81 protein-coding genes, 1 tRNA gene and 1 pseudogene are annotated in these 103,774 nt (G+C 70.6%); 49 read left to right on the forward strand and 34 right to left on the reverse strand.

Features of this window, described 5'->3' with window-relative positions; all coding sequences use genetic code 11:
* Positions 1-392 precede the first annotated feature (392 nt).
* Positions 393-2,654, reverse strand: a complete 2,262-nt coding sequence (locus tag AB0I18_RS19710; protein ID WP_363106799.1) for an ATP-dependent RecD-like DNA helicase — start codon at positions 2,652-2,654, stop codon at positions 393-395.
* 235 nt (positions 2,655-2,889) lie between these two features.
* Here AB0I18_RS19710 and AB0I18_RS19715 point away from each other — a divergent pair, with 235 nt between their 5' ends.
* From AB0I18_RS19715 to rbsD, 5 genes are all read left to right on the forward strand, one after another.
* Positions 2,890-3,951 carry a LacI family DNA-binding transcriptional regulator gene (locus AB0I18_RS19715; RefSeq protein ID WP_363106800.1) on the forward strand — a complete coding sequence of 354 codons (1,062 nt, stop codon included), beginning with the start codon at positions 2,890-2,892 and terminating at the stop codon, positions 3,949-3,951.
* Positions 3,948-5,540, forward strand: coding sequence for a sugar ABC transporter ATP-binding protein (locus tag AB0I18_RS19720; RefSeq protein WP_363106801.1), 1,593 nt, complete (start codon positions 3,948-3,950; stop codon positions 5,538-5,540). Before AB0I18_RS19715 ends, AB0I18_RS19720 begins: the two co-directional genes overlap by 4 nt.
* Positions 5,530-7,491 carry a substrate-binding domain-containing protein gene (locus tag AB0I18_RS19725; protein WP_363106802.1) on the forward strand — a complete coding sequence of 654 codons (1,962 nt, stop codon included), beginning with the start codon at positions 5,530-5,532 and terminating at the stop codon, positions 7,489-7,491. Before AB0I18_RS19720 ends, AB0I18_RS19725 begins: the two co-directional genes overlap by 11 nt.
* A 163-nt stretch (positions 7,492-7,654) precedes the next feature.
* Complete coding sequence (rbsK, locus tag AB0I18_RS19730) at positions 7,655-8,554, forward strand: ribokinase (protein ID WP_363106803.1); 900 nt, start codon at positions 7,655-7,657, stop codon at positions 8,552-8,554.
* Complete coding sequence (rbsD, locus tag AB0I18_RS19735) at positions 8,551-8,940, forward strand: D-ribose pyranase (RefSeq protein ID WP_363106804.1); 390 nt, start codon at positions 8,551-8,553, stop codon at positions 8,938-8,940. Before rbsK ends, rbsD begins: the two co-directional genes overlap by 4 nt.
* Before the next feature lie 194 nt (positions 8,941-9,134).
* Here the strand turns inward: rbsD and AB0I18_RS19740 are convergent, their stop codons facing one another.
* The 4 genes from AB0I18_RS19740 to AB0I18_RS19755 all read right to left on the reverse strand — a co-directional run bounded on the left by AB0I18_RS19740 (position 9,135) and on the right by AB0I18_RS19755 (position 13,722).
* Positions 9,135-10,349 (reverse strand): beta-propeller fold lactonase family protein, encoded by a 1,215-nt coding sequence (locus AB0I18_RS19740; protein ID WP_363106805.1) that lies wholly within the window; start codon positions 10,347-10,349, stop codon positions 9,135-9,137.
* Positions 10,350-10,571: 222 nt separating this feature from the next.
* Positions 10,572-11,369, reverse strand: coding sequence for a sugar phosphate isomerase/epimerase family protein (locus AB0I18_RS19745; RefSeq protein ID WP_363106871.1), 798 nt, complete (start codon positions 11,367-11,369; stop codon positions 10,572-10,574).
* Between the two features lie 47 nt (positions 11,370-11,416).
* Positions 11,417-12,574 (reverse strand): dihydrodipicolinate synthase family protein, encoded by a 1,158-nt coding sequence (locus AB0I18_RS19750; RefSeq protein WP_363106806.1) that lies wholly within the window; start codon positions 12,572-12,574, stop codon positions 11,417-11,419.
* Complete coding sequence (locus tag AB0I18_RS19755; RefSeq protein WP_363106807.1) at positions 12,571-13,722, reverse strand: Gfo/Idh/MocA family oxidoreductase; 1,152 nt, start codon at positions 13,720-13,722, stop codon at positions 12,571-12,573. The genes AB0I18_RS19750 and AB0I18_RS19755 overlap by 4 nt, the downstream gene beginning before the upstream one ends.
* Before the next feature lie 404 nt (positions 13,723-14,126).
* On the opposite strand from AB0I18_RS19755, the gene AB0I18_RS19760 reads away from it, so the two are divergent.
* Positions 14,127-15,176, forward strand: coding sequence for a LacI family DNA-binding transcriptional regulator (locus AB0I18_RS19760; protein WP_363106808.1), 1,050 nt, complete (start codon positions 14,127-14,129; stop codon positions 15,174-15,176).
* Positions 15,177-15,464: 288 nt separating this feature from the next.
* Here AB0I18_RS19760 and AB0I18_RS19765 read toward each other — a convergent pair whose 3' ends face one another.
* Complete coding sequence (locus tag AB0I18_RS19765) at positions 15,465-16,337, reverse strand: aldo/keto reductase (protein WP_363106809.1); 873 nt, start codon at positions 16,335-16,337, stop codon at positions 15,465-15,467.
* 219 nt (positions 16,338-16,556) lie between these two features.
* On the opposite strand from AB0I18_RS19765, the gene AB0I18_RS19770 reads away from it, so the two are divergent.
* Positions 16,557-17,492: a bifunctional helix-turn-helix transcriptional regulator/GNAT family N-acetyltransferase gene (locus AB0I18_RS19770; protein WP_363106810.1), complete on the forward strand. Its 936-nt coding sequence runs from the start codon at positions 16,557-16,559 to the stop codon at positions 17,490-17,492.
* A gap of 45 nt (positions 17,493-17,537) precedes the next feature.
* Positions 17,538-18,338 (forward strand): sugar phosphate isomerase/epimerase family protein, encoded by an 801-nt coding sequence (locus tag AB0I18_RS19775; RefSeq protein ID WP_363106811.1) that lies wholly within the window; start codon positions 17,538-17,540, stop codon positions 18,336-18,338.
* Here the strand turns inward: AB0I18_RS19775 and AB0I18_RS19780 are convergent.
* Positions 18,322-20,079, reverse strand: a complete 1,758-nt coding sequence (locus tag AB0I18_RS19780) for an FAD-dependent monooxygenase (protein WP_363106812.1) — start codon at positions 20,077-20,079, stop codon at positions 18,322-18,324. The two genes, AB0I18_RS19775 and AB0I18_RS19780, sit on opposite strands and share 17 nt — an antisense overlap.
* 45 nt (positions 20,080-20,124) lie before the next feature.
* Between AB0I18_RS19780 and AB0I18_RS19785 the strand changes: the two genes are divergently transcribed.
* Positions 20,125-20,589 carry a MerR family transcriptional regulator gene (locus tag AB0I18_RS19785; RefSeq protein ID WP_363106813.1) on the forward strand — a complete coding sequence of 155 codons (465 nt, stop codon included), beginning with the start codon at positions 20,125-20,127 and terminating at the stop codon, positions 20,587-20,589.
* A gap of 11 nt (positions 20,590-20,600) precedes the next feature.
* On the opposite strand, the gene AB0I18_RS19790 is transcribed toward AB0I18_RS19785, so the two are convergent.
* A complete protein-coding gene (locus AB0I18_RS19790; RefSeq protein WP_363106814.1) occupies positions 20,601-20,954 on the reverse strand; it encodes an ATP-binding protein in 354 nt (117 codons plus the stop codon).
* Between the two features lie 207 nt (positions 20,955-21,161).
* On the opposite strand from AB0I18_RS19790, the gene AB0I18_RS19795 reads away from it, so the two are divergent.
* From AB0I18_RS19795 to AB0I18_RS19815, 5 genes are all read left to right on the forward strand, one after another.
* Entirely contained in the window at positions 21,162-21,980 is an 819-nt protein-coding gene (locus AB0I18_RS19795) for a helix-turn-helix transcriptional regulator (RefSeq protein WP_363106815.1), read from the forward strand.
* Positions 21,977-22,162, forward strand: a complete 186-nt coding sequence (locus AB0I18_RS19800; RefSeq protein WP_363106816.1) for a DUF397 domain-containing protein — start codon at positions 21,977-21,979, stop codon at positions 22,160-22,162. The genes AB0I18_RS19795 and AB0I18_RS19800 overlap by 4 nt, the downstream gene beginning before the upstream one ends.
* On the forward strand, positions 22,162-23,151 hold the full coding sequence (locus tag AB0I18_RS19805) for a hypothetical protein (protein ID WP_363106817.1): 990 nt from the start codon (positions 22,162-22,164) through the stop codon (positions 23,149-23,151). Before AB0I18_RS19800 ends, AB0I18_RS19805 begins: the two co-directional genes overlap by 1 nt.
* Positions 23,152-23,522: 371 nt before the next feature.
* Positions 23,523-25,349, forward strand: a complete 1,827-nt coding sequence (locus AB0I18_RS19810; protein ID WP_363106818.1) for a glycoside hydrolase family 3 protein — start codon at positions 23,523-23,525, stop codon at positions 25,347-25,349.
* Between the two features lie 217 nt (positions 25,350-25,566).
* Entirely contained in the window at positions 25,567-26,172 is a 606-nt protein-coding gene (locus AB0I18_RS19815; RefSeq protein WP_363106872.1) for a hypothetical protein, read from the forward strand.
* 121 nt (positions 26,173-26,293) lie between these two features.
* On the opposite strand, the gene AB0I18_RS19820 is transcribed toward AB0I18_RS19815, so the two are convergent.
* The gene (locus tag AB0I18_RS19820; RefSeq protein ID WP_363106819.1) at positions 26,294-27,751 is read right to left on the reverse strand and encodes a S28 family serine protease; all 1,458 of its coding nucleotides are present in this window, start codon (positions 27,749-27,751) and stop codon (positions 26,294-26,296) included.
* A 111-nt stretch (positions 27,752-27,862) separates the two neighbouring features.
* Positions 27,863-28,255 carry a hypothetical protein gene (locus AB0I18_RS19825; protein WP_363106820.1) on the reverse strand — a complete coding sequence of 131 codons (393 nt, stop codon included), beginning with the start codon at positions 28,253-28,255 and terminating at the stop codon, positions 27,863-27,865.
* Positions 28,256-28,426: 171 nt separating this feature from the next.
* On the opposite strand from AB0I18_RS19825, the gene AB0I18_RS19830 reads away from it, so the two are divergent.
* On the forward strand, positions 28,427-28,942 hold the full coding sequence (locus AB0I18_RS19830) for a hypothetical protein (protein ID WP_363106821.1): 516 nt from the start codon (positions 28,427-28,429) through the stop codon (positions 28,940-28,942).
* Positions 28,943-28,955: 13 nt separating this feature from the next.
* On the opposite strand, the gene AB0I18_RS19835 is transcribed toward AB0I18_RS19830, so the two are convergent.
* The 5 genes from AB0I18_RS19835 to AB0I18_RS19855 all read right to left on the reverse strand — a co-directional run bounded on the left by AB0I18_RS19835 (position 28,956) and on the right by AB0I18_RS19855 (position 35,810).
* Positions 28,956-32,693 carry an ABC transporter ATP-binding protein gene (locus AB0I18_RS19835; protein WP_363106822.1) on the reverse strand — a complete coding sequence of 1,246 codons (3,738 nt, stop codon included), beginning with the start codon at positions 32,691-32,693 and terminating at the stop codon, positions 28,956-28,958.
* Between the two features lie 125 nt (positions 32,694-32,818).
* Positions 32,819-33,865: an esterase-like activity of phytase family protein gene (locus tag AB0I18_RS19840; protein WP_363106823.1), complete on the reverse strand. Its 1,047-nt coding sequence runs from the start codon at positions 33,863-33,865 to the stop codon at positions 32,819-32,821.
* 163 nt (positions 33,866-34,028) lie between these two features.
* Positions 34,029-34,205, reverse strand: a complete 177-nt coding sequence (locus AB0I18_RS19845; protein ID WP_363106824.1) for a hypothetical protein — start codon at positions 34,203-34,205, stop codon at positions 34,029-34,031.
* Positions 34,206-34,395: 190 nt separating this feature from the next.
* Entirely contained in the window at positions 34,396-34,920 is a 525-nt protein-coding gene (locus AB0I18_RS19850) for an AAA family ATPase (RefSeq protein ID WP_363106825.1), read from the reverse strand.
* A complete protein-coding gene (locus tag AB0I18_RS19855) occupies positions 34,917-35,810 on the reverse strand; it encodes a serine hydrolase (protein ID WP_363106873.1) in 894 nt (297 codons plus the stop codon). The genes AB0I18_RS19850 and AB0I18_RS19855 overlap by 4 nt, the downstream gene beginning before the upstream one ends.
* A gap of 442 nt (positions 35,811-36,252) precedes the next feature.
* Between AB0I18_RS19855 and AB0I18_RS19860 the strand changes: the two genes are divergently transcribed.
* On the forward strand, positions 36,253-37,056 hold the full coding sequence (locus AB0I18_RS19860) for an endonuclease (RefSeq protein WP_363106826.1): 804 nt from the start codon (positions 36,253-36,255) through the stop codon (positions 37,054-37,056).
* Between the two features lie 68 nt (positions 37,057-37,124).
* Here the strand turns inward: AB0I18_RS19860 and AB0I18_RS19865 are convergent, their stop codons facing one another.
* Positions 37,125-41,447, reverse strand: a complete 4,323-nt coding sequence (locus AB0I18_RS19865; RefSeq protein ID WP_363106827.1) for a trypsin-like peptidase domain-containing protein — start codon at positions 41,445-41,447, stop codon at positions 37,125-37,127.
* Positions 41,448-41,470: 23 nt separating this feature from the next.
* Positions 41,471-41,845 (reverse strand): CU044_2847 family protein, encoded by a 375-nt coding sequence (locus AB0I18_RS19870; RefSeq protein WP_363106828.1) that lies wholly within the window; start codon positions 41,843-41,845, stop codon positions 41,471-41,473.
* 240 nt (positions 41,846-42,085) lie between these two features.
* On the opposite strand from AB0I18_RS19870, the gene AB0I18_RS19875 reads away from it, so the two are divergent.
* On the forward strand, positions 42,086-43,573 hold the full coding sequence (locus AB0I18_RS19875) for an FG-GAP-like repeat-containing protein (protein WP_363106829.1): 1,488 nt from the start codon (positions 42,086-42,088) through the stop codon (positions 43,571-43,573).
* Positions 43,574-43,656: 83 nt separating this feature from the next.
* Here the strand turns inward: AB0I18_RS19875 and AB0I18_RS19880 are convergent, their stop codons facing one another.
* The 3 genes from AB0I18_RS19880 to AB0I18_RS19890 are packed head-to-tail and all read right to left on the reverse strand — an operon-like array spanning position 43,657 to position 47,879.
* A complete protein-coding gene (locus AB0I18_RS19880; RefSeq protein ID WP_363106830.1) occupies positions 43,657-45,351 on the reverse strand; it encodes a thiamine pyrophosphate-binding protein in 1,695 nt (564 codons plus the stop codon).
* Entirely contained in the window at positions 45,348-46,349 is a 1,002-nt protein-coding gene (speB, locus tag AB0I18_RS19885) for an agmatinase (RefSeq protein WP_363106831.1), read from the reverse strand. Before speB ends, AB0I18_RS19880 begins: the two co-directional genes overlap by 4 nt.
* Positions 46,350-46,406: 57 nt before the next feature.
* Positions 46,407-47,879: a sodium:solute symporter gene (locus AB0I18_RS19890; protein WP_363106832.1), complete on the reverse strand. Its 1,473-nt coding sequence runs from the start codon at positions 47,877-47,879 to the stop codon at positions 46,407-46,409.
* Between the two features lie 102 nt (positions 47,880-47,981).
* Here AB0I18_RS19890 and AB0I18_RS19895 point away from each other — a divergent pair, with 102 nt between their 5' ends.
* Positions 47,982-49,553 (forward strand): PucR family transcriptional regulator, encoded by a 1,572-nt coding sequence (locus AB0I18_RS19895; protein ID WP_363106833.1) that lies wholly within the window; start codon positions 47,982-47,984, stop codon positions 49,551-49,553.
* 279 nt (positions 49,554-49,832) lie between these two features.
* Positions 49,833-50,630, forward strand: coding sequence for a phosphatase (locus tag AB0I18_RS19900; RefSeq protein ID WP_363106834.1), 798 nt, complete (start codon positions 49,833-49,835; stop codon positions 50,628-50,630).
* 31 nt (positions 50,631-50,661) lie between these two features.
* On the opposite strand, the gene tesB is transcribed toward AB0I18_RS19900, so the two are convergent.
* The 3 genes from tesB to AB0I18_RS19915 form a co-directional block, all read right to left on the reverse strand.
* The gene (gene tesB / locus AB0I18_RS19905) at positions 50,662-51,534 is read right to left on the reverse strand and encodes an acyl-CoA thioesterase II (RefSeq protein WP_363106835.1); all 873 of its coding nucleotides are present in this window, start codon (positions 51,532-51,534) and stop codon (positions 50,662-50,664) included.
* A gap of 34 nt (positions 51,535-51,568) precedes the next feature.
* Complete coding sequence (locus AB0I18_RS19910) at positions 51,569-52,726, reverse strand: acyl-CoA dehydrogenase family protein (RefSeq protein ID WP_363106836.1); 1,158 nt, start codon at positions 52,724-52,726, stop codon at positions 51,569-51,571.
* 178 nt (positions 52,727-52,904) lie between these two features.
* Positions 52,905-53,507 carry a TetR/AcrR family transcriptional regulator gene (locus tag AB0I18_RS19915; RefSeq protein WP_363106837.1) on the reverse strand — a complete coding sequence of 201 codons (603 nt, stop codon included), beginning with the start codon at positions 53,505-53,507 and terminating at the stop codon, positions 52,905-52,907.
* Between the two features lie 86 nt (positions 53,508-53,593).
* Between AB0I18_RS19915 and AB0I18_RS19920 the strand changes: the two genes are divergently transcribed.
* From AB0I18_RS19920 to AB0I18_RS19965, 10 genes are all read left to right on the forward strand, one after another.
* On the forward strand, positions 53,594-55,210 hold the full coding sequence (locus tag AB0I18_RS19920; RefSeq protein ID WP_363106838.1) for a carboxyl transferase domain-containing protein: 1,617 nt from the start codon (positions 53,594-53,596) through the stop codon (positions 55,208-55,210).
* Between the two features lie 42 nt (positions 55,211-55,252).
* Positions 55,253-57,379 (forward strand): acetyl/propionyl/methylcrotonyl-CoA carboxylase subunit alpha, encoded by a 2,127-nt coding sequence (locus AB0I18_RS19925; protein WP_363106874.1) that lies wholly within the window; start codon positions 55,253-55,255, stop codon positions 57,377-57,379.
* The gene (locus AB0I18_RS19930; RefSeq protein WP_363106839.1) at positions 57,376-58,332 is read left to right on the forward strand and encodes a hydroxymethylglutaryl-CoA lyase; all 957 of its coding nucleotides are present in this window, start codon (positions 57,376-57,378) and stop codon (positions 58,330-58,332) included. The genes AB0I18_RS19925 and AB0I18_RS19930 overlap by 4 nt, the downstream gene beginning before the upstream one ends.
* A gap of 11 nt (positions 58,333-58,343) precedes the next feature.
* The gene (locus tag AB0I18_RS19935) at positions 58,344-59,504 is read left to right on the forward strand and encodes an acyl-CoA dehydrogenase family protein (protein WP_363106875.1); all 1,161 of its coding nucleotides are present in this window, start codon (positions 58,344-58,346) and stop codon (positions 59,502-59,504) included.
* A 183-nt stretch (positions 59,505-59,687) separates the two neighbouring features.
* Positions 59,688-60,734 (forward strand): ABC transporter substrate-binding protein, encoded by a 1,047-nt coding sequence (locus tag AB0I18_RS19940; protein ID WP_363106840.1) that lies wholly within the window; start codon positions 59,688-59,690, stop codon positions 60,732-60,734.
* 127 nt (positions 60,735-60,861) lie between these two features.
* Positions 60,862-61,743 carry a siderophore-interacting protein gene (locus AB0I18_RS19945; RefSeq protein WP_363106841.1) on the forward strand — a complete coding sequence of 294 codons (882 nt, stop codon included), beginning with the start codon at positions 60,862-60,864 and terminating at the stop codon, positions 61,741-61,743.
* Positions 61,744-61,959: 216 nt separating this feature from the next.
* Positions 61,960-63,402 (forward strand): lysine decarboxylase DesA, encoded by a 1,443-nt coding sequence (gene desA, locus AB0I18_RS19950; protein WP_363106842.1) that lies wholly within the window; start codon positions 61,960-61,962, stop codon positions 63,400-63,402.
* Positions 63,386-64,687: a lysine N(6)-hydroxylase/L-ornithine N(5)-oxygenase family protein gene (locus tag AB0I18_RS19955; RefSeq protein WP_363106843.1), complete on the forward strand. Its 1,302-nt coding sequence runs from the start codon at positions 63,386-63,388 to the stop codon at positions 64,685-64,687. The genes desA and AB0I18_RS19955 overlap by 17 nt, the downstream gene beginning before the upstream one ends.
* Positions 64,684-65,229 carry a GNAT family N-acetyltransferase gene (locus AB0I18_RS19960; protein WP_363106844.1) on the forward strand — a complete coding sequence of 182 codons (546 nt, stop codon included), beginning with the start codon at positions 64,684-64,686 and terminating at the stop codon, positions 65,227-65,229. The genes AB0I18_RS19955 and AB0I18_RS19960 overlap by 4 nt, the downstream gene beginning before the upstream one ends.
* Positions 65,226-67,031 (forward strand): IucA/IucC family siderophore biosynthesis protein, encoded by a 1,806-nt coding sequence (locus AB0I18_RS19965; protein ID WP_363106845.1) that lies wholly within the window; start codon positions 65,226-65,228, stop codon positions 67,029-67,031. The genes AB0I18_RS19960 and AB0I18_RS19965 overlap by 4 nt, the downstream gene beginning before the upstream one ends.
* A 102-nt stretch (positions 67,032-67,133) precedes the next feature.
* Here the strand turns inward: AB0I18_RS19965 and AB0I18_RS19970 are convergent, their stop codons facing one another.
* Positions 67,134-68,750, reverse strand: coding sequence for a beta-N-acetylhexosaminidase (locus AB0I18_RS19970; protein ID WP_363106846.1), 1,617 nt, complete (start codon positions 68,748-68,750; stop codon positions 67,134-67,136).
* A gap of 71 nt (positions 68,751-68,821) precedes the next feature.
* On the opposite strand from AB0I18_RS19970, the gene AB0I18_RS19975 reads away from it, so the two are divergent.
* Complete coding sequence (locus AB0I18_RS19975) at positions 68,822-69,700, forward strand: DUF4429 domain-containing protein (protein WP_363106847.1); 879 nt, start codon at positions 68,822-68,824, stop codon at positions 69,698-69,700.
* Positions 69,701-69,798: 98 nt separating this feature from the next.
* Here AB0I18_RS19975 and AB0I18_RS19980 read toward each other — a convergent pair whose 3' ends face one another.
* Entirely contained in the window at positions 69,799-71,379 is a 1,581-nt protein-coding gene (locus tag AB0I18_RS19980) for a metallophosphoesterase family protein (protein WP_363106876.1), read from the reverse strand.
* A gap of 163 nt (positions 71,380-71,542) precedes the next feature.
* Between AB0I18_RS19980 and AB0I18_RS19985 the strand changes: the two genes are divergently transcribed.
* The gene (locus AB0I18_RS19985) at positions 71,543-71,800 is read left to right on the forward strand and encodes a hypothetical protein (protein ID WP_363106848.1); all 258 of its coding nucleotides are present in this window, start codon (positions 71,543-71,545) and stop codon (positions 71,798-71,800) included.
* 119 nt (positions 71,801-71,919) lie between these two features.
* Positions 71,920-73,737, forward strand: coding sequence for a glutamine--fructose-6-phosphate transaminase (isomerizing) (glmS, locus tag AB0I18_RS19990; protein ID WP_363106849.1), 1,818 nt, complete (start codon positions 71,920-71,922; stop codon positions 73,735-73,737).
* A 104-nt stretch (positions 73,738-73,841) separates the two neighbouring features.
* On the opposite strand, the gene AB0I18_RS19995 is transcribed toward glmS, so the two are convergent.
* Positions 73,842-74,432 carry an acetate uptake transporter gene (locus AB0I18_RS19995; protein ID WP_363106850.1) on the reverse strand — a complete coding sequence of 197 codons (591 nt, stop codon included), beginning with the start codon at positions 74,430-74,432 and terminating at the stop codon, positions 73,842-73,844.
* Between the two features lie 219 nt (positions 74,433-74,651).
* Positions 74,652-75,176 carry a universal stress protein gene (locus tag AB0I18_RS20000; protein WP_363106851.1) on the reverse strand — a complete coding sequence of 175 codons (525 nt, stop codon included), beginning with the start codon at positions 75,174-75,176 and terminating at the stop codon, positions 74,652-74,654.
* A gap of 448 nt (positions 75,177-75,624) precedes the next feature.
* Here AB0I18_RS20000 and AB0I18_RS20005 point away from each other — a divergent pair, with 448 nt between their 5' ends.
* From AB0I18_RS20005 to AB0I18_RS20025, 5 genes are all read left to right on the forward strand, one after another.
* On the forward strand, positions 75,625-75,927 hold the full coding sequence (locus AB0I18_RS20005; RefSeq protein WP_363106877.1) for a hypothetical protein: 303 nt from the start codon (positions 75,625-75,627) through the stop codon (positions 75,925-75,927).
* Between the two features lie 377 nt (positions 75,928-76,304).
* A complete protein-coding gene (locus AB0I18_RS20010) occupies positions 76,305-77,531 on the forward strand; it encodes a helix-turn-helix domain-containing protein (RefSeq protein ID WP_363106852.1) in 1,227 nt (408 codons plus the stop codon).
* 174 nt (positions 77,532-77,705) lie between these two features.
* Positions 77,706-78,308: an oligoribonuclease gene (gene orn / locus AB0I18_RS20015; RefSeq protein ID WP_363106853.1), complete on the forward strand. Its 603-nt coding sequence runs from the start codon at positions 77,706-77,708 to the stop codon at positions 78,306-78,308.
* Between the two features lie 92 nt (positions 78,309-78,400).
* Positions 78,401-78,473 (forward strand) — tRNA-His (locus tag AB0I18_RS20020).
* Between the two features lie 147 nt (positions 78,474-78,620).
* Positions 78,621-79,331 (forward strand): hypothetical protein, encoded by a 711-nt coding sequence (locus AB0I18_RS20025; RefSeq protein ID WP_363106854.1) that lies wholly within the window; start codon positions 78,621-78,623, stop codon positions 79,329-79,331.
* Positions 79,332-79,714: 383 nt separating this feature from the next.
* On the opposite strand, the gene AB0I18_RS20030 is transcribed toward AB0I18_RS20025, so the two are convergent.
* Positions 79,715-80,770 (reverse strand): LacI family DNA-binding transcriptional regulator, encoded by a 1,056-nt coding sequence (locus AB0I18_RS20030; protein WP_363106855.1) that lies wholly within the window; start codon positions 80,768-80,770, stop codon positions 79,715-79,717.
* A 384-nt stretch (positions 80,771-81,154) separates the two neighbouring features.
* Here AB0I18_RS20030 and AB0I18_RS20035 point away from each other — a divergent pair, with 384 nt between their 5' ends.
* From AB0I18_RS20035 to AB0I18_RS20055, 5 genes and pseudogenes are all read left to right on the forward strand, one after another.
* Positions 81,155-82,480: an ABC transporter substrate-binding protein gene (locus AB0I18_RS20035; protein ID WP_363106857.1), complete on the forward strand. Its 1,326-nt coding sequence runs from the start codon at positions 81,155-81,157 to the stop codon at positions 82,478-82,480.
* Positions 82,477-83,505 carry a sugar ABC transporter permease gene (locus AB0I18_RS20040; protein WP_363106858.1) on the forward strand — a complete coding sequence of 343 codons (1,029 nt, stop codon included), beginning with the start codon at positions 82,477-82,479 and terminating at the stop codon, positions 83,503-83,505. Before AB0I18_RS20035 ends, AB0I18_RS20040 begins: the two co-directional genes overlap by 4 nt.
* 29 nt (positions 83,506-83,534) lie before the next feature.
* Positions 83,535-84,416: a carbohydrate ABC transporter permease gene (locus AB0I18_RS20045; protein WP_363106878.1), complete on the forward strand. Its 882-nt coding sequence runs from the start codon at positions 83,535-83,537 to the stop codon at positions 84,414-84,416.
* A 173-nt stretch (positions 84,417-84,589) separates the two neighbouring features.
* Positions 84,590-86,008, forward strand: a complete 1,419-nt coding sequence (locus AB0I18_RS20050) for a GH1 family beta-glucosidase (protein ID WP_363106859.1) — start codon at positions 84,590-84,592, stop codon at positions 86,006-86,008.
* A gap of 198 nt (positions 86,009-86,206) precedes the next feature.
* Positions 86,207-86,314 (forward strand): annotated as a pseudogene (locus AB0I18_RS20055) (dipeptidase); the annotation flags it as partial.
* 41 nt (positions 86,315-86,355) lie between these two features.
* On the opposite strand, the gene AB0I18_RS20060 reads toward AB0I18_RS20055, so the two are convergent.
* From AB0I18_RS20060 to AB0I18_RS20070, 3 genes are all read right to left on the reverse strand, one after another.
* Positions 86,356-87,432, reverse strand: coding sequence for an ABC transporter ATP-binding protein (locus tag AB0I18_RS20060; RefSeq protein WP_363106860.1), 1,077 nt, complete (start codon positions 87,430-87,432; stop codon positions 86,356-86,358).
* The gene (locus AB0I18_RS20065) at positions 87,429-88,952 is read right to left on the reverse strand and encodes an iron ABC transporter permease (RefSeq protein ID WP_363106879.1); all 1,524 of its coding nucleotides are present in this window, start codon (positions 88,950-88,952) and stop codon (positions 87,429-87,431) included. Before AB0I18_RS20065 ends, AB0I18_RS20060 begins: the two co-directional genes overlap by 4 nt.
* Positions 88,953-89,035: 83 nt before the next feature.
* Positions 89,036-90,079, reverse strand: a complete 1,044-nt coding sequence (locus AB0I18_RS20070; RefSeq protein WP_363106861.1) for an iron ABC transporter substrate-binding protein — start codon at positions 90,077-90,079, stop codon at positions 89,036-89,038.
* Between the two features lie 363 nt (positions 90,080-90,442).
* Here AB0I18_RS20070 and AB0I18_RS20075 point away from each other — a divergent pair, with 363 nt between their 5' ends.
* The gene (locus AB0I18_RS20075; RefSeq protein WP_363106862.1) at positions 90,443-93,106 is read left to right on the forward strand and encodes an AMP-binding protein; all 2,664 of its coding nucleotides are present in this window, start codon (positions 90,443-90,445) and stop codon (positions 93,104-93,106) included.
* On the opposite strand, the gene AB0I18_RS20080 is transcribed toward AB0I18_RS20075, so the two are convergent.
* On the reverse strand, positions 93,103-93,993 hold the full coding sequence (locus AB0I18_RS20080) for a fused MFS/spermidine synthase (RefSeq protein WP_363106863.1): 891 nt from the start codon (positions 93,991-93,993) through the stop codon (positions 93,103-93,105). The genes AB0I18_RS20075 and AB0I18_RS20080 overlap by 4 nt on opposite strands.
* 142 nt (positions 93,994-94,135) lie before the next feature.
* Positions 94,136-94,600 carry a hypothetical protein gene (locus tag AB0I18_RS20085; RefSeq protein WP_363106864.1) on the reverse strand — a complete coding sequence of 155 codons (465 nt, stop codon included), beginning with the start codon at positions 94,598-94,600 and terminating at the stop codon, positions 94,136-94,138.
* A 319-nt stretch (positions 94,601-94,919) separates the two neighbouring features.
* Here AB0I18_RS20085 and AB0I18_RS20090 point away from each other — a divergent pair, with 319 nt between their 5' ends.
* Entirely contained in the window at positions 94,920-96,389 is a 1,470-nt protein-coding gene (locus AB0I18_RS20090; protein WP_363106865.1) for a hypothetical protein, read from the forward strand.
* A 20-nt stretch (positions 96,390-96,409) separates the two neighbouring features.
* Here the strand turns inward: AB0I18_RS20090 and AB0I18_RS20095 are convergent, their stop codons facing one another.
* A complete protein-coding gene (locus tag AB0I18_RS20095) occupies positions 96,410-97,006 on the reverse strand; it encodes a histidine phosphatase family protein (RefSeq protein WP_363106866.1) in 597 nt (198 codons plus the stop codon).
* A 212-nt stretch (positions 97,007-97,218) separates the two neighbouring features.
* Between AB0I18_RS20095 and AB0I18_RS20100 the strand changes: the two genes are divergently transcribed.
* From AB0I18_RS20100 to AB0I18_RS20120, 5 genes are all read left to right on the forward strand, one after another.
* On the forward strand, positions 97,219-98,184 hold the full coding sequence (locus AB0I18_RS20100) for a phosphatase PAP2 family protein (protein ID WP_363106867.1): 966 nt from the start codon (positions 97,219-97,221) through the stop codon (positions 98,182-98,184).
* A gap of 1 nt (position 98,185) precedes the next feature.
* The gene (locus tag AB0I18_RS20105; protein WP_363106880.1) at positions 98,186-99,490 is read left to right on the forward strand and encodes a hypothetical protein; all 1,305 of its coding nucleotides are present in this window, start codon (positions 98,186-98,188) and stop codon (positions 99,488-99,490) included.
* A 259-nt stretch (positions 99,491-99,749) separates the two neighbouring features.
* Positions 99,750-101,414 carry a hypothetical protein gene (locus AB0I18_RS20110; RefSeq protein ID WP_363106868.1) on the forward strand — a complete coding sequence of 555 codons (1,665 nt, stop codon included), beginning with the start codon at positions 99,750-99,752 and terminating at the stop codon, positions 101,412-101,414.
* On the forward strand, positions 101,411-102,754 hold the full coding sequence (locus AB0I18_RS20115; protein ID WP_363106869.1) for an AAA domain-containing protein: 1,344 nt from the start codon (positions 101,411-101,413) through the stop codon (positions 102,752-102,754). The genes AB0I18_RS20110 and AB0I18_RS20115 overlap by 4 nt, the downstream gene beginning before the upstream one ends.
* A 136-nt stretch (positions 102,755-102,890) precedes the next feature.
* Positions 102,891-103,256, forward strand: a complete 366-nt coding sequence (locus AB0I18_RS20120) for a hypothetical protein (RefSeq protein ID WP_363106870.1) — start codon at positions 102,891-102,893, stop codon at positions 103,254-103,256.
* The last annotated feature ends 518 nt before the right edge of the window (positions 103,257-103,774 follow it).

Below are 103,774 nucleotides of genomic sequence, written 5' to 3' on the forward strand. Positions count from 1 at the left end.
TGGGATATCCAGTCATGGCACGTTGCCGCGGCGATCGGACACCCCGACACGACCCCTCACGCCGGAGAGCCGAGTGCGGGTGAGTGGGGCCTGCGCTGCAGACCCCGACCCCGCCTCACGGCCGTTGGCCGTTGGCCGTTGTCTTTTGTCTTTTAGGGGCGCGGGGAACTGCGCACCCAGCCCCCACCGGGCCCGCAGTGATCACACCACCCCAAGCCCCCCGGTCTTTAGTCTTTTCAGGGGCGCGGGGAACTGCGCGACCAGCCCCCACCGGGCCCGCACCCTACGAACCAACCCGAGGCACCCCCAGTCCTTTAGGGGCGCGGGGAACTGCGCGACCAGCCACAGGCGGCCCGCACCGTGCAAACCAGGACAAGGCAGCCGCGGTCGAACTACCGGTCACCCGTCGGTCGGGCGAGACGGAAGTCCAGGCCCGTGAACCTTCGGCCGGCGGAGACCGTGCGGACGGCCTGGCCTATGGCCTTGCGGGAGCCGACGAGGACGACGAGTTTCTTGGCCCGGGTCACCGCCGTGTAGAGCAGGTTCCGCTGGAGCATCATCCAGGCCCCGGTGGTGACCGGGATGACCACCGCCGGATACTCGCTCCCCTGGGAGCGATGGATCGTCACCGCGTACGCGTGGGCCAGCTCGTCGAGTTCGTCGAACTCGTACGGAACCTCCTCGTCCTCATCCGTCCGCACCATCAGCTTCTGGTCGTCGAGGTTGAGCGCGGTGACCACACCGACCGTGCCGTTGAAGACGCCGTTCTCGCCCTTCTCGTAGTTGTTGCGGATCTGGGTGACCTTGTCGCCGACGCGGAAGACCCGGCCGCCGAACCGCTTCTCGGGGAGGTCGGGGCGGGCGGGTGTGATGGCCTGCTGGAGCAGGCCGTTGAGGGTGCCCGCGCCCGCCGGCCCCCGGTGCATGGGCGCCAGCACCTGCACATCCCGGCGTGGATCGAGCCCGAACTTGGCGGGGATGCGCCGCGCCGCCACGTCCACCGTGAGTCGGCCCGTCTCCTCGGTGTCGTCCTCCACGAAGAGGAAGAAGTCGTTGAGGTTCTCGGTGATGGGCTGCTGGCCCGAGTTGATCCGGTGGGCGTTGACCACGACTCCGGATTTCTGGGCCTGGCGGAAGATCCGGGTGAGGCGGACCGCCGGCACCGGGCCACCGTCGGCGAGCAGGTCGCGCAGCACCTCGCCCGCGCCCACGCTGGGGAGTTGGTCGACGTCCCCGACGAAGAGGAGATGGGCGCCCGGAGGAACCGCCTTGACCAGCTTGTTGGCGAGGAGGAGGTCGAGCATCGACGCCTCGTCAACGACGACCAGGTCGGCGTCCAGCGGGCGGTCCTTGTCGTATGCCGCGTCGCCGCCCGGCTTCAGCTCAAGGAGCCGGTGCACGGTGGACGCTTCCGCTCCGGTGAGCTCGGCGAGTCGCTTGGCGGCACGGCCCGTCGGGGCGGCCAGTACGACCTTCGCCTTCTTCGCGCGGGCCAGCTCCACGATCGAGCGGACCGTGAAGGACTTGCCGCAGCCCGGGCCGCCGGTGAGTACGGCCACCTTCTCGGTGAGGGCGAGCCGGACGGCCTCCTCCTGCTCGGGCGCCAGCTCCGAGCCCGTACGGTCCCTGAGCCATGCCAGCGCCTTGTCCCAGGCCACGCTCCGGAAGGCGGGCATCCGGTCCTCGTCGGTGCGCAGGAGACGCAACACCTGGGCGGAGAGGGACAGTTCGGCCCGGTGGAAGGGGACCAGGTAGATGGCCGTGACCGGGTCGCCGCCGTCCAGGCCCGGTACCCGCTCACGTACGACACCCGGCTCCTCGCCCTCCTCTGACGGCTCCGCCAGTTCCGCGAGGCACTCGATGACCAGCCCAGTGTCCACCTGGAGCAGCTTCACCGCGTCGGCGATCAGCTGCTCCTCCGGGAGGAAGCAGTGGCCCTGGTCGGTGGACTGCGAAAGGGCGTACTGGAGACCGGCCTTGACGCGCTCCGGGCTGTCGTGCGGGATGCCCACGGACTGGGCGATCTTGTCGGCGGTGAGGAAGCCGATGCCCCAGACGTCGGACGCGAGCCGGTACGGCTGGTTCTTGACGATCGAGATCGACGCGTCCCCGTACTTCTTGTAGATGCGGACCGCGATCGACGTCGACACCTCGACGGTCTGGAGGAAGAGCATGACCTCCTTGATCGCCTTCTGCTCCTCCCAGGCCTCGGCGATCTTCTTGGTGCGCTTCGGGCCGAGCCCGGGGACCTCGATGAGCCGCTTCGGCTCCTCCTCGATGACCTGGAGCGTGTCGAGGCCGAAGTGCTGGGTGATGCGGTCGGCGAAGATCGGCCCGATGCCCTTGACCAGGCCGGAACCGAGGTAGCGGCGGATGCCCTGGACAGTGGCTGGCAGGACCGTCGTGTAGTTCTCGACCGTGAACTGCTTGCCGTACTGCTGGTGCGAGCCCCAGCGGCCCTCCATTCGCAGGGATTCGCCTACTTGGGCACCGAGCAGCGCGCCGACGACCGTGAGAAGGTCTCCGCCGCCTCTGCCGGTGTCGACCCGCGCGACCGTGTAGCCGTTCTCCTCGTTGGCGTACGTGATCCGCTCCAGTACGCCTTCGAGTACGGCCAGTTGCCGCTCCCCGCTCCCCGCCGCCTGATTGGACATGATCCGACGCTACCGCCCGCGTCTGACAGCGCGGCGGCCCTGTGGACAATCCCCGCCCGCCTCGGGCGCCCAAGGGGCGCGGGGAACTGCGCGACCAGCCCACGAGCACCCGCGGATGAAACTCGGCAAGCACCCCCGCCCCCTTCATCACGATCCGGTCTCAGGGGCTTGTCAACCTCGATGTAATCGATTCCAATCCTCCTTGTAATCGATTCCACAAGGAGGTGGAGCGACGATGGCGAGCATCAAGGACGTCGCCGCCGAGGCGGGCGTATCCGTCGCCACGGTCTCGCGCGTCCTGAACGACCACCCGTCGGTCAGCCCCGCGGCACGCGCCAACGTGCTGGCGGCCGTCGAGACGCTGGGCTACCGCCCGAACGCCGTCGCCCGCTCCCTGCGCACCGACCAGACCCACACCCTCGGCCTGGTCATCAGCGACGTGCTCAACCCGTACTTCACCGAACTGGCCCGCTCCGTCGAGGAGGAGGCCCGCGCCCTCGGCTACAGCGTCATCATCGGAAACGCCGACGAACGGCCGGAGCTGCAGGACCACCACGTCCGTACGCTCCTCGACCGCCGCATCGACGGGCTCCTGGTGTCCCCCACCGACGGCGGCTCGCCGCTGATGCTGGAGACCGCGCGCGCGGGGACCCCGATGGTCTTCGTGGACCGCTGGATCCCGGGCGTGGACGTGCCGGTGATCAGGGCGGACGGCCTGGACGCCGTACGCGATCTGGTCGCCCACCTGCACCGCCTCGGCCACCGCAGGCTCGCGATCATCGCGGGCCCGGCGGCCACCACCACCGGCAGTGAGCGCGTCGAGGCCTTCCGGGAGGCCCTGCGCGAGTACGGACTTCCGCTGCCCGACGCGTACATAGGCCAGGGCGATTTCCAGGCCGCCAGCGGTCGCCGGGTCACCGAGGAGTTCCTGGACCTCGCCGAGCCGCCCGAGGTCGTCTTCGCCACCGACAACCTGATGGCCCTGGGTGCGCTGGACGCCATCCGCGCGCGCGGGATGCGGGTTCCCGACGACATCGCGCTCGCCGCATTCGACGACATCCCGTGGTTCGTGCACACCGATCCGCCGATCACGGCGATCGCCCAGCCGACCCCCGATCTCGGCCGGGCCGCCGTACGCGCCGTCGTCGACCGCATCGAGGGACGGCCCCCGAAGTCCGTGACCCTCCCCGCCCGTCTCGTCGTCCGCCGCTCCTGCGGCGAAGCGGCCGTCGCGTACCCCATGCCTTCTGTCTCCCCCGTCTCCCCCGTACCTCCCGTCCTAAGGAGCAACCCGTGAGCGATCCGGACGAGTTGCTGCGTATCGAAGCGATACGCAAGACCTTCCCCGGTGTGGTCGCGCTCGACAGCGTCGACTTCGATCTGCGCCGCGGCGAGGTGCATGTGCTGCTCGGCGAGAACGGCGCCGGCAAGAGCACCCTCATCAAGATGCTGTCCGGCGCCTACCGGCCGGACTCCGGGCAGGTGGTCGTAGGCGGCGAGAAGGTCCGCATCCACGGCGCGCAGGACGCCGAGCGCCTCGGCATCGCGACCATCTACCAGGAGTTCAACCTGGTCCCCGACCTGACGGTCGCCGAGAACATCTTCCTGGGCCGCCAGCCGCGCCGCTACGGCCTGATCGACCGCAAACGGATGGAGGCGGACGCCGCCGAGCTCCTGGAGCGCGTCGGCGTGAACGTCTCCCCCCGCGCGCGGGTGCGTGAACTCGGAATCGCACGCCTGCAGATGGTGGAGATCGCGAAGGCCCTGAGCCTGAACACCCGCGTATTGATCATGGACGAGCCGACCGCGGTGCTCACCTCCGGAGAGGTCGAAAAACTCTTCCGGATCGTGCGGCAGCTGCGCGAGGACGGGGTCGGCATCGTCTTCATCACGCACCACCTGGAGGAGATCGCCGCCCTGGGAGACCGGGTCACGGTCATCCGGGACGGCAGGAGCGTGGGCCAGGTGCCCGCGTCCACACCCGAGGACGAGCTCGTACGCCTCATGGTGGGCCGCTCCATCGAGCAGCAGTATCCGCGCGAACGCCCCGACGCGGAACCTGACGCACAAGACGGACGAGACGGACGAGCAGGCACCGCGGCCGCGTTGCTCACCGTCGAAGGGCTCACCCGGGACGGTGTTTTCCACGACGTGAGTTTCGAGGTGCGGGCCGGTGAGGTCGTCGGCATCGCGGGGCTCGTCGGAGCCGGGCGTACGGAGGTCGTACGGGCGGTCTTCGGGGCCGATCCGTACGACAGGGGGTCCGTGGCGGTTGCGGGCGCCCGCCTGCCGCGTCACGACGTGAGCGCGGCGATGACGGCCGGCATCGGGCTCGTGCCCGAGGACCGCAAGGGCCAGGGGCTGCTGCTTGACGCCTCGGTCGAGGAGAACCTCGGTCTCGTCACGCTCCGCTCCGCGACCCGCGGCGGCCTCGTCGACCTCAAGGGGCAGCGGACGGCCGCCGCGCGGATCGCCGAGCAGCTCGGCGTCCGCATGGCCGGGCTCGGCCAGCACGTGCGCACCCTCTCCGGCGGCAACCAGCAGAAGGTCGTCATCGGCAAGTGGCTGCTCGCCGACACCAAGGTGCTGATCCTGGACGAGCCGACGCGCGGTATCGACGTCGGCGCCAAGGTCGAGATCTACCAGCTGATCAACGAGCTCACGGCCGCCGGACACGCCGTCCTGATGATCTCCAGCGACCTGCCCGAGGTCCTCGGCATGAGCGACCGGGTGCTGGTGATGGCCCAGGGCCGCATCGCGGGCGAACTCTCCGCCGAAGAGGCGACCCAGGACTCCGTGATGGCCCTCGCCGTCAGCACCCCGACCACCACCACTACCGCAACCACCACCCCTGTTACCGCTGTGGAGGGCTCCCGTGGCCACTGACACGCTCAAGAGCACATCGGGCGCGAGTGGCGCCTCGGGCAACCCCGGCGGCCTGCGCCGACTCCTGCTCGACAACGGCGCGCTCACCGCGCTCATCATCCTCGTCATCGCGATGTCGGCCCTGTCCGGCGACTTCCTGACGACCGACAACCTGCTCAACATCGGCGTCCAGGCGGCCGTCACCGCCATCCTCGCCTTCGGCGTGACCTTCGTGATCGTCTCGGCGGGCATCGACCTGTCGGTCGGTTCCGTCGCCGCCCTGTCCGCCACCGTCCTTGCCTGGACGGCCACTTCGGAGGGCGTCCCGGTCTGGATCGCGGTGCTCCTCGCGATCGCCACCGGAATAGCGTGCGGGCTCGTCAACGGCATCCTGATCTCGTACGGGAAGCTGCCGCCGTTCATCGCGACGCTCGCCATGCTGTCGGTGGGCCGCGGCCTGTCGCTCGTCATCTCGCAGGGCAGCCCGATCGCCTTCCCCGACTCGGTCTCGCACCTCGGCGACACGCTGGGCGGCTGGCTGCCCGTGCCGGTCCTCGTGATGATCGTCATGGGGCTCATCACGGCCCTGATCCTCGGGCGTACGTACATCGGGCGCTCCATGTACGCGATCGGCGGCAACGAGGAGGCGGCCCGCCTCTCCGGCCTCCGGGTGAAGAAGCAGAAACTCGCGATCTACGCCCTGTCCGGCCTCTTCGCCGCGGCCGCCGGCATCGTCCTCGCCTCCCGTCTCTCCTCCGCGCAGCCGCAGGCCGCGCAGGGCTACGAGCTGGACGCGATCGCCGCGGTCGTCATCGGCGGCGCCTCGCTGGCGGGCGGTACGGGCAAGGCGTCCGGAACGCTGATCGGCGCGCTGATCCTCGCGGTCCTGCGCAACGGCCTCAACCTCCTCTCCGTGTCCGCCTTCTGGCAGCAGGTCGTCATCGGCGTGGTCATCGCGCTGGCCGTGCTCCTCGACACCCTGCGGCGCAAGGCGGGGGCCACTCCGGTCGCCGCCGGGACCTCCTCGCGGCCCAAGGGCCCACAGGCGGTGAAGTACGCGCTCGCCGTCGTCCTCGCGGCGGCGATCGTGGGCGGTCTGACTCTCGTCAACAACGGCTCGTCCTCCGCGGCGAACCAGAAGATCGGCCTGTCCCTCTCCACCATGAACAACCCCTTCTTCGTACAGATCAGGCAGGGCGCCCAGGCGGAGGCCAAGCGGCTCGGCGCCGACCTGACCGTCACGGACGCGCAGAACGACGCCTCGCAGCAGGCCAACCAGCTGCAGAACTTCACCAGCGAGGGCGTCGACGCGATCATCGTCAACCCGGTGGACTCGGACGCGGCGGGCCCCTCGGTGCGCTCCGCGAACAAGGCCGACATCCCCGTCGTCGGCGTCGACCGCGGCGTCAACAAGGCCGACACGGCCGCGCTCGTGGCCTCCGACAACATCGCGGGCGGCAAGCTCGGCGCGAAGGCGATGGCCGAGAAGCTGGGCGGCCAGGGCAAGATCGTGATTCTGCAGGGCCTGGCCGGTACGTCCGCGAGCCGCGAGCGCGGCGCGGGCTTCGCCGAGGGGCTCAAGGCCTACCCGGGCATCAAGGTCGTCGCCCGGCAGCCGGCCGACTTCGACCGCACCAAGGGCCTCGACGTCATGACGAACCTCCTCCAGGCCCACCCGGACGTCGACGGTGTCTTCGCCGAGAACGACGAGATGGCACTCGGCGCGATCAAGGCCCTCGGCTCCAAGGCCGGCAAGTCCGTCCAGGTCATCGGCTTCGACGGCACGCCCGACGGTCTGAAGGCCGTCAAGGAGGGCACGATGTACGCCTCGGTGGCGCAGCAGCCGAAGGAACTGGGCAGGATCGCGGTGGAGAACGCGCTGCGGGCAGCCGACGACAAGAAGGTCGACAAGACGGTGAAGGTGCCGGTGAAGGTCGTCACGGCGAAGAACGTGGACGAATTCAGCGGCTGACCGCGACGACCGAAGTCGCTGGACAGAAGTCGACGGATCGCAGTCGCCGGACCGAAGGCGACAGATCGCAGTCGCCGGACCGAAGGCGACGGACCGAAGGCGACGGGCGGGCGGTCAGGGGAAGCCGCCCGCCCCAACTCACCACCCCCCAGGGAGACAGTTCATGTACGACTACGACCTGCTGGTCGTGGGATCGGCCAACGCCGACCTGGTCATCGGCGTCGAGCGACGGCCCGCCGCCGGAGAGACCGTCCTCGGCTCCGACCTGGCCCTCCATCCCGGCGGCAAGGGCGCCAACCAGGCCGTCGCCGCCGCCCGCCTCGGGGCCCGTACGGCCCTGCTGGCCCGGGTCGGCGACGACGCGCACGGCCGCCTGCTGCTCGACTCGCAGCGGGCCGCCGGGGTCGACACGTCCGGCGTCCTCGTCGGAGGCGCGCCCACCGGAGTCGCCCTGATCACCGTCGACCCGTCCGGCGACAACAGCATCGTGGTCTCCCCCGGCGCGAACGGCCGCCTGACCCCGGACGACATCCGCGCGGCCAGCGCCCTCCTCGCCGCCTCCCAGGTGGTCTCGGCGCAGCTGGAGATCCCGCTGGAGACGGTCGAGGAGGTCGTACGGAACATGCGGCCCGGCACCCGCTTCGTACTGAACCCGTCCCCGCCCCGGGAGTTGCCGGAGCTGGTGCTGGCCGCCTGCGACCCGCTGATCGTGAACGAGCACGAGGCGCGGGTGGTGCTCGGCGCGGACGCGGGCGACACGCCCGAGCAGTGGGCCGGGGCGCTCCTCGCCCTGGGTCCGCGCTCGGTGGTCGTCACCCTGGGCGAGGAGGGCGCGCTGGTCGCCGACGCGGCCGGGGCGACCCGCGTCCCGTCCGTGAAGGTGAACGCCGTGGACACGACCGGCGCGGGCGACTCCTTCACCGCGGCCCTGGCCTGGCGGCTGGGCGCCGGCGAGTCCCTGGCGGCCTCGGCGACGTACGCGGCACGCGTGGGAGCCGTCGCCGTCACCCGGGAGGGCGCCCAGGCCTCCTTCCCCACCGCCGAAGAGGTCGCCGCACTGTGAAGAAGGCCGGAATCCTGAACCGTCATCTGGCGGGCGCCCTGGCCGAACTGGGCCACGGCGACGGCGTACTCGTCTGCGACGCCGGCATGCCCATCCCGGCCGGCCCCCGCGTCGTGGACCTCGCCTTCCGGGCCGGGGTGCCGTCGTTCTCCGAGGTCCTGGACGGCCTCCTGGCCGAACTGGTCGTGGAGGGCGCGACGGCGGCGCGGGAGGTGGGACAGGCGAACCCGGCCGCGTCCACCCTCCTGACCGGCCACTTCCCGACCCTGACCCTCGTCTCCCACGAGGAACTCAAGACCCTCTCGGCGGACGCCCGCCTGATCGTCCGCACCGGTGAGGCCCGCCCGTACGCGAACGTACTGCTGCGCTGCGGGGTCTTTTTCTGACTTCGTTCTCAGACTTCGTTCTCAGACTTCGAAGGGGCCCGGTCCGTCGACCGGGCCCCTTCGTTTCCCTCCCCATCAGAACCCCCGCGATCCCCCCGGATCCCCCTCCAGAAGTCCTGATGCCAAGTACGACCCACGGGGTACGGAGAGGGTTGCACGGCCACGCGAGAATTTTTTCGCCGTGTTGTGGCTCCTCACACCGCGGCGATGCCCTCCATACCGGACTCGCCGAAGACGGGCAGGTCCTCGACGGTCGTGACCTTGGTCAGGGCTCCGTCCTCCTCGACGCGGAAGCCGTCGACGGTGCCGGAGACCGCGTTCTGGACGTAGACGAACCTGTCGTCCGCCGTCACCGCGAGGTCGATCACGCCCTGGGAGTTCGCCGACGGCGGGGTGGCCACTCCGACGGCGTTGGTGAGGGCGAGCTTGCCGTTCTCGTCCATGCGGTACCCGGTGACCGTCGAGTTGCCCGTGTTCCCGCCGTAGAAGAAGTCACCCGCGCGCTCCAGCCAGCACAGGGTCTCCTGGCCGTTGGCGAGCGGTTCCTGCACGACCTTGAGCTTGCCGTCGCGCCTCACCTTGTACGTACTGACCGTGGCCTTCTCGGCCTCCGCGACCAGCATCCGCCCGGCCGGGTCGAAGCTGATCGCGAACGGCACCCCGCCCGCAGAGTCGCTGACGACGGGCTCGTCGACGGCCGGGAGCCCGCCCCGCTTCATCGGGAAGACCTCGACCGTATTGTTCGACTTGGTGGTGACGACCAGGTTGCGCCCGTCCGGCGTGAACTCGACCTCGCCGGGCGAGCTGGAGAAGAGCGGCACGTCCTCGTTCTCCAGGCCCAGCGACCGGTGCGAGCCCTTCAGCGGCTTGAGCCCCTTCTCGGTGATCTTGAATCCCTGGACGCTGCCCGCCCCGCCGGCGTTCATGACGTACGCGACCTTGCCGGACACCGCGATGCTCGCCGGGAACTCGCCTCCCGAGTCCACGACCTGGGGGTCCGACAGCTTCTGCCCCCGCACGCGGAAGGAGGTCACCGTGCCGCTGCCCGCGTTGACGGCCAGCAGCATCCCCGACCGGTCGTCGTAGACGAGGGACCCCTGGGAAGCGAGCGAATCGGTCGGCGCGTCGGTCTGGTGGCCGCCCTTGCCGCCGGTCTCGTACTCCCCCGCCGCGGTAAGTACTCCGTCGTCGTCCCGTTCGAATACGTGGATCGTGTTCCCGTCCAGCTCGTTGCCCTGCACGAAGACCGCGTGGTCGGCCTTGGCCGCCTGGTCCCCGGACCCCGCATACTGCCCGGCGCTGGCCAGGGTCCCTGCCGTCGCGACGCCCGCCGTGGCGAGGAGCCCGGCCCCGATCAGGGCCAGCGGCTTCTTCGACTTCGCCTTGTGACTGCTCGCGTGTCCACTCATGCCCGGCTCCTCAGAAGGTCCTCACCGCCTCAGGATTCGAGACGGCCAGAACCAGAGTTGCCCTTGGGACGGCTGCGCCGCCCCAACTCCCCCACCACGTCAGCGTCTCGTAAGACCTCACCACCCCCGACAGACAAGGTGATTGGAAGGTTCAGGACACTCACAGCCGCAAAAAAGCGTCCCAAACCTTCCAATCACCCGATCCCCGGGTGGGGGTGGGGGTTACGCCGCGTGCGTTGCGAAGCGGGATGCCGTTTCCGTCAGGAGCTCGCGGCCGTCGCGGGCCCACAAGGTGTCGTTGAAGAGTTCGACCTCGATCGGGCCGGTGTAGCCGGCCGAATCCACGTAGGTCTTCCACTCCCTCATGTCGATTGCGCCGTCGCCGATCTGGCCCCGGCCGTTCAGGACGCCCTCGGGGAGGGGGGTGGTCCAGTCGGCCAGTTGGAACGTGTGGATGCGGCCGGTCGCGCCCGCGCGGGCGATCTGGGCCGGGGCCTGGTCGTCCCACCAGATGTGGTACGTGTCGACGGCTACGCCGACCTGGTTCGCGGGGAACCTTTCCGCGAGGTCCAGGGCTTGGGTGAGGGTCGAGACGACGCAGCGGTCGGAGGCGTACATCGGGTGGAGGGGCTCGATGGCCAGCCGTACGCCCCGCTCCTGCGCGTACGGGCCCAACTCGCCGAGCGCGTCGGCGATGCGCTCCCGGGCGCCGTGCAGGTCCTTCGAGCCCGCCGGGAGGCCGCCCGAGACGAGGACGAGTGTGTCCGTGCCCAGGGTCGCCGCCTCGTCGATCGCCGCCCGGTTGTCGTCCAGGGCGGACGCCCGCTCGGCCGGGTCGATGGCCGTGAAGAAGCCGCCCCGGCAGAGGGTGGTCACGGCCAGGCCCGCGTCGCGGATCAGCTTGGCCGTCGCGTCGAGCCCGTACGCCTGGACCGGGGCGCGCCAGAGGCCGATGCCCGGGATGCCCAACTCCAGGCATCCTTCGACCAGTTCGGGGAGCGACAGCTGCTTGACCGTCATCTGGTTGATGCTGAAGCGGGAGAGATCCTGAGGAGTGGTCGTAGTACTCACTGGGTCACTCCGTACAGGGCGAGGAGGTTCTTCATGCGGGCCTCCGCGAGTGCCGGGTCCGGGAACAGGCCCAGGCCGTCGGCCAGTTCGTACGCGCGGGCGAAGTGCGGAAGCGAGCGGGCCGACTGGAGGCCGCCGACCATCGTGAAGTGCTCCTGGTGGCCCGCGAGCCAGGCCAGGAAGACCACGCCCGTCTTGTAGAAGCGGGTCGGGGTCTGGAAGAGGTGGCGGGACAACTCGACGGTCGGGTCGAGGAGTTCGCGGAAGCCCTTCACGTCACCCGTGTCGAGGACCCGGACGGCTTCTGCCGCGAGGGGGCCCAGCGGGTCGAAGATGCCGAGCAGGGCGTGGCTGAAGCCGCGGTCGTCGCCGGCGATCAGTTCGGGATAGTTGAAGTCGTCGCCCGTGTAGCAGCGGACGCCGTCCGGGAGGCGGCGGCGGAGGTCGACCTCGCGCTGAGCGTCCAGGAGGGAGACCTTGATGCCGTCGACCTTGTCGGGGTGCGCGGCGATGACTTCCAGGAAGGTGTCCGTGGCCGCGTCCAGGTCGGACGAGCCCCAGTAGCCGTCCAGGGCCGGGTCGAACATCGGGCCCAGCCAGTGCAGGATCACCGGCTCGGAGGCCTGGGCCAGCAGTCGGCCGTAGACCGAGAGGTAGTCCTCGGGGCTCTTGGCCGCCGCGCACAGGGCGCGGGAGGCCATCAGGATCGCCTGGGCGCCCGCCGACTCGACGAGTGCGAGCTGCTCCTCGTAGGCGGCGCGGACCTCGTCGAGCGAGTGGTCCGGGCCGGTGAGCTGGTCCGTGCCGACGCCGCACGCGACGAGGCCGCCGACCGTCTTCGCCTCGGCGGCGGACCGCTTGATCAGCTCGGCGGCGCCCGCCCAGTCCAGGCCCATCCCGCGCTGGGCCGTGTCCATCGCCTCGGCGACCCCGAGCCCGTGCGACCAGAGATGGCGGCGGAAGGCGAGGGTGGCGTCCCAGTCGACGGCGGCCGGGGAATCGGGCGAGACGTCCGCGTACGGGTCGGCGACGACGTGCGCCGCCGAGTAGACCGTACGGGAGGTGAAGGGGGCGCCGGTGGTGATGGAGAGGGGTTCGGGGCGGGGTGTGTAGGTGCGCAACTCGCCGCCTGCGCCCGGGAGTTGGATGGTCACAGGGAGATCTCCGGTACGTCGAAGCGGCGGCCCTCGGCCGAGGACTTGAGCCCCAGTTCGGCGAGCTGGACGCCGCGGGCGCCGGCGAGGAGGTCCCAGTGGTAGGGCGCGTCGGCGTAGACGTGCCGGAGGAAGAGCTCCCACTGGGCCTTGAAGCCGTTGTCGAACTCGTCGTTGTCCGGGATCTCCTGCCACTGGTCGCGGAAGGAGTAGGTGGCCGGGATATCGGGGTTCCAGACCGGCTTGGGGGTGGAACTGCGGTGCTGGACGCGGCAGTTGCGCAGGCCGGCGACCGCCGAGCCCTCGGTGCCGTCGACCTGGAACTCTACGAGTTCGTCGCGGTTGACGCGTACGGTCCAGGACGAGTTGATCTGGGCGATCGCGCCGCCTTCGAGTTCGAAGACGCCGTAGGCGGCGTCGTCGGCCGTGGCGGTGTACGGCTTGCCCTGCTCGTCCCAGCGCTGCGGGATGTGCGTGGCGGTGAGCGCCTGGACGGACTTCACGCGGCCGAAGAGTTCGTGCATCACGTACTCCCAGTGCGGGAACATGTCGACAACGATGCCACCGCCGTCCTCGGCGCGGTAATTCCACGACGGGCGCTGGGCGGACTGCCAGTCGCCCTCGAAGACCCAGTAGCCGAACTCGCCGCGGATGGACAGGATTTCACCGAAGAAGCCGCCGTCGATGAGCCGCTTGAGCTTGAGCAGGCCGGGGAGGAAGAGCTTGTCCTGGACGACGCCGTGCTTGATGCCGGCGGCGGCCGCCAGCCGGGCCAGCTCCAGGGCGCCGTCGAGTCCGGTCGCGGTCGGCTTCTCGGTGTAGATGTGCTTGCCCGCCGCGATCGCCTTCGTGATCGCCTCCTCGCGGGCCGAGGTGACCTGGGCGTCGAAGTAGATGTCGATGGTCGGGTCGGCGAGCACGGCGTCGAGGTCCGTGGACCAGTGCTCGATGCCGTGCTGGTCGGCGAGCGCCTTCAGCGCGTGCTCGCGGCGGCCGACGAGGACCGGCTCGGGCCACAGCACGGTGCCGTCACCGAGGTCGAGGCCGCCCTGTTCGCGCAGGGCGAGGATCGAGCGGACGAGATGCTGGCGGTAGCCCATGCGTCCCGTCACGCCGTTCATGGCGATGCGCACCGTCTTGCGTGTCACGTCATTCCCTTCGTACGCGTCCTGCGCCGCGTACGCCCCACCGGTGCACTCCGGGCGCTCCGGGCGGTCCCGTGGGCTCCCGTGAGGCACCGGTGAACTGGTGAGCGTGACAGCAAGCGCTTTCTATACCAGTAGAAGTTAGCCTCTGATCAGCGGACCGGACAAGACCGGGGATGTTACGAGTTGTTCGAGGGGGCGAACAGCGCGGGCTTGCGATCATAAGGTCTGCATCCAACCTGTGACCGTAAGGTCTGCACCACTCGGGGGCTTGGGCGCGACACTGTCCACGGCTCGGAGTACGACTCTTACGGCTCTTATGGGAGTACGCCTCTTACGGCTCTTATGACCGGCTCTGAGGCTGACGACGAGGACGAGGACGAGATGCGCGACCGGAGGACGAGTAGATGACGGTGACCCTGGCGGACGTGGCGGCCCGCGCGCAGGTCTCGCCCGCGACGGTGTCGCGCGTGCTGAACGGGAACTACCCCGTGGCCGCTTCCACCCGCGAGCGGGTGCTGCGGGCCGTGGACGAACTGGACTACGTACTGAACGGCCCCGCGAGCGCGCTCGCCGCCGCCACGTCCGACCTGGTCGGGATTCTGGTCAACGACATCGCCGACCCGTTCTTCGGGATCATGGCGGGGGCGATCCAGTCCGAGATCGAGGGGCCGGGCGGGCGTGCGGGAGGGGAGCGTCTCGGGGTCGTGTGCAACACCGGCGGCTCTCCGGAGCGCGAACTCACGTACCTCACGCTCCTTCAGCGCCAACGCGCCGCCGCAGTGGTGCTGACGGGTGGGGCCGTGGAGAACACCACGCACGCGGCGGCCGTGGCGACCAAGCTGCGGAAGCTCGCGGCCGCGGGGACGCGTGTGGTGTTGTGCGGGCGGCCGCCCGCGCCGGCGGACACCGACGCGGTGGCCATCACCTTCGACAACCGGGGCGGCGGACAGGAGCTCACCGAGCATCTGATCGGCCTCGGCCACCGGCGCATGGGGTACATCACCGGTCCGGAGGAGCGCACCACGACCCGTCACCGGCTCGAAGGCCACCGCGCCGCGCTCGCCGCGCACGGTATCGCCGACGATCCCGGCTGGACCGTGCACGGGCGTTACGACCGCCGGTCCGGGTACGAGGCGACGCTGGAACTCCTGCGCCGCGAACCGGAGTTGACGGCCGTGGTCGCCGCCAACGACACGGTCGCCCTCGGCGCGTGTGCCGCTCTGCGCGACTCCGGGCTCCGTATCCCGGACGACGTGTCCGTCGTCGGTTTCGACGACCTGCCCTTCAGCGTCGACGCGGTGCCCGCACTGACGACGGTGCGGTTGCCGTTGGCGGAGGCGGGGGCTCGGGCGGGGCGGATCGCGATGGGACGGGAGGAGCCGCCGCCGGGCGGGATCGCCATGGTGCGGGGGGAGTTGATGGTGCGGGGGTCTACTGGGGTGCCGAAGGCGTGAGGGGTGCGCCTTGAGGGGTGCGCGGTGACGGGCGGGGCCAACGGTTGTAGGCCAACAGCAGTGGGCCAACACCGGTAGATCAACGGCCGTGGGCCAACACCGGTAGGTCATCAGCTGTGGGCCTGCGCCGGTCGGCCGACAGTGCCGGGCCAACGGCTGTAGGCCAGCGGCCGTGGGCCAACGGCGGTGGGCCAACAGCGGTGGGCCAACAGCCGTAGACCGCCACCAGCCGACCGACGGCCCCGAGCCAACACCAGTAGGCCAACAGTCGTAGGCCCGGCCCTCCGTCTATCCCTGGTTGGTCAGGGTGTCGAGGCGGGAACGCTGGGGTGGGGTCAGGGTCAGGGTTGTTGCGGCGAGGTTTTCCTCCAGGTGGGCGATCTGGGCTGTGCCCGGGATCGGGACGATGACCGGTGAGTGGTCGAGGAGCCAGGCCAGGGAGACCTGCGTGGGGGTGGCGTCGAGTTCGGACGCGACCGCGGCGATCTCGGCCCGCTCGCCCGACGTCCCGGCCGCGACGGGCCGCCACGGCAGGAAGGCGATGCCCGCCTCCTCGCAGGCGGCCAGCACGGGCTCGTACTCGCGGTCGAGCAGGTTGTAGCGGTTCTGGACGCTCGCGATGTCGACGATCTTCCGCGCCTGGTCGAGTTCGTCGACGGTGACCTCGGAGAGGCCGATCCGGCCGATCTTGCCCTCGTCCCGGAGGTCCCGCAGTGCGCCGAGCTGGTCGGCGAGCGGGGTGTCCGGGTCGATGCGGTGGAGTTGGAGCAGTTCGACGCGTTCGACGCGGAGCCTGCGCAGGCCCTGCTCGACCTGGTCCCGCAGGGAGTCCGGGCGGCCGTCCAGTTTCCACTCGCCCTGGGCGGGGCGGCCGCCCCCGTACAGGTTCGGGCCCGTTCGCACGACGCCGACCTTGGTGGTGATCTGGAGCCCGTCCGCATACGGGTACAGGGCCTCGGCGAGGAGTTCCTCGTTGGCTCCGCCGCCGTAGAGGTGGGCGGTGTCGATGAGCGTGACGCCCAGTTCGACGGCCCTCCTGGCGACCGCGACGGAGGCCTCGCGCTCGGCGGCGGGCTCGGTCGGCAGGCGCATGGCCCCGAACCCGAGCCGCCGTACCTCCAGGTCCCCACCGATACGGAACGTGCTCGATGTCGTCGTCATCTGACTGCCTTCCCCCTGCCCCTGTGGCCCCAGTGACCCAAGTCGCGACGCTAACAGCGAAGTCGGCGGAGAGCGGGGGTGGGAAACGGATGAAATCCCATACGGGACACCGCCCCGCACGGCATAATCTCTGACTGAGTCAGCTATCCAGTCACCATCCACTCACCACCCAGACCCAGACCCAGACCAGCGTGAGCCGCGAGGCAGGTGCCAGGTGTCATGACCGTTCAAGAGATCCGTGCCTTCAACCGCTTCTACACGAACCTGATCGGCGCGCTCGACTACAGCCGCCGGCTGCACGCCCCGTACACGCTCACGGAGTCCCGCGTGCTGTACGAACTCGCCCACTCCCCCCGTACGGACGCGGCGGACCTCCGTACCGAACTCTGCCTGGACTCGGGCTACTTGAGCCGGATGCTCGCGAAGTTCGAGAAGGACGGGCTGATCAAGCGGGCGCCGTCGGAGAAGGACACCCGGCGGCAGCGGATCACGCTCACGGTCCGCGGGCGGGAGACCGCCGGCCTCCTCGACGAGCGGTCGCGCGAAACGATCGGCTCGCTGCTGTCGACCGTCCCGCCGAGCGACCGGCCCCGCCTCGCCAAGGCGATGCACGAGGTCCGCGAAATCCTCTCCGACGGGCGCCGGCCACCGCGGGGCGAGGACGTGGTGCTGCGTGAACCCGGCCCTGGCGACCTCGGCTGGATCGTGCAGCGCAACGCCGCGCTCTACACCGCCGAGTACGGCTGGAACACGGATTACGAGGGCCTGGTCGCCCGGATCGTCGCCGACTTCGCCGAGGACCACGACCCGCATCTGGAGCGGGTGTGGATCGCGGAGCTGGACGGCCGGCCGGTGGGCTGCGTGATGTGCGTACGGGACGACGCGCCCGGCGCCGCCCGCCTGCGCCTCCTGCTCGTCGAGCCGGAGGCGCGCGGGCTGGGTGTCGGGGACCGCCTCGTGCGGGCCTGCGTCGAGTTCGCGCGGGGCGTCGGCTACCGCGAGCTGGTCCTGTGGACGAACGACGTCCTGTCCTCGGCCCGCCGCATCTACCAGCGCCACGGCTTCGTCCTCCTCGCGGAGAAACCGCACCGCTCCTTCGGTGTCGATCTCGTAGGCCAGGACTGGCGCCTTGATCTGCACGGCCCACAGGAGTGACGGCGGACGAGTGATACGAGACGAGTGACGGGTAGGGTCCGGGGCATGAAGCTGGCCTTCTCCACCCTCGGTGTCCCCGGACTCCCGATCAGCGACGTGGTACGGCTCGCGGCCGCGCACGGCTACCACGGTGTCGAGTTGCGCGCGCATCCCGAGGAGCCGGTCCACCCCGGCCTGGGCCTCCCCGAACGGGCCGATGTGGCGGCCGAGTTCAAGAGTGCGGGCATCGAGATCCTGGGCCTCGCGGGGTACGCGCGCGTGGCGGCGCCGGGCGACGACGGCCCCGTACTGGCCGAACTGCGGGCGCTCCTCGAACTGGCCCGGGACCTGGGCGCCCCCTTCGTCCGCGTCTTCCCAGGCGGCGGCACCGAGCAGAGCCCCGCCGAAGCCGACGCGACGGCCGCCCGCCGACTGGGCACGGCCGCGGAGTACGCCGCCGACCTGGGCGTACGCATCCTGCTTGAGACCCACGACTCGCACCGCACCGGCGCCGACGCGATCCGCGTCCTCGGCCTGGTCGGACACCGCCAGGTCGGCTCCCTCTGGGACGTCATGCACACCTGGCTCGGCGGCGAACAGCCCTCGTCGACGTACGCCGCGCTCTCCCCGTACCTCGGCTACGTCCAGGTCAAGGACATCGCCTCCGCCGACGACACGACCCCGCTGCCGCTCGGCACCGGCGTCCTGCCGCTCACCGAGTGCGTCGAGCTGCTCAGTCGCGAGGGGTGGGACGGGTGGCTGTGCTGGGAGTACGAGAAGCGGTGGTACGAGTCGGCCGCGCCGCTTGAGGGGCTGCTCGGTGCGGGCCGGGAGCATCTGGGACGGTTGCTCAACGAGTCGGCGTGACCACGCGCGTGTGGCCCAGGACCCGGCTCACCGTGTCTCGTAGGGCTTCGTGCGGATCGGTGCCGAGTGCGGGGGCGCGCCAGCAGACGAATCCGTCGGGCCGGACCAGTACCGCGCCGTCCGGCCCGATCCCGGCGACCTGGCAGAAGGTGCCGTCCGGGTCGCCGAGCACGTCATCGGCGTACGCGTCGGCACCGGCGTCGGTGTCGGTGTCAGGGATGACGCGGTGGGCGCGCACCTCGATGCCGAGGTCCGACGACGCCGCGGCCGACAGCCAGGGATGGCCCTGCGGTCCGGCGAGCAGGAGCCAGTGCGGTCCCGCGATGTCCACCGTGGATACCCGGGCCTTGCCGTCCTGGCCGGAGGTGAGCCAGTGGTGCGGCAGCCGGTATCCGGGTCGCGCGTCGTCGTCGAAGACATCGAGGGCATCGGGGTCCGCCTCGGGCCGGTCGTCGGTGATGACGGCGTCGGACTGGTAGCGGTAGAACATCATGGCGCGCAAGTGGATGTCCGCGTGGGCCTCGAACAAGGCGTCCGGCTCCTGCCCCTCGGACGAGCCGATGCCGATACCGATGCCGACGTCTCGGGTCGCGAAGCGCGAGAAGCCGACCGATACCGCGGCGGCGGCGCGGCGCTCGGCCTCGTACGTGTCCAGCAGTGCGGGTGCGGCCTGGCCGTGCAGCACGGCGGCCAGTTTCCAGGCGAGGTTGTGCCCGTCCTGGATGCCGGTGTTCATGCCGAGCCCGCCGGCGGACGTCTGCACGTGGGCCGCGTCGCCGGCCAGGAACACCCGGCCCCGCCGGAAACCCGATGCCAGGCCCAGCCTCGCCTCCCAGGGAGTCGCCGCCAGCAGCTCGACGGACACCGTCGGATCACCGATCGCGGCGTGCAGCAGTTCGACGATCCGCTCGCGGGGCAGCTGTACCGGGCCGTCGGGCTTTCCCGGGTAGTCCATGATGTGCGTCCCCCAGAGGTCCTTGCCGTCGACCTTGCCGATCGCGGCGTAGACCTCGGCGTTGCGCACGAAACAGAACCTCGACTCGCGGTCGCGGCGGAGTTCGTCGATGTCGGCACGGTAGATGGCGGTGGTGACCGTGCCGACGGTCTCCAGGTCGGGCATGGTGAGGCCGAGCCGGTCGCGGATACCGCTGCGGGCCCCGTCCGCGCCGATCAGATAGGCGGCGGTGATCTCTGTCCGCTCGCCGGTGGCCGTGTTGACGACCGTGGCCCGTACGCCGTCGTCGTCCGCATGGCCTCCATCGCCCGTGTCGCCCGCGTCGCCCGCGTCGAATTCCACGAGGTGGGCGCCGAACCGCACCTCGCCGCCACGGGCGCGTACCTCCTTCACCAGGAGCTTTTCCAACTGGTCACTGGTTGCCATCAGGCGCGGGGCAGGGGTGCAGGTCATCAACCGGTGGGCGTAACGCGGTGGTTGACGGTTGCGTACGAGTACCGGGCCGACGCCGCGTTCCTTGAACACCATGCCGTACGGGTTCTCCGGCACCCACCCGACCTGTTCGAGCGCCGTGCCGAGTCCGGCCGCGCGGAACAGTTCGATCGTGCGCGGACTGGTGTTGGCCCGGGGGCGTTGTCCGGTGGTGGCACGCTTCTCGACGACGAGCGGGCGTACGCCGTGGCAGGCCAGGAAGAACGCCGTGGACAGCCCGACAGGGCCGCCGCCGACCACCAGGACCGGAACATCGTCCGGAAGACTCTCTGGAACATTCTCTGGAGCGGTCATGCCGTCATCGTGGACGCTGAAGTCAGCTTCAGTTCAATGGCCGGTATGAGGAACGAGCGCTACTCGATCAGTTTCGTGGCCCGGCACTTCGGCATGCGGGTGTCCGCCCTGCGGTACTACGACAGGCTGGGGCTTCTCACGCCCGTGGAGCGCAAGGGAAACGTGCGCTACTACGGGCGCGGCGAGTTACGCAGGCTCGCGCTGATCCAACGCCTGCACCGGCAGGGGCTGGTGAACCTGGCCGACACGGCGACGCTGCTCGCCGACGCGCCAGCGCGGGGGCGCGAGAAGGAGCAGGAGCGGGAGCAGCCGGGCTGGCACGACGTGCTGAGCACGTCCGCGGACGCCCTCCAGGAGCGGATCCGCCACTTGCAGGACGCGCACAGGACGCTGGAGCACCTGCTGGCATGCCCGGACCCTGATCCGGTCCGGGAGTGCCCCTACCTGCGCGAGCAGCTCGACGACGCGGTGGACACCGCGCTGGACACGGGCTCCGCCGAGTCCTCGTAGCGACCGGTCGGTCAGCAGAGCACCCTGGCCCACACCGTCTTGCCGATCACGCGGGCTCTGAGTTCCCAGCTCTCGGAGAGTGCCTCCACCAGCGGGAGGCCTCGGCCCGACTCCGCGTCCGGGGCGGGCACCTGGGACTCCGGGAGGTGGGGCGAGGCGTCGGAGACCTCCACGTCGATCGTCTTCTCGCCGTCGTAGGTGAGGGCCACCTCGAAGAAGCGGCCGGGGACGCGGGCGTGGCGTACGGCGTTCGTCGACAGCTCCGAGACGATCAGCTCGATGGCGTCGGCGGCGTCGGTGGGGATGCGCCATTCCAGGAGTACGGATCTGGCGCCGCGGCGCGCCTCCGGAACCGAGCGGGTCACTGGCGTGAGCTTTCGCCGCCAGGTTTTGACCCGGAGGTTTACTCCGTCACTTTCTGTGTTCACAGGAACACTGTCGAGCCTGGTCGCTACCGTCACCAGTGACCTGGCGTCGACGCCCGGGGCGGGCAACTCGGCCTGGGTGGGCGTTGATTGCCGTTGAGCCGTGTTGAGGGCGTTGAGAGCGTTGAGGGGAAGGGTTCGGTAGCTATGGCGCAGCCCAAGAAGAACTCGTCGTCACCTGCCGCGCAGTACTTCGCGGAGGTGCTGCGCATGTTGCGTACGAAGGCGGGGCTGTCCCAGAACGAGTTGGGTGAGCGCATGAACTACACGGGCGCGGCGGTGAGCGCAGTGGAGACTTGCGCCAAGCCCGCGACGGACGAGTTCATCGAGGCGGCGGAGAAGGCGCTGGATGCGTTCGGTTTGGTGGGGGCGGCGACCAAGTATTTGCGGTTGGAGCGGTATCCGGCTCACTTTCAGGGGTTCGTGCAGCTTGAGCAGGAGGCGCTGAGTGTGTCGTCGTACTGCACGCAGCTCGTGCATGGGCTTTTGCAGACGCCCGAGTACGCCCACGCTGTACTGAACTGCGCGTTCCCGCCCTTGGAGGAGGACGAGGTCGAGCAGTTGGTCTCGGCTCGCATGGAACGCAAGGCACTCTTCGATCGCAAGCCGGTCTGCGTCATCAACGTCATCCTCGAAGAGGCGGCGCTACGGCGGCAGACCGGTGGCCCTGAAGTCATGGGCGCGCAGCACGAGTACCTGGTCGCCTGCGCGAAGCGGCCGAACGTGGTGCTCCAGGTCATGCCGATGGCCAAGGCCGGACACGCGGGTCTCCAGGGCCCGTTGACTGTTCTTGAGACTCCGGAGAACACCACGTTGGTGTACATGGAAGGCAACGGCCAGAGCACCCTCGTCTCCAGGCCAGACGAGGTCGGGTTTCTGGCACGCCGTTATGCGATGATCAGAAGTCAGGCCCTCCACCCGGAGGAATCCGTCGCCCTGATCGAGCAGTTGGCAGGTGAGCTATGACCCAACTGACGTGGTTCAAGAGCAGCTACAGCGACTCCAGCGGCGGCGAATGCGTAGAGGTCGCCACGACCTCCACCATCCACGTGCGCGACTCCAAAGACATCTCGCGCCCCTTCCTCCACCTCTCCCCCGCCGCCTGGGACGCCTTCATAGCCGAGGTCAGGACCACCCCCCACCACTGATGCTCATCCGCGAAGCGCTCCACGCCCTCGGTCGTACCTGGCGGCCTATCTACGGCTTCACGCTCGCCGTCGCCGTGCTCACAACCCTCGTCGGCGGCGGCATCGTGGCGGCCGGATTCCTCGTGTCGTGGGGTGACTTCGAGGACGCGCGGAGCGACGCGGAATACTCCATCGCTTCCGAGGACTCCTACACGGCGTACGCCGATCAGATGGACTCGCTCCGGGATGTCGGAGCCGTCGTCACGGTCCTGCTGCTGATCGTCGCGTTCGTCGTCCTCGCCGTACTGCGCGCCGCATACGCCGTCGCCTTCGAGCGCGCCTTGGACGATGACGACGATGACTACGACCGAGAGAGCATCGGGGGCGTCGGGGAGTTGTGGGCGCACACGCGGCCACGCATCGGCGGTGCTCTCCGAGTCCAGGGGCTGATCTGGCTGCTCGCCGGCGGTACGGCCTTTCTGGGGTTCGTGCTGTGGGCCGCCGTCGAGGTGGGCGCCGTGCCCGGTGTCGAGGTCACGAACGTGGGTGAGACCGCGACCATGCAGTACCGGATCGTGGGCTGGAGCCTGCCGATCGCCATCGCGGGGCTCGGTCTCCTCGTCTGCCTCCGCCTGTCCGTGGCCGCGGACACGCTCGTGGCCAAGAACACCTCGTCGCGGGTCGCGGTGCGTCGCTCCTGGGTGCTGACCCGGCGCGCGCGGTGGAAGACGTTCCGCATCGGCCTGCCGCTCACGGCCGCCGTCGTACTCGTCTTCTTCCTGCTCCGGTACGCGGCCGCCCCCGTCGCCCACCTGCTCGGTCTCGGCATGCTCCGGATCAGCGGCGACAACGTGTGGGTCACCGGCGTCCTGGTCCTGATCACCCCGACCGCGGTGGCCCTGCTGCTCCTGCCGTTGGCGATCCTGCCGCCGGTGTACTCGGTGATCGCCGTTCTGCACAGGGATCTCCGCGCACTCCGGCCCAAAACAGCACCACAGCAGTCTCGTTGAGCACTCCCGTACCCATTCGTACCGACTTCGGGGAATCCGCGGAAACGGGGGAACCCATCTCCGCCACCCTCCGTCCAATTCGCATGCTGTCGGATGAGTCTCCGCAGAGCGGTGTCGGCTTCGCTGCTGGCTGCGATCGCTGACTTACCCTCTCCGCCGCCTGCGGCCGGCAGCACGCCGTCATCGGCGCGCCCCCCTCCAACTGCGCCGATGACGGCCCCTCACCCGGCCCTGGCCGCCACCTGATCCGCCGTCCGGGCTGTGCGCGCCCTTGACTGGCAGAAATTTCCCGGATATCCGTGACTCCTTGGAAGTTTCCTTCATACTCGCCCCTCCACGGGCCCTCCGGGCCCTCTCCGGAAGGAGCGCACGTGCACACCTCCAGACGTACGCTGCTCGCGGCGACCGCGGGCGCGGCGGCGACCGTCGCCGCCGGCGTCACCCCTGCACGAGCCAAGGACGACAGCGACAAGGGCAGCGCCGGCAGGCATCCCGACTCGAAACTCCGCGCCCTCATCTCCCGTATGACCCTCGAAGAGAAGGTCGGGCAGCTCTTCGTCATGCGGGTGTACGGCCACTCGGCGACCGCGCCCGACCAGGCCGACATCGACGCCAACCTCAAAGAGATCGGCGTACGGACGGCGGCCGAGCTGGTCGCCAAGTACCGGGTCGGCGGCATCATCTACTTCGGCTGGGCGCACAACACCCGCGAGCCGCACCAGATCGCGGACCTGAGCAACGGGATCCAGCAGGCCTCCCTGGAACAGCCGCGCGGGCTGCCCGTCCTCATCTCCACCGACCAGGAGCACGGGATTGTGGCGCGGGTCGGCGAGCCCGCGACGCTCTTCCCGGGGGCGATGGCCCTCGGCGCGGGCGGTTCGCGGGGCGACGCCCGCGAGGCCGGGCGGATCGGCGGCGCGGAGCTGCGCGCGATGGGCGTCCGCCAGGACTACGCGCCGGTCGCCGACGTGAACGTGAACCCGGCCAACCCGGTCATCGGCGTACGGTCCTTCGGCGCCGATCCGCAAGCCGTGGCCAGGCTGGTGGCGGCTCAGGTGAAGGGCTACCAGAGCGCCGGGGTTGCCGCCACGTCGAAGCATTTCCCGGGACACGGCGACACAGAGACGGACAGCCACTACGGCTTCCCGGTCATCGAGCACACGGAGGAGCAGTGGGGGCGGCTCGACGCGCCCCCGTTCGAGGCGGCGATCGCGGCCGGCATCGACTCCATCATGACCGCGCACATCATGGTCCCGGCGCTCGACCCGTCCGGCGACCCGGCCACCCTCTCCCGCCCGATCCTCACCGGCATCCTGCGCGAACGGCTCGGCTACGACGGGGTCGTGGTGACCGACTCGCTCGGCATGGAGGGCGTCCGCACGAAGTACGGCGACGACCGCGTGCCCGTCCTCGCCCTGAAGGCCGGCGTCGACCAGCTCCTCAACCCGCCGAAGCTCGACATCGCCTGGAACGCGGTCCTCCAGGCCGTACGCGGCGGTGAGCTGACGGAGGCCCGGCTCGACGAGTCGATCCTGCGCGTCCTGCGACTCAAGGCCAAGCTGGGGTTGCTGGACCAGCCGTACGTCACGCACCGGGGCGTCGACCGGACGGTCGGCATCAGGAAGCATCTCGACACGGCCGACCGGATCGCCGAGCACACGACCACGCTGCTGGTGAACTCCGCGGGCCTGCTCCCGCTGTCGCGTCGTACGCACAGGAAGGTGCTCGTCGTCGGCGCCGACCCCGCCTCGCCGTCCGGCACCACCGGCCCGCCCACGACCGTACTGGCGGCCGCGCTCACCGAGCTGGGCTTCACCGCCACGGTCCTCTCCACGGGGACGGCACCCACCGCCGCCACCATCGACAAGGCGGTGGCGGCGGCTCAGGACGTGGACGCGGTGCTCGTCGGTACGTACAACGTCACGGCGGCTTCCACCCAGCGGACGCTCGTGGACCGGCTGCTCGCGACCGGGCGCCCGGTGGTCGCGCTGGCCATCCGTAATCCGTACGACGTGGCTCAACTCCCCGATGTGAAGGCCTACTTGGCGGCATACTCCTGGACTGATGTCGAGCTGCGCGCCGCGGTACGGGTGCTCGCGGGGCGGGTCGGCCCGGTGGGGAGGCTGCCGGTGCCGGTGCAGCGGGCGGACGACCCGGCCCAGGTGCTGTATCCGATCGGACACGGGCTGACGTACTAGACGTACGCCGCACACCCGGCGGACCGCCCTCAAGTTACGCAAAGCACCCCCGTTTGTCTGGCGTGGCCCTGCCGCGAGGGTCACGCTGGGCGCGGGGAATCGGGGGAGTGCCATGCGTGAAGCACGAGGCGTGGGTGCACGTGGTGCCCGTGGTATCCGTGGTGGGCGTTCGCGGGGTGCTGGGGTCCGGGGCGCGGGGGTGGTGTGCGCGCTGCTGATGCTGGTGGTGGCGGCGGTGCTCTCGGGGTGCCAGGCATCGTCCGGGTCCGGGGACGGGTCCGGGTCCGGGGACGGCGGGAGGGAGGAGCCGACGTCGGCTCCGACACGGCCCTCGGGGTACGGGACGGCGTTCCTGGCGACCAAGGAGTGCAGTTCGTTCGGGCGCGAGACGTTCACCGAGGTGCCGTGCACCAGTGAGCGGGCGGCGGCGCGGGTGGTCGCGCGGTACGACGGCAAGGTGGGCGAGGGGCCGTCGTGTCCCGCCACCACGGACTTCGTGCTGCACGTCAGCGAGCAGAAGCCCTCCGCCGACGAGGACGGCGACGGCGCGGTCCCGCAGGGCTATGCCTGTATGCGCAATCTGCAGGCTCCGCACCCCGGCGACCCGGGCGGCGGCGGAGGTCCGCGCACGATCGTCGGCGACTGCGTCTACAGCGCGGGAGCGGGCGAGGTCCGCGAGACGGCCTGCGACGGCAAGGGCAAGGAGTCCCCGGAGTACAAGGTGACCGCCGCGGTGAAGGAGCGCACCGGCTGCCCGGCGTCGACGGCGCTGTACGTCCAGCTGGGCGGGGCGAAGCCGGTGGGCTGCGCCCGCCCGCTGTAGCCGAGGGCCTGAGTGACGTGGCCGACGGGCTTCAACGGGCGGACGCGGCAGGGCAGTTGCCGAGGGAACTACTTGGCGGAACTACCTACCGAACTGCCTACCGAACTGCCTGGGTGGCCGGTTACGGCCGGAGCTGGCGCTCCACCTTGCGCTTGTCCAGCTTCGAGTCGTACTTGGCCAGCGGCTTGGCCTTCTCCGGGTCCGCCTGGACCGCGGCCGAGGCGACGCCCGCCCACTCCAGGATGCGGGCCGTGGCGAGGGCCTTCTGGTCGGGTACGAGGTTCGCGACGCCGGCGTAGTGGTTCAGGCCGGGGGCCGTGAAGACGTACGAGTCACGGGCGCCCTTGCCGAGGCGGAACGGCTCCGCGCCCCACGGGTCGTTCTGGCCGTACACGAACAGCATCTGGTTCGCGTTGCGCTTGACCCACGTGTCGACGTCGAGCATCGCCCACGGCTGGAACTTCATGGAGATGTCGCGCGGCACGAAGTTCCGGGGCGGCTGGTACCCGTACCGGATCAGCTTCTTCTCGATGTGCGGGAAGCCGATGGTCGGCGCGCCGAGCTGCGTACCCGCCTGGTAGTAGTACGGCGTGTACGGCTCCAGGCCCTGGTCCGTGTAGGAGGCGAAGCCCGTGATCTCGTCGACCGAGGCCCAGATCTCGTCGTCCGTGGCGTTCTTCGCGTCCGCCGGGATCATGTCGCACTCGGCGAGCATCCTGGTCTGCCAGAAGCCCCACACGTAGTCGAGGACGACGGCCTCGTACGCCTTGTCGAGGTTGCCGACCGTGGTGAAGGTGTAGTCCCCCGCCGCGGCGAACTCCGCGTACTTCTGCTTCAGCGGCTCCCGGCGTACGAGTGCCTCGCGCTGCACGCCGTTCAGCCGGTCGCGGCACTCCTTGGTGCCGACCTTCGCGAAGAAGCGGTCGTACGCCGAGTCCTCCTTGTTCACCACGTCGTTGGGCGCGACGTACGCGACGACGCCGTCCATGTCACGCGGGTAGAAGCGCTCGAAGTACGTGGCGGTCATACCGCCCTTGGAGCCGCCCGTGGAGACCCACTTCTTGTCGTAGATGGGCTTGAGGGCCTTGAAGATGCGGTGCTGGTCGCTGGCGGCCTGCCAGATGTCGAGCTTGCTCCAGTCGGCCGGCTCGGGCCGGGACGGAGTGAAGAAGCGGTACTCCATCGAGATCTGGTTGCCGTCCACGATCTGGGTCGGCTCGCGGCGACTCGGGTTCGTGGAGACGTTGTAGCCGCCGGTGTAGAAGACCGTCGGGCGCGAGGTGTCCTTGTGCAGCACGGTGATCCGCTGCTTGAACGTGCCCTTGGACGGGTTCCGGTGGTCGACCGGCTGGTCGTACGTGAGGACGAAGAAGCGGTAGCCGGTGTACGGCTTCTCCTCGACCAGGCTCATGCCCGGTATCGCGAGGAGCCGGTCCTTGATGTCCGCGGTGGTACCGGTTGTGCCGGTGGTTTCTGTGGTGCCGGTGGCGTCCGGCTGGGCGGCGGTGGCCGCCCCGGCCGTGCTCACGGTGCCTATGAGCACCACGAGTGACAACAGCCATCTGAGCGTCTTGCGCATACGTTCTCCCCTGGAATACGCAGATGTCCGCCGGAACCTAGCGGAGCAACTGCCGTCGCACCAGGGGATGTTGGGGGCATTACGGACAGAATGCCAGGAAGATCGCTCGACTCAGCAGAGAATCCAGCCCGAGCTCACCGAGCCCGAGCCGACGGCGGCCCTGATCCACACGCAGCGGCCCCCCGCGTGCACGGTCACCGGCCCCGCGCGCCTCTTGTACCGGCCCTTGTCGACCACCGGCCGGCTCCCGCGCGCCTGCACACTCACCTTCATGTGCTTACGGGCGCCCACCCGCTTGGGGTAGGTCACCGCGCACACGTAACCGCGCTTCTTGAAGACCTCGACGTAACCGGTGGAGAAGGTCAGCGTGCGCATCTTCCGCCCGGCGCAGAGCGCGGCCGCCTCCGCGTCACCCGTGCCCGGGCCCGCTAGCGCCAGCAGCCCCGAGACGGTCAGCACGGCCGTACCGAGCGCCAGGCGTCGGCGTATCGCGCCCATGTCCACTGGTGTCCCTCCGCAGCCCGCTGCAATCGGCGTACGGATGTACGGACGCATGACGTACGTCGGATGGTTGCGCCGTCCGGCCGACGGAACACCGGCACCTTTCGCCAGGTTTGGGACGACCTCGCCCGTTTACCCGTGGGCCGACAGGTCGGAAGCGAGAGGTGGTCCGTCATGAATCGCTCACGAACGAGGTCACGAACGACACGAACGATCGGCCGGGGGTTCGTCGCCGTCGCGCTGGTCGCCACGGCCGCTTCGGTCCCCGCCGTGGCCGACGCCCCCGCAGGCTCCGCGGGCCCTCCCCCGGCGCCGGCCCGCAGTGGAAGTCCCGGCCCCGTCTACGACCGGGTCGCCCACTTCTACGGCGCCTACATCGACGTGGCGAACGACCCGGGCAGCAACTCCGCCGCGGCCGAGTTGCGCGAGTTCTACCTGACCTCCGACCTGCGCTCGCGCCTGCTCGCGTGGGAGAAGCGCAACGACGCGGACGGCATCCTGCGCGCCCAGCACGTACCGAGCGCCTGGAAGGTGACGCCGGGCGACAGCGGCATGGGGCACACCTACTCGACGGTGCGGCTGACGTGGGACTCGGGGCCGGGCACCGGTGGCGAGAAGACGTACACCTATCTGACGGTGCGGTCGGATCTGGAGAGCCGGAAGATCTCCGACATCACGTCGAAGTACTGACGGCTGACGGCCGTCACGAAGTACTGACGGTCGAAGCGGGGTCGGGCTCCCCCACGAACATCCGCCACAACTCCGCGTACCGTCCGCCCAGTTCGAGCAGCTCGTCATGTGTGCCGTCCTCCGCGACCCGGCCGCCTGCCATGAGGACGACGCGGTCCGCGCGGGCGGCCGTGGTCAGGCGGTGGGCGACGACCAGGGTGGTGCGGCGCCCGGCGATACGGTCGGTGGCCTGGTTGACCTGGGCCTCGGTGGCCAGGTCGAGGGCGGCCGTCGCCTCGTCGAGCAGCAGGATGTCCGGGTCGACCAGCTCCGCCCGAGCCAGTGCGATCAACTGGCGCTGGCCCGCGGAGAGGTTGCGGCCGCGCTCGGCGACCTCGTGGAGGTAGCCGCCCTCCAGCGTGGCGATCATGTCGTGCGCGCCGACCGCCCGGGCCGCCGCCTCCACCTCGGCGTCCGTGGCCTCCGGGCGCCCGTACGCGATGGCGTCCCGGACCGTGCCCTGGAAGAGGTAGGCCTCCTGTGGGACGACGCCGAGCCGGTGGCGGTAGGAGGTGAGGTCGAGGGAGCGCAGGTCCGTGCCGTCCACCGTGACCCGGCCGCCGGTGGGATCGTAGAAACGGGCCACGAGTTTGACCAGGGTCGACTTGCCCGCGCCCGTCTCGCCGACGAAGGCGACGGTCTGGCCTGCCGGGATGCTCAACTTCACGCCGCTCAGGGCCTCTTCGGCCTCATCGGTCTCACCCTGCGCCCCGTACGCGAAGTCGACGTCCTCGAAGGCGATCTCGCCGCGCAGGGAGAGGACCTCCAACGGCTCGTCGGCGGCCTTGGTCGACGTCGGTTCCTGGAGCAGCTCCTGAATCCTGCCGAGTGAGACGGTCGCCTGCTGGTAGCCGTCGAAGACCTGCGAGAGCTGCTGCACGGGCGCGAAGAACAGGTCGATGTAGAGGAGGTACGCCACCAGCGCGCCGACCGTGAGGGTGCCCGCGTCGACCCGTGCCGCGCCCACGACGAGCACCGCGGCCACCGCGACCGACGACAGCAGCTGGACGAACGGGAAGTAGATCGAGATCAGCCACTGCCCGCGGATACGGGCCTTGCGGTAGCTGTCACTGCCCTCCGCGAACCGCTTCCCGCCGGCACCCTCGCGCCGGAACGCCTGGAGGATCCGCAGCCCTGCCACCGACTCCTGGAGGTCGGCGTTCACCACGGACACCCGCTCACGGGCGAGTTCGTACGCCTTCACACTGGACCGGCGGAAGAAGAACGTACCGATGATCAGCGGCGGCAGCGTCGCGAAGACGACCAGCGCCAGCTCCACGTCGATCACCAGCAGGGCGACCATGATGCCGAAGAAGGTGACGACGGAGACGAAGGCGGTGACCAGACCGGTCTGGAGGAACGTGGACAGCGCGTCCACGTCCGTCGTCATCCGGGTCATGATCCGGCCGGTCAGCTCCCGCTCGTAGTAGTCGAGTCCGAGGCGTTGCAGCTGCGCGAAGATCTTCAACCGGAGTGAGTAGAGGACGCGTTCGCCGGTGCGTCCGGTCATGCGGATCTCGCCGGTCTGCGCCACCCACTGGACGAGGACGGTGCCCAGGGCGAGCGCGGACGCCGCCCAGACGGCGCCGAGGGCGACCTCGGAGACGCCCTGGTCGATGCCGTGCCGGATCAGGACGGGCAGGAGCAGGCCCATCCCCGCGTCCACGGCGACGAGGCCGAGGCTGACGAGGAGAGGGAGCCCGAACCCGCGCAGGAGGCGGCGGAGTCCGTACGACTCCTCGGGCCTGACCGCGCGGGCCTCGTCGATGCCGGGGGTGTCGGTGGCGGGGGGCAGCGCGTCGACCTGCGCGAGGAGTTCGGGGGTCGCCGGCGTCCCGTCCATCGCGGTGTCCCGGGGCTCGCGGTCACCGGTCCACAGGTGCGGGGTGACGCCGCGCTCGGCGTCGAACTCGGCGTCCAGTTCCTCCCGTACGGACGTGTCCTCGCACGGGCAGGAGGGCTGGGCGTGACCGGGCGAGACGCCGCCCAGCTCGTCCGGGTCGGTGAGCAGCCGCCGGTACAGCGGTGAGCGTTCCGTCAGCTCCTCGTGCGTACCGATGTCGGCGAGCCGTCCGTCGTCGAGGACGGCGATGCGGTCGGCGAGGTTGAGGGTGGAGCGGCGGTGGGCGATGAGGAGGGTGGTGCGGCCCTCCATGACGTGTTTGAGGGCTTCGTGGATCTCGTGTTCCACGCGTGCGTCGACGGCCGAGGTCGCGTCGTCGAGGACCAGCAGGCGCGGGTCCGTGAGGATCGCGCGGGCCAGGGCGACGCGCTGGCGCTGGCCGCCGGAGAGGCTGAGGCCCTGTTCGCCGACCTTGGTGTCGTAGCCGTCGGGCAGCTCGGCGAGGAAACGGTCCACCTGGGCGGCGCGGGCGGCGGTCTCGATCTGCTCCTGGGTGGCCCCGGGGCGGCCGTACGCGATGTTCGCGCGCACGGTGTCCGAGAACAGGAACGAGTCCTCGGGGACGAGCCCGATCGCCGCGCGGAGGGAGTCGAGGGTCAGCTCGCGTACGTCGTGGCCGCCGATGAGGACGGCGCCGCGGGTCACGTCGTAGAAGCGCGGGAGGAGGAGGGAGACCGTGGACTTGCCGGAACCCGAGGAGCCGACCACCGCGAGGGTCTCGCCGGGGTGGATCTCGAAGGACAGGCCGTCCAGGACCGGGCGGTCGTCGTCGTAGCCGAACGACACGTCGTCGAACTCGACGGTCGCCGGGGCGTCGGCGGGAAGCGGCTTGGTGCCGTCCTTGATGGACGGCTCCGTGTCGATCAGCTCCAGTACGCGCTCGGCGCCGGCCCGGGCCTGCTGGCCGACCGTGAGCACCATGGCGAGCATCCGGACGGGGCCGACGAGCTGGGACAGATAGGAGGAGAAGGCCACGAACGTGCCGAGGGTGACCTGGCCTCTCACCGCGAGCCAGCCGCCGAGCGCCAGCATCGCCACCTGGCCGAGGGCCGGGACGGCCTGGAGGGCGGGGGTGTATCTGGCGTTGAAGCGGATGGTTCGGAGCCGGCCCGCGAAGAGCTTGCGGCCGATCTCGCGGAGCTTTCCGGTTTCCTGGTCCTCCTGGCCGAAGCCCTTGACGACTCGTACGCCGCTGACCGCGCCGTCGACCACGCCGGCCACGGCGGCCGCCTGCGCCTGGGCGTACCAGGTGGCGGGGTGGAGCTTCGAGCGGCTGCGTTTGGCGATGACCCAGAGGGCGGGGGCCACGGCCAGCGCGACCAGGGTCAGGGGGAGGGACAGCCAGGCCATGATCCCGAGGGAGATCAGGAAGAGCAGGATGTTCCCGATGGTCATCGGGAGCATGAAGAGCAGGCCCTGGATGAGCTGGAGGTCGCTGGTCGCGCGGCCCACCACCTGGCCGGTCGAGAGTTCGTCCTGGCGCCGGCCGTCGAGACGGGTGATCGTCGCGTACATGTCCGTGCGCAGGTCGTGCTGGACGTCCAGGGCGAGGCGGCCGCCGTAGTAGCGGCGGATGTAGGTGAGGACGTAGACGATGACGGCGGCGCCGATGAGGGCGCCTGCCCAGGGGGCCATGTCACGGGTCTGGTTCCCGATGACGTCGTCGATGATCACCTTGGTGATCAGCGGTACGAGGGCCATGACGGCCATGCCGCCCAGTGAGGCGCCCAGCGCGAGCACGACGTCCTTCGGGTACCGCCAGGCGTACCCGGTCAGTCGTCTTGCCCAGCCCAGCTGCGGCTCTGTCACGCCTGGTGCCTTCCGTTTCTCTTGCGTCCTGGTCGTCCTGGTCGACCTGGCCGTCCGGAAGGCACCAACGCGGGAGGAACCGGATTTCATCCCTCCGCAATGGTCGGGAGGGGGGTGTGGGGCTGTCAGGGCTTCGGGAGCCGGGTGGTGAGGGAGTAGAGGCGGGTCGTCTGGACGGCGTTCTGGTTGTCGTCGCTGACCAGGAGGAGGTTGAGGCGGCCGTGCCTGTGGCCGGTGACGGTCATGCCCTCGATGTTGTCGAGGAGGGGGTTGGGCTGGGGCTGCTTGGCGGTGGCGCCCAGGGTGGGGCAGTTCACGAGGTCGGCCAGGAGGGTCTTTTTGGCGAGCCGTACGTCGGCCTGGCCGCCGGTCAGGGTCTCGACGGCCGTGGTGTTCGTGGCGCGGCTCAGGTCGGCGACGTAGAGGCGGATCGTGTTGCCGACGCCCGGGGTGAAGCCGCGTTCCAGGACGAGGAGGCGGCCGTCGGGGGTGGCCGTGGTCTCGGAGACGTTCAGGCCTGTGTCCGTGCGGTAGCCGTACTGGGCGGCGAGGCGGAAGGCGTCCGTACGGGTTCGGTCCCACGTCTGGAAGCGGACGATGCCTGTGGTGTCGCCGGTGAGGGAGCCTTCCATGCCGGCGAGCAGGGTGTGGCGGCCGGGGAGGAAGGTCAGGCCCTCGAAGGTCTGGTTGGCGGTGGCGCGTCCGGCGGGGGTGACCTGGAGTGCGGCGGGGACGGGGAGGCGGTCGAGTATGCGGCCGTCGCGGTCGTAGCGGCGTACGGCGGGCTCGGTCTCGGAGCTGATCAGGCGGGTGCCGTCGCGGTCGATGGCCAGGCCCTCGGAGTCGAGGGCGGTGCCGGTTTCGTCGGCGAGGGGGGTGACTGTGGTGGGGCTCAGGGTGTCGCGGTTCAGGGTGAACAGGGCTGAGCGGTCGGAGAGCGCGGCGATGTCGCCGTGGCGGTCCACGGCGAGGGCGGAGAGGTTGCCGACGAAGGTGCCGTCGTAGGTCGTCTTGTCGAGTGCGTCGGAGAAGCTGCTGATGGAGAGGGACGGTGAGCAGGCTTGGCCGGGCTGGGCGGGCCGGGCGGGCTGGGCGGTGGCGGGGCCGGCCGCGGTGGTCAGGCAGGCGGCTGTGGCCAAGCCGAACGTCGCGAGTAGGGATGTCAGGCGCATGCCGCCCACGGTATGGCGTGGGCGGGGCGGGGCCGTGCCGGTACGTCTGCCCGTCGCCTTCCGGGCATACGACTGTGGGTTGGATGGTGGGCGTCGTTTGCGGGAGCCCTACGCGACGGGCATGACGTACCGGCACGGCCCCGCCCCGGGGTTGAGTCGCGGCTCACCGCCGGGTGGGCGGCAGGGCCCCGGCCACGGCCGAGTCCCGACTGACCGCCGGGAGGGACGACACCGTCCCGGCCACGGCCGAGTCCCCACTGACCGCCGGGAGCGGCGACACGACCCCGGCCACGACCGCGTCCCGACCGACCGCCAGGAGCGGCGACACGACCCCGGCCACGGCCGAGTCCCGACTGACCGCCGGGTGGGCGGCACGGCCCCGCCCCGAGGCCGAGTCGCGGCTGCGGATGCGGATGCGGAGGGGGACGGCACGGCCCCGGCCACGGCCGAGTCCCGGCTGACCGCCGGGTGGGCGGCAAGGCGCCGCCCCGGGGGCGAGTCGCGGCTGCGGATGCGTGGGGGCGGGGCTCTTAGTGGGTCGTGGCCATTTCCGTTATCAGTTTTGCGACTCGGGATGGGGAGGTGTAGGTGGTGTCGACGATCTCTGCCTCTCGGCGTAGCCAGGGCAGGGCGTCCTGGTAGTCGGAGAGGTGGTCCAGGCGCCATTGGAGGGCGCCGATGCTTTCTGGGTCCGTGTCGTTGTGGATGCGTTCGATCAAGGTGTTCTGGTCGGCGTGTAAGAGGAAGTGGCGTACGGGGATGTCCGCCGCGGCCAGCCCCTTGCTGATCTCCCGCCAGTACGGCTTCTCCAGGACGGTCTGGTGGATGATCAGTGTGCCGCCGACGTGGTCGAGGACCTGGCGGGCGGTTTCCACCACCAGGGCGCGCCACGGTGGGAACTCCTGGAAGTGGCGTACGGGCTTTCCCAGGACGTGCCGCAGCATGTAGCCGACCTGCTCGGTGTCGAACACCCTGGCGTTCGGGAGGAGGGACACGAGCTCTTTCGCGGTCGTGGTCTTGCCGGCGCCGAAGGTGCCGTTGAGCCAGATGATCATGCGGGCGGCACCGCCGGGAACGCCTCCTTGGGCGTGCTCGTGGGGGTGTAGCGCTGGGTGCTCGTGGTGGTCGGTACGAGATCCTTGTGGATGGCCCGGGCCACGGCCTGGATCGTGGTGACGCCGTAGTTCATCGTGCTGTTGCCGTGGGTGAGGATCGAGATCGTGTAGTCGTGGCCGCCGCCCTTGAACGTGCCGACGCTGTGGACCCGCCAGCCGTGCGTGGAGCGGGACAGCCAGCCGTTCTTGACGTGGACGGCGACGGTGGAGGGTGCTCCCGCCGGTGTGCCCCAGCGTTGGGAGGAGATGACTCTGCCCATGAGTTTGAGGGTGTAGGCGCGGGCGTTGTCGCTCAGCACCGAGTTCCTGGCGGTGAGGAGGGCGAGGAGTTTCTGTTCGTCCCGGACGGTGATCTGAGTGAGGCCCCAGTAGCCGTTCGCGCCCGGCTTGGTCTGGGTCATGCCGGCGGCGGTGAGGAAGCCCTTCACCTTGGAGACGCCGAGCTGCTGCCAGAGCTTGCTGGTCGCCGCGTTGTCCGACTTGGTGATCATGGCCGTGGCCAGGTCGGACTCGCGCTGGGTGAGGTAGCGGTTGTGCTTCTTGGCGTCCCAGAGCAGCGTGGCGAGCACGGTCACCTTGACGATGCTGGCCGAGTCGTAGGCCGTGGACGATCTGAGTGTGCAGGTGGTGTTGGTGGTCCGGTCGCGCAGGCCTACGGCGACCGTGCCCCTGCGGTTCGCGAGGGCGGCGGTGATGTGCCGCTGGAGCTTGGTGGCCAGGCCCGCCTGAGCGGACGTGCAGCTGACCTGCGGGGCCGTGGCGGCCGCGGCGGGTGTCGCCGCCACGGAGAGTGGTACCAGCATTCCGGCGCCGAGGCCGACGCAGAGCATGCGGGCATGCCGGGATATTCGGTGAGTCATGGAGGTTCCCTGTCCCCTCGGGTACGGACGTGCGTGCGCCTCGGCACACTCGCCCCACATGACTCACAGACTCAGGGGAAAGGTTGTACGGGCTGTACGAATCCTTACCTACTTACCACGCGACCACGTGACGGCCTGGGTGCCGTAACACGGCAGCACTTCGGACGTCAATTAGGGCAATCCCTCCGCCGATTGGGGATAACCCTTGCGCGATACAGCCCCTGACCTGGGAAGGGCCGGAGGTTGCGTCGTATGCGAGAACGTCACATAAAAGCCTCGTCCCGGTTACACGGCCGGTGCCGTGTCCATGCCACGCTCCCGATTGACCGAAGAGTCAACACGCGTAGAACACGGCTCCATTGAGGAGACTCCCGCGTTCAGGCGCGTGCCGTCCCCGGGAAAGGGCACCCCCATGTCCGTTGCGCAGATAGGCAGATGGAAGGTGATGGCGGCGAGCGTCTCCGCCGTCCTCGTCGGCCTCACCCTTCCGACGGTCGCCGCGACTCCCGCGAGCGCCACGACCACCGCGTACGACAGCACGTACTACAAGAACGCGATCGGCAAGACCGGCACGAGCCTGAAGTCCTCCCTCCACACGATCATCACCCCCCAGACCAAGCTCTCGTACTCCGCGGTCTGGAACGCGCTCATGGCCACCGACCAGGACCCGAACAACAGCAACAACGTGATCCTGCTCTACAGCGGTATCTCGCGCGCCAAGTCCCTCAACGGCGGTGACGTCGGCGACTGGAACCGCGAGCACACGTGGGCCAAGTCGCACGGCGACTTCGGCGAGGCGACCGGCCCCGGCACGGACCTGCACCACCTGCGTCCCGCGGACGTCCAGGTCAACAGCATCCGCGGCAACAAGGACTTCGACAACGGCGGTAGCACGGTCAGCGGCGGGGGCGGCAGCCTGACCGACTCCGACTCCTTCGAGCCGCGTGACGCGGACAAGGGCGACGTGGCCCGCATGATCCTGTACATGACCGTGCGCTACGAGGGCGACGACGGCTGGGCCGACCTCGAACCCAACGAGAAGGTCGCCAACGGCAGCAACCCCTACATGGGCAAGCTCTCCGTACTCAAGGCGTGGAACGCAGAAGACCCGCCCAGCGCCTTCGAGGAGAAGCGCAACCAGGTCATCTACGACACCTACCAGAAGAACCGGAACCCGTTCATCGACCACCCGGAGTGGGTCGAGGCGATCTGGTAGCACCGCTTGGTGGGTTGAACTCCCCCTGTCTTAGGGGGAGTTCAACCCACCGGTTCAGCCGTTCGGTCTCATGCCGGGCAGATCCGGTCCGGCAGCCCCGAGGGGAGGCTGCGGCGTTCGTCATCGGTGAGGTCGCGGCCGACGATGCGGCACAGGTGGCGTTTCCAGAGCTCGGGGTCGAGCCGGAACAGGTCCATGCCACCCCCTTCCACGCCCCGCACGAGCGTCTTGCCGTCGCTGGAGGCCGCATAGAAGGTCTGGTCCTCCACGAAGTCGTACGACTCCATGCGGTCGAGGTCCGAGAACTGCAGGAAGCGCACGTAGTTTCCATTGGCGAGAAAGAACTGTGAGTCGCCCACGGCTCTCAGCTGCGCCGCATCCGTCACCAGTGGCGGGCCGAGTGGACCGAATACTCTTTTCGGCTTCCGCCCGGTCGACACCGACCAGCCCTCGAGCATGCTGCCGGTGTTCATCACGACCGCGTACCGCCCGTTCCTCGTGAACACCGCGGCGACGAAGTCCCTACCGAATGTCATGCGGAGACTCTTGTTCTCCTTGCCCGTACGGCGGTCGACGGCGTGAACCGTGGGTTCACCCGTCACGCTGATCTGCAGATAGCCCGGTCTGGGGTGGGGGCGCACGAAGAAATCCGGTGACTCCCGCTCGGTGAGTCCGAGATCGCTTGCGTCGATCGTCTTCACCAGCGGCAGCCCGTCCCGGGCGTTCCACTGCTCGATCCGGCTACCGGAGACCGTCAGGAGTTCATCGTCGTCGACGAATCCGAAGTACGGCGGAACGATCTTCCGGTTCGCGCCGAGGGGCGGCATGGAGATGGTGATCTCCGCCACCCGGCGCAGGGATGGAAGGGCCCGGATCACGATCCTGTTCGGGCCGACCAGATCGGCCAGCAGTGTTTCGGCGGGGTTGACCTTCATCGGCTCCGAAGCCAACGCCGGGTCCACCGATGCGCCTCGCCCGGTCCGAGCGAGGGTCTTCAGCCGGCCGTTCGGGGCGGTCATCGCCTCACGGCTGTCGACGAGGGCCAGTCCTTCGCCGCGGGTGCCCTGGTGAACCACCATTTTCCCGCCGTCGCCGAGCGGGAGCGGAAGGCCGTAGACGTCGAAGACGTCCGTGCTCGTCGGCCGGGCGACCACCACGTTCTCGTCCCAGGACACCAGGACGGCGTCGCGCGAGTCTCCGAGGAGAGGCATTCCGGTGATCTCGCCGGTGGTGGCGCCGAGGGTCTTGCGTGCCGTTCCCTTCCTCCGCCGTGTGTCGACGAAGACCCACTCGCCGCTTCCCGTCGATGTCGCGAAGTGGTCGCCCTTCCGGTCCACGGTGATCTCGTGGCACGAGAAGGTGTCGGCGTCGGACTCGTAGCGCGTCAGCTCTCGCCCGTCCGCCACGCGTACGGCCCGATAGGTGGACGAGCCTCCGTCCGTTCCGTCTCCGCAGACGGCAAGGACACCGCCGTCTCCCGACAGGCCGATGGTCGCGACTCCCGACTTCTCGTCGACGCCATGCGCCAGCATCCGCGCCCTTCCGGTGCCGATGTCGACCGCCGCGACGGAGAACTTCAAGCTCGGCGCCTCGGAGTCGGGGACCTGGGCGACCAGCGTGTCCTCGTCCGGACCGAACCACACGCCCTGCACGTCCTTCGGCCGCGCCGGGAGCTCTCGGTTCCGACTCGTCGCCAGGTCCCACAGCCACAGCCGTCCGTCCGCCGACACCGTGGCCACACGGTTCCCGTCCGGGGAGAAGCCCGCGGTACCCACGGGGTTCAGGAAGAGATTCTCGGCCCGACCCGGATTCTTGAACTCGCCGCTCGGGACGCGGTTCGCGGGCCCCAGCACCTTGTCCGCCGTGGGATCGACGTCGTGCCAGAACAGGTCGCCGTACCCGTTGGACATATAGGCGATGCGCCGGCCGTCCCTGCTGACCAGCGGCACGGTGGCGTTGACCGCGAGGCCGAGCTGCTGGCGCAGCACCCTGCTTCCGACCCTGCGGACGAACAGTGTCGCGCGCCCTCTCTCCGTCGTCACAAGGGTCACCGCACCGTCGTTGCTGGTGGCCACCGCTCGGATCTTCCCCTCCGCCCCGCCCAGCATCCACGTGGCGTCCTTGAACGCTCCGTACCGGCGCATCAGCGCGTTACGGGCCTCGTGTGTCGGCGAGATGTCATGGGCGGCCATGGCTGCCAGGGCCGCCAGGCCGGGATCCCTCATCGCCCGCTCGTCCGAGAGGATGGACAGTGCACGCGACCGCGCCTCCCCGTCCCGCTCCGCGCTGACCTGGGCCTGGTAGATGAGGAAGGTGCCCAGGCCGACGATCAGCGCGAACACCACGGCCACGGCGGTCCATGCGGCGCGCCTGCGGGTCCGGCGTGCCCGGTGCCGCTGCCGGGTGAGCACGAGGAAGTCCCGTTCCCGCTCAGTGAGTTCCATCTCCCGGTCCCTCAACCTGCCGGTCAGCGCCGCGAGTTGAAGTGCTCCGGGCAGCAGGTCCGTGGACTTGTCTCCCCGGGTCCAGCGGTCGAGGTCATGGCCCAACTCCGCCCGGCCCGCCAGAAACTCGCTGTCGGCCCTCACCTGCTCGTCCAGCTGAGGCCAGACCGTGATCAGCGCCTCGTGCGCGAGCTCGGCGGTCTCCGGTTCCCCTTCCTCACCGTGCAGGACGAGTAGCCGCCGATCGGCGAACGCCCTGGCGAGCCACCATCCCGCCTCGCCCGCCTCCTCCCTGGTGAGCCTGCGGCGCAGCGGGGTCTCGCTTCCGGGCAGGACCCGAACGAGACCGGTGAGCAACCGGGGCGCCTCGGCCTCGCGCGCCGGCTGTCCTTCGACGCACTCCTTCCAGGCCTGTCCGGCGTGCTGCTGGAGCGCGCCGGAGACACCGCCCATCTCGTCGTACGCCGTCGCGCGCAGCCGCCCGGCGGTCTGCCGTTCCCAGAGCTTCTCCAGTACGAAGCCCAGCAGCGGCAGGATTCCCGGTTCGCCACCCGCGTCGTCCAGGAGGCGCTGATCGAGCCCGGGGTCGTACGTCACCGCGGGAGTCCGCTCCAGCGGTCTGGTGATCACGTCCGCGAGCTGGTCCCTGGACATCGGTGTGAGCGGAAGCGTCCTGCCGCCCCGCAGCGCGGGACCCAGCCGCGGGTGCTTCAGCATCGCGTCCATGAAGTCGGCACGCAGGGTGGCCAGCACTCGGAGTCCCGCGTCGGGGCGGTGCTGGGGGAAAAGCAGCCCGACGGCCTCCTCGACCTCGGTCTCGGTGCGGTCCAGGAGGGCTTCGGCCTGGTCGAGTACGACAACGACTCTGCCCCCCGCCCCTCCCCGCACGAGGTGAAGTGTGTCCACGAGGCCCTTTTGGCCGAGCAGCGACTCCACCTCGGCGGCGCTGTTCACCCGCTCCGGCCCGTACCGTCCCTGCCGGACGGCCTCGTACAGCACGGTGGCGAGGGCGGTACGCGGTGACGAGATCTTGCCCGCGTCCACCACCAGCACCTCGTACCCGTCCCGCTGTATCCGGGGGGCGACACCGGCCAACGCCAGGGAGGACTTTCCACAGCCTGACGGCCCGCAGAGGACGACGGCGGGGTGAACCCCGCGCAGGGCCGTGATCACGTCCTCTATGTCGTCGTCACGTCCGAAGAAGACGTCCTCGTCACTTTCCTGGAAGGTGGCCAGGCCTCGGAAGGGCGAGGTCGGAAGGATCTCCGAAACGAGACAGGGCAACTCCCGCAGCAGGGCTCTCGTATGGAGGACGAAGGCCTGCTGGGCGTCCTGTGCGGGTTGGGCGGCCACGACGAAGCCGACCACCGCACCCAGCGTGGTGTCCCAGACGGGGCTGCCACTGAATCCCTCTCTGATGTGAACGACCTGTCCACCGGCCCGGGAGAGCTGGAACCAGCCCTCGCTCGTGGCACCGCCGAGTCTTCCCCGAAACCAGATCGCACCCGGTTCGCCGCCGGTGAACCCCACGACGCGCGCCTCGTGCTGGAAGACGCTCTCGGGTTGGGCCATGGGCAGCGGGCGAGTACCTGAGACGGGGTGCGGCAGCCGCAGGGCGACGATGTCGCCCGTGGCGTCGCGGCGGGTCGGAATCCAGTGTTCGACCTTGGCGGTACCACCCGGGAGGCGGGTGTCGTCGGTACCGTCGGCCAGGGGTTCCGCCAGCGGGAAGTCGACGGTGACCTCGATTCCGGCCGTCACCGTCTCCTCGCGCGGCCGTCCCAACGCGTCTGACACCACGTGGGCGCACGTCAGTACCAGGTCCGGGGCGGCGAGAAAGCCCGCGCCGACGGGCTCGCCGTCCTTCCCCGTGATACGAACCACCGCCGAGGCCAGCACCTCGTCCGCGCTCCGTGACTCCGCCCCGGCCACCACGTCCCCCGTCACACCGTCACCTTCACACCGTCAGTTCAACTCGCCTGTTGATTATGGTCTGTTGGGCCGCGCTCCTCGCTCCGGTTCCACGTAAGGGTTACGGAGAAATTGGCCGCCGTCGCGGTGCTGGCGATGACGACGTCAGCCTCGGCCGACAGCGACACCCCGAACTCCAGCGTGATCTCGTCCGGCGCGTTCGCCAGTCCCCGGAACCGTCCCACGAAGCTCTCCGCCACCGGCCGTACGGTGTCCAGCATCTGGCCGAAGGACCGCTCCGCGCGCGCCACTGGGCGAGCACCACGACCTACCCGCACAAGGGTTTCGTCCACTTCGCGGATCTGGACACGGATCGCTTCGTCGCTGCCGTCACCCAGGGGCACTTCGACCGTGTGGACAGGGCGTTCGCCCATGGCATCCTCCAACACTCGGAAGCTGGAGATCGTAACGAAGTCAATCTCCGCCCGGGTCTGGGCGATCCGACAGACCGGCGGTGACGTGCCCTGAACTCCCTGTTACGGATGGGGAGTTCAGGGGTCATGGTTACCAACCGATGACATTCGGGCGTACAACCGGTGTCGTTCATTCCGAGTCTTACTCCGTGTACAGGGCACCCGAGCGTGCCCAACCGGAACGACTCGAGAGGTCTATGTATGTCCCGAGCACGACGCAGGAGCCGCACCGCCCGGCTGACCGCGCCCCTGGCCGCCGCCGCGCTGCTCGCCGGTGGAGTGGGCGCCCTGGCCCTGACCGGAGCCTCGGCCCAGGCCGCCACCGGATCCGCGAACGCCCAGGACGACTTCAACGGTGACGGTTACGCCGACCTCGTCGTCGGCGCCCCGAACGCCACGGTGTCCAGCAAGGCCAAGGCGGGCTATGTGGCCGTCACGTACGGCTCCGCCGACGGGCTCTCCGCCGGCAACAAGAAGCTCATCAGCCGCTCCACCGGCGGCGTTCCCGGCTCCGCCACCGCGAGCCAGTTCTTCGGGTCGACGTTCAGCAAGGGCGACCTGGACGGCGACGGTTTCAGCGACCTCGTGATCGCGGGCGGCAAGGCGGGCTCGGTCATCCTGTGGGGCTCCGCCTCCGGCCTCACCGGCGGCACGAACATCGCCGGGTACGGGGAGGCTCCCCAGGCCGGTGACTTCGACGGCGACGGCAAGCTGGACCTCGCCCTGTTCGCCGACCAGAACGTCGCGGGCGACGACCCGCCGAGCGCCGCCGCCACCGTGTGGAAGGGCCCGGTCTCGCGTGCCGGGACGCCGGCCGCCACCCTGCCCATCCTGGACAAGTCCCTGTGGTGGGGCTACGACGCAAACGACGCCTCCTGCGCCACCAACGGCGGCTGTGAGGAGGACGGCGACTCGATCAGCGGTCCCATCAGCTCCGGCCAGGTCGGCGACGTCAACGGCGACGGCAAGGACGACATCGTCCAGTGGCGGTACGAGGGCGACGGCGTCTGGGGCAACCGTCTGCTGCTCGGCGGCGGCAGCACGGGCTTCACCCGCGGCTGGGTCCCCGGGGAGGCCACGGGGCTCGACACGGGCACCGGCATCGGGGACGTGAACGGCGACGACTTCGACGACGTGGTGGTCGGCAACGACTGGGACGGCAAGGTGAAGGTCGCGCTCGGTTCGGCCTCCGGCCTGTCCGAGGACCGTGTCCAGACCTTCGACCAGGACCTGGCCGGGGTCCCGGGCGTCGAGGAGGAGGGCGACGAACTCGGCGCCTCGGTCTCGGTCGCCGATGTCACGGGTGACGGATTCGCCGACATCGCGCTCGGCGTACCCGGCGAGGACATCGGCACCGTCGCCGATGCCGGCTCGATCGCCCTCGTGCACGGCAGCGCCTCCGGCGTCACGGGTGCCGGAGCCCAGACCTTCCACCAGGACACCGCGGGCGTCCCCGGGGTCGCCGAGGCGAACGACCGGTTCGGTGTGAGCACCGCGCTCCTGGACGTCAACGGCGACGGCCGCCTCGACCTGGCCGCCGGTTCCACCGACGAGAACAGCCTGAACGGCGCGGTCTGGGTCCTGCGCGGCACCGCGACCGGCCTCACCGCCACGTCCTCGTTCGCCTTCGGCGGCAAGGACCTGTCGGCGCCCTACACGGACGCGCGCTTCGGGGCGTTCCTGCGCTGAGCGACCGAGCCCTGCGGGGATGCGCTGCGGGATGCGGTGGGGCGGCCCGGTGCCGCCCCACCGCCATGTTCGGCCCAGGTGTGTCAGCCCAGGTGTGTCGGCGCGAACATCCGCAGCAGTGCCGGGAGTACGACCACCGAAGGACCCGGCGTGGCAAGGGACTTGGCGAGGTCGTCGGCCAGGGAGTCCGGGGTCGTCCGTACGCCGGGGACGCCGAAGGACTCGGCGAGTGCCACGTAGTCGGGGCGGGACAGTTCTGTTGCCGTGGACCGGCCGAAGGCGTCCGTCATGTACTCGCGCAGGATGCCGTATCCGCCGTCGTCGACGATGAGCCAGGTCACGTCGAGGTTGTGCTGCCTGGCGGTGGCCAGTTCGGCGATGGAGTAGAGCGCGCCGCCGTCGCCGGAGACCGCCAGGACGGGGTGCGTGGGGTCGGCGACCGCGGCGCCGAGGGCCGCCGGGAAGGCGTAGCCGAGGCCGCCCGAGCCCTGGGCGGAGTGCATGGTGTTCGGGCGGCGGGCGTCGAAGGCGGCCCAGGCCCAGTAGGACAGGATGGTCATGTCCCAGAAGCTCGGCGACCGGTCGGGCAGGGCCTGACGGACGGCGGCCAGCACGCCTTGTTCCAGGGTGAGTTCCTGGGCGTCGATGCGCGCACGGACCAGGTCGAGGACGGTGCGTACGCGGTCGGCCGCGGTCGGGTCCGCCCTGTCCTCCCGTACGGGGACTGTTTCCAGCAGCGCCGACAGGGCGAGGCGGGCGTCCGCGTGGATGCCGAGGGCCGGGTGGTTGGACTCCAGTTTGCCGAGGTCCGCCTCGATCTGGATGACCCGGCCGCGCGGCTTGAACGTGTGGTAGTTCGAGGAGAGTTCGCCCAGGCCTGAGCCGACGACGAGGAGGACGTCCACGTCCTCCAGGAAGTCCGTCGTGTGGCGGTCCTCCAGCCAGGACTGGAGCGAGAGCGGGTGGTTCCAGGGGAAGGCGCCCTTGCCGCCGTAGGTGGTGACGACGGGCGCGGACAGCCGCTCGGCGAGCTGACGGAGCTTCCCCGCCGCGTCGGCCCGTACGACACCGCCGCCCGCGATGATCACCGGCCGGGCCGCCTTCGACAGCAGGTCCGCGGCCACGGCGGTCAGTTCGGGGCGCGGGGGAAGCTCGTGGGGGGTCGCGTCCGCCGCTGTGACGACCGGCAGGATCGTGTCCGCGGTCAGTACGTCCTGCGGGATCTCCACCCACACCGGTCCGTGCGGGGCGGTGAGTGCCGACTCCCAGGCCTCGGCGAGCGCGGACGGGATCTGTGACTGCGTACGGACCGTGTGGACGGACTTCACGACGCCCCTGAACGAGGCCTGCTGGTCCGGGAGTTCGTGCAGATAGCCGTGGCGGCCGCCGCCCAGCCCCGCCGTCGGGATCTGGCTGCTGATCGCCAGGACGGGCGCGCTCGCGGCCGCGGCCTCCTGGAGCGCGGCCAGCGAGGTCAGCGCGCCCGGGCCCGTCGAAAGGAGCAGCGGGGCCGCCTCGCCGGTGATCCGGCCGTACGCGTCCGCCGCGAACCCGGCGTTGTTCTCGACCCGCAGACCGATGTACGTCAGGTCCGAGCGGTGCAGCGCGTCGAACATGCCGAGCGCGTGCTGGCCCGGCAGGCCGAAGACGGTGGTCGCGCCGAGGCCGGCGAGGGTCTCCACGACCAGGTCTCCGCCGTTGCGGCCGGGCGGAGGGTTGAGTGCGGCCTCCGTCTGCGCGGCGGTCGGGCGGAGCTCCAGGTCGTGGTCGTGGGTCACTTGGCCTCGGTCTCCTTGCGAGCGTGCGCGATCCGGTCGCGGTCCTGCGCGATCTGGCGGGACATGATGGTCGTCAGTTCGTACGCCGTGTGGGACGCGGCGACGGAGGTGATCTCGGCGTGATCGTACGCGGGGGCGACCTCCACGACGTCGGCGGAGACCAGGTGGCAGGAGGCCAGACCGCGCAGGATCTCCAGGAGTTCGCGCGAGGTCATGCCGCCCGCCTCGGGGGTGCCGGTGCCGGGCGCGTGGGCCGGGTCGAGGCAGTCGATGTCGATGGAGATGTACAGCGGGCGGTCGCCGATGCGCTGCCGCAGCTGGTCGGCCACCTCGTCGGCGCCGCGCCGGTAGACGTCGGCCGAGGTGACGATGCCGAAACCCAGCTTCTCGTCGTCGGTCAGGTCCTGCCTGCCGTACAGGGGCCCGCGGATACCCACGTGGGACAGGGCGGAGGTGTCCAGAATCCCCTCCTCGACGGCCCGGCGGAACGGGGTGCCATGCGTGTACTCCGCGCCGAAGTACGTGTCCCAGGTGTCGAGGTGGGCGTCGAAGTGGAGCAGCGCGACCGGTCCGTGTTTCCTCGCGACCGCGCGGAGGAGAGGGAGCGCGATGGTGTGGTCGCCGCCGAGGGTCATGAGCCGCGCGCCGGTGCCGAGGAGTTCGTCGGCGGCCCCCTCGATGGTCTCCACGGCCTCGTTGATGTCGAAGGGGTTCGCCGCGATGTCCCCGGCGTCGGCGACCTGCGCGAGGGCGAAGGGGGACGCGTCCTGCGCCGGGTTGTACGGGCGCAGGAGACGGCTCGCCTCGCGGATCGCGTTCCCGCCGAAGCGGGCACCGGGCCGGTACGAGACGCCCGCGTCGAACGGCACACCGACTACGGCGACGTCGGTGGTGCCGACCTCGTCGAGCCGGGGCAGCCGGGCGAAGGTCGCGGGACCCGCGTACCGCGGGACGCGGGACGAGTCGACGGGGCCGCGAGGCGTCTCGTTGCTGCTCATGGGGTTATGCCTTCTTCCCTACGCTTCGTCGCGTATGTACTACTAATGGGTACGACTCTACTGGTGTGCTGGAGCGGTCGTGGACACGGCTTCGGACGCGGGTTCGGAGCCCCGGCCGGCGAGCCGCTCGCGCCAGGCGGCCAGCACCGCCGCGTCGGTCGCGGGCGTGGCCAGGGAGACGATCAGGTACGCGGCCAGCGAGGACAGCAGCCCGTAGTAGACGGGTTCGTTCGCGAGGATCCCGTAGGCGGCCATCAGCGAGATGACCGCGAGACTGCCGGCCGCGACGGCGGCGAGGGCGCCCTGGGCGGTGCCGCGCTTCCAGAGCAGGCCGCCGAGGATGGGCACCAGGAGACCGCCGACGAGCAGGTTGTACGCGACGGTCAGGGCCTCGACGACGTTGTTGAGGGCGATCGCCGTGCAGATCACCGCGATGCCCATGATGAGGATGAAGGCCCGGTTGCCCCTGACCTCGTCGTGATCCCCGCCGTCCCGCCGCACGACGCCCCGCAGCCGCGACCAGATGTCGTTGTTGGCGACGGTCGCACAGGCGATGAGGGCCCCGGACGACGTCGACATCACGGCCGCGAGGGCTGCCGCGAGCACCAACCCCCGTACGCCCACCGGCAGTTCGTCCTTCACGATGGTCGCGAAGGCGTCGTCCGCGCTGGCGAGGTTCGGGTAGAGGACCTTGGCCGCCGTTCCGATGACGGCGCCGGCGAGCGCGTACACCAGGCAGTACGTGCCCGCGACCGTGCCGCCCCACTTGGCGGTCGTGTCGCTGCGCGCGGTGAACACGCGCTGCCAGATGTCCTGTCCGATCAGCATGCCGAACGTGTAGATCAGCACGTACGTGAAGATCGTCTCGCCGCCGATGCCCAGCGGGTCGAAATACCCGGTGGGCAGCGAGTCCTTCATCTCGCTGAAGCCGCCCGCCTTGACGACGGCGATGGGGAGCAGGAGCAGCAGCACGCCGATGGTCTTCACCACGAACTGCACCATGTCGGTGAGGGTGATGGACCACATCCCGCCGAGCGTCGAGTACGCGACGACGATCGAGCCGCCGAGGACGATCGCGACCGTCCGGTTCATGTCGAAGAGGACGTCGAAGATCGTGGCGTACGCGATGGTCGAGGTGACCGCGAGCATGAGCGTGTACGCCCACATGACGACGCCCGAGATCACGCCGGCCCGTCCGCCGTACCGCAGGTCGAGCATCTCGGAGACGGTGTAGACCTTCAGGCGGGCGATACGGGCCGAGAAGAAGACGGAGAGTGCGAGGAGACCGAGGCCGATGGTGAAGACCATCCAGGCGCCGGAGAGCCCGTACTGGTAGCCGAGGCCGACGCCGCCGATGGTGGACGCGCCGCCGAGGACGATCGCGGCCATCGTGCCGGAGTACATCGCCGGCCCGAGCCGCCGGCCCGCGACCAGGAACTCACTCTTGGACTGCGCGCGGCGCATGCCCCACCAGCCCACGGCCAGCATCCCCACGAGATAGACGACGATCACTGCGTAGTCGATGGCCATGGGGCCCACCCTTCTCGACGGTTTAGGTGGTTCGGGGGTCGACCCTAGGTGGCTGGAAAGCGGCGCTGAAGTGTACGTTTCATCCACTCGAACCCGGATCCGATGGAGGAAACGTCCACCATGCCGGACCCAGCCGCCCCTATCCTCCCTTCTGTCCCTCCCACACCACCTGTGCCGCTGGCTGCTCTGCTGGCCCGGGAGGACCTCGCCCTGCGTCGGATCGCGGGCCCGGCGGATCCGGCCACGGTGATCCACTGGGCGCACACGTCGGAGATGGCGGACCCGTACCCGTATCTGCTCGGCGGGGAGCTGCTGCTCACGGCCGGGGTGCACATCCCGGACGCGGCGGGCTCCGGCACGTACTTCGACGCGTACGTCTCCCGGATCGTCGAGGCGGGCGGCGCGGCCCTCGGCTTCGGGGTGGCCCCGGTGCACGACACGGTCCCGCGCGCCCTGGTCGTGGCCTGCGACCGCTACGGCCTGCCCCTCCTGGAGGTTCCGCCCCGTACGACCTTCTCGGCCGTGGCCCGGGCGGTCTGGCAGCTCATGGCCCAGGCCCGCCACACCGAACTGCGCCGCGTCACGGAGGCCCAGCAGAGCCTGGCCGCGGCGGCGGCCCGCCCGGACCCGGTCCCGTCGGTCCTGCGACAGCTCGCGCGACGGGTGGGCGGCCGGACCACGCTGTACGCCCCGGACGGCACGGAGGTGGCGACGGCGGGGCGGCGGCCGGATGCAGGGTCAGCGCCCGATGCGGGGGCAGCGGTGAGCGAGGCGCTGGCCGAGCTGGCGAAGGTGGTACGCCCGACCGCCCCTTCCTCAACCACCCTCTCCTCGGCCACCCCCTCCTCCGCCACCCCTTCCTCCGCCACCGACACGGTCGCCGGTACGCACCTCGCCGCCTACGCCCTCGGCACGGGCCAGGGTTTCGTGCTGGGCGTGGCGGCCCAGCACCGCGACCCCGGCGACCACACCATCGCCTCCGTCGGCGCCGTCCTCCTCTCCCTGCTCACCGGCGAGCACCAGAGCGGCGAGGGCGCCGCCCGCTCCTCGGCCCTCGTACGGCTGCTGCTGGGAGCCGCGCCGCCGGACGTGGCGCCGCTGCTGGGCGGCGAACGGTGGGTGGTGGTCCACGCGCGGCCGGACGGCCCCGGCGGCCCCGCGCCGGACGCCGTCGCCGCGTCCGCGCTCGGGGCGGCGCTCGGCTCGGCGCTGGTCGACGTGGCCGGTGACGTCGTACGCGTCCTCGTCCCCGCCGACCGCCGCGAACCCGCCGCCCAGCCCGGCTGGACGTGCGGCGCCAGCGCACCCGTCGGCCCGCACGAGTGGCCGGCCGCCGACACCCAGGCGGCCCGCGCCCTGTCCCGGGCACGGGCCACCCGTACGTCCCTGGTCCGCCACGGCGAACGCCCCGTCCTCGCCGACCTGGTCCCGCCGGCCGAGGCCGCCGCCCACGCCCGTACGGTCCTCGCGCCCCTCGCCACCAACCCCGCCCTCACCGAGACCCTGCGCACCTGGCTCTCCCTGCACGGCAGTTGGGACCGCACCGCAGTCGCCCTCTCCGTCCACCGCAACACGGTCCGCCAGCGCATCACCCGCTGCGCAACCCTCCTGAACACAAACCTGGACGACCCCGACGTACGCATGGAGCTGTGGTTCGCACTACGCCACACGTGAACCGCGCGGGCCTGAGCTGAGCGGCGCGGACTGAGCTGAGCGGCGCGGGCTGAGCTGAGCGGCGCACGCTGAGCTGAGCGGCGCGGGCTGAGCTGAAAGACAGGGCGCAGCCCGTCTTTCAGGGGCGCGGGGCGTGACATTTGCGGCTCCGCCGCGTGGGCGCGCCCAGCCCCCACCCACCCGCACCCGACAAACCCCGCCCCAAACCCCGAGTGACCCATATCCCACGGTTCGATACACCGGCGCCACCCAGCGGAGCGCACCGGCAGAATGGGGGGCATGCCGATACCCGGGACCCCCAGCCGCGCCGACCTCGTTGACCACCTCGTACGGACGCGTATCGCGGGCGACGTGGCCACTCCTCGTGAGAACAACCTCTCCCACTACCGGAAGCTGGCGAACGGCGACCGCAACTACTGGCTCGGTCTCGAGCTCGGCGACCGCTGGACCGACGAGCAGGACGTACTGGCCGTCATGGCCGAGCGGTGCGGTGTGAACGACGACCCGGAGTACCGGTTCGGCCAGGACACCATCGACCCGGAGCTGACGGCCGACGCGCTGGAGCGCATGGCGGGCCGGCTGCGCAAGGCGGCGGCCGGCAAGCAGCGGGTGCTGTTCGCGACGGGCCACCCGGGCGGCCTGCTGGACGTGCACCGCGCGACGGCCGCCGCGCTGCGCGGCGCGGGCTGCGAGATCGTGGTGATCCCGGACGGGCTGAGCACGGACGAGGGGTACGTGTTCCAGTTCGCGGACGTCGCGGTCCTGGAGCACGGCGCCACGCTGTGGCACACGCACTCCGGTGAGCCGATGCGGGCGATCCTGAAGGCCCTGGAGGGCGAGGGCCGCCCGCTGCCCGACCTGGTCGTCGCCGACCACGGCTGGGCGGGCTGCGCCGGCCAGCTGGGCATCGACTCCATGGGGTACGCGGACTGCAACGACCCGGCCCTCTTCCTCGCCGAGTCCGAGGGCACCGTCCAGGTGACCATCCCCATGGACGACCACGTCACGAGCCCCCGGTTCTACGACCCGATGACGGCGTACCTGCTGGACGCGGCGGGCCTCACGCACACGGAGTGACCCGGGGCCCGGGCGCCCGGGCCCCGGCACGTCACCGGGGAATCCGTACGACGCCCTCCTGGATCACCGTGATCGCCAGCCGGCCGTCCTGCGTGTAGATACGGGCCTGGCCGAGGCCCCGCCCGCCGGACGCGGACGGCGACTCCTGGTCGTACAGCAGCCATTCGTCGGCGCGGAACGGCCGGTGGAACCACATCGCGTGGTCCAGCGAGGCGCCGACGACGTCTCCGGTGACCCAGCCGCCGCGCCCGTGGGCGAGCAGCACGGAGTCCAGGAGCGTCATGTCGGAGACGTACGTGGCGAGGCAGACATGCAGGAGAGGGTCGTCCGCGAGCTTGCCGTTGGTGCGGAACCACACCTGGGAGCGGGGTTCGCGCGGCTCGCCGACGCTGGCGAAGGGCGGCGCGTCGACATAGCGGAGGTCGACGGCCGCGCGCGACTCCAGCACCCGCTGGGCGACGCCCTGGTCGCGGTACAGCTCCACGTACCGCGGCAGCATCTCCGCCGCGGTCGGCAGCGTCTCCGGGTCGGGTGCGGCCGGCATGTCGGCCTGGTGCTCCAGGCCCTCCTCGTACGTCTGGAAGGACGCGGAGAGATGGAAAATTGGCTTGCCGTGCTGGACGGCGACCACCCGGCGGGTCGCGAAGGACCGGCCGTCGCGGATGCGGTCGACGGTGTAGACGATCGGCGCGCCCGGGTCCCCGGCGCGCAGGAAGTACGCGTGCAGGGAGTGCGCGAGGCGGTCCTCGGGGACCGTACGTCCCGCGGCGACCAGTGCCTGCGCCGCGACCTGTCCGCCGAAGACGCGCGGAACGACGGCGAAGCGGGACTGGCCGCGGAAGATGTCCTCCTCGATCCGCTCCAGGTCGAGCAGATCGAGGAGGCCTTCAAGTGCCTGGCTCATGTGTCGGTTGTACCGTGAACTGATTTCCCGGGCCTTACAGACCCATGTCCTTCGCGATGATCGACTTCATGATCTCGCTGGTGCCGCCGTAGATGCGGTTGACACGGTTGTCGGCGTACAGGCGGGCGATCGGGTACTCGTTCATGAAGCCGTAGCCGCCGTGCAGCTGGAGGCAGCGGTCGATGACGCGGTGCGCGACCTCGGTGCAGAACAGCTTGGCGCTCGCGGCCTCGGCCGGCGACAGCTCGCCCGCGTCGAGGGCCTCCAGGGTGCGGTCGGCGACGGCCTGCGCGGCGTCCACCTCGGCCTGGCAGGCGGCCAGCTCGAACTTGGTGTTCTGGAAGGAGGCGACCGACTTGCCGAAGACGGTGCGCTCCAGCACGTACTCCTTGGCGAACCGGACGGCCGCCGCGGCCTGCGCGTACGCGCCGAAGGCGATGCCCCAGCGCTCGGAGGCCAGGTTCTTGCCGAGGTAGCCGAAGCCCTTGTTCTCCTCGCCCAGCAGGTCCTCGACGGGCACCTTCACGTCGACGAACGCCAGTTCGGCGGTGTCGGAGACCTTCAGGCCGAGCTTGTCGAGCTTGCGGCCCACCGAGTAGCCCTCGGACTTGGTGTCGACGGCGAACAGCGAGATACCGAAGCGGCGGTCGTCCTCGCGCGGGGCCGAGGTGCGGGCGCAGACGATCACGCGGTCGGCGTGCACGCCGCCGGTGATGAACGTCTTGGCGCCGTTGAGCACGTAGTGCGTGCCGTCCTCGGAGAGCTTCGCGGTGGTCTTCATGCCCGCGAGGTCGGAGCCGGTGCCCGGCTCCGTCATCGCGAGGGCCCACATCTCCTCACCGGAGACGAACTTCGGCAGCCACTTCTTCTTCTGCTCGTCGGTGGCGAGCATCTTCACGTACGGCAGCCCGAGCAGCACGTGCACGCCGGAGCCGCCGAAGGAGACACCCGCGCGGGCCGTCTCCTCGTACATGACGGCTTCGAACTTGTACGAGTCGATGCCCGCGCCGCCGTACTCCTCGTCCACGCGGATGCCGAAGACACCCAGCTCACCGAGCTTGTAGTAGAAGTCGCGCGGCGCCTGGCCGGCGGCGAACCACTCGTCGTAGACCGGCACGACCTCGGCCTCTATGAACGCCCGGAGAGTCTCCCGGAACGCCTCGTGGTCCTCGTTGAACACCGTACGGCGCACCGCCGCCACCCCTTCTTGCGCCTAAACCGGCGCCGCTCTCGCGTACCTGGTTGCTCGCCGTCGGGGTTCCTCAATTCATGCTTGCGGTCCGATGGCTAAGCGCTTGCTCAGGGTTTACGTTACCCGTCGGTTGCAATCGTCGTCCAGAGCAACCACCCCGGCCACCCCGAGACGCTCGTCACGCCCCGGCGGCCGCTCCCGCCGCCTCGAACGCGCCCCGCGCCATCCGGTGCAGCAGCGCGGCGGTGGCGGTGCGGCCGGGCAGGGTGGCCGGGCGGCTGATGTGCGGCGTGGAGTTGAGGAGCCCGAAGACCGCGTGCACGGCGGCCCGCGCGGCCGGCTCCGCGAGGTCCGGGAAGACCTCGCGCACGACCTCCACCCACAGCTCGACGTACTGACGCTGGAGCTGCCGTACGAGCTTGCGATCGCTGTCCCTCAGACGGTCCAGCTCCCGGTCGTGCAGGGTGATCAGCGGGCGGTCGTCGAGCGCGAAGTCGATGTGGCCCTCGATGAGCGAGTCGAGGACCGTCCCGGGGTTCCCGTCGGTCTCCGCCACCCGGCGCTTGCCCCCGGTCAGCAGCTGTCCGCTGATCCCCACCAGCAGCTCGGCGAGCATCGCGTCCTTGCCCGCGAAGTGCCGGTACAGGCCGGGGCCGCTGATGCCGACCGCCGCCCCTATCTCATCGACCCCGACCCCGTGGAAGCCGCGCTCGGCGAACAGCCGGGCGGCCTCCTTGAGGATCTGCTCGCGGCGGGTGGGGGCGTCGGTTCTCGTGGCCATGGGAGCAATTCTAGACAGGGAGGTTAGCGCTCGTTAACCTGAAGGAAACGCGTTAACGCTCATTAACAGGATGAGGGGGCCGCAGGATGCACGAGGCACCGGAGCTGACCAGCGCGGGGGACCCCGCGTCGGCGGCCTGGCGGGCCAACGAGGCGGCACACCGCGCGCTCGTCGACGAACTGCGGCAGAAGCTGGCCGCGGCCCGGCTCGGCGGCGGCGAGCGGGCCCGCGCCCGGCACACCGCCCGCGGCAAGCTGCTGCCGCGCGACCGCGTGGACACGCTCCTCGACCCCGGCTCACCCTTCCTGGAACTGGCCCCGCTGGCGGCCGACGGGATGTACGAGGGACAGGCCCCGGCGGCGGGCGTCATCGCCGGGATCGGACGGGTGAGCGGCCGCGAGTGCGTGGTGGTCGCCAACGACGCGACGGTCAAGGGCGGCACGTACTACCCGATGACGGTGAAGAAGCACCTGCGGGCGCAGGAGGTGGCGCTCGAGAACCGCCTCCCCTGCATCTACCTGGTGGACTCGGGGGGCGCCTTCCTGCCCATGCAGGACGAGGTCTTCCCCGACCGCGAGCACTTCGGGCGGATCTTCTACAACCAGGCGCGGATGTCGGGCGCGGGCATCCCGCAGATCGCCGCCGTCCTCGGCTCCTGCACGGCCGGCGGGGCGTACGTCCCGGCGATGAGCGACGAAGCCGTGATCGTGCGGAACCAGGGCACGATCTTCCTGGGCGGCCCGCCCCTGGTGAAGGCCGCGACCGGAGAGGTCGTCACGGCCGAGGAACTGGGCGGCGGCGAGGTCCACTCCCGGGTCTCCGGCGTCACGGACCACCTCGCGGAGGACGACGCGCACGCGCTGCGGATCGTACGGAACATCGCCGCCACGCTTCCCGGGCGCGGACCGCTGCCCTGGTCCGTCGCGCAGGGGATCGAGCCGAAGGTGGACCCGGCCGGGCTCTACGGCGCCGTACCGGTGGATTCCCGCACCCCCTATGACGTACGCGAGGTCATCGCACGCGTGGCCGACGGCTCGCGTTTCGCGGAGTTCAAGGCGGAGTTCGGGCAGACCCTCGTCACCGGCTTCGCCCGGATCCACGGCCATCCGGTCGGGATCGTCGCGAACAACGGCATCCTGTTCTCCGAGTCCGCCCAGAAGGGCGCCCACTTCATCGAGCTGTGCGACCAGCGCGGCATCCCGCTGGTGTTCCTGCAGAACATCTCGGGGTTCATGGTGGGGCGGCAGTACGAGGCCGGGGGCATCGCCAAGCACGGCGCCAAGATGGTGACGGCGGTGGCCTGTACGCGCGTGCCGAAGCTGACGGTGGTGGTCGGCGGTTCGTACGGCGCGGGCAACTACTCGATGTGCGGCCGGGCGTACTCACCGCGCTTCCTGTGGATGTGGCCGAACGCCAAGATCTCCGTGATGGGCGGCGAGCAGGCCGCCTCCGTCCTCGCGACCGTCAAGCGCGACCAGTTGGAGGGGCGCGGCGAGTCCTGGCCGGCCGGGGAGGAAGAGGCATTCAAGGACCCGATCCGGGCGCAGTACGAGCACCAGGGCAACGCCTACTACGCGACGGCCCGGCTCTGGGACGACGGTGTGATCGACCCGATGGAGACCCGGCAGGTGCTGGGGCTGGCTCTGACGGCTTGCGCGAACGCGCCCCTGGGTGAGCCCGGGTACGGCGTCTTCCGGATGTGAGGGGATGGACGTGAGGGGATGGACGTGACGGGACGGGCGACGATGTTCGACACAGTGCTTGTGGCCAACCGGGGCGAGATCGCCGTCCGGGTCATCCGCACGCTGCGTTCCCTGGGCGTGCGCTCGGTGGCCGTCTTCTCCGACGCGGACACCGACGCCCGGCACGTACGCGAGGCCGACACGGCGGTACGGATCGGTCCGGCGCCGGCCGCCGAGAGCTATCTGTCGGCGGAGCGGCTCCTGTCGGCGGCGGCCCGGACCGGGGCGCAGGCGGTGCACCCGGGGTACGGGTTCCTCGCCGAGAACGCCGACTTCGCGCGCGCGTGCGCCGATGCGGGGCTCGTCTTCATCGGGCCGCCCGCGGAGGCGATCGCGTTGATGGGCGACAAGATCCGCGCCAAGGAGACGGTGCGGGCGGCCGGGGTTCCGGTGGTGCCGGGTTCGTCGGGCAGCGGGCTGACCGATGCCCAACTGGCCGACTCCGCACGGGAGATCGGGATGCCGGTGCTGCTGAAGCCCAGCGCGGGCGGGGGCGGCAAGGGGATGCGGCTGGTGCGGGACGTGTCCGCGCTGGCCGACGAGATCGCCGCCGCCCGGCGTGAGGCCCGTGCCTCCTTCGGCGACGACACGCTGCTCGTCGAGCGGTGGATCGACCGTCCCCGGCACATCGAGATCCAGGTCCTGGCGGACGGCCACGGGAACGTGGTGCATCTGGGCGAGCGCGAGTGCTCCCTCCAGCGCCGCCACCAGAAGATCATCGAGGAGGCGCCGAGCGTGCTGCTCGACGCCGGGACGCGGGCCGCGATGGGTGAGGCCGCGGTCCAGGCGGCTCGCTCCTGCGGGTACTCGGGCGCGGGCACGGTCGAGTTCATCGTGCCGGGGAGTGATCCGTCCTCCTACTTCTTCATGGAGATGAACACGCGGCTCCAGGTCGAGCATCCGGTGACCGAGATGATCACCGGGATCGACCTGGTGGAGTGGCAGTTGCGGGTGGCGGCGGGCGAGCGGCTCGCTTTCGAGCAGGACGACGTCACCCTCACCGGGCATGCGGTCGAGGCCCGTATCTGTGCCGAGGATCCGGCGCGGGGGTTCCTTCCCTCCGGCGGGACGGTGTTGCGGCTGCGCGAGCCCCAGGGCGACGGCGTCCGTACGGACTCCGGGCTGAGCGAGGGCACGGAGGTCGGGTCGCTGTACGACCCGATGCTGTCGAAGGTCATCGCGTACGGGCCCGATCGCGCGACGGCGCTGCGCAGGCTTCGGGGGGCGTTGGCGGAGACGGTCACGCTGGGGGTGCAGACGAACGCCGGGTTCCTCCGGAGGTTGCTGGGTCACCCTGCCGTGGTGGCCGGGGAGTTGGACACGGGGCTGGTGGAGCGGGAGGTGGAGGGGCTGGTCTCGGGGGAGGTTCCGGGTGAGGTGTACGTGGCTGCGGGGTTGCTGCGACAGGCGGATCTCTTCCCCAGCCCCGCCCCTTCCCGAAACTGGGGGCTGCGCCCCCAGGCCCCCGCTCATCGGCCTGAACGGCCTCGTCCTCAAACGCCGGACGGGCTGGAGGGGGCGGGCTGGGTTGATCCGTTCTCCGTGCCGAGTGGGTGGCGGCTCGGTGGGGAGCCCGCTTGGACCGTGCACCACTTGCGAGTACCGGGCCACGAACCCGTGACCGTCCGCGTGCGCGGCTCGCTGCACGACTGGGAAGTCACATGGGGGTCTGGGGGCCTGCCCCCAGCTTCGGGAAGGGGTGGGTTTGGGGAGGGAGAACCCCCCACCGTCACCCTCCACCTCGACGGCCTCACTCACACCTTCCACCACACCGGCACCTGGCTCGGCCGCGACGGCGACGCCTGGGACGTCCGCGACCACGACCCCGTCGCCGCCACCCTCACCGGCGCCGCACACGCCGGCGCCGACTCCCTCACCGCTCCCATGCCCGGCACCGTCACCGTCGTGAAGGTGGCCGTGGGGGACGAAGTGGCCGCCGGGCAGAGCCTGTTGGTGGTGGAGGCAATGAAGATGGAGCACGTCATCTCCGCCCCACACGCCGGGACCGTGACCGAGCTGGACGTCACCCCGGGCACGACCGTCGCCATGGACCAGGTCCTGGCCGTGATCGCGCCCCACGAAGCCGCCGAAGGAACCGAAGGAACCGACGCGGAGGAGACCACGTCATGACGACCCCGGAACTCGGGCTCCCCATGCCCGTCCCCGCCGACGGCCTCCCCACCCGCGTCCGCATCCACGAGGTCGGCGCCCGGGACGGGCTGCAGAACGAGAAGGCGACGGTCCCGACCGAGACCAAGGCGGAGTTCGTACGCCGGCTGGCCGACGCGGGCCTCACCACCATCGAGGCGACCAGTTTCGTGCACCCCAAGTGGGTGCCCCAACTGGCCGACGCCGAGGAGCTGTTCCCCCTCGTACGGGACCTCACCGACCTCGCCGGAACGGCCCTGCCCGTCCTCGTACCGAACGAACGGGGCCTGGACCGCGCCCTGGCCCTCGGCGCGACCCGTATCGCGGTGTTCGCCAGCGCCACGGAGTCCTTCGCGAAGGCCAACCTCAACCGGACCGTGGACGAGGCGCTCGCGATGTTCGAGCCGGTCGTCCGGCGGGCCAAGGGGCAGGACGCGCATGTCCGCGGCTACCTCTCCATGTGCTTCGGCGACCCCTGGGAGGGCCCGGTCCCGGTCGTGCAGGTCGTCCGCGTCTGCCGCGCCCTGCTCGACATGGGCTGCGACGAGCTGAGCCTCGGCGACACGATCGGCGTGGCGACCCCCGGGCACGTACGCGAACTCCTCACCGCCCTCAACGAACAGGGCGTCCGCACGGCCGCCGTCGGCGTGCACTTCCACGACACGTACGGCCAGGCCCTCGCCAACACCCTGGCCGCGCTCCAGCACGGCGTCACGACCGTGGACGCGTCCGCCGGGGGCCTCGGCGGCTGCCCGTTCGCGAAGAGCGCCACCGGCAACCTCGCCACCGAAGACCTCGTGTGGATGCTGACGGGCCTCGGCATCGACACCGGAGTCGATCTCGACCGTCTCATCGCCACGAGCGTGTGGATGGCCGAGCGACTGGGCCGACCCAGCCCGTCCCGCACCGTCCGCGCCCTCTCCCACAAGGAGTGATCCCCATGTCCCTGGACCACCGGCTCTCCCCCGAGCTCGACGAACTGCGCCGCACTGTCGCGGAGTTCGCGCACGACGTCGTGGCGCCGAAGATCGGCGACTTCTACGAGCGCCACGAGTTCCCGTACGAGATCGTCCGCGAGATGGGCCGCATGGGCCTGTTCGGGCTGCCGTTCCCGGAGGAGTACGGCGGCATGGGCGGCGACTATCTGGCGCTGGGCATCGTGCTGGAGGAGCTGGCCCGGGTCGACTCGTCCGTCGCCATCACCCTGGAGGCCGGGGTCTCGCTCGGCGCGATGCCGGTCCATCTGTTCGGCACCGACGAGCAGAAGCGGACCTGGCTCCCCCGGCTCTGTTCCGGCGAGATGCTCGGCGCCTTCGGCCTCACCGAGCCGGACGGCGGCTCCGACGCGGGCGCGACCCGTACGACCGCCCGCCTCGACCCGGAGACCGACGAGTGGGTGATCAACGGCACCAAGTGCTTCATCACCAACTCGGGGACGGACATCACGGGTCTCGTCACCGTCACGGCGGTCACCGGACGGACCTCGGAGGGCAAGCCGCGCATCTCCGCCATCATCGTGCCGTCCGGCACCCCCGGCTTCACCGTCGCCGCCCCTTACTCGAAGGTCGGCTGGAACGCCTCGGACACCCGCGAACTGTCCTTCTCCGACGTCCGCGTGCCCGCCGCGAACCTGCTCGGCGAGGAGGGCCGCGGTTACGCGCAGTTCCTGCGGATTCTCGACGAGGGCCGGATCGCCATCGCGGCCCTCGCCACCGGCCTCGCCCAGGGCTGCGTGGACGAGTCGGTGAAGTACGCGAAGGAACGCCACGCCTTCGGCCGCCCGATCGGCGCGAACCAGGCGATCCAGTTCAAGATCGCGGACATGGAGATGAAGGCGCACACGGCCCGGCTGGCGTGGCGGGACGCCGCGTCCCGGCTGGTGAGCGGCGAACCGTTCAAGAAGGAGGCCGCACTCGCCAAGCTCTACTCGTCGACGATCGCCGTCGACAACGCCCGTGACGCCACCCAGGTCCACGGCGGCTACGGCTTCATGAACGAGTACCCGGTGGCCCGTATGTGGCGCGACTCCAAAATTCTGGAGATTGGGGAGGGCACGAGCGAGGTACAACGAATGCTGATCGCCCGTGAACTGGGACTCGTTGGCTGAAAAGATCACGCCACCGATCTCCGCGCGCCCCGCGCCACACAGGGCGCGCACAGGCGGGGCCCCGAGCCGACCCGGGCGTTTGCGCAGGTAGGAACCGCCCCCTGGACACGTAGTGAGGTTAGGCTAACCTACCTTTCGCACTGTCCGGTGGGTCATCCGCCCTGTTCGAAAGCAGCCAAAGACATGTCCAACGCCCGTGCCAACCACCTCACCCGCCGCGGCATCCTGGCCGCCGGTGGCGCCCTCGGCCTCGGCACCGTTCTCGCCGCGTGCGGGGACGACGACGCGGAAAGCGGCGGCTCGGCGGACGCGACGAAGGATGCCGAGTCCGGTCCCTGGACGTTCAAGGACGACCGCGGAACCTCGGTGAAGACCGACGAGGTTCCGGCCAACATCGTCGCGTTCACCGGTGTCGCCGCCGCCCTCCACGACTACGGCGTCGAGGTCAAGGGCGTGTTCGGCCCGACCACGACCAAGGACGGCAAGGCCGATGTCCAGGCCGGCGACATGGACGTCAGCAAGCTGACGGTCCTCGGCAACGAGTGGGGCCAGTTCAACATCGAGAAGTACGCGACGCTCAGCCCCGACGTGCTGATCTCGACGATGTTCGACGACGCCGGCACCCTCTGGTACGTCCCGGAGGAGTCCAAGGACAAGATCCTCAAGCTCGCCCCGAGCGTCGGCATCTCCGTCTACGACCGCCAGCTGACCGCGCCGCTGGAGCGGATGCTCACGCTCGCCGAGTCGCTCGGCGCCGACGTCAAGGCCGCCAAGGTCACCGACGCCAAGAAGCGCTTCGAGGACGCGGCCGCGAAACTGCGCACGGTCGCCAAGGCCAACCCGGACATCAAGGTCCTCATCGCCTCCGCGAGCCAGGACATCTTCTACGTCTCCGGCTCCAACCTCTCCGTCGACCTGGAGTACTTCAAGGCGCTCGGCGTGAACATCGTCGAGCCGCCGGCCAAGACCCTCAAGGCGAGCGGCGGCTGGTTCGAGAACCTGAGCTGGGAGAACGTCGACAAGTACCCGGCGGACATCATCATGATGGACAACCGCGCCTCGTCCATCCAGCCCGCCGACGTCACCGAGGCCACCTGGAAGCAACTCCCGGCCGTCAAGGCGAACCAGGTAATCCCCCGAGTCACCGAGCCCATCTTCTCGTACGACAAGTGCGCCCCGATCCTCGAAGACCTGGCCGAGGCCATAGAGAAGGCCAAGAAGGTCGCCTGACCAGCGAGGGCAACCGCGCCCCGTAAGGGGCGCGGGGAACTGCGCGCCCAGCCCCCACAACCCGCAGATCAAACACAGGCAGCAATCCCCCCGGCCCCCTGACCCCGCCCCACCTCAGGAGCACACCATGCCCACGGCGGTAGCCGCCCCGTACCGCATCTTCTCCCTCCAGGTAACGCGGACGAGGCGGCTCAGCCCATCCCTCGCCCGAATCACCCTCACCGGCCCCGACCTGACCACGTTCGCCTCCGACGGCCGAGACCAGAGCCTCACCCTGTTCCTCCCACGCCCGGGACAGGAAGAGCCCGTCCTGCCGATGGAGTACGGCGACGGCTGGCGCGAGGCCTGGCTCGCCATCCCCGACGACGAACGCGCGGTGATGCGCTCGTACACGCTGCGCGCCCTGCGCCGCGACACCCAGGGGCTGACCACCGAGATCGACATCGACTTCGTACTGCACGGCACAGAACCCGGCACAGAACCCGGCACCGCCCACCCGGCGGGCCCGGCCGCACGCTGGGCGGCCGGCGCACAGCCCGGCGACCGGGTCGCCGTACTCGGCCCGGCGATCGCCGACAACGGGGCGATACGTTTCCGCCCGCCCGCCGACACCGACCTGGTCGTCATCTGGGCGGACGAGACCGCCCTGCCCGCCGCCTCGGCCATCCTGGAGACGCTCCCGGCCGGGACCAGGGCGCGTGTCTGGCTGGAGGTCCCGCACGCGGACGACCGCCTGGAGCCGGTCATGGCCGCGGCCGCCGACATCGACGCCGAGATCACCTGGCTGGTACGCGACGAGGGGTCCCCCATGGCCCTCGATGCGATCAGAGCGGCCCAACTCCCCACCGCACAGGCCCCGTACGCCTGGATCGCCGGCGAGTCGAGCCGCGTGAAGGAGCTGCGCCGCCATCTCGTACGGGAGCGCGAGATCGACCGCAGGCGGGTCACGTTCGTCGGCTACTGGCGGCGCGGCCTCAGCGAGGAGCAGCTGCGCGAGCAAGGGGACTGAGCACGGGGACTGAGCGCGGGCGGGATACGTCACAGGAGTGACGGATGGGACGGGATCGCATTCGAACTTAGGTTAGGCTAACCTAAGTTCGACGTCGCGGCCCGTCCCCTTTCCGCACCCCCCCCACGCGTACCCCCGGACGTGCCGATCAGACGTACTGCTCAGCCGCACCGCTCAGACGCACTGCTCGGACTCCCCCGCACGAAGGACCCCCACATGCGTTCTCACCTGCTCAATGACACGACCGCGGAGCGGTACCGCCGTTCCGTGACCGAAGGAATCGAGCGGGTGGCAGCAAAACTCGCCACCACGGACCGACCGTTCACCGGCGTCACGGCCGACGCCCTCGCCCCCCGCATCGACGGCATCGACCTCGACCGGCCGCTGCACGACACCACCGCGGCCCTCGACGAACTCGAAGAGGTCTACCTCCGCGACGCGGTCTACTTCCACCACCCGCGCTACCTCGCCCACCTCAACTGCCCGGTCGTCATCCCGGCCGTGCTCGGCGAGGCGGTCCTCTCCGCCGTCAACTCCTCCCTCGACACCTGGGACCAGTCGGCCGGCGGCACCCTCATCGAGCGCAAACTCATCGACTGGACGACCGAGCGCATCGGCCTCGGCCCCGCCGCCGACGGCGTGTTCACCAGCGGCGGCACCCAGTCCAACCTCCAGGCGCTGCTGCTCGCCCGTGAGGAGGCCAAGTCCGACTCGCACGCCAAACTGCGCATCTTCGCCTCCGAGGTGAGCCACTTCAGCATCCGGAAGTCGGCCACCCTGCTCGGCCTGAGCGCCGACTCGGTCGTGTCGATCCCCGTCGGCCACGACAAGCGCATGCAGACGGTGGCGCTCGCCCACGAACTGGAACGCTGCAAGCGGGCCGGCCTCGTCCCCATGGCCGTCGTGGCCACCGCCGGCACCACCGACTTCGGCTCCATCGACCCGCTGCCCGAGATCGCCGCGCTCTGCGAGCAGTTCGGCGCCTGGATGCACGTGGACGCGGCGTACGGCTGCGGGCTGCTCACGTCCCTGAAGAACCGGGACCGCATCGACGGCATCGAGCACGCCGACTCCGTCACCGTCGACTACCACAAGTCCTTCTTCCAGCCGGTGAGTTCGTCCGCCGTGCTGGTACGGGACGCGGCCACCCTGCGCCACGCGACCTACCACGCCGAGTACCTCAACCCGCGCCGCATGGTGCAGGAGCGCATCCCCAACCAGGTCGACAAGTCCCTGCAGACCACCCGCCGCTTCGACGCGCTCAAACTGTGGATGACGCTGCGCGTGATGGGCGCCGACGGCATCGGCCGGCTCTTCGACGAAGTCTGCGACCTGGCCCAGGAGGGCTGGCGGGTGCTGGCCGCCGACCCGCGCTACGACGTGGTGGTCGAGCCGTCCCTGTCCACCCTCGTCTTCCGCTACATACCGGCGGCCGTCACCGACCCGGCCACGATCGACCGCGCCAACCTGTACGCCCGCAAGGCCCTGTTCGCCTCCGGTGACGCGGTGGTCGCGGGCACCAAGGTCGGCGGCCGCCACTTCCTCAAGTTCACCCTGCTCAACCCCGAGACCACGACGGACGACATCGCCGCCGTACTCGACCTGATCGCCGGCCACGCCGAGCAGTACCTGGGAGAGTCCCTTGACCGCGCTTCCTGAATCCCCCGGAACGGAAAAGAACTACGACTTCATCGGGATCGGGCTCGGCCCCTTCAACCTCGGTCTCGCCTGCCTCACCGAGCCGATCGCCGAACTCGACGGCCTCTTCCTGGAGTCCAAGCCGGACTTCGAGTGGCACTCGGGGATGTTCCTGGAGGGCGCGCACCTCCAGACCCCGTTCATGTCGGACCTGGTGACGCTGGCCGACCCGACGTCCCCGTACTCCTTCCTCAACTACCTGAAGGCGTCCGGCCGTCTGTACTCGTTCTACATCCGCGAGAACTTCTACCCGCTCCGGATCGAGTACGACGACTACTGCCGCTGGGCCGCCGGGCAACTCTCCGGCATCCGTTTCAACACGACGGTCACGGAGGTGACGTACGAGGACGGGGACGTGAACGGGGACGGCGTGTACGTCGTCCGCACGCAGGCAGGTGACGTGTACCGCGCCAGCCACCTCGTCCTCGGCACCGGCACTCCCCCGTACATCCCGGAGGCCTGCGCCGGTCTCGGCGGGGACTTCGTCCACAACTCCCGCTACCGGCAGCACAAGCGGGAGCTCCAGGCCAAGAAGTCGATCACCCTCGTCGGCAGCGGGCAGTCCGCCGCCGAGATCTACCACGACCTGCTGAGCGAGATCGACGTCCACGGCTACCGGCTGAACTGGGTCACGCGCTCGCCCCGCTTCTTCCCCCTCGAATACACCAAACTCACGCTGGAGATGACCTCCCCGGAGTACGTCGACTACTTCCACGCGCTGCCGGAACGGACCCGCTACCGCCTCCAGTCGGAGCAGAAGAGCCTCTTCAAGGGCATCGACGGCGAGCTGATCGACGCGATCTTCGACCTGCTCTACCAGAAGAACCTCACCGGCCCGCTCCCCACCCGTCTGCTCACCAACTCGTCCCTCAACAGCGCGAGTTACGAGAACGGCACGTACACCCTGGGCCTGCGTCAGGAGGAGCAGGGCAAGGACTACGAGCTGCACTCCGAGGGCCTGGTCCTGGCGACCGGTTACCGGTACGCGGAGCCCGAGTTCCTGAAGCCCGTCCGCGACCGCATCCGCTACGACGAGCAGGGCAACCACGACGTGGCCCGCAACTACGCCATCGACACGACCGGCCGGGGCATCTTCCTGCAGAACTCCGGCGTGCACACGCACTCGATCACGTCCCCGGACCTGGGCATGGGCGCGTACCGCAACGCGTACATCATCCGGGAGCTGCTCGGTACCGAGTACTACCCGGTCGAGAAGTCCATCGCATTCCAGGAGTTCGCCGTATGAACACCACAGTCGGGACCCTGAGCCTGCGTCCCCTCGATCCCCTCCAGGACGCCGAACTGCTGCACTCGTGGGTGACCCACCCCAAGGCGGCGTACTGGATGATGCGGCACGCCAAACTCCAGGACGTGGAGCGCGAGTACATGCGGATCGCCGCCCACGAGCACCATGACGCGTACATCGGTCTGCACGACGGCGTGCCCGCGTTCCTGATGGAGCGCTACGACCCGCGGTACGTCGAGCTGGTCGGCCTGTACGAGCCCGCACCCGGCGATGTCGGCATGCACTTCCTGGTGGCGCCGACGGACCGGCCGGTGCACGGCTTCACGCTGGCCGTGATCACGACCGTCATGGAGGCCCTGTTCGCCGACCCGCGCACCCGCCGGGTCGTCGTCGAACCGGACGTGACCAACACCGCGGTACACGCACTGAACGAGGCCGTCGGCTTCGTCCCCGCGCGCGAGATCGAGAAGCCGGAGAAGCGCGCGCTGCTGTCCTTCTGCACGCGTGAACAGTTCTTGGCTACCCGAGGAGTGGCGATATGACCCTGTCCGACGCGCTGTCCTACGCCGGAGCGCACCTGTCCGACGCCGTGGAGCACCTCTCCCCCGAGCGCTGGGAGCGGGCCAACCGGCTCCTCATCCGCAAGGCCCTCGCCGAGTTCGCCCACGAGCGGCTGATCACGCCCGAACCGTCCCGTGACGGCGCCTACGTGGTCCGCAGCGACGACGGCCTCACCCGCTACCGCTTCACCGCCACAGTCCGTGCCCTTGACCACTGGCAGGTCGACGCGGCGTCGATCACCCGGCACCGGGACGACCGTGAACTCCCGCTCGCCGCCCTGGACTTCTTCATCGAGCTGAAGAAATCGCTCGGCCTGAGCGACGAGGTGCTGCCGGTCTACCTGGAGGAGATCTCCTCCACCCTCTCCGGCACCTGCTACAAGCTCGCCAAGCCCCGGCTCACCTCCGCCGAGCTCGCGAAGAGCGGCTTCCAGGAGATCGAGACGGGCATGACCGAGGGTCACCCCTGCTTCGTCGCCAACAACGGGCGGCTCGGCTTCGGGGTCCACGAGTACCTCTCGTACGCGCCGGAGACCGCGAGCCCCGTACGGCTGATCTGGCTGGCGGCACACCGCTCGCGGGCCGCCTTCACGGCGGGCGTGGGGATCGAGTACGAGTCGTTCCTGCGGGAGGAGCTCGGCGCGGCGACGGTCGAGCGGTTCCAGGAAGCCCTGCGTGCCCAGGAGTTGGACCCGGCCGACTACCTCCTCATCCCCGTCCACCCCTGGCAGTGGTGGAACAAGCTCACCGTCACCTTCGCCGCCGAGGTCGCCCAGCGGCACCTGGTGTGCCTGGGCGAGGGTGACGACGAGTACCTGGCCCAGCAGTCGATCCGGACCTTCTTCAACAAGAGCGCCCCCGAGAAGCACTATGTGAAGACCGCCCTGTCGGTCATCAACATGGGCTTCATGCGCGGCCTGTCCGCCGCCTACATGGCGGCGACCCCAGCCATCAACGACTGGCTGGCCCAACTGATCGACAACGACCCGGTGTTGAAGTCGACGGGCCTGTCGATCATCCGCGAGCGCGCGGCCGTCGGATACCGGCACCTGGAGTACGAGGCCGCCACCGACCGCTACTCGCCGTACCGCAAGATGCTCGCCGCCCTGTGGCGCGAGAGCCCGGTGCCCTCGCTCCGGGACGGCGAGTCGCTGGCCACCATGGCCTCCCTCGTGCACGTCGACGAGGAGGGCGCGTCGATCGCGGCCGCGCTGGTCGAGCGCTCGGGCCTGCCGCCGGTGGAGTGGCTGCGCCGCTATCTGCGGGCCTACTTCACGCCGCTGCTGCACAGCTTCTACGCATACGACCTGGTGTTCATGCCGCACGGCGAGAACGTCATCCTCGTCCTGGAGGACGGTGTCGTGCGGCGCGCGATCTACAAGGACATCGCCGAGGAGATCGCCGTCATGGACCCGGAGGCGGTGCTGCCGCCGACGGTCGAGCGGCTGCGTGTCGACGTGCCCGAGGACAAGAAGCTCCTGTCGATCTTCACGGACGTCTTCGACTGCTTCTTCCGCTTCCTGGCCGGAAACCTGGCGAGCGAGGGCGTCCTGGAGGAGAGCGACTTCTGGCGGACGGTCGCCGACTGCGTCCGCGAGTACCAGGCGGGCCACCCCGAACTGGCCGACAAATTCCGGCAGTACGACATGTTCGCGCCGGAGTTCTCCCTGTCCTGCCTCAACCGCCTCCAGCTGCGCGACAACGAGCAGATGGTGGACCTCTCCGACCCGGCGGGCGCGCTCCAGCTCGTCGGCACCCTGAAAAACCCCATAGCCGGGCTGTAGAGCCCTCATCGGGCCTCAACGGCCCCCACCAAGCAGGCGGGCGTCCCCACGTACGGTCCCAGGGGGCGCCCGCCGTCGCATTCACCTGACGGACACGGTCAACTACTCAGCCGGCCAAGGCACTTGCGGCGACCGGTAATAGCCGATCCCCAGTGCCTCCCACCGCGGCCCCTGCGCCGCCAGCCGCACCTTGTACGCGTCCCAGTCGTGCGTCGAGGCAGGCGACCAGCCGAGTTCCGCGACACCGGGCAGCCGCGGGAAGGCCATGTAGTCGATGTGCGCCGACGTCGAGACTGTCTCCGTCCACAGCGGTGCCTCGACGCCCTGTACGGCCGAACCGGGCGCTCCGGCAAGGTAGTTGCCCGGGTCCCAGTCGTACGAGCGCCGCACCTCCACATAACCGGCCCAGTCGAGGCCGAGCGGGGTGTCCTTGGTGTACTTCATGTCGAGGTACACCCGGTCAGCGGGCGACAGGACGAGCCCGGTGCCGTTCCGCGCGGCCGCCGCGACCCGCTCCTTCTCCTCGGCACTCGTGCTGTCCAGGCCCCAGTACTGGGCCAGCGCGCCCTTCGCCGGGGTCGCCCCGGTCAGCTGGTGCCAACCGACCACGGTCTTCCCGTACTTGGCGACGACCGGCTGCACCCGGTCCATGAAGGCCACATAGTCCTCGTGGCTCGTGGAGTGCGCCTCGTCCCCGCCGATGTGGAGGTACTTGCCGGGGGTGAGCGCGGCGAGCTCGCGGATCACGTCGTCCACGAAGTCGTACGTGACGTCCTTCGACACGCACAGCGAGCTGAAGCCGACCTCGGTACCGGTGTAGAGCGGCGGCGCGACCCCGTCGCAGTTCAGCTCCGCGTACGAGGCCAGCGCGGCGTTGGTGTGGCCGGGCATGTCGATCTCGGGCACGACCTCCAGGTGGCGGGAGCCCGCGTACCGGACGATCTCCTTGTAGTCGGCCTTCGTGTAGTAGCCCCCGGGGCCGCCGCCGACCTGCGTGGAGCCGCCGTACGTGGCGAGCCGCGGCCAGGAGTCGATCGCGAGACGCCAGCCCTGGTCGTCGCTGAGGTGGAGGTGCAGCTTGTTGACCTTGTAGAGCGCCAACTGGTCGATGTATCGCTTGACTTGGTCCACGGTGAAGAAGTGCCGGGCGACGTCCAGCATCGCGCCGCGGTAGCCGTAGCGGGGCTGGTCCTCGATGGTGCCGCCCGCGACGAGCCACGGGCCCGGCTGCACGGAGTCCTCCTCGACCGAGGCCGGCAGGAGCTGGCGCAGGGTCTGGACGCCGTGGAAGAGCCCGGCGGGCCCCTTGGCCGTGATGGTGACGCCGGACTTTCCGCTGTCCAGCCGGTAGCCCTCGGCGCCGAGGGAGGTGGCGCCGAGCTTCAGCCGGATCCCGGCCCCGCCGCCCGACGTGACGGGCAGCCGGTAACCGGTGGACGGGCGCAGGACGTCGGCGAGGTACTCGCCGACGCGGCGGGCCTCCCGCGAGTCGTCCACCCGGATACGCGTACCGCTGGTGATCCGGTACGGGGTTCCGCCCGCGTCGACCGAGGCGGGAGCGGGGACGACGCGGTCGAGGGGTGTCGCGGCCTTTGCGGCGGCGGGTGGGTCGGCGGGTGCCGCTCCGGCCACGGGTGCCGCTCCGGCGACGGAGATGCCGGCCGCCGCGACGAGCAGCAGCGAACCGAGAAGGCGAGGCGTTCGGTGGCGAGGTCTCACAAACGGTCCCTCCCTGGAGCTCCGATAGGTATGGACCACTCTCTCGCGAGACCGGTGAAACAATCCCTCTCATGGCGGAAATCATCCAGAAGGACGGCACCTGGACCTTCGACGGCGACGCCCTGCGGCTGACACCCGGCCGGGACAAGAACGTCAGTCTGCTCCGCAAGACGCTGGGTGAAGTCGCCGTCCCGCTGGGCGCGTTGGCCGGGATCTCCTTCGAGCAGGGCAGGAAGTCCGGTCGGCTCAGACTGCGACTGCGGGACGGCGCGGACCCCCTGCTGCAGGCGACCGGCGGCAGGCTCACGGACTCCGCCGACCCCTACCAGCTGACCGTCGACTCGGACCGCTACGGCGTCGCCGAGTACTTCGTGGACGAGATCCGCAACGCGCTGCTCCTCGACCAGGTCCCGGCCACCGCCGTCGACCGCTATCTGCTGCCGGGCCCGGCCGTGCCGCTGTCGGTCTCCGCCGGGGACGGCGCCGCGAGCTTCGACGGGGAGCACATCCGCCTGGAGTGGAACTGGAAGACGGAGGAGGCCAAGTCCGCCGCCGGCGCCCGCACGCTGGCCGTCACCGACGTCCAGTCCGTGGAGTGGCATCCGGCGGTCGGCCTGGAGAACGGCTACCTCCGCTTCACCGTCCGGCACGCTCCCACGAAGGCGCCGCCCAAGTACGACCCCAACGCCGTCGAGCTGTGGGGCTTCAAGAAGGACCCGCTGATGGCCCTGGTCGCGGCGGCGGTCCAGGCGCGCCTGCCGCATCCGGCCGCGCCGCCGGAGGACGCCGTACCGAAGCAGCTCACCGCCGCCGCCCCGGCACAGCCCGCCGAGGCCGACCACGACGCCCTGCTGCGCCGCCTGCGCGAACTCGGCGAGCTGCACAAGTCGGGTGTCCTGACGGACGAGGAGTTCGCACTGGCCAAACAGGCGGTCCTCAAACGGATGTAGGGGCCCCGCGCCCCGTCAGGGGCGCGGGGCCCCTACAGGGGCGCGGGGAACTGCGCGACCAGCCCCCACACACCCGCAGCCGCCGAAACACGCACAGGTCAACGAACCCGACGCGCCACCGTGAACCGGTCGACCTCCTCCCCCGTCTCGGCGATCCCCCGCACCGTCAGCGTGGCCGTGCGCCCCTTCGCGGCGGGCGTCACGTCCACGCGCAGGAAGGAGTAGTTCAGGTACCGCACCCGCGACCAGGCGACCGTCTCCTTCTCCTGGACGCCGTCCTTGAGGCAGACGAAGGACGACACGGACTCGTCGTCCTTCTCATGCCCCTCGTACGACTCGTCGGCGCTGAACGCGTACAGGCTGCGGCCCGCCGCGCCCGCCGTCACGTACACGATGCCGTCCGTCTCGGGATAGGCCGTGCCGCCGATCGGCAGCTTCTTGGCGACCTCGCCGCCCTTGATGACGTCGGTGCGCTCGTAGACGTGGTTGTGGCCGTTGATCACCAGGTCGACGGTGTACTTCTCGAACAGCGGCACCCACTCCTGGCGTACGCCGCCCTCGGAGGCGTGGGCGGTCGCGGTGCAGTACGCGCAGTGGTGGAAGAAGACGACGACGAAGTCGATGTGGTCGGCGGCCCGGTACTTCTTGAGCTGGGCCTCCAGCCACTTGGTCTGGGTGCCGCCGGAGAGGCCGAGGTTGGCCGGGATCTCGAAGGAGATGTCGTTGGCGTCCAGCGAGATCACCGCGGTGTTGCCGTGTGTGAAGGAGTAGACGCCCGGCAGGTGCTTCTTGTCGGGCCCGTTGTCCGGGAGCGTGAAGCGGGCCTCCTCGCCGCCGTAGCCGTTCGGCGAGTACCAGGCCTCCATGTCGTGGTTGCCGTACGACACCATCCACGGCACCTGCTTGGCGACGGACTCGGTCTGCGCGAGGAACTGGTCCCACACGCGCGAGTCGAAGCCGGAGTCGGCGGACTTCCCCTGGCCAGCCGGGTCGGCGTACGCGATGTCGCCAGCGTGCAGGTGGAAGGCCGGGTTCTGGGCGAGGATCAGGCTGTCGTTGGCGAGCCCGTGGTAGCTGACGCCCTGGTCGCCGAAGGCCGTGAAGGTGAACGGCTCGGCGTGCGCGGGGGCCGTGGTGAAGGTGCCGAGGGTGCCCGCGAGGTGCGGGGCCGCCGGGTCGAAGCCGTCGTGGCCGACTCCGTAGTAGTACGTCCGGCCGGGGCGCAGCCGCGTCAGCCCGGCGTGCAGGTAGTACTGGGTGTGGTCGCCGCTCGCGCCGACACCGGCCGGCGTGAAGAGGGTGCGGACCTCGGCCTCGATCTTCCGGGAGAGGTCCCACGGGTGGGCGCCGACGCGGATGTACGGCTTCTTCACCGCGGCCGGGACCTGCCAGGAGACGGTCATCTCGGTGCGCGGGTCGGCGCCGTAGGCGAGGTGGCGGCCGAAGGGGGCGACGAGGGCGCCGTCGATCCTCTCGGCCCTGGCGGCCTGTGCGGGACCGGCCCCCTGCGCGGGGCCTGCCGCCTGCGCGGTCGCGCCCGGCAGGAAGGCCCCGCCCACGACGGCGCCCACGGTGACGGCGCCGCCTCTGATCATCGTGCGCCGGGAGAATCTGGTGTGCAGATACTCGTGCTGCTCGGCCAGGCTCATCCGCTCGGCCAGCTGCTCCGGGATGCCCATACGGGGAATGTCCATGACCCGAAAGGTGCTCCGGGCAGCCATCTCTCCGCGGGCCGCAGGATGAACGGGCCCCGAACAGCCTCCCATGAGAGTTTCAACAGGTCTCTGCCCGATATCGGGCAGGATTCTTGCGATTGCCCGCTCTTTACTCCAGGATCGTCGGGTGCACGACGAACTTGTCGATCATCTGACGCGCTCCTCGCCCCTCAGCCGGGGCGAGGCGCTGCGGGTGATCCAGGACGTACTCGCGTACTTCGACGAGTCGACCGAGGCGTACGTACGCCGCCGTCATCGCGAGCTCCAGGCTCAGGGCCTGGTGAACGCGGCGATCTTCGAACGGATCGAGGCGGACCTGAGGTACCGCGCGGTGGCGCCGCCCGAGCTCACGCTGAGACAGCTGCGCCGCATCGTCTACGGCTGACAGCCACGGCTGACCGCCGGAGCCGGGCGTGAGTCGTTTCGGCCGGCAGAGCCGTCTTGACCAGTAGAGCGTTTTGACCAGCAGAGCCGTTTCACCAACAGAGGGGAACCCAGGGACGTATGTGCGGGATCGTGGGATATATCGGCAGGCGTGATGTGGCACCGCTCCTCCTCGAAGGCCTGCAGCGCCTGGAGTACCGCGGCTACGACTCGGCGGGCATCGTCGTCACCACGCCGACGAGCGGCCGCCTGAAGATGGTGAAGGCCAAGGGCCGGGTCCGCGATCTGGAGGCCCGCGTCCCCAAGCGCTTCGCCGGCACCACGGGCATCGCCCACACCCGCTGGGCCACCCACGGCGCCCCCTCGGACGTGAACGCGCACCCGCACCTGGACGCCGAGGGCAAGGTCGCCGTCGTCCACAACGGCATCATCGACAACGCCTCCGACCTGCGCAAGAAGCTGGAGGCGGACGGCGTCGAATTCCTCTCCGAGACCGACACCGAGGTCCTCACCCACCTGATCGGCCGCTCCCAGGCCGAGACCCTGGAGGAGAAGGTCCGCCAGGTGCTGCGCCTGGTCGAGGGCACGTACGGCATCGCCGTGATGCACGCCGACTTCGCCGACCGCATCGTGGTGGCCCGCAACGGCTCCCCGGTCGTCCTCGGCATCGGCGAGAAGGAGATGTTCGTCGCCTCGGACATCGCCGCGCTCGTCACCCACACCCGTCAGATCGTCACGCTCGACGACGGTGAGATGGCGACGCTGAAGGCCGACGACTTCCGTACGTACACCACCGAGGGCACCCGGACGACGGCCGAGCCGACCACCGTGGAGTGGGAGGCCGCGTCGTACGACATGGGCGGCCACGACACGTACATGCACAAGGAGATCCACGAGCAGGCCGACGCCGTGGACCGCGTGCTGCGCGGCCGCATCGACGACCGGTTCTCCACCGTGCACCTGGGCGGGCTGAACCTGGACGCCCGCGAGGCGCGCCAGATCCGCCGCGTGAAGATCCTCGGCTGCGGCACCTCGTACCACGCGGGCATGATCGGCGCCCAGATGATAGAGGAGCTGGCCCGTATCCCCGCGGACGCCGAGCCCGCCTCGGAGTTCCGCTACCGCAACGCGGTCGTCGACCCCGACACCCTGTACGTGGCGGTGTCCCAGTCCGGTGAGACGTACGACGTGCTGGCCGCCGTACAGGAGTTGAAGCGCAAGGGCGCGCGGGTCCTCGGCATCGTGAACGTGGTCGGTTCGGCCATCGCCCGCGAGGCGGACGGCGGCATGTACGTGCACGCGGGCCCCGAGGTCTGCGTCGTGTCCACCAAGTGCTTCACCAACACCACCGTCGCCTTCGCGCTGCTCGCGCTGCACCTGGGCCGCACCCGCGACCTGTCGGTCTCCGACGGCAAGCGGATCATCGCGGGTCTGCGCAAGCTGCCCGGCCAGATCACCGAGATCCTCGACCAGGAGGAGGAGATCAAGAAGACGGCCGAGCAGTACGCCGAGGCCCGCTCGATGCTCTTCATCGGCCGTGTACGGGGCTATCCGGTGGCCCGCGAGGCCTCGTTGAAGCTCAAGGAGGTCTCGTACATCCACGCCGAGGCCTACCCCGCCTCGGAGTTGAAGCACGGCCCGCTCGCGCTCATCGAGCCGGCCCTGCCGACGGTCGCGATCGTCCCGGATGACGACCTGCTGGAGAAGAACCGCGCGGCCCTGGAGGAGATCAAGGCCCGCAGCGGCAAGATCCTCGCGGTCGCGCACCAGGTGCAGGAGAAGGCCGACCAGACGATCCTCGTCCCGAAGAACGAGGACGAGCTGGACCCGATCCTGATGGGCATCCCCCTCCAACTCCTCGCCTACCACACGGCATTGGCCCTGGGCCGTGACATCGACAAGCCGCGCAACCTCGCCAAGTCGGTGACGGTCGAGTAGTCGTCCCCGTCACGTGTGAACGGCTCCCCGTGTGTGCCACCTATGCACACGGGGAGCCGTTCTTTCAGGAGCCGGGTCCGCCCAGAACCCCGGCCCGCGGCTGCTCAGCCGGTTACCGTCATTCGCCGGCCGGCAGCACGTCGTGGAACCGCGGTGGGCCAGTGGGCCAGGAACGCCGTCGCGGCATACCAGGCCACGGCGCCCGCCACCACGGCGAACCAGCCGCCGACCTGGCCGATCGCCTCGCTGTCCCCGAAGCGCGAGACGGCGAGGAGCACGAGCGCGACGCAGAACAGCCCGTAGGTGGCCTGGGCGAGCACGCCGCCGCCCGCCGCCCCGAGCGTCAGGCTCAGCGCGACCAGAGCGAACAGCAGGAGGAAGAGCCCCGCGGCGTTGTCGGACACCGCGGTACCGGCGGTGACTCCCCAGTCGGCGGCCGTCGCGCCCCAGGTGAACCAGAGGGCACCGAGCCCCGCGAAGGCCGTACCGGTGGAGACATCACGGTCGCGGAAGGCGAACAGACCCGCGACGAACAGTGCGACGCCGCCGACGTAGGTGGCGAGGCCCACGGCGTCCGCCGCCGTCACACCGTCGATCACTTCGGTGTGGCCGAGGCCGAAGGCCAGCAGGGTCAGTCCGAGGGCGAGGAGACCAAGGGTCGTGATGGTGCTTCCCGCAGAGACGTCTTTGTCCACGGCGGGCTCCCTTCTTGCATGTGCTGTTGTGCGGTGACCGGTATATGCCCTTCACAAACGCACAAACACATCTACGCGCCGGTAAATTTGCCCGCTCCGGAAAGGGAGTTGACCGTGCCCACGGCTCATCTCACCTGGGACAACGGCGAGTTACGAAATGACAACGCCGGGGGCGCGGATCACGGGGACGGCGCGTGACTCACAGGGACGGCGCGTGGCTTACGGAATGACGACGACCGGGCGCTGCGCGCGCTTCGCGAGCCGGCCCGCCACCGAGCCGAAGATGCGGCCGACGATGCCGTGCGTGGAGCCGACGACGATCGCGTCCGCCTCGTACTCCCGCCCCACCTCTTCGAGTTCGTGGCAGATGTCGCCGCCGCGCTCGACGAGGATCCAGGGCACCTCGGCCAGATACTCGGCACAGGCGAGCTCAAGACCGAGCACCTCGGTGCGGTGATCCGGTACGTCGACGAAGACCGGGGGCTCGCAGCCCGCCCACACCGTGGTGGGCAGCCGGTTGGCGACGTGCACGATGATCAGGCCCGAGCCGGACCGGCAGGCCATGCCGATCGCGTACGCGAGGGCGCGCTCGCTCGATGTGGAGCCGTCGAAGCCCACGACGACGCCGTGCTTGAAGGCGGGGTCGCAGGACTGGCGTGTCTCTTCCGCCGCCAAGGGCTCGGCCGCCGTGGGATCGGCGACGGGGCGCTTGCGGTCCGCGGGTTCGAATTCGTGACCGGCCATGAGTGTCTCGGCGTTCGGATCCTCGTGGGTGGGACGACAGGTACGGCGGAGCTGTGTCCGGGAATCATCTTCCCAACCCCATACCCCCAAGGGTACGGCGGCACGCCTCCTCTGCCCAGATCCCGCTCTCGCCGCGGGAGGGTTCCAGGGAGCATGCCCGAGAGGGCGCCCGTAACGCAATGGTTGCTGCCCCGTACAGGCGGTTTGCACGGCGTTCACCGGACCGAGGGCGCCGGCGGGGCGCCCGGAGGCGGCCCGGAGAGGCCGGGAGCCCGGCCCGGGCCCGCCGTACCGCGACCCCGGGCGGGGACCGACGGCCCCTGATCCGTGACCGGTGGGTCGAACACGCGTTGAACACCCGTAAGCCACCGCTCCAGGGAGCCCCACCGTGTCCGGACGCCGTACCGCGCCCCAGCCCTCCTCCAGGCAGCCCGCCGCGCAGGACGCGGTGAGCGACGTGGTGCGCTGGGCCGCCTTCAGCTGCGTCCTGGTCCCCGTGGTCCTCGTCGGGTACGGCACCTCGCTGGCGGGCGCGGCCGGCACGGCCCTCGGCCTGGCCGCGGTGACCGGGGCGTGCCGGGTGCTGCTGCGCCGGTCCGAGCGGGGCGCGGCGCGGCTGCTCGCCGAGGAACGGTGCGTGGAGCGGCCGCGGGCCGAGGAACGGGCGCCGTATCACGGGCGGCACGGCAGGGTCGGTGCGGGAGCGCATCGAGGGGGCCGGCACGCCGGTGGAAATACGCCGGTTGACTGACCGGTTTCCGCGCACGCGCCCGTTGGTTTTCAGCCAACTTCTAGGCCCCACGCATGCCTTGGCCGAACAGGCCCCCACCCCCCGTTCGACCTGCACTGAAAGGGTCCCCGAGGGTGTCCGCACCCTACTGGGACCGGCCACGGAGACGAGGCGCACTTCCCTGTAGAGCCCACGAGTGCAACGCTTCGTGATCGAATGCTTCACGCCAAGTTGCCATGTCGACAATATGCCGAGTGCCGAACTGGCCACCCAGGCACCACGGGACACAGTAGATTCGATCTTGACGTCTTACGGCGGGGGACTCGTGCAGGACCGAGGGGAAACGTGCAGGAGCGACACAACCGAGGAGCCGCGACCACCGAGGGGGGCTTAGCAGGATGAGCCACGACTCCACTGCCGCGCCGGAAGCCGCGGCCCGGAAACTCTCCGGGCGACGCCGCAAGGAGATCGTCGCGGTGCTGCTGTTCAGCGGCGGCCCCATCTTCGAGAGTTCCATACCACTGTCGGTGTTCGGGATTGACCGCCAGGACGCCGGCGTGCCGCGCTACCGCCTCCTGGTGTGCGCCGGTGAGGAAGGCCCGCTGCGGACCACAGGGGGACTCGAACTCACCGCGCCCAACGGGCTTGAGGCGATCTCCCGGGCGGGCACGGTCGTCGTGCCGGCCTGGCGGTCGATCACCTCACCGCCGCCGGAGGAGGCGCTCGACGCACTGCGCCGGGCCCATGAGGAAGGCGCCCGCATAGTCGGGCTGTGCACCGGCGCCTTCGTCCTCGCGGCGGCGGGACTGCTGGACGGCCGTCCCGCGACCACCCACTGGATGTACGCGCCGACGCTGGCCAAGCGCTATCCGTCGGTGCACGTCGATCCGCGCGAGCTGTTCGTGGACGACGGCGACGTACTGACGTCGGCGGGCACCGCGGCCGGGATCGACCTCTGTCTGCACATAGTGCGGACGGACCACGGAAACGAGGCCGCCGGAGCGCTGGCCCGCCGACTGGTGGTCCCGCCCCGGCGCAGTGGCGGTCAGGAGCGCTATCTCGACAGGTCTTTACCTGAGGAGATCGGCGCCGACCCGCTCGCGGAGGTCGTCGCCTGGGCGCTGGAGCACCTCCACGAGCAGTTCGACGTGGAGACGCTGGCGGCGCGGGCGTACATGAGCAGGCGTACGTTCGACCGCCGGTTCCGCTCGCTGACCGGGAGTGCTCCGCTGCAGTGGCTGATCACGCAGCGGGTGCTCCAGGCGCAGCGACTCCTGGAGACGTCCGACTACTCGGTGGACGAGGTGGCGGGCCGGTGCGGTTTCCGCTCGCCGGTGGCCCTGCGCGGCCACTTCCGCCGCCAGCTCGGCTCGTCGCCCGCGGCGTACCGGGCCGCGTACCGGGCCCGCCGTCCGCAGAGCGAGAAGTCGGCGGACTCGGACAGCGCCCCGCCACCGCAGTCCGTACCGCAGGAGACACCCGTCCCGTTCCAGACCCGGCGTACGGCGGCGGCCCACGCGGTCGGCCCGGCGACGTCGTCCCTCTCCACGGAGTCGGGGCGGGCGGGCGCGGAGATGTACGCGGCGGGCCGGCCGAGCCTGCCGGGACAGCGCAGCGCGCCGTAGCCCCGCCGTAGCGTTTCCCCCCGGCCCCGGACCCGTTGTGGTCCGGGGCCGGGCGGCGTACGTACCCATTGCGTCCGGCTTGCGTGCGGCCCGCGTCCCCCGCGGACGCGTATCCGCGCATCTGTCGAGGTCCCGGGCCTGCCCGCTTGTGGGGGCGGGCCGTAGGGTGAACCCATGAACGATCGCATGGTGTGGATCGACTGCGAGATGACCGGTCTCTCGTTGTCCGACGACGCGCTCATCGAGGTGGCCGCGCTGGTCACCGACTCTGAGCTGAACGTACTCGGCGAGGGGGTGGACATCGTCATCCGGCCGCCGGACGCCGCACTGGAGACCATGCCGGACGTGGTGCGCCAGATGCACACCTCCTCCGGCCTCCTCTCCGAGCTTGCCGGAGGTACGACCCTGGCGGATGCCGAGGAGCAGGTCCTCGCCTACATCCGTGAGCACGTCAAGGAGCCGGGCAAGGCTCCCCTGTGCGGAAACACGGTGGGCACGGACCGCGGTTTCCTGCTGCGCGACATGCCCACGCTGGAGAACTACCTCCACTACCGCATCGTGGACGTCTCCTCGATCAAGGAGCTGGCCCGCCGCTGGTACCCCCGGGCGTACTTCAACAGCCCCGAGAAGAACGGCAATCACCGCGCCCTGGCCGACATCCGCGAATCCATCGTGGAGCTCCGCTACTACCGCGAGGCGGTCTTCGTCCCCCAGCCGGGACCCGACTCCGACACGGCCCGCACCATCGCCGCAAAGCACGTCCTACCTGCTCAGTAGTCCCCGCGTAAAGGCGGGAGCGAGCACCCCTCCGGACCCTGTACACTTTTTCTCGGCCGGTCGGTGAACCACTCGGAGAACCGCCGGTCATGGTGGGTGTAGCTCAGCTGGTAGAGCACCTGGTTGTGGTCCAGGATGCCGCGGGTTCAAGTCCCGTCACTCACCCTGACAAATCGAGGGCCGGTCCGCGAAAGCGGACCGGCCCTCGGTGCTTTCCGGTGACCGTGGGCTTCCCTCGCCACCCGGGGCATCTTGATCAGGTTCCCGGTAAGTACTGGACTGGCTCTCCCCGACCCGGCCACAGTGATGACCATGCTTGAGGCAGTGGTGGCCGTCGTCGGGGCCTTGGTGGGTGTGGTGGGGCTGGTGACGAGTTACTCGGGGCATCGGCACAGTGTCCGGGAGGCCGCGCGGGTGGCGTTGCTGGAGCGGGGGGTACGGGAGCGGGAGAGGGAGGCGGAACGGCAGGCCGAGCGGCAGGCGGAGGTTGTGCAGGCCTCCTTGGTGCAGGTCGTGATGAGCAGCCGGCCGTCGCCGCTCGCCGAGCAGTGGCTCAGCTGGGTCCTCCAGGCGACGAACAGAAGCGATCAGCCCCTCAGAGAGGTCGCGTTGAGCTACGGCGGCCGGCCGCTCCCGGCGAGCGTCGCGAACGGGCTTCTGCACGCCGGGCAGAGCCTCAGCGCGGACCTGCCCCCGAGCGACGTGCCCCACAACCCCGTTCTCGGCGTCGTGGAGTTCACGGACGCGGCGGGGGTGCGGTGGCGGCGGTCCGCCATGGGCGTCCTGGAACGGCGGCAGGCGGGCGGCGCCTGGGACGTTCAGCCGCCCAACGTGGCCCCGGCGGCCTCCCCCTTCCCGCAGCCGGGAGCGTCGTACAGGCAGGTGCCCCGGTCCAGGCAGGTGCCCCAGGGCTCAGGTGCACCACCGCGGCGCCGCAAGAGGCTGCCGCGCGCGGTGTCCGTCGTGATGGTCGTCGTCGGCGCGGTCCTCGTCGCGTGGGCGACGTGGTCCCTGACCCGATAGCCGACACACGGGCCGAATGAGTACGGCACGTCCGAGCCCCACGCCGTACGGCACGTCCGGGCCCCGCGTCGCACGGCGTATCCGGACCCCGCGCCACACGGCACAACCGGCCTCCCGCCGTACGGCACACCGGGACCCACGCCGCACGGCGCATCCGGACCCCGCGCCACGTCCGGACCCCGCGCCGCACGCCACGTCCAGGCCCCGCGGCACGGCACGGCACGTCCAACCTCCGCGCCGCACGGCACACCCGGACCCCGCGCCACACCCGGGCCCTGCGCCGCACGACACGTCCAGGCCCCGCCATACGGCCTGTCCCGTCCTCCGCGCCGCGCCCCGTCCCGGACCCGCGCCTCAGGACCGCTCGGCCCGCCCCGCCCGCTCTACGACGAAGCCCGTGCCACCAGCTCTGTCGGCAGTACCAGTTGTCGCCTCTCCAGTCCTCGGGACACCGCGGGGCGGCGGTCCGCGATCTCGTCCATCAGGAGGTCGAGCATCGCGCGGCCCATGTCCTCGATCGGCTGGCGCACACTCGTCAGGGGCGGGTCCATGTGGCGGGCGATGGCCGAGTCGTCGTAGCCGACGAGGGCCACGTCCTCGGGTATGCGGCGGCCCGCCTCGCGCAGCACCTGGCGGGCGCCGGCCGCCATGACGTCCGAGCCGGCGAAGACCGCGTCCAGGGACGGGCAGCGGTCGAGGAGCTCCTGCATCGCGCGCCGGCCGCCCTCCTCCGTGAAGTCGCCGGGGACGATGAGGCGTTCGTCGACCTTGTAGCCCGCCTCGCGCAGCCCCTCGCGGTAGCCGTCCACACGGCGCTGGGCGCCGAACACGTCGAGGCGTCCGGCGAGGTGGGCTATGGTGCGCCGGCCCTTCGCGACCAGGTGCTGCACGGCGTAACGGCCGCCGCCGAAGTTGTCCGAGTCGACGGACGGCAGCGTCTCGTCCACGGACCTGCGGCCGCTGATCACCGCCGGGATCTCCAGTTGGGACAGCAGGTCGGGCAGCGGGTCGTCCGCGTGCACCGAGACCAGCAGGACCCCGTCCACGCGGTGCGCCGCCAGGTACTGGGCCAGCCGGGCCCGTTCACGGTCGCTGCCCGCGAAGATCAGCAGGAGCTGCATCTCGGTGTCGGAGAGCGCCGCGCCCACACCCCGCAGCATGTCCGAGAAGTACGGTTCCGCGAAGAAACGGGTCTCGGGCTCGGGGACGACCAGGGCGATCGCGTCCGTGCGGTTGGCGGCCAGGGCACGGGCCGCCGTGTTCGGTACGTAACCGAGTTCCGCGACCGCCGCCTCGACCGCCGCACGGGTGGCGTCACTGACCCGCGGAGAGCCGTTGATCACGCGGGAGACCGTGCCGCGGCCCACACCGGCGCGCGCGGCGACCTCTTCAAGGGTCGGCCGCCCGCCGCTCCGGCTCCGCGCTCCGTGGACTGACATGGCCCGTCCTCCCGTCCGACACGGTTCACACCGCGTTTGGCCTGGAATCTAACAGTCTTGATCCGGACCGGCTCCGTACGGAGAGGGTCTCAGTACCCCGGTCTCAGCTCCTCGGCAACCACTTCGCCGGTTTCCGTGGCCCACTCTCCCGGCCATCGGTGCCGTTAGTTAACAGCCCGATAACCGAAGACATATCTCCGCGTCCCCACCCTTGACACCCCCGCGCGAACCGACGACTCTTCAACACATCACCTGTGGGAGCGCTCCCACAGTACCTGACACATACACAACCCGCACGTTCCCCGCCCGAGCCGCAGCTTGAACTAACGGGCCCAACAACGCAGTTGGCCGGGGGGTCGGCACGTCAGGCAACAGGAGGACGCAATGCGCACGAGTACCCGCGGGTCCCGCAGGATGATGACCCTCGCGGTCGTCGCCGCGCTGACGACGGGGCTGCTTGCCGGCTGCGCCGAGGACTCGGACGATGGCTCGTCGGATTCGGACAGCGGTAGCGGCGGCGGTGGCAAGACCACGCTGACCATCGGCACCTTCGGTGTCTTCGGCTACAAGCAGGCCGGCCTCTACGACGAGTACATGAAGCAGAACCCGGACATCACCATCAAGGAGAACGTCACCACCAAGACCGACGTGTACTGGCCGAAAACCTTGACCCGTCTGCAGGCCGGTTCCGGTACCGACGACCTCCAGGCGATCGAGATCGGCAACGTCACCGAGGCCGTGCAGACGCAGGCCGACAAGTTCGTCGACCTCGGCAAGGAGGTCGACAAGTCCCAGTGGCTGGACTGGAAGACCGCGCAGGCCACCACCAAGGACGGCAAGACGATCGCCCTCGGCACCGATATCGGCCCGATGGCGATCTGCTACCGCAAGGACCTGTTCCAGAAGGCCGGTATTGAGACGGACCGCACCAAACTCGCCGAGCAGTGGAAGGGCGACTGGTCCAAGTTCGTCGACCTCGGCAAGGACTACATGAAGAAGGCGCCGAGCGGCACCAAGTTCGTGGACTCCGCCTCCTCGGTCTACAACGCCTCGTTCGGTGGCGAGAGCGAGCGGTACTACGACAAGGACGACAACGTCATCTGGGACAAGTCCAAGGGCGTGAAGCAGGCCTGGGACGACGCCATGACCGTGGCGACCAGCAACATGTCGTCGAAGCTGAAGCAGTTCGAGGACCCGTGGAACCAGGCTCTCGCCAAGGGCAGCTTCGCGGCGGTGGCCTGCCCCGCATGGATGATCGGCTACATCCAGGAGAAGTCCGGTGAAGCCGGCAAGGGCAACTGGGACGTGGCGGCGGCGCCGACCGCGTCCAACTGGGGCGGCGCGTTCGTCGGTGTGCCGACGGCGAGCAAGCACCAGAAGGAGGCCATCGCGCTCGCGAAGTGGCTGACCGCCCCCGAGCAGCAGGCGAAGGTCTTCGCCAAGCAGGCGAGCTTCCCGTCGACCCCGTCGGCGTACCCGAACCTGAAGCCGCTTCCCGCGACCACGGAGTACTTCTCGAACGCGCCGATCACGCAGATCTTCTCCGACTCGGCGAAGTCCATCCCGACGCAGATCTTCGGCGCGAAGGACCAGCCGATCAACACCTCGATCAATGACATCGGCATCGTGCAGGTCGAGCAGAAGGGCAAGACCCCGGACCAGGGCTGGGACGCGGCCACCAAGGAGATCAAGGACGTGCTCGGCCAGTGACCAGCTCCAAGGAGGCTCTCGCGCGATCAGCGCCGAGCGCCGACGCCGCGCCCGGTGACCAGCCGGGCGCGGCGCGCCGCGCTCACGGTCGCGGTACACCGCCCCGGGACCCGAACTCCTGGCGCAGTCGGCTGTACCGCTGGGACATGAAGGCGTCGCCGTACGCGTTCATCGCCCCGTTCTTCATCTTCTTCGGCGCCTTCGGGCTCATCCCGCTGCTGTACACGGCCTGGTACTCGCTGCACAACGTGCAGCTGTCCAACCTGGACGGCCAGACCTGGGTGGGCCTGGACAACTACGAGAACCTGCTGTCCTCGGACTTCTTCTGGAACGCGCTGCAGAACACCTTCACCATCGGTGTGATCTCGACCGTGCCGCAGTTGGTCATGGCGCTCGGAATCGCGCACCTGCTCAACTACAAGTTGCGTGGCTCCACCGTGTGGCGGGTCGTGATGCTCACCCCGTACGCCACCTCGGTGGCGGCGGCGACCCTGGTCTTCGTGCTGCTGTACTCCTGGGACGGCGGCATGGTCAACTGGCTGCTGGACTTCGTCGGGGTCGACCCCATCAACTGGCGTGAGTCCGACTGGGGTTCGCAGTTCGCCGTCTCCTCGATCGTGATCTGGCGGTGGACCGGCTACAACGCCCTGATCTACCTCGCGGCGATGCAGGCGATCCCCGCCGACCTGTACGAGTCGGCGGCTCTGGACGGCGCGGGCCGCTGGCAGCAGTTCCGCCATGTGACGATCCCGATGCTGCGGCCGACGATCCTGTTCACGGTGGTCGTCTCCACGATCGGCGCGACGCAGCTGTTCGGTGAACCCCTCCTCTTCGGCGGGCTCAGCGGCTCCAAGGGCGGCTCCGACCACCAGTACCAGACGCTCGGCCTGTACATGTACGACCAGGGCTGGGTCATCGGCAATCTCGGCAAGGCGTCCGCGATCGCCTGGACGATGTTCCTGCTCCTGCTGATCGTCGCCGCGGTCAACCTGCTGATCACCCGACGGCTGAGGAAGTCGCAATGACCACACGTGAACTGACACCTCCTCAGGTGATGGATGCGGCGGAGAAGAGCGGCCGGGACGGCTCCGGGCGCCGCCGGCTGCTCGGCGCGGGCAAACAGATGCACGCGGGTCCGGTCACATACGTCGTCCTGGCCGTCTTCGCCCTCGTCTCACTGGCACCGCTGCTGTGGACGGTGGTCGCGGCCTCGCGCACCAACGAGCGGCTCGCCCAGTCGCCGCCGCCGCTGTGGATCGGCGGGAACCTGTTCAAGAACCTGGAGGCCGCGTGGGAGCAGGGCGGCCTCGGCACCGCGATGCTCAACAGCACGATCGTCGCCACGACCATCACCGTCGGTACGGTCCTGTTCTCCACGCTCGCCGGGTTCGCCTTCGCCAAGCTGCGGTTCAGGTTCTCCAACGTCCTGCTGCTGCTGACCATCGGCACGATGATGATCCCGCCGCAGTTGGCGGTCGTGCCGCTGTACCTGTGGATGAGCGAGCTGGGCTGGTCCAACCAGCTGCAGACGGTCATCCTGCCCACCTTCGTCAGCGCCTTCGGTACGTTCTTCATGCGGCAGTACCTGATCCAGGCACTGCCCGGTGAGCTGATCGAGGCGGCGCGGGTCGACGGCGCGAGCAGTCTGCGCGTCATATGGCACGTCGTCTTCCCGGCGGCGCGGCCGGCGATGGCCGTGCTCGGGCTGCTGACGTTCGTGATGGCCTGGAACGACTTCCTGTGGCCGATCATCGCGCTCAACCAGCAGAACCCCACCGTGCAGGTCGCCCTCAACTCGCTCGGCACCGGTTACGTTCCCGACCAGGCGGTGATCATCGCGGGCGCGCTCCTCGGCACGCTGCCACTGCTCATCGCCTTCCTGCTGTTCGGCAGGCAGATCGTGGGCGGGATCATGCAGGGCGCGATCAAGGGCTGAACCGCCCCGCGCCCGCCTGCCTCCGCCCGACGGAGCAGCCCCACGGTGCCCGGCCGGACGGCCTAGCCGCCGCGCCTGGTCGACGGGGCCGAGCCGCCACCGCCTCGGCCCCTCCCCCCTCCGACCCCACATCCCTGGTCTCCTACGACCTTTCCTCCCATGGGAGCGCTTCCATGCCTGAGCCTGTGACCTTTCCGCCTGCCTTCCTCTGGGGGGCAGCGACCTCCGCGTACCAGATCGAGGGGGCGGTGCGGGAGGACGGCCGTACGCCCTCGATCTGGGACACCTTCAGCCACACACCGGGCAAGACGGCCGGCGGCGAGCACGGTGACATCGCCAACGACCACTACCACCTGTACCGCGACGACGTGGCGCTGATGGCGGACCTCGGTCTGACCGCGTACCGCTTCTCGGTGTCCTGGCCGCGGGTGCAGCCGACGGGCCGCGGTCCCGCGGTCCAGCGGGGACTGGACTTCTATCGCCGCCTGGTCGACGAGTTGCTGTCCCACGGCATCAAGCCCGCGCTCACCCTCTACCACTGGGACCTCCCCCAGGAGCTGGAGGACGCGGGCGGCTGGCCGGAGCGGGACACGGCGCTGCGTTTCGCCGAGTACGCGCAGATCGTGGGCGAGGCGCTCGGCGACCGCGTCGAGCAGTGGATCACGCTCAACGAGCCGTGGTGCAGCGCGTTCCTGGGGTACGGCTCCGGGGTGCACGCACCGGGCCGTACGGACCCGGCGGCCGCCCTCCGGGCCGCACATCATTTGAATCTGGCTCACGGCCTGGGCACTTCAGCCCTGCGCGCCGCGATGCCCGCCCGCAACAGCATCGCGGTGAGCCTCAACTCCTCGGTGGTCAGGCCGAATTCGCAGGACCCGGCGGACCTGGCGGCGGTCCGGCGCATCGACGACCTGGCCAACGGGATCTTCCACGGCCCGATGCTGCACGGCGCGTACCCGGAGACCCTCCTGACCGCGACGGCCTCGGTGACGGACTGGTCGTACGTCCTGGACGGCGATCTCGCCCTGATCAACCAGCCGTTGGACGCGCTCGGCCTCAACTACTACACGCCGACGCTGGTCGGCGCCGCCGACCCGGCCGCGGACGCTCCGCGCGCGGACGGCCACGGGGCGAGCGAGCACTCGCCGTGGCCGGGCGTGGACGACGTGACGTTCCATCAGACTCCGGGCGAGCGTACGGAGATGGGCTGGACGATCGACCCGACGGGCCTGCACGAGCTGATCTTGCGGTACACGAGCGAGGCCCCCGGGCTCCCCCTGTACGTGACCGAGAACGGCGCCGCGTACGACGACAAGCCCGACCCCGACGGCCGCGTCCACGACCCGGAGCGGATCGCGTACCTGCAGGGCCACCTGGCGGCCGTACGCCGGGCCATCACCGACGGCGCGGACGTCCGCGGCTACTACCTGTGGTCCCTGATGGACAACTTCGAGTGGGCGTACGGCTACGACAAGCGCTTCGGCGCGGTGTACGTGGACTACGCGACGCAGGCCCGTACGCCCAAGTCGAGTGCCCTCTGGTACGGGGAGGCGGCCCGGACGGGGGCGCTGCCGACGGTGCACACCGAGTAGGTCATCTCTCCGAGTAGGCCATTTCCCAGGGGGAACGGGGGCGGGGGACGGGGCGCGGCACGCTGAGGGGGGTGCCGCGCCCCGCGCTCCACACGATGATTGGAAGGTCTGGGACACTTTACGGAGGTCGTACGTGTCCCAAACCTTCCAATCACTGCGATCCACCGCTTGAAGGGGGGCCGCCCGCACTGCAGCGGGCCGCCCGACATCGCTCCGCACAGCGCGGGCGCGGCCGTCGACCTCACCCTCGCCGACGCCGGTGGGCGCGAGCTGGACCTGGGCACGCGGATGAAAGCGGACCCGAAGGTTGCGCGCCTCCTCCCCGGCGGATGCCCTTCCCACCCGCCCTACGGATGCAGCGCCCCCTCCCCCACCACCCGAACCCCCGTCTCCTCCCCCGGCCGCACCGACACCGGTCCCGCCACCCTGATGCCGACCGGGGTGTCGTGGCCGGCGACCGCCACGGTGACCATGGCGTCGTGGCCGTAGAAGCACACGTCCGTCACCGTGGCCCGTACCGCGCCTGCCGTGTCCGGGCCGGTCAGGCGGAGTTGTTCCGGGCGGAGCAGTACCGTGCCGGCGCGGAGTCCGGCGGGCTGGGCAGAGAGCAGCGGTACGGTGCCCAGCGGGGTGGAGGCCGTGCCGTCGCCGTCGACCGTACCGGGGAGCAGGACCGCGTCGCCGACGAAATCGGCGACCCAGGGGTCGGCGGGGTGGCGGTAGAGGTCCTGGGGCGTGGCGCACTGGGCGACCCGGCCGTCGCGGACGACCGCGACGACGTCGGCGGTGGACAGGGCCTCCTGCTGGTCGTGGGTGACGAGGACGGCTGTCGCGCCGGTGGCGCGCAGCGCGGCCCGTACGTCCGCCCGTACCCCCGCCCGCAGTGCGCTGTCGAGGGCGTTGAACGGCTCGTCCAGGAGTACGAGTTGAGGACGCGGGGCGAGTGCCCTGGCCAGGGCGATGCGCTGTTGCTGGCCGCCCGACAGCTCGTGCGGCATGCGGTCGCCGTAGCCGGCCAGGCCGACCAGTTCCAGCATCTCCGCCGTGCGGCGCTTTCGTTCCCCCCTGTCCACGCCGGTCGGACCGGTCAGGCCGAAGGCCACGTTGCGCGCCACGCTCAGGTGCGGGAAGAGCGCGCCCTCCTGCGGCACGATGCCGACCGAGCGTCGCTCGGGCGGGAGATGAACACCCGGCCCTGTCAGGACCCGGCCGCCCACCCGGACCGTGCCCACATCGGCGCGCAGGAAGCCCGCGACGATGCGCAGCAGGGTGGTCTTCCCGCAGCCGGAGGGGCCGAGGACGGCGGCCAGGGCTCCGGCGGGCACGGTGAGGTCCAGCTGTTGGAGGACGGGCGCCCCTGGGCCGTACGACTTGGTCAGCCCCTCTACGTGCAGTTCGTTCCCCGTTACGAGCCGTTCGGTCATGTGCGGTGCCTGCCTAGGAGGTACGAGGGGACGGCGGCCAGCAGGATCAGCGCGGCGGCGTAGGGCGCGGCGGCCGCGAAGGATCCGGCGCCGGTCTCGGTCCACAGCCGGGTGGCTAGGGTGTCCATGCCGGTGGGGCGCAGGAGCAGGGTGGCGGGCAGTTCCTTCATGCAGACCACGAAGGTGAGCGCCGCGCCGGCCGCCACCCCGGGCGCGGCCAGCGGCACGGTGACCTCGCGCAGGACCTGCCACGGCCGCCGCCCCAGCGACCGGGCCACGTCCTCGAGGGCTGGCGGCGCCTGGAGCACGGCGGCCCGGGTGGCGGCCACCGCGACCGGCAGGAAGAGCACGGCGTACGCGCCGACCAGCAGCGGGAGCCGCTGGTAGAGCGGGTACGCGTACCGGACCGCGAAGAAGACCAGCGACAGCGCCACCGTGATGCCGGGCAGCGCGTGGCCCGCGTACGCCGCCTGCTCCAGCAGCCGTGCGCCGCGCCCCCGATACCGGGCGGCGATCACTCCGACCGGCAGGGCGAGGGCGGTGGTGAGGGCGGCTCCGGCCGCCGCGACTCCGAGCGTGGCCCAGGCGGTGTCCACGAGCCCGCCCAGGTCCCAGGTCGCCGAACTGCCGACCGCCAGCCAGTACCCGAGGGTGCCGAGCGGGAAGGCGACCGCCACGGCCGCCACCGCCCCGCACCACAGCAGCGCGAGCGGCCGCCACCTGCCGAGCGGGAGCGGAACGGCCGGGCGGGCGGCGCCGGTTCCGGTCCTGGCGTGCCCGGCGCGTCCGCGCGTACGGGCCTCGGCGGCGACCAGCGCCACCGTCATCACCACCAGCACCACGCTGAGCGCGGCGGCGGGCGTGCGGTCGAAGGAGGCGCGGTAGGAGGTGTGGATGGCCCGGGTGAAGGTGTCGTACCGCATCAGCGACACCGCGCCGAAGTCGGACAGGACGTACAGCGCGACGAGCAGCGCCCCGCCCGCGGCCGCCGGTCGCAGTTGGGGCAGGGTGACCCGGACGAACGTACCCAGCGGGCCGTGGCCGAGGGAGCGGGCCGCCTCCTCCTGGGCCGGGTCGATGCCGCGCAGTGCGGCGGCGACCGGCAGTTGGACGTACGGGAAACTGACCAGGGTCAGGGCGAGTGCGGCGCCGCCGAACCCGGCGAGCCCCGGTTCGGCGGACAGCCAGGCGAACGCGGCGACATAGCTGGGTACGGCCAGCGGCAGTGTCGCCAGCACCGACCAGGCGCGGGCGCCGGGCAGGGCGGTGCGCACGGTCAGCCAGGCCAGCGAGACGCCGAGTACCAGGCAGGCCGCCACGACCGCGGCGGTGAGGCCGAGGCTGCGGCCGAGGAGCTGGAGGGTGCGTTCGTCGGCGACGATCCGCCAGGCGAAGGCGGGTCCGCGTTCCAGGGCGCGGACGCCGAGGTAGCCGAGCGGGAGCAGGGCGAGGAGTGCGGCGGCGCAGGCGGGGACCACCAGGATCAGCGGTGGCCTGCGCCCGGCCGCCGTACGCGGTATCCGCCCGGCGGCCGGAGGCGTAGGGACCAGCCGTGGCCCGGCGGACTCCGGTGGCACGGTCCCCGTTGGTGTACTCACGCCGGTCAGACCAGTCCGACGTCCTGGAGCATGGCCTGGGTCTCCTGGACGGACTCCAGCTTGCCCAGGTCGATCTCGGGTGACTGGAGGGAGTCGAACGGCGGCAGGTCCTCGACCGTGCTCGTGACGCCCGCGGCCAGCGGGTACTCCTTGGTCTTGTCGGCGAAGTAGGTCTGCGCCTCCTTCGACAGCAGGAAGTCGACGGCCTTCCGGGCGGTGGCGCTCTGCCCGCTGTCCTTGAGGACGCCCGCCCCGGCCACGTTGATCAGCGCGCCGGGGTCCTTGCCGGGCAGGAAGTGCAGCCGGGAGCCGACCTTGTCCTCGCCCTTCTCGGCGACCCGCTCGTACCAGTAGTAGTGGTTGACCAGGCCGAGGGAGACCTCGCCGGCCTCGACCCCGTCCAGGGTGGCGAGGTTGTGCGCGTAGATCTTGGCGCCGTTGTCCTTCAGCGCCTTCAGCCACTCGCGGGTGGCCTCGTCGCCCTCCAGGACGCGCATGCCGGTGACGAAGGCCTGGAAGGAGGGGTTGGTGGGCGCGATGCCCACCTTGTCCTTCCACTCCGGCTTCACCACGTCGTGGACGCTGTCCGGAACCTCGTCCTCGGCGACCTCGTCCGGGTTGTACGCGATGACGCGGACGCGGCCGGAGAGACCGACCCAGTCGCTTTCGCCGCCCCGGTAGGACGTGTCCACCTTGTCGAGGGTGGCCTGGGGCAGCTTCTCCAGCACGCCCTCGTTCGAGAGGGCGCCGAGGGCCCCGGCGTCCTGGGAGAAGAAGAGTCCGGCCTTGGTGCGGTCGCCCTCCTCCAGGATCTGGGCGGCCAGTTCGGCGCTGTCGCCGTAGCGCACGTCGACCTCGGCGCCGATGGCCTTCTCCAGCTTGTCCAGGAGCGGCTTGACCAGTTTCTCGTTGCGGCCGGAGTAGATGACGAGGGAGGAGTCGCCCTCCGCCCGGCCGCTCTCGTCGTCGGAGCCGCAGGCGGCGAGGGCAGGGAGAAACAAACCAGCCGCGGCGAGCGCGGTGATCCGGCGAGCCGAGGGGCGTCGCATGGTGAGGAACCTTCCTGCGTAGCTCGCCTCTACGCCGCTGTCGCGTCGTCGGCCGGCAAGCGGCGAATCGATACTTTCAAGCCAACTGTGAACATGCTATGAATAAGGTAAAGCTTGCCTAAGCGTCAAGGGGCCTGTGCTAGCGGGACCTGTGTAAACGGCGGACGCTGGACGCTGCCGCGGAAAGGTCGCGCCCCGGTGATAGACCCCTCTGGCCCCCTCCGGGGCCCGTCCACTGGTCCCCTCCGGGCCCCGTCCACCGTCCGGCCCCCGCGCTCCGCGAGATCACGCCCCGCCGCGCCGCTTCCCACCAGGTCGCTTCCGTTCACTAAGCCGCCCGTACGGCGACCGCACGCGCACGGCGTGCCCTTCGCGCGCGACCTCGCGGCGCACGGCGACCGCATCGCCCTCTTCACACAAACGGGCGAACTCACCTACCGCGCCCTCGCCGAACAGGTCGCCGCCACCGCCGAACTCCTCGGCCCCGCCCGCCGGTTGGTGCTGCTGGCCGGCGCCAACCGGGCCGACGCCCTCGTCATCCACCTGGCGGCCCTCTCCGTCGGCCACCCCGTCCTACTGGTCCCCGGCGACAGCGACAGCACGGTCGGCTCGCTGACCACCGCGTACGACCCGGACGTGGTGGCCCGGCCGGACGCGGACGGCAACTGGACCATCGCGGAACGGCGCCGGGCCCCCGGGAGCACCGGGAGCGCCCACGCCCTCCACCCCGACCTGGCGCTGCTGCTGAGCACCTCCGGTTCGACCGGCTCGCCCAAACTGGTGCGGCTCTCCCACGAGAACCTCCAGGCCAACGCCGAGTCCATCGCCACGTACCTCGGCATCACCGACACCGACCGCGCGGCCACCACCCTCCCCCCGCACTACTGCTTCGGCCTGTCGGTCATCCACAGCCACCTGCTGCGCGGCGCCGGGCTGATCCTCACCGAGCGGTCGGTGTCGGACGCGGCCTTCTGGCAGGAGTTCCGCGCCGCCCGAGGCACCTCCCTGGCCGGGGTGCCGTACACCTTCGACCTGCTCGACCGGGTCGGCTTCGACCGGATGGAGCTGCCGCACCTGCGCCGCGTCACCCAGGCCGGGGGCCGCCTGGCGCCCGAACGCGTGCGGCGCTACGCCGAGTCGGGGCGCCGTCACGGCTGGGAGCTCTTCGTCATGTACGGGCAGACCGAGGCGACGGCCCGCATGGCCTACCTGCCACCGCACCTCGCCACCGAGCGCCCGGAGGCCGTCGGCGTACCGATCCCGGGCGGCTCCTTCCGCCTGTCCCCTGTGGACGGCATGGACAGCCACGGTCCGGACGTCGGCGAGCTCATCTACTCCGGACCGAACGTCATGCTCGGCTACGCCGAGACCCCCGCCGACCTCGCCCTCGGCCGCACCGTCCAGGAACTGCACACGGGCGACCTGGCCCGGCGCGCGTCCGACGGGCTGTACGAGATAGTCGGCCGCCGCAGCAGGTTCGCGAAGATCCTCGGCCTGCGGATCGACCCGCAGCGCGTCGAGACCCTGTTGGAACAGCACGGGGTGAGGGCCTACTGCGCGGGCGACGGGGACGCGCTGGCGGTGGCCGCGCTCGGCACGCCCGGCAGTGCGGGCGAGGAGGCCCGGGCCCGGCTCCGGCGGCTGGTCTCGGAGGGGTGCGGGCTCCCGGCCCGCGCGATACGGATCCGGGTCCTCGCCGAACTCCCGCGGCTCACCACGGGCAAACCCGACTACGAGGCCGTACGACGGCTGACGCGCCCGGCACCGGAGGAGGAGGCGGCCGGGCAGTCCCCGGCGGCGGCGCCCTCGGGGGACCTGCGCAGGCTCTACGCCGAGGTCCTCGACCGCACCGACGTCACCGAGGACAGCAGCTTCGTGAGCCTGGGCGGCGACTCGCTCTGCTACGTCGAGATGTCGCTGCGGCTGGAGGACGCGCTGGGCGGGCTGCCCACCGACTGGCACACGAGGCCGATCCGCGAACTACGGCCCGCGGCGGTGCCGCCGCAAACAGCGGAAACGCCCCCGGCCACAACGACGACGACAGAGCGGGCGACTCGACAGATACGGCTGACACGGCCGGCACGGCGGACATGGTGGTCCCGGAGATCTCCGCGTTCCCTGGGGACACGTTCCCTGGCGACACGTTCTCTGGAGACCGGTATCGCGCTGCGCGCCGTCGGGATCGTCCTCATCGTCGGCTCGCACATCCCGGTCTTCTCCGTCCAGGGCAGCGCCCACGTGCTGATCGGTGTCGCGGGCTTCAACTTCGCCCGCTTCCACCTGACCGGGGCCGGACGCCGCGAGCGCGTACGCCACCTGCGGCGCAGCATCGCCCGCATCGCCGTACCGAGCATGGTGTGGATCGCCGGCGCGGTCGCCCTGACCGGCCTCTACGACCCGGCCAACACCGTGCTGCTCAACAGCCTGCTCGACCAGGGGGCCGAGCGTCAGGAGTGGCACTACTGGTACGTCGAGGCCCTGCTCTACTTCCTCGTCGCCCTGGGCCTGCTCATGGCCGTACCGCTCCTCGACAGACTGGAGCGGCGGTACGCGTTCGGGGTGCCGCTGGCACTCGTGGCGATCGGACTGGTCGGCCGGTACGACCTGCTGGAACTGGCGCCCGCCCGCTTCCACCTGGGGCCCACCGTGGTCTTCTGGCTGTTCGCGCTCGGATGGGCGGCCGCGCGGGCGACCACCGCGCGGCAGAGGTCGGTGCTGACGGCGGCACTTCTGCTCACCGTGCCCGGGCTGTTCTCCGACCAGCCGCTGCGTACGGCACTCGTGACGGCCGGGCTCGCACTGCTGATCTGGGTGCCGACCCTGCCCAGCCTGAGCTCGCTCAACCGGATCGCGGGCGTGCTGGCCGGCGGCTCGCTCTACATCTACCTGACGCACTTCCAGGTCTATCCCCACTTCCGGGACGACTTCCCGCTCCTGGCCCTCTTCGCTTCGCTGGCGGTGGGCCTCGCGTACGCGGCCGTGGCGACCCGGGTGATGCGGTGGCGCCCCCTGACGGCACGCGGTTAACGGAACACGGACGGCGGTGGCGCCGGTGAGGCCACCGCCGCCGCGTCCGTGACCAGGGGCGCTCCGCCGGTGAAGTCCGTGAGGGGTCTGCCGTGTTCGACTCTCGCGGGGTGCGGGTCGGAGGCCGCGCGCCGGGTCAGTTCGGGGATGGGCAGGGGGCGGTCGGAGGCGACCAGCACGGCGTTGCCGAAGCGTTTGCCGCGCAGGACCGTCGGGTCGGCGACCAGGGCGAGCTCGGGGAAGACGCTGACGGCGGTGGCGATCTGGCCGCGCAGATGCGCGAGCGGCGGGCCGTCGGCGAGGTTGGCGGCGTACAGGCCACCGGCCTTGACGACCCTGCGTACGTCGGTGAGGAATTCGGCCGACGTCAGATGCGCGGGCGTTCGCGCCCCGCTGAACACATCCGCGATGACGAGGTCCGCCCAGCCGTCCGGCACCTTGGCGAGCCCCTCGCGCGCGTCGGCCGACCGCACCCGGATCCGGGCGTTGGGGTCCAACGGCAGCTCGCGGCGCACCAGTTGGACAAGTGCCGCGTCGCGTTCGACGACCTGCTGGGTGGAGCGGGGGCGGGTGGCGGCCACGTACCGGGCGAGGGTGAGGGCGCCGCCGCCGAGGTGCACGACGTGCACGGGCTTTCCGGGCGGGGCGACGAGGTCGATGACATGGCCGAGCCGGCGCTGGTACTCGAAATTCAGGTACGCCGGGTCGTCGAGGTCGACATGCGACTGCGGGGCGCCATCGATCAGCAGGGTCCAGGCCCGCGGCCGATCCCGGTCGGGCACCAACTCGGCAAGCCCACCGTCAACCCTCTCGACGACCGCCTCACCCCCGGCCCGCCTGCCGTCCGACTTCCCGCCGTCCGACCCTTTGTTCCTAGCCCTCGCCATCTGCCCATTATCAGGGGCACCACCTATAAGGGACGCGCCTGCAAGGGCGCGCCCCTAAGGGGCGCGGGGAACGGCGCGCCCAGCCCACGACAACCCGCAGACCACACACAAGCCCAACCCCCACAGACCTCCCCGCCAAACCTCAACGGCAGTTGTCCGCGGCCTCGATCAACCGAGCCGCCTCCCCCAGAGCAGCCCGCAACACAGCCGGATCCGTAGCCAGGTCCACGTCACCCGGCGGCAGCAGCCAGTCCGAGCCCTCGACAGGCGGCTCGGGCGGCGCGAGACGGACACCGCGCCCCTCGGTCTGGGTACACGTACTGCCCGGTACGTCCCAGGCGTCGGCCGTACCCGGCGGCACCAGGAAGCCCAGCGTGTCGCAGCCGTCGTCGTGCAGGACGGGCCCGACGGCCTCCGCCGAGGCACCCCGGCGCAGGATGTCGACGGCCTCCAGACCCTGCCGCGTGGGAACGGTCACGAGATCGCACGGATCCTCCGGCCGCCCACCCAGCCCTTCACCGCCCGGCGGGATGCCGTACTCGGGGGCCGGTCCGTGCCCCGCCGCGGAGAGCGGCGTACAAGGATCGATGCTCTGCCTGGTCTCCATCCTGACCTCCACCACAGAACCCTCCTCGATCGAACCCACCGCATGGTTCAACGCTCCTGAGCGTCAACGGCTACGGCGGAACTCGGCCGCAAAGGATGGCAGTTCATGGCAGATCGTGGATGAGATATCCGGTTTGTAGCCAAACTCCGCGTGGTGGGTTCGTCACAGCGGGTACGTTCATGCCCGCCGGAAGCCGAACACGACACGAACTGTCGACCGACCCGACCGACCCGGACCGACACGATCGGCGCGGTCGACCGACAGGTCAACTCGTCCTGGTTCCGGCATGGTTCGACGGTTCGCGAGAGAGGGCCCGGCCATGGCGTCGTCAACGGTGACCTCGTCGTCCACGTCACCTCGGCCACCGCGGCCGAACCTCGTCTTCCGGCGGCTGCGCGGCCAGCGCTCGCCGGGCGAGTTCGCCGCCGCGGTGCGCCGGGCCGCCCGGGACATCGGCGAGCAGGTCAGCTGCGACGCGCGCTACATCGGGCGGGTCGAGGCGGGCGAGATCCGCTGTCCCAACTACGCGTACGAGCGGGTGTTCCTGCACATGTTCCCCGGCCGAACACTGACCGACCTGGGGTTCGCGCCCCGCTCGACGGTACGCGGACGGGGGGCGCGCACCACCGAAGGGGCGCTCCCGACTCGCACCACGAGCCCGATGTCCGCCCCACATGAGACACACGGGGCGCACGAGCCGTATGACACGTACGACACGCATGACCCGCACGAGAACGACGATCAGAACAACGAGGAGAGCGACGTGCAACGTCGCGCATTCATGAGCGGCGGTACCGCCACCGTGGCGGCCGTCTCGCTGGGGCCCCTGGGGCTCGCGTTCAGCGGTGGCGGCGTCGCCGCGGCCGCGGCTCCTTCCGTGCGCCGGGCCGGCGAGGCCGAGGCCGGGGCACTCGAAGAGGCCGTACGCAAGATCCGGCTGCTGGACGACCGGCACGGCGCCGACGGCCTGTACCGAAGAGCGGCGGCTCCGCTGCGGTCCGCGTACGCCCTGCTGGACGCGGGCGCGACCCGGCGGGCGACGGCCGAGCGGCTGCACACGGGGGCCGGTGAACTGGCCATCTCGGTGGGCTGGCTGGCGCACGACTCGGGGCGTTTCGAGGACGCGCGCTCGCACTACGCGGAGGCGCTCGCGACCGCCCGGGTGGCCGGTGACCCGGCCCTGGAGGCGCACGCCTTCTGCAACACGTCCTTCCTCGCGCGCGACGCGGGGCGGCCTCGGGAGGCGGTGCGGGCGGCCCAGGCGGCGCAGTACGCGGCGCGTCCACTGGGCTCGGCCCGGCTCATGTCGCTGCTCTCGCTGCGCGAGGCGGGCGGCTGGGCCGGGCTCGCCGACCGCACGGGCTGCGAACAGGCACTGGCCCGCGCGCAGGCGCTGTACGGACGCGGCCCCTGTGACGCCGATCCGGAGTGGATGAGCTTCTACGGAGACGCCGAACTGGCGGGCCTGGAGGCCCAGTGCTGGTCGACCCTGGGCGACTGGCCGCGCGCGGCCCACCAGGCGCGGCGGGCGGCCCGGCTCCAGGACCCGCACTTCACCCGCAACATCGCGCTCTACACGGCCGAGCTCGCCGACGACCTGGCCCGCGCCGGACATCCCGACGAGGCCGCCGCGGCCGGACTGCGCGTCCTGGACCTGCTGGACGAGGTCCAGTCGTCCCGGGTGCAGACGATGCTGGCGGGGACGGCCCGGGTGCTGCTGCCGCACCGCCGCGCGTCGGGGGTGTCGGACTTCCTCGAACGGCACGGGGCGATGCCGCGCTCGGCGTAAGGTCACGCCGGAAACGCGCCCTACTGGGTCAGGTGGCCGCAGTCGTTCCAGGCCTCGATCGCGGGCTCTCCGTAGGCCCAGCCCAGGACCGACAGGGACGTCGGGTTGAGGCGGATGCGGGCCGCGAAGTCGAGGTCCAGGCCGAGCCAGCGGGCGCCGATGGAGCGCAGAATGTGGCCGTGGGCGAATATGAGGAGATCACGATCGGCGGAGCGGGCCCATTCGACCACCTCGTCCGCGCGCGCGGAGACCTCGGCGAGCGTCTCGCCGCGGGGCACCCCGTCACGCCAGATCAGCCACTCGGGCCGGGAAGCCCGGATCTCGTCGGGGGTCATGCCCTCGTAGGCGCCGTAGTCCCACTCCATGAGCGTGTCCCAGGTGGTGGCCCGGTCGCCGAAGCCGGCGAGTTCGCACGTCTCACGCGCGCGTGCCAGCGGACTGGTGCGCACCTCGACTCCGGGCAGCCCGTTCAGCGGCGCCCGGTGCAGGCGCTCGCCGAGCAGCTTGGCGCCGCGCCGGCCCTCCTCCAGGAGCGGGATGTCGGTCCTGCCGGTGTGCTTGCCGGACAGCGACCACTCCGTCTGTCCGTGCCGGGCCAGCAGGATGCGCGGTGCCATGAAGGGGGCCTTTCCGGGAGACGGTCCGGGAGACAGGACGGCCGGAACGAGGGTTGGATCAGTCCATCATCGCGCACCGGCGTCCGGAGCAACCCACTGGGCGATCTCTGCGTCTTTGAGCACCAGGGGCGCCCCCTCGGGGCTTTCGCGTACACCGTAAATTGGCTGGCCTGTGTCACGACGGCCAGGGAAGCTGGAGGGGGAGGGATCGGATGCTGCGGACCGATGTACCACGCACCGAGGCGGCACCACGCACCCGTCTCCGCTGGTGGACCGAGCTGCCCATCATCCTGCTGGTGTACGGGGCGTACTCGGCGGGCCGGCTGCTCGCGCGCGGGGATGTGACCAGCGCCGTCGACCACGGTCTGGCGATCCTGCGCGTGGAGAAGATCTTCTATCTCAACGCCGAGCACCCGCTGAACCGTCTCTTCACACGTGAGCCCTGGATCGGCATCCCGGCCGACTTCTGGTACGCGTCGCTGCACTACATGGTCACGCCCGCCGTCCTGATCTGGCTCTTCCGGTCCCGGGCCGTGCGCTACCGGGCCGCCAGGACCTGGCTGATGACCTCCACGTTCATCGGCCTGATCGGCTTCACGCTGCTGCCGACCTGCCCGCCGCGGCTGCTGTCGGCGAGCCACGGGTTCGTCGACACGATGGCCCAGTACAGCGACTACGGCTGGTGGGGCGGCGAGGCGAGCGCGCCGCGCGGGCTCGGCGGCATGACGAACCAGTACGCGGCGATGCCCAGCCTGCACGTCGGCTGGGCGCTGTGGTGCGGCGTGCTGCTGTGGCGGTACGGCGGCACCCGGCTGACCAAGGTCGCGGGCGTCGCGTACCCGTTGATCACCACGATCGTGGTGATGGGCACCGCCAACCACTACTTCTTCGACGCGCTCGCGGGCGCCGTCGTCATGGGGATCGGGCTGCTGCTGACCCGGCCGGTGCTGCGGGCCGCGGACCTGCTCCGGGCGCGGTTCGGGGTCCGGCGACTCGCACCGGTCACGGGTGGCTCGGGCGTCGCAGGTTCCTCAATTGTCAGTGCGGGGTGCCAGACTTCCACGGGTGAGCAACTTCCCCGACCGCACAAGGTCCGTGCCGCCCCGGGCGCCGAGCAGGGAGCCGAACAGGGAGCGAGTCCCACAGCGGAGGACGGCGCTCCGGCAGCGGCTCGCTGAGCTGCGCGGTCCTGCTGTTCCGCCGCAGCCGCTCGACGCGCGCGCCCTCGCGGCGCTCGCCGCGAACCCCGGTTGCAAGCGGCGCGCGATCCTCGACGGGGCGGGGGTGAACAAGGCGGCGCTGGCGAGTGCGCTCGGCTCGCCGTCGGCGTTCGGGCAGTCGCAGTTCGCGTTCATGCGGGGCAACGCCTTCGAGGCGCGGGTCAAGGCCGACGGGGGCGCGGAGCTGCTGCGGCTCGTGCACGAGAAGCTCGACGCCGGGGCCGTGCCGCCCGCGGCCGGTGTCGTTCCCGACCTCACGGCCGTCGGCCCCGAGGGACGGACGGCCCGTACGGCGCTGGCGCTGCGCGAGGCCACCGCGGCGGGCGTCTGGACACTGCTCGACCACCCCTTGCTCGCGCTGGACGTCGCCGGCTCCCCCGCCTTCCTGGAGCCGGACGCGGTGGTCGTGCACCCCGACGGCAGCTGGACGGTCATCGAGATCAAGTCCTTCCCGATGCTGGACGGTTCGGCGGACGCGGCAGAGGTGGGCGCGGCGGCACGGCAGGCCGCGGTGTACGTACTGGCGCTGGAGCGGGTCGCGGCGCGGCTCGGTGCGGGGCCGGAACGGCCGGATGGGCTCGAACGGCCGGATGGGCTCGAACGTCCAGAGGTGCCAGAAGAGCCTGAGGTGCCTGAGGTGCCGGAAGGGCTCGCTGGAGACGAGGGGGCGACCGTGCTCGGCCCCTCGGGCCCCCGCGCGCGCGTCCCCTCGACACCGGCCGGGGCCCCCGGCAAGCCGAGCGCCCAGGACAGCGCCCCCGCGCCCGTGGTCCGGCACACGGTGTTGCTGGTCTGTCCCAAGGACTTCTCCAACCTCCCCACCGCCTCGGCGGTCGACGTCCGCAAGCAGCGGTCCGTGACCCGCCGCCAGCTGGAGCGCCTCACTCGCATCGAGGACATCGCCGACTCCCTCCCGGAGGGCACCTGCTTCGCCCCCGAGCTGCCTCCCGAGGAGCTGACCTCCGCGGTCGAGTCGGTCCCCGCGACGTACGCCCCCGAGTGCCTGTCCGCCTGCGAGCTGGCCTTCCACTGCCGCGACCGCGCTCGTGCACAGGGCGCGGTGACGTCCCTGGGCCGCTCAATGCGGGCGGAACTGGGCGGCCTGACGGCGGTCGGCGACGTACTGGCAGCGGCCCGCGGCGAGTCCGGCGACCCGACCGACCCGGCGGTGGCCGCACTGCGCAGAGCGGCGGAGTTGCGCACGGAGGCGCTGAGCGGTCGGGAGAGGCCGCGGGCCGGGACATCGGAAGGTGCGACGTGCTGAGCCCATTCCAACTCCGGTGCGGCAGGCGCCCCTTCAGGGGCGCGGGGCGTGACATTGTGCGGCTCCGCCGCGTGGGCGCGACCAGCCACAACGGCCCCACACGCGATACACCGGCCCGCGAGGAGCGCCCCGTAAGGGGCGCGGGGAACTGCGCGACAAGCCACGACCAACCCGCAGCTCACGAACTACCGGCGGGAGCGCCCAGCGGCAAGCACTCGGCACGCCGCAGTACCGCCGCGACGGGCCAGAAGGGAGCCGCATGTCCCTGATCACCACCCTCGCCCGCCTCGAAGCAGTCGACACCGGCCGAGCCCAACCCCTCACCACAGTCCGCCACCGCCACATCTCCGAACACCCGCTCGTCTTCGTACCGCTCACCACCGCCGGTGAGGCCGGCGCCCCACTGGGCGCACTGGTCGGCACCGACCGGGACGCACCACGGCTGCTCGTCGTACCGCAGCCCCGGGACCGCGACCTACGGTTCGCGTTCCTCGCCGAGCTCGCGGATATCGTCCTGCCGTACATCGACTCGTACGCGCTGAACGTCGAGGCCGCCGAGCGCAACGAGACCGATCCGGAGACCGGCAAGCGGGTCAAGGTCGAGGTCGAACTGTGCGCGGACGCACCGCAGTTGATCATGCCGAGCCGCGCGGGTACCGACTTCGTACGGCTGCTCGGGCGCTCCATGCGGTTCCGGCGCACCGCCGAGCAGGACCCGGAGACGCCGTATCCCGCGCCGCCGCACGTGCCACTGCTCGGGCGGTGGCTGACGCACTACGGGGAGCGGGCCCGAGTACCGGGTTCGGCGCTGCTCCTCGCCCTCACGGACCTGCTGTCCCGGCACTGGGCGACCGGGCAGAGCAGCCTGGAGGACCAGCACCTCGGGGCGCTGCTCGCCTGGATCGACCCTCCGGAGGGCGAGTCCGGCGCGGCGGCCGCGCTGGGGGCCGAGCTCCGGCGGGACGCCAAGGGACAGCTCGTCTGCCCACCCGCCGGCCCCGCCACGGACCCGGCCTTCGACAACAAGCTGCTCGCCCCCGCCATCGAGCGCTACGACCGCGCGCGTACGGCACTCGCGGCCGCCGAGGACGGCATCGAGGCGGACGACCGGCTCGGCGAACTCACCGCCGCCGAGCGGCAGATCCGCGACCTGGTGGCCAGCCGCACCCGCCCCACCTGGGACGCCGTGTGGCGCGGCCTCGACCTGCTGCGCGCCCTGCCCGAGGGCGCCCACGCGGCCGACCGGTGGACCCGCGACCGCTGGTCGTTCACCGGCCACCGGGACCGCGTGCTCGCCGGAGAGCCCCCGCAGCCGCGCCGCGACGACGCGGTCACCGCGGCCAACAAACTGGCCACGCGTGAGCGCGAACAGGCCCGCCTGGAAGCCCAGGAGGCCCTCGACGACCCGCTCGTCATGGCCGGGCGGCGGCTCGCCGGCGAGGCCTTCGCGGGCGAGGTCACCGATGTCGTGATGGCGTACAGCGAGGGGAAGCGGCCCAGCCCGCGCCCCCTCGTGACCGTCCGCACGGACGACCGCCCGCACCTCGGCGAGCGCGCCAAGGTCTACCGCTCGCTGGGCGGGAAGCCGCAGGCAGCCGAGTTCGTGGCGTACGAGGGGTCCGAGAGGGCTGAGGAGTCCGAGGGGTCCGAGGGGTCTGAGAAGGCCGCGGATGAACTGGGCGGCTTCCTCGTCGTGCTGCGTGTCGTCGACAAGATGGGCCGCGGCAAGGAGCCCGAGGCCGGATCCGTCCCGGAGAAGGGCGACCGCCTCTGCTTCACGCTCTTCGAACACGAGCAGCGGGGCGGGCCGAAGCTGCCGGACCCGGAGGAGACCCCGTGGACACACGGCGGACCACCGGGTGACCCGTCCGCCCCACCAGCCGCCCCGCCGCCCGACCCGGTGACCGAAGAGGACGTCCTGTGACCACCCGTGCCGACGTGTTCGACCCCGGCGCCGAGGCCGCCCGCGCCACCGACGCGATCCTGCGCGACACGCTGCACGGGACGCACCGCGGGGTCGTGGTCGACTCGCCGCCCGGCGCCGGCAAGTCCACGCTCGTCGTCCGTGCCGCGCTCGAACTGGCCGAGGCCGGACGCCCGTTGATGGTCATCGCGCAGACCAACGCGCAGGTCGACGACCTGGTCCTGCGGCTCGCCGAGAAGAACCCCGAGCTGCCCGTCGGCCGCCTGCACAGCAGCGACGCGGACCCGTACGACAAGGCGCTCGACGACCTGCCGAACGTCCGCAAGTCCGCCAAGGCCGGGGACCTCGCCGGGCTCGACGTCGTTATCTCGACGGCCGCGAAGTGGGCGCACGTCAAGGGCGTCGAGCCGTGGCGGCACGCGATCGTCGACGAGGCGTACCAGATGCGGTCGGACGCGCTGCTCGCCGTGGCCGGGCTCTTCGAACGGGCGCTGTTCGTGGGCGACCCGGGCCAGTTGGACCCGTTCGCGATCGTCGGCTCGGAGCAGTGGGCGGGGCTGTCGTACGACCCCTCGGCCTCCGCCGTGACGACACTCCTCGCCCACAACCCCGAACTCCCCCAGCACCGCCTGCCCGTCTCCTGGCGGCTCCCCGCGTCGGCGGCACCGCTGGTCTCCGACGCGTTCTACCCGTTCACGCCGTTCCGCAGCGGCACGGGCCACGGCGACCGCCGCCTCGACTTCGCGGTCCCGTCGGACGCTTCGGGCCCGGACCGGGTCATCGACGAGGCGGCGGAGACGGGCTGGGGCCTGCTGGAACTCCCGGCCCGGCACACACCCCGTACGGACCCCGAGGCGGTACACGCCCTCGCCCAGGTCGTACGCCGCCTGCTGGACCGGGGCGGTGCGGCGACCTCGGAGCGCTCCCCCGACCCGGCGCCCCTGACGGCCGACCGGATCGCCGTCGGCACGGCACACCGGGACCAGGCGGCGGCGGTCCGTGCGGCCCTGGCGGACCTGGGCGTTTCGGAGGTGACCGTCGACACGGCGAACCGTCTCCAGGGCCGCGAGTACGACGTGACCGTCGTCCTGCACCCCCTGTCGGGCCGCCCGGACGCGACGGCGTTCCACCTGGAAACGGGACGCCTGTGCGTCCTGGCGTCCCGCCACCGCCACGCCTGCATCGTCGTCTGCCGCGCCGGCGTCGCAGACCTCCTCGACGACCACCCGTCCACGGAACCGGTCCAGCTCGGCGTCACGGTGAAATTCCCTGATGGCTGGGAGGCGAGCCATGCGGTGCTGTCGCATCTGTCCGAGCACCGGGTGGCGTGGGGATCGTAAGGGCGTGCGGGGTCTCGTAGAGGGGCGTGAATCAGGGCCGGTCAGGTGGGCCCTGGGCCCTCTTGCGCGGTCAAGGGACAATGGACGGTGGCTCATCCACACGGACGGGCCGACCACCGTACGAGGAGGAGAAGTCATGGCGGAGCCCACGCCGCGTCGGAACGAGCCGCGGCTTCGCCCCGCGCCGCTGCTCTTCGAGCCCGCGGAGGCCGGCGCCGATCCTGAGCACTTCTTCGACCTGGAGTCGATCGACGACCCCCGGGCGCTGCTGGCCCGGGCCACGGAACTGACGCACGCGTTCCGGGCGGCCACCGACCGTGCCGTCGAGTTCCAGGCGATGGCCGCGGCGCAGCTCGCCGATCCCCGGCGGTTCGACCGGCTCACGCCCGCGGAGATCGCCGAGCGGGCCGAGTGGACCGAGGACTACGCGAAGAAGATGGTGGAGTTCGGGCGCGAGCTGCTGCGCGGCGCGGACGCCGAGGGGTACGCCGACCCGTTCTGAGAGGCCGGCCTCGTCCAACGCGCGAACTCCCTCGCGAGCAGCGCCACCGGGAAGCCCCGGCCCACGGTCCACCAACACGTCGAGGCCCGCTACGGCCTCGACCGGGACCGGGAGCCGGGGCGAGAACCCGGAGCCGGAAGCCGGAAGCCACGGGAGCGAAAGCCCGCGGCCGCGGGCCGCAGGAGCCAAGGCCGGGCGGGAGGCATGGGAGCCAGAGCCTGGAGCCACGAGAGCCGTGAACCGGGAACCCGGCGCCAGGAGCCCGGAATCCGAACCGGCAACCAGAAACCCGGTGCCGGGAGTCTGGAACCCAAAGCCGGGAACCCGGAGCCCCGGGAACCTGGAGCCAGGAACCGGGACCCGGTCGCCGGTCGCCGGTCGCCGGTCGCCGGTCGCCGGGACCCGGTCGCCGGTCGCCGGTCGCCGGTCGCCGGTCGCCGGTCGCCGGGACCCGGTCGCCGGTCGCCGGTCGCCGGTCGCCGGTCGCCGGTCGCCGGTCGCCGGGCGCCGGTCGCCGG

This window comes from Streptomyces sp. NPDC050704, assembly GCF_040654355.1.
In the GTDB taxonomy this organism is placed as follows: domain Bacteria; phylum Actinomycetota; class Actinomycetes; order Streptomycetales; family Streptomycetaceae; genus Streptomyces.

What these genes read in the sequence shown, in the direction of transcription:
- AB0I18_RS19710 (WP_363106799.1), bottom strand. Translation starts at nt 2,654, where the DNA reads ATGTCCAATCAGGCGGCGGGGAGCGGGGAGCGGCAACTGGCCGTACTC.
- AB0I18_RS19715 (WP_363106800.1), top strand. Translation starts at nt 2,890, where the DNA reads ATGGCGAGCATCAAGGACGTCGCCGCCGAGGCGGGCGTATCCGTCGCC.
- rbsK (WP_363106803.1), top strand. Translation starts at nt 7,655, where the DNA reads ATGTACGACTACGACCTGCTGGTCGTGGGATCGGCCAACGCCGACCTG.
- AB0I18_RS19740 (WP_363106805.1), bottom strand. Translation starts at nt 10,349, where the DNA reads ATGAGTGGACACGCGAGCAGTCACAAGGCGAAGTCGAAGAAGCCGCTG.
- AB0I18_RS19745 (WP_363106871.1), bottom strand. Translation starts at nt 11,369, where the DNA reads ATGACGGTCAAGCAGCTGTCGCTCCCCGAACTGGTCGAAGGATGCCTG.
- AB0I18_RS19760 (WP_363106808.1), top strand. Translation starts at nt 14,127, where the DNA reads ATGACGGTGACCCTGGCGGACGTGGCGGCCCGCGCGCAGGTCTCGCCC.
- AB0I18_RS19765 (WP_363106809.1), bottom strand. Translation starts at nt 16,337, where the DNA reads ATGACGACGACATCGAGCACGTTCCGTATCGGTGGGGACCTGGAGGTA.
- AB0I18_RS19770 (WP_363106810.1), top strand. Translation starts at nt 16,557, where the DNA reads ATGACCGTTCAAGAGATCCGTGCCTTCAACCGCTTCTACACGAACCTG.
- AB0I18_RS19775 (WP_363106811.1), top strand. Translation starts at nt 17,538, where the DNA reads ATGAAGCTGGCCTTCTCCACCCTCGGTGTCCCCGGACTCCCGATCAGC.
- AB0I18_RS19780 (WP_363106812.1), bottom strand. Translation starts at nt 20,079, where the DNA reads ATGACCGCTCCAGAGAATGTTCCAGAGAGTCTTCCGGACGATGTTCCG.
- AB0I18_RS19785 (WP_363106813.1), top strand. Translation starts at nt 20,125, where the DNA reads ATGAGGAACGAGCGCTACTCGATCAGTTTCGTGGCCCGGCACTTCGGC.
- AB0I18_RS19795 (WP_363106815.1), top strand. Translation starts at nt 21,162, where the DNA reads ATGGCGCAGCCCAAGAAGAACTCGTCGTCACCTGCCGCGCAGTACTTC.
- AB0I18_RS19800 (WP_363106816.1), top strand. Translation starts at nt 21,977, where the DNA reads ATGACCCAACTGACGTGGTTCAAGAGCAGCTACAGCGACTCCAGCGGC.
- AB0I18_RS19805 (WP_363106817.1), top strand. Translation starts at nt 22,162, where the DNA reads ATGCTCATCCGCGAAGCGCTCCACGCCCTCGGTCGTACCTGGCGGCCT.
- AB0I18_RS19815 (WP_363106872.1), top strand. Translation starts at nt 25,567, where the DNA reads ATGCTGGTGGTGGCGGCGGTGCTCTCGGGGTGCCAGGCATCGTCCGGG.
- AB0I18_RS19820 (WP_363106819.1), bottom strand. Translation starts at nt 27,751, where the DNA reads ATGCGCAAGACGCTCAGATGGCTGTTGTCACTCGTGGTGCTCATAGGC.
- AB0I18_RS19830 (WP_363106821.1), top strand. Translation starts at nt 28,427, where the DNA reads ATGAATCGCTCACGAACGAGGTCACGAACGACACGAACGATCGGCCGG.
- AB0I18_RS19840 (WP_363106823.1), bottom strand. Translation starts at nt 33,865, where the DNA reads ATGCGCCTGACATCCCTACTCGCGACGTTCGGCTTGGCCACAGCCGCC.
- AB0I18_RS19850 (WP_363106825.1), bottom strand. Translation starts at nt 34,920, where the DNA reads ATGATCATCTGGCTCAACGGCACCTTCGGCGCCGGCAAGACCACGACC.
- AB0I18_RS19855 (WP_363106873.1), bottom strand. Translation starts at nt 35,810, where the DNA reads ATGCTCTGCGTCGGCCTCGGCGCCGGAATGCTGGTACCACTCTCCGTG.
- AB0I18_RS19860 (WP_363106826.1), top strand. Translation starts at nt 36,253, where the DNA reads ATGTCCGTTGCGCAGATAGGCAGATGGAAGGTGATGGCGGCGAGCGTC.
- AB0I18_RS19870 (WP_363106828.1), bottom strand. Translation starts at nt 41,845, where the DNA reads ATGGGCGAACGCCCTGTCCACACGGTCGAAGTGCCCCTGGGTGACGGC.
- AB0I18_RS19875 (WP_363106829.1), top strand. Translation starts at nt 42,086, where the DNA reads ATGTCCCGAGCACGACGCAGGAGCCGCACCGCCCGGCTGACCGCGCCC.
- speB (WP_363106831.1), bottom strand. Translation starts at nt 46,349, where the DNA reads ATGAGCAGCAACGAGACGCCTCGCGGCCCCGTCGACTCGTCCCGCGTC.
- AB0I18_RS19890 (WP_363106832.1), bottom strand. Translation starts at nt 47,879, where the DNA reads ATGGCCATCGACTACGCAGTGATCGTCGTCTATCTCGTGGGGATGCTG.
- AB0I18_RS19895 (WP_363106833.1), top strand. Translation starts at nt 47,982, where the DNA reads ATGGAGGAAACGTCCACCATGCCGGACCCAGCCGCCCCTATCCTCCCT.
- AB0I18_RS19900 (WP_363106834.1), top strand. Translation starts at nt 49,833, where the DNA reads ATGCCGATACCCGGGACCCCCAGCCGCGCCGACCTCGTTGACCACCTC.
- tesB (WP_363106835.1), bottom strand. Translation starts at nt 51,534, where the DNA reads ATGAGCCAGGCACTTGAAGGCCTCCTCGATCTGCTCGACCTGGAGCGG.
- AB0I18_RS19915 (WP_363106837.1), bottom strand. Translation starts at nt 53,507, where the DNA reads ATGGCCACGAGAACCGACGCCCCCACCCGCCGCGAGCAGATCCTCAAG.
- AB0I18_RS19920 (WP_363106838.1), top strand. Translation starts at nt 53,594, where the DNA reads ATGCACGAGGCACCGGAGCTGACCAGCGCGGGGGACCCCGCGTCGGCG.
- AB0I18_RS19925 (WP_363106874.1), top strand. Translation starts at nt 55,253, where the DNA reads ATGTTCGACACAGTGCTTGTGGCCAACCGGGGCGAGATCGCCGTCCGG.
- AB0I18_RS19930 (WP_363106839.1), top strand. Translation starts at nt 57,376, where the DNA reads ATGACGACCCCGGAACTCGGGCTCCCCATGCCCGTCCCCGCCGACGGC.
- AB0I18_RS19940 (WP_363106840.1), top strand. Translation starts at nt 59,688, where the DNA reads ATGTCCAACGCCCGTGCCAACCACCTCACCCGCCGCGGCATCCTGGCC.
- AB0I18_RS19945 (WP_363106841.1), top strand. Translation starts at nt 60,862, where the DNA reads ATGCCCACGGCGGTAGCCGCCCCGTACCGCATCTTCTCCCTCCAGGTA.
- desA (WP_363106842.1), top strand. Translation starts at nt 61,960, where the DNA reads ATGCGTTCTCACCTGCTCAATGACACGACCGCGGAGCGGTACCGCCGT.
- AB0I18_RS19960 (WP_363106844.1), top strand. Translation starts at nt 64,684, where the DNA reads ATGAACACCACAGTCGGGACCCTGAGCCTGCGTCCCCTCGATCCCCTC.
- AB0I18_RS19965 (WP_363106845.1), top strand. Translation starts at nt 65,226, where the DNA reads ATGACCCTGTCCGACGCGCTGTCCTACGCCGGAGCGCACCTGTCCGAC.
- AB0I18_RS19975 (WP_363106847.1), top strand. Translation starts at nt 68,822, where the DNA reads ATGGCGGAAATCATCCAGAAGGACGGCACCTGGACCTTCGACGGCGAC.
- AB0I18_RS19980 (WP_363106876.1), bottom strand. Translation starts at nt 71,379, where the DNA reads ATGGGCATCCCGGAGCAGCTGGCCGAGCGGATGAGCCTGGCCGAGCAG.
- glmS (WP_363106849.1), top strand. Translation starts at nt 71,920, where the DNA reads ATGTGCGGGATCGTGGGATATATCGGCAGGCGTGATGTGGCACCGCTC.
- AB0I18_RS20000 (WP_363106851.1), bottom strand. Translation starts at nt 75,176, where the DNA reads ATGGCCGGTCACGAATTCGAACCCGCGGACCGCAAGCGCCCCGTCGCC.
- AB0I18_RS20010 (WP_363106852.1), top strand. Translation starts at nt 76,305, where the DNA reads ATGAGCCACGACTCCACTGCCGCGCCGGAAGCCGCGGCCCGGAAACTC.
- orn (WP_363106853.1), top strand. Translation starts at nt 77,706, where the DNA reads ATGAACGATCGCATGGTGTGGATCGACTGCGAGATGACCGGTCTCTCG.
- AB0I18_RS20025 (WP_363106854.1), top strand. Translation starts at nt 78,621, where the DNA reads ATGCTTGAGGCAGTGGTGGCCGTCGTCGGGGCCTTGGTGGGTGTGGTG.
- AB0I18_RS20030 (WP_363106855.1), bottom strand. Translation starts at nt 80,770, where the DNA reads ATGTCAGTCCACGGAGCGCGGAGCCGGAGCGGCGGGCGGCCGACCCTT.
- AB0I18_RS20035 (WP_363106857.1), top strand. Translation starts at nt 81,155, where the DNA reads ATGCGCACGAGTACCCGCGGGTCCCGCAGGATGATGACCCTCGCGGTC.
- AB0I18_RS20045 (WP_363106878.1), top strand. Translation starts at nt 83,535, where the DNA reads ATGGATGCGGCGGAGAAGAGCGGCCGGGACGGCTCCGGGCGCCGCCGG.
- AB0I18_RS20050 (WP_363106859.1), top strand. Translation starts at nt 84,590, where the DNA reads ATGCCTGAGCCTGTGACCTTTCCGCCTGCCTTCCTCTGGGGGGCAGCG.
- AB0I18_RS20060 (WP_363106860.1), bottom strand. Translation starts at nt 87,432, where the DNA reads ATGACCGAACGGCTCGTAACGGGGAACGAACTGCACGTAGAGGGGCTG.
- AB0I18_RS20070 (WP_363106861.1), bottom strand. Translation starts at nt 90,079, where the DNA reads ATGCGACGCCCCTCGGCTCGCCGGATCACCGCGCTCGCCGCGGCTGGT.
- AB0I18_RS20080 (WP_363106863.1), bottom strand. Translation starts at nt 93,993, where the DNA reads ATGGCGAGGGCTAGGAACAAAGGGTCGGACGGCGGGAAGTCGGACGGC.
- AB0I18_RS20085 (WP_363106864.1), bottom strand. Translation starts at nt 94,600, where the DNA reads ATGGAGACCAGGCAGAGCATCGATCCTTGTACGCCGCTCTCCGCGGCG.
- AB0I18_RS20090 (WP_363106865.1), top strand. Translation starts at nt 94,920, where the DNA reads ATGGCGTCGTCAACGGTGACCTCGTCGTCCACGTCACCTCGGCCACCG.
- AB0I18_RS20095 (WP_363106866.1), bottom strand. Translation starts at nt 97,006, where the DNA reads ATGGCACCGCGCATCCTGCTGGCCCGGCACGGACAGACGGAGTGGTCG.
- AB0I18_RS20100 (WP_363106867.1), top strand. Translation starts at nt 97,219, where the DNA reads ATGCTGCGGACCGATGTACCACGCACCGAGGCGGCACCACGCACCCGT.
- AB0I18_RS20110 (WP_363106868.1), top strand. Translation starts at nt 99,750, where the DNA reads ATGTCCCTGATCACCACCCTCGCCCGCCTCGAAGCAGTCGACACCGGC.
- AB0I18_RS20120 (WP_363106870.1), top strand. Translation starts at nt 102,891, where the DNA reads ATGGCGGAGCCCACGCCGCGTCGGAACGAGCCGCGGCTTCGCCCCGCG.